Here is a 111,966-nt window from a genome sequence, read left to right as displayed (position 1 = left end):
CTGGCCGAGGCGCGTAAGGGTTTGCGCAGATCGGAGGCGTCCTCGTGGCCGAGGCAGGTGTGCAGGGTGCCGGTGCAGGTGACGCGCACGCGGTTGCAGCTCTCGCAGAAATTATGCGTCATCGGCGTGATGAAGCCGATCGTGCCGCCGGTCTCGGCGACGCGGACGTAGCGGGCGGGGCCGCCTGTGGTCTCGTCGAGATCGGTCATCGTGTACTGCTGCGACAGCCGCGCGCGCAGCAGCGACAGCGGCAGATACTGGTCGATGCGGCCTTCGCCGATCTCGCCCATCGGCATCACCTCGATCAAGGTCAGCGCCATGCCCTTGCCATGCGCCCAGTCGATCAGCTGCGGGATCTCGTCCTCGTTCATGTTCTTCAGCGCCACCGCGTTGATCTTCACCTTCAGGCCAGCGTCGCGCGCGGCCTCGATGCCCGCGAGCACGCGGTCGAGATCGCCCCAGCGGGTGATGGCGCGGAACTTGTCGGGATCGAGCGTGTCGAGCGAGACGTTGATGCGGCGAACGCCGCAATCGGCGAGCTCGGCGGCATATTTCGCGAGCTGCGTCGCGTTGGTCGTCATCGTCAGCTCGTTGAGCGCGCCGCTCTTCAGATGCCGCGACAGCGAGCGCACCAGGCCCATGACGTTGCGCCGGACCAGCGGCTCGCCGCCGGTGAGCCTGAGCTTCTTCACGCCCTTGTGGATGAAGGCCGAGCACAGCCGGTCGAGCTCCTCCAGCGTCAGCAGGTCCGCTTTCGGCAGGAACGTCATGTCCTCGGACATGCAGTAGAAGCAGCGGAGGTCGCAGCGGTCGGTCACGGAGACGCGCAGATAGCTGATGCGACGGCCGAACGGGTCGGTCATCGGGCGCGTCAGGGCGGTGTCTTCAGACGTCTCAACAGTCATGGATGGCCTTGGCGGCTGGCGGCACGTAGCAGCGATGCCACGCGGCGGCCGCGCGAGGCGCGCGGCCGGATGTCTATCCAGGCAATCTAATCATGATCGGCCCGGCTCACAATCGTGCAGCGCAAGCCGTCGTTGCTGCATTGCACGCCGCGCGCGCCGCGACTATTGCCGCGCGGCACCCGGAACCGGAGCGGGGAACGCCGCCGACCCGGTCGTTGCGGGCGGAGCAGCAGGCGCCGCGGCCGGCGCGGCGGCGGCCTTCGGCAGCTTGGGCTTCTTCGGCCGCATGTGCTTCACGGCCTTCGGCGTCGATGCGCCCGGGGCGAGTTGCAACTCGGCCACGACGGGGCTCGGATCCATCAACACGGACGACGAGCTGTTGAAGTCGCCGGAGTTGCGGATCACCTGCACCGGGATGGTCGCCGGCAGATATTTGTCCATCGTGAAGGTCACGCTGAAACCGGCGTCGGGCGCCGGCACCGAGACGGTGCAGGGCGTCTTGCAGCCCGGCCCGAGCGAGGTCTTGGCGTCGGCGCCTGGCGGCACCGATTCGAGCTGCACGGGGACCTTGGGCGGCGACATCTTGAAGCTGTCCATGGAGAAGGACGAACAGCCGGCCACGCCAGCTCCCGCAACCGCGATTGCGATGACACGCCGAATCATGATGTCCGCCCCACACGACCTGCGGCCATCCGCCGCAATCCGAGCGCGACCATAGGAGCGTCAGAACGGCGGCGCAACTGTGGTCAACCCTATTCTCAACAGAACGTTCGCGTTCCGGACGTATTGCTTTTTATTGCCAGGACAGGGAGTTAGACCCACATCCGGCAGTCGGAACGCAAGCGGTCCAGGTCTGCCGCCAGGAGTGGCAATCGGGCCGTTCGCCGTCCTGGAGAGTGCGGCCGCAGCCGCTCACGAGCGGCAACAGGATGCCGCTCAGCCGACCTTGAGGGAGGGAGCCAGCGTCGCCACCGCCGCCGGCAGCTCGCGCATATGGTCGATCAGGTGGTCCGGATTGAGCTCCGCGATCGGCACATCCGTGTAGCCAAAGGTGCAGCCGATCACCGGCACGCCGGCGCGGCGCGCGGCTCCGACATCGGTTCCGGCGTCGCCGACCATGATCGCCGCGCCGAGCTCGCCGCCCGCCTGCGCAATGGTCTGGCGCAGGATCGCCGGGTCCGGCTTGGCGACGCCGAACGTGTCGGCGCCGCAGATCGCGGCGAAGCGGGAGGACAGGCCAAGCTGGTCGAGCAGCCGCTTGGACAGCCATTCCAGCTTGTTGGTGCACACCGCGAACTGGCAGCCGCGGCCCGCCAGTTCGTCGAGCGCGGCCTCCAGCCCCTCGAAGGGGCGCGATTCGACGGCGATGTTCTCGGCGTAGAAGCCGATGAAATCGGCGGTGAGCTGTTCCATCTCGGCGGGGCTGGCGAAGCGGCCTTCCGCCTCGAGTCCGCGCTCGAGCAGCTTGCGCGCGCCGTGCCCGATCATCTTGCGCGCCGAGGCGAGCGGCAGCGGCCGCAACCCTTCGCGCTGCAGGATGTGATTGAGCGCGTTGATGAGATCCGGCGCCGTGTCGACCAGGGTGCCGTCGAGATCGAAGACGATCGTGCTGGAGATGGCCATCGGTATTGGCTAGCGGCAGGCTCGCGCCCCTGCAAGGGGCCGGCGCGGGCTTTTTGTCCGATTTCGTGACCGCTGAGAGCTAGGCCCCGCGTCAAAACATCGCTAGATATGCGCCGGCTTTCGGCCCCCTTCCCAGGGGCCTCGGCTCCAAGGGGCAGGTTGGGGGCAGGTTGTTGGTCGATATGGATGCATTGAAGCGGCAGGCGGCGGCGCGTGCGCTGGAAGAAGTCGAGAGCGGCATGAAGCTCGGCCTCGGCACCGGCTCGACCGCCAAGCATTTCGTCGATCTGCTGGGCGAGAAGGTGCGCGCCGGCCTCAAGGTGGTGGGCGTTCCGACCTCCGAGGCGACGCGGGCGCAGGCCGAAGCTTGCGGCGTGCCGCTCACCACGCTCGACGAGATCGACCGTCTCGATATCACCATCGACGGCGCCGACGAGATCAATCCGGCGCTCGACCTGATCAAGGGCGGCGGCGGCGCGCTGTTGCGCGAGAAGATCGTCGCCAGCGCCTCGAATCGCATGATCGTGATCGCCGACGACAGCAAATGGGTCGCGCGGCTCGGCCGCTTCCCGCTGCCGATCGAGGTGGTCCCGTTCGGGATCGCGGCCACGCAGCGCGAGATCGCCGACGCCTTCACCAAGGCTGGCGTGGCTGGGCCGATGAGCTTGCGCAAGTCCGCAGATGGCCACGTTTTCGTCACCGATGGTGGCCACTGGATTGTCGACGTTCGCCTGGGGGAGATCGAGGATCCCCCGCGCCTGGCGAGCTTTTTGAGCGCAATTCCGGGCGTGGTCGAGCACGGGCTGTTCATCGGCCTCGGCAGCACGGCGATCCTGGCAGGCGCACAGGGAATTCGCGTTATCCAGCGGCCTTGAGCGCAGAAAGACCTGCAACTCAGGGACGCAATCTCACAGGAGACTTGGAATGAAGAGCGTGTTCAGAATCCTGCCGGCCGCCGGCATCGTGCTGGCGCTGGCCTCGGCGAGCCCGGCTGCCGCGCAGGCGCAGGGCCAGGCCCCGGCGCCGCTGAAGCCGGCCTCGCCCGCCTGCATGGCCGGCGCCAAGGAGATTCTGGCGATGAAGAACGCCTCCGCGCTCTACGCCAACGCCGTTCCGGGCATCGTGCAGCAGGCCAAGCAGGCGCTGCTGCAGTCCAACCTCAACTACCAGAAGGACCTCGACGAGGTGGCCGTCTCCGTCGCGCAGACCTATGCCGGCAAGGAGAAGGAGATCGGCGAGAAAATGGCGCAGATCTACTGCAACGAGTTCACCGACGCCGAGATCGCCAATCTGGTCGCGTTCTACAAGACGCCGCTCGGCCAGAAGCTGCTGAACGCCGAGCCGAAGGCGATCCAGATGAGCATGATGGCGACCAACCAATGGGCCGCGGAGTTCTCGGAGACCGTGACCGCGCAGTTCCGCGCCGAGATGCGCAAGCGCAACAAGCCGATCTGAGGCTTGCGGCGGCAAAGGTCGATTCGGAGGACACATGGCTGAATTCGATGTCGACCTGTTCGTGATCGGCGGCGGCTCGGGTGGCGTGCGCGCCGCCCGGATCGCGGCCGGCTATGGCGCCCGCGTCATGGTCGCCGAGGAATACCGCATGGGCGGCACCTGCGTGATTCGCGGCTGCGTGCCCAAGAAGCTGTTCGTGATCGGCTCGCATGTCCGCCAGGAGATCGCTGACGCCGCCGGCTTCGGCTGGACGATCCCGACCGCGACGTTCGACTGGTCGACGCTGATCGCCAACAAGGACAAGGAGATCGCGCGGCTCGAGGCAGCCTACGCCGCCAATGTCGAGAAGTCGGGCGCCAGGATCGTCAAGACCCGCGCCGTGCTGGAGGACGCCCACACCGTGCGGCTCGCCAACGGCGAGACGGTGCGTGCGAAATACATCCTGATCGCGACCGGCGGCGCGCCCAACCATGGCACGCCGATTCCCGGCATCGAGCACGTCATCTCCTCCAACGAGGCGTTTCACCTTGACGAGCTGCCGCGCCGCATCGTGATCCAGGGCGGCGGCTACATCGCGCTGGAATTCGCCTGCATCTTCGCCAATTTCGGCTCCGACGTCACCGTGGTCTATCGCGGCGACAACATCCTGCGCGGCTTCGACGAGGACGTCCGCAAGCATGTCCGCAGCGAGATGGAGAAGGAAGGCATCACCATCCTGACCGGCTGCACGGTGGCGAGCGTCGACAAGCACGGCAAGGACTACACGACGCATCTGTCGAACGGCTCCAGCATCGCCTCCGACAAGGTGATGTTCGCGATCGGCCGCCATCCGGCGGTCGCCAATCTCGGCCTGGAGAAGGCGGGCGTCGCGATCAATCCGCGCAATGGCGGCATCGCGGTCGACGCGTTCTCGCAGAGCTCGGTGCCGAGCATCTACGCGATCGGCGACGTCACCCATCGCTTCAACCTGACGCCGGTGGCGATCCGCGAGGGCCATGCCTTCGCCGACACCGTGTTCGGCGGCAAGACCGTGCGGGTCGACCACGCCGACATTCCAACCGCGGTGTTCTGCCAGCCTGAAGTCGGCACCGTTGGGCTGACGGAAACCCAGGCGCGCGAGCTGCACGACCGGGTCGACATCTACAAGTCCACGTTCCGTCCGATCAAGGCGACGATGTCCGGCCGCGACACCCGCGTGCTGATGAAGCTCGTCGTCGACGGCGCGAGCGATCGCGTGCTCGGCTGCCATATCGTCGGCGACACCGCGGCCGAGATCACCCAGGCGGTGGCCATCGCTATCAAGATGAAGGCGACCAAGGCCGATTTCGACGCGACGATCGCGCTGCATCCGTCCGCCGCCGAGGAACTGGTGACGATGCGCACCGTGACCGAGCGGCATGTGAGGCAGGCCGCGGAGTAGGGGCCGGCAGGGGACGGTCGCGACCCGTCTTGAAAAGGTGGGGGTTGGATGTTGGTCTGGCGTCGCTCTGTCTGGTTTGCAGGCCTGCTGGGGAGTTTGGCTCTGCTGCAGGACGTTGCGAGCGCGGATGATCGCGCCCGGGACCGGCTTGTTGCCGAAGCCGAGCTTCTTTTCGTGAGCGTACTTGCCGAAGATCCGCCTGCAGAGCGATGCGAGCTGTCAGCGGATTGGGATGACTATCCCATCCCCGAGGATATTGCTCGCAAACACCTCGGCATAAGATTGCACGCCTCGCTGTCTGCTCCCTATTCCGGGACCAATGCGTTTCAGGTTCTCAAGCCACGCACCGAAGAGATGCTCTGTCATGCGGCCGAGGCCAAGGATATGGAAAGCCAGCGCCTCGCTGCCTTCGAAGCCGGCACTGACAAGGCCGCGTTCATTCGCCAGCGGAAGTATTCGTTTCCAGTGTTCAGCGAGAACTATCGTACGGCGATCTTCGTGGTCACACATATGCGATTGGGCTGGTACCGATCGGCTCGTGGCGTCGCGAGGCTTCCGCTAGAGGCCGATTGGTCCGCTGTCGTCTATCGGAAGGTCGGTGGACAATGGCGCAATGTCGACAGGATTGGGCTGGCGGCCACCTGAACGGCAATTCCAATTCGGTGACAGTGCACAAAGCAATTCGGTGACAGTGCACAAAACTAATTTGGTCGTTTCGTGCACTGTCTCCGGAATGACGAATGACCGAGACTTGCGGGACGCGCGAGATGATCCTGCCCGTCGCTGCGTGAAATTCAGAAAACTGTCCTCCTCCGCATGTCTTATCGTGCGCAGGCCGGCGTCGTAGACTGCAGCGAATGATCAGCGGCGGCGTCTCTCGAGAGAGAGCCCGTGTGCGATCAGAGCGAACGCAATGAGAGAGACGACATGGACATCAAGCGCAGCGGGTCGCGGCCCTCCGGCAGAGGCGCCCCCGATCATTTCACCGGGGCGGTGCGCACCGATCCGCTGTTCGAGGTGGCTGAGCCGGCGCGCGCCCGGGGCGGGCTCGTCACCTTCGAGCCGGGGGCGCGCACCGCGTGGCACAGCCATCCGCTGGGACAGGTCCTGATCGTGACGTCCGGCCTTGGCTGGGTGCAGCGTGACGGTGGCCCGATCGAGGAGATCCGGCCCGGCGATGTCGTGAGGTTCGAGCCCGGTGAGCGGCATTGGCACGGCGCGACGGCGACGACCGCGCTGTCGCACATCGCCATCACCGAGCAGTTCGACGGCAAGACCGCCGACTGGTTCGAGCATGTCAGCGACGCGCAGTATCGCGCCCGCGCGTGATCCTGATGCGCGCCGCGACTCTAACCTGTTCCGTTTCGTAGGGTGGGCAAAGCGGCCGCCGCAGCGCGGCGGCAGCGTGCCCACCGTCGATCCGCAAGCGCGTGAACAAAACGGTGGGCACGGCGCCATTGCCGCTCGTGCTTCGTCATCATCCGTCGTGTTGCGAACTGCGCAGTCGTGTGACGTACGGCAGCACAAACATGTAAAGCCCGGTCGCCAGAAGAACGATCAGGGGAAGCAGCGCCAGTAGCCCGATCCATGTGGCGGGCTGCGGGGTCTGCGTCATCACCGCGATATTGGCGATGACGCCGAGCGTGAAAGCGATCGAGACCCAGCGATGCAGCTGCCGGATCGTGGTGCTCCAGTTCATCTGTTCCTCCCCCTGATGACAATGCCGATGAAAACGCGATATCTCACCTCCGTCATTCCGGGGGCGTGCGAAGCACGATCCCGGACTCCATCGCGCGACAGTTGCGTGGCCCCATGGACTCCTGGCCCGTCGCGCTGCGCGCGTCGCCCCGGAATGACGGCGGAGTTCTTTGCGGGTGCGGCTCAGTCGAGCCGCGCCAAGGTCTGCTCCAGGCCGTCGAAGAATTTCGGCCAGCCATAGCGCGCGCCCTGATAGGCGCGGGTCTGGTCGGCGGCGAAGCCGGTCTGCTCCATGCGCAGATGCGTCCCTGACGCGGTCGGCGTCAGCGTCCAGGTGACGACGCTGTCGAGGCCGAGCGCGGCCCAGCTGTAGGACAGCGCTTTGTTCGGCTCGATGGTCCGGACCTGGCAATCCACGACGCCCCAGTCCGCCTTCAGCTGGAAGCGATGATCGATGGCCGGTACGAAGTCATTGGCCATCAGCCACTCGGCGATGAGATGCGGCTGCGTCAGCGCGCGCCAGAGCTTTTCGGGCGGATGCGCGAACTCGCGCTCGACGACGACGGTGCGCGTTTCGGATGAAGAGCTCATTGATCCATCCTGTTCAGCAGGGTTTCCAGGTCGTCGAACCGGCTCTCCCAGAACGCGGCCATGCGGCTGGTCCAGTCGAGCAGGGGCGCGAGCGCTTTCGGCTGCGCGCGATAATGCGTCAGGCGGCCCTCGTGGCGCTCGCGCACCAGGCCGGCCTGCTTCAGCTGGCTGAGATGTTTCGACACCGCCGGCTGCGACACGCCGGCCTTGGCGGTGAGCGCGCCGACAGTCTGCTCGCCGTGGCGGCACAGACCCTCGAAGATGGCGCGCCGCGTCGGATCGGCCAGCGCGCGGAACAGCAGATCGGGCGAGCGGGCCATTCAATCCATAACTCGTTGATTATGAATAATTGTATAACCGAACGATTATGAATTAGTCAAGCCCGAATGCGTTTCGCCGCCGCGTGACATGCCGCACAGCAGCACGGTTGCAAGATCGACTACTCCCGCGACGCGCTGCGCCGTCTCGGTCCATGGCTCTCCAAGGTGAGTGCAAGGGACGTGCAAGGGACGATGCAGTGCTAGGAGCCAGCACCACGACGGAGATCACGAACATGCCAATTCACGAATCGCCAAAGCGGCGCACGCTGCAGATCACGCCGCGGAGGGCAATGGCCGCGATCATCCTCGGCGCTTTTCTGCTGCTGCATGCGGTCGCCGGCATCATCCTGCGGGCCGCGGCCACCGGCGACGGCGTGTCCGCGGTGTCGATGCGTCAGGACTACGATTGAAGCCATTTTGGTGTCAGCCTCATTTCAGCCGGAGATAGTTCATGCCCGGGTTGTCCTCATTTCTGTTGCTCAGCGCCGCCGTTTTCTTCGGCGCCTTCGTCTCCGGCCTTGCCGGATTTGCGTTCTCCGCGGTGGCCGGCGCGATCCTGCTGCATGTGTTGCAGCCGCTGGAGGCTGTGCCCTTGATGATGGCGTGCAGCGTCGGCGTCCAGGCGACGAATCTCTGGGCGCTCCGCCGCAGCATCCGCTGGAAGGAGAGTGGCGTCCTGATCCTTGGCGGTCTGTTGGGCGTGCCCCTGGCGCTATGGCTGCTGCACAATGCGGATGCCCGGCTGTTTCAGCAGGTCTTTGGCGCGGCGATCGCGATCTACGCCGGCTATATGCTGTGCAAGCCCGCGCTCGGCAGCCTGCAACCCATGAACAAGGGCCGCACGGCCATTGTCGGCTTCGGCGGCGGTCTCATCGGCGGCCTCACCGCGATGCCCGGCGCGCTGCCGACGATCTGGTGCGAGCTGCACGGCCTGCCGAAGGCCGAGCAGCGCGGCCTGGTCCAACCGTTCATCGCCGCCATTCAACTCGCCTCGCTGACGGTGATGCTGGCGAGGCAGGACCTGTCCTCCAAAGTGGTCATCGATCTCGCGTTGAGCATCCCGGCGCTGCTCGCCGGCACCGCGCTCGGCATCCTCGCCTTCCGCAAGGTCAACGACGCGCTGTTCAGGAAGATCATCCTGGGGATTTTGCTGATATCGGGGTTGCTGCTGGTCTATTGACCCATGTCGGGCGACGTACGCGGCTGGCGACCGGATGAGCACAGGTACGCGGTTCGGATATTCAAAAATATTGCTTTACGAAATTCGGAAACTGTGCTCTATTACGCCCATCCCGCCCCACTCGGAAGGGGCGTTGCGCGCGATCGTCACGACACGCGGGGCGGGGAGCGATGGCCATGGTCTTGCCGCAGCGTGTCCGAAGCGATGCGCCGACGAACGGCGGGCCGTGGACGTGAAGTCGCAGCGTGCTGGCACCCCGAAGCTGGTGTCCCGCGCAATGCGCGCAAGCGCGTTGCCGCGAATGGTGGCCAACAAGCCGGCGCACCAGGCAGACTGCGTATAAGCGTGAAGACCGTCGCGCAGGGAATGCCGGATGCTCGGCTGAACCTGTGGTACCTGCCGCCTGCACTTTTCTCAGCAGGCGGGCCATGGGTGAGGCCTTCACCCGGCATTCCCTGCGCCCTCCGAATTTGCGAGGGACGGAGTAGCGGCGGCATGACTCGGCCCAAGCGGCGCGCGAGGACGACTGCCCGTGGCTGTTGGGTCATCCGCATGGATTTGGCGAAAAGAGCGACGCGGGTGCGTCAAAATCGGTTGTCATCCCCGCGAAAGCGGGGATCCAGTACGCCGCGGCCCATCGAGGACTCATGACGGCCTCTGGAATACTGGATCGCCCGGTCAAGCCGGGCGATGACAGCAGAGATCGTGCGAACGCGCGCCGCCCACGCGACCATCCTGGGTCGCTTCGCGGAGCCTGTCATCTGGCCGCGCTTCGCGCGAACCGGGGGCTCGCAACGATGGGGAGAGTGCAGCTATCCGTGATTACTCGGAATCTCGGCCGGGCCGAAATCCCGGCGCTCCCGCAAGGGCTTGGCCGGATGACTTAAATTCCGGATGGCAGTCCCGGGGCAGGCTGTGTATAAGGCGGCGCGCCGCGGCGGGGAACAACGCGTGCTGAGATCGAGAGGGAGTAGAGAGCCATGACGGAGCGCTGGAGCCCGGAGAGCTGGCGGTCCAAGCCGGTGCAGCAGGTGCCCGACTATCCCGACCAGAAGGCGCTGGCCGAGGTCGAGGCGCAGCTTGCGACCTTCCCGCCGCTGGTGTTCGCCGGCGAGGCGCGCAACCTGAAGAAGGCGCTGGCGCGGGTGGCCGCGGGCGAAGCCTTCCTGCTGCAGGGCGGCGACTGCGCCGAGAGCTTCGCCGAGCATGGCGCCAACAACATCCGCGACTTCTTCCGCGTGCTGCTGCAGATGGCGGTCGTCATGACCTATGCCGGCGCGGTGCCGGTGGTGAAGGTCGGCCGCATCGCCGGCCAGTTCGCCAAGCCGCGCTCGTCGCCGATGGAAAAGATCAACGGCGTCGAGCTGCCGAGCTATCGCGGCGACATCGTCAACGACACCGCCTTCACGCCGGAAGCGCGCATTCCCAATCCGCAGCGCCAGCTCGACGCCTACCGGCAGTCCGCGGCCACCTTGAACCTGTTGCGCGCGTTCGCCACCGGCGGCTTCGCCAACCTCGGCAGCGTACACCAGTGGATGCTCGGCTTCGTCAAGGATAGCCCGCAGTCGCGGCGCTACAAGGAGCTGGCCGACCGCATCTCCGAGGCGCTCAATTTCATGCGCGCCTGCGGCCTCGATCTCGAGAGCCATCCGGAGCTGCGCGCCACCGACTTCTACACCAGTCACGAGGCGCTGCTGCTTGGCTACGAGCAGGCGTTCACGCGTGTCGACTCCACCACCGGCGACTGGTACGCGACGTCGGGCCACTTCATCTGGATCGGTGACCGCACCCGCCAGCTCGACCACGGCCATGTCGAATACTTCCGCGGCATCAAGAACCCGATCGGCCTGAAATGCGGCCCGTCGCTGAAGCCGGACGAACTGCTCAAGCTGATCGACATCCTCAATCCGGAGAACGAGCCGGGCCGGCTGACGCTGATCAGCCGCTTCGGCGCCGACAAGGTCGGCGATCACCTGCCGGGCCTGATCCGCGCGGTGCAGCGGGAAGGCCGCAAGGTGGTGTGGTCGTGCGATCCGATGCACGGCAACACCATCACCTCGAATTCGGGCTACAAGACCCGGCCGTTCGACCGCATCATCGCGGAGGTGCGGGCGTTCTTCGCGGCGCATGCCGCCGAGGGCACCCATGCCGGCGGTATCCATCTCGAGATGACCGGCAAGGACGTCACCGAATGCATCGGCGGCGCGCGCGCGATCACCGACGAGGATCTCAACGACCGCTATCATACGGTCTGCGATCCCCGGCTCAACGCCGAGCAGTCGATCGACATGGCGTTCCTGATCGCCGAGCTGCTGAAGCAGCAGCGCGGCGGCAAATCGTCCCCGATGCCGGCGGTCGCGGGCTTCTGATGCTGCGTCTGTGGCGCGCGACGGTTAACTCGCGCAACGGCCTAGCCTTCGCGCTCCGCTCCGAGCAGGCGGTGCGCGAGGAGGTCATTGCCTTCCTGCTGTCGCTGCCGCTCGCTTACCTGATCGGCGCAACGCCGATGCGCAGCGTCGAGCTGGTCTGCGCCGTCGTGCTGGTGCTGGTGGTCGAGCTGCTCAACACCGCGATCGAGAAGCTCGCCGACCGCCTGACCACGGAGCACGATCTGCAGATCGGAAGGGTCAAGGATCTCGGCTCCGCCGCGGTCGGCGTCGCGCTCTTGATGTCCGGCAGCTTCTGGCTGTTCGCGATCGCCGAGCGGCTCGGATTGCTGTGAATGAGTTGAGCGATGGCCGCTGACAGCTTCAAGATCACGCTGGCCCAGCTCAATCCGACGGCGGGGGACATCGCCGGCAACGCCGCGAAGGTGCGCGAGGCCCGGGCGAAGGCCGCCACCGACGGCGCCGACCTCGTGGTGCTGCCGGAGCTGTTCCTGTCAGGCGGCCTGGCCTACGATGTCGAGCCGTTGTGCCGCGCGGCGATCGAGGCGCTGGCGCACGAGACCGCCGATAGCGGGCCGGCGGTGCTGATCGGCACGCCCTGGGCGGACGACGGCAAGCTCCATGATGCGATGGCGCTGCTCGATGCCGGCCGCATCGCTGCCACACGCTTCAAGATCAATCTCGCGGACGGCCATCAGCAGCGCCTGTTCACGCGCGGCCCCGCCGCCGGCCCGGTCAGCGTCCGCGGTGTGCGCATCGGCATCGCGATCGGCGAGGACATCTGGCCGGAGGCTTTGGGCGGCGAGAACGTCGTCGAAACCCTGGCGGAGACCGGCGCGGAGCTGATCCTGGTGGCCGCGGCGGCGCGTTACGTCCTTGGCGAGGGAGATCGGCGCCTGTCGGCCGCCGTGGCCCGCGTCACCGAGAGCGACCTGCCGCTGATCTGGCTCAATCTGACCGGCGGGCAGGGGGACGACGTGTTCGACGGCGCGTCCTTCGCGCTCAACGCCGACCTCTCGATGGCCGTGCAACTGCCGGCCTTCGTCGACGATGTCAGCACGCTGGCGTGGCGCAGGGGCAATGACGGCTGGCAATGCCGCGGACCGGTCAGCCCATTGATCGACGGCGAAGAGGCTGACTACGCGGCCCGTGTGCTCGGCCTGCGCGACCGTGTCGCCAAGGGCGGCCTCACTGGCGTCGTGCTGGAGCTGACGGCGGATGTCGAAGCGGCGCTGTCGTTGGCGATCGCGGTCGATGCGCTCGGGCCCGCGCAGGTGCGCGCGGTGATGCTGTCCGGACCGGACACGCAGGCCCCGGACGAGGCGATCGCGGCCGCCACGCGGCTCGGCGTCGCCGCCGAGGTGGTGCCGATCGCGGCGGCCGTCGCGGGCTTCGAAAACATCCTCGCCGGACCGCTGTCGCACAGCGCCCATGACGATCTGCTGACGAGCGTGCGCGCGACCCTGTTGAAGGCGATGGCAAGCCTCTCCGGTGCGCTCGCCTGTCGTCCGCTCCAAGGATCGGGTCGGCAGACGTGCGATGTCACATCGGGAGAGCTGATTCGCCTCGCAGCGTTGCGCAACCGGTGGAAGCCCGTCGGCGCATTGGGCGCCTCGGGCGAGGTGATCCCGCCTGATCTCATCGACCGCGCGCCGCGCGATGCGGACCAAGGATGACATCGATGGCCCGGCGAACTCGCTCAGCGCGGCGGGATGAAGGTCGGGCCGACCGTGCGGATCTGCTTGTCGGCACCGGCGCCGGTCGTGGTGTCGGCGGTCGTGGTCGGCGGTGCGGCCGCCTCTGCCGGCGCGGCGCCCTTCTTGGCCGCGGTGGCGGACGGCTTGCCGGTCTGGCGCTGCTGCATCCGCTTGGCACTCTCCTCGGTGACGATGATGTCGCCCTGCTCGGCGGCGGAGGCCCGCTCATCGATCGACTTCAGCGCATCCGCCCAGGTCTGGCCCGGCGCCTTGCACGAGCAGCTCGGGTTGAACTCGGTGCGATATTTGAACGCGTTGGCGAGAGCGCTGTAGGGCTGGCCGTTGATGGAGACCGCCTGGTTCATGTCCTCGCCGGGATTGCGGTAGGTGAACAGCGATGCCTCCGCGGCGGGGCACTGCGCCTTGCAGGCGCGCTCGTCATCGGCGAACCGGCCGGGCACGGTGGCAAAGGAGATCGGGAAGTAGGCGCCGTCGCAGGTGCGCACGCAGACCGTGCGATACGTGCCTTGAGGCGCGGCGAGATCGGCGCTCGGCGGCGGCAGCGAGGCGGCCGGATTGTTGTCACCGCCACCGAACAGGTTGGTCAGGAAGTTGCCGCCGCCCCCGCCGCCGCGATTGGCGTTGGCATATTGCTGATACTGCGCGCCGCAATTGTTCTGGCCGAGAGCGGCCAGCACCGAGCGACGCTGATTGTCGCGCTCACCACCCAGGCCGCCGCCGCGCAGCCGCTCCAAGCTGCCTGTGATCTGATCCAGATTCGAGCGCATCTGCTGGATCTGGTTGTTGATCGGCTGGCACTCGGCCGCGCGGCCGTTGAAGATCGAAAAGAAGCCGGGGCTGTCGCAACCCGTGCGCTTGGCCTGCTGGCTTACGCGATCGAGTTCGGCCTGCTGCTTGGCGGCGGCGTCCTGATAGCGCCGGATCTGCTCGTCGCGCGCGGGATCACCACCGCTGCGATCGATCGAGGCGAGCTGGGCCTCGAGCCGCGGACAGATCGGATTGACGCCGGCCTGCTGTCCGGGCTGGCCCGGGGCCATCTGCGCATAGGAATCGGAGTTGGACTGCGCCAGGGCATGCGAGCCGGTCAGGGACAGTCCGAGCAGGGCAGTGCAGGCCAACAGGCGCGGAGACAAGGATGCGATCAAGATGCGGTATTCCGGTCCATGGGTGCTGCCGCGGGGCTAGCACAGAATTCGGAAAAATCGCGGCAGCGGCGGGCATCCCATAGCCGCTTTGTCGGGCATCGTCACGTCCAATCCGGGGCATTGGGGAGGCGGGAACAGCCGTTCCCCAGGGCCTCAGCGCTGGCAGGTGATCGCGACATACTCGCTGCAGCCGCTATGGCTGCAGTTTGCACCGGCTTTCGGCACCGATCCCGTGATTTCATCGGGGTCGACCCGGCGATAGGAGGAGGCCTGCGCAAAATCGCGTGATTGGCAGTAGGACCGGGCGGCCGAGGCGCCGCATTTGTCGCCCTTGGCCAGGCACTGGTCGACGCCGTAGCCGTCGGCCTCGTTGGCGATGATGAAGATTCGGCTTTCGGCCGCAGCGGTGGTGGCGGCGGCAAGGAGGACGCAGCAGGCGAAAAGGCCCGAGGAGAATCGCATGGTGCACCGGTCGATGGAGGAGACAACCCATGGTTAGGCGAAAAGGGTTAAAAATGATTAACCATGAGGCAGGGCGGGTCGATTTGGGCGGCGAAAACGGCCGATTTGCGGCTCTTGACGGCAACAATCTGCTGGATCATGGTGAAACTCATGAACGGTTTCCTCGCCATCTGCTGCATTTACCGCGAGATTACGCGCTAGCGATTCGCTGGCTGAGGCCGTCTTTTCTCAACAGAGATGATCAGGACGCCCGGCCGGCAGGTCGGAAGCGCGCTTTTTGCCGTGGCCGCCCTTCATCCGGGCCGTCATCTGGCGGAGGACACCCGCTGCGTCTCGTCCGGCGAGACGCAGGCATTCGGGACTGAGGCATTCGGGGACTGACCATGGACTTGCGTTTGTACGACACCGCGTCGCGGGAGAAGCGCCCCTTCGTGCCGCTCGATCCGAACAATGTCCGCATGTATGTCTGCGGACCTACGGTCTACGACTTCGCCCATATCGGCAACGCGCGGCCCGTGATCGTCTTCGACGTGCTGTTCCGCCTGCTGCGCCGCATCTATGGCGCCGAGCACGTGACCTATGTCCGCAACATCACCGACGTGGACGACAAGATCAACGCGCGCGCCGCGCGCGACTATCCCGGCCTGCCGCTGAACGAGGCGATCCGGAAGGTCACCGAGGTGACGGCCAATCAGTTCCACAGCGACACGGCGGCGCTTGGCAGTCTGCCGCCGACCTTCGAGCCGCGCGCGACCGACTTCGTTCTGCCGCGTCCCGACGGCAAGGCGGATATGGTGACCTTGATCGAGCAGTTGATCGCGCGCGGCCATGCGTATGAAGCCGGCGGCGAGGTGCTGTTCGACACCCGCTCGATGCCGGACTATGGCGCGCTATCGGGTCGCAAGCTCGAAGATCAACTCGCCGGCGCGCGCGTTGCGGTCGATGCGCACAAGAAGAACCCCGCCGACTTCGTGCTGTGGAAGCAGTCGTCGGCGGACGAGCCGGGCTGGGACAGCCCGTGGGGGCGAGGCCGCCCCGGCTGGCACATCGAATGCTCGGCGATGAGCGCGGCCTATCTCGGCGACGTCTTCGACATCCATGGCGGCGGGCTCGACCTGATCTTCCCGCATCATGAGAACGAGATTGCGCAGTCGCGCTGCGCCCATGGCACCTCGGTGATGGCGAACTACTGGCTGCACAATGAGTTCGTGCAGGTCGAGGGCGCGAAGATGTCGAAGAGCCTCGGCAACTTCGTTACCATCCGCGACCTGTTGGCGGACTGGCCGGGCGAGGTGCTGCGCCTGAACATGCTCAAGATGCACTATCGCTCGCCGGCCGACTGGACGGTGAAGGGCCTGGAGGAGAGCGCGAAGACGCTCGACGACTGGTACCGCGTCGCGGCCGATGCGCCGGGCGAGCAGCCGGAGCCGGCGATCATCAATGCGTTGCTCGACGACATCAACACGCCGCTGATGATCGCGGAGTTGCACGCGCTTCGTGCGCGGGCTGCTTCCGGGAGCGAGGTTGATCGCGCTGCATTCGCCGGCTCGCTCCGTTATTTCGGCTTCCTGTCGGAGACGGCAACGCTGTGGGAAGCTCGGAAGCAGCAAGCCAAAGGCGTCGACGCCGCCGAAGTCGAGGGCCTGATCGCTGAGCGCACGGCCGCCCGCGCGCGCAAGGACTTCAAGGAGTCCGATCGTCTGCGCGACGAGCTCGCCGCGATGGGCGTCGTGCTCAAGGACGGCAAGGGGGCCGACGGCAAGCCGGTGACGACGTGGGAGATCGCGCGATGAAGAAGCCCGACACGCCGTTTCCGCGGCACTGGCTGTACTACATCGTGCTCAAGCTCGCGGTGATCGCGGCCGCAGTGGCGCTGGTGACGAAGCTCTACGGGATCTGGTGAGAGATATGGGACAGGCACTTCCGAAGGCCGCGCTGAGGCCATTTCTCCCGACCGATACGCCCGTGCTGGCCGCAATCTTCGCCGCCAGCATTCAGCAGCTCACCGGTGACGATTACAGCGAGGAGCAGCAGGAGGCCTGGGCCGCCGCGGCCGACGACGAGGCGAGCTTCGGCAAGAAGCTGGCGTCGACACTGACCCTGATCGCGACATTGCAGGGCTCGCCGGTCGGCTTTGCCTCGCTGAAGGGTAATGATCACATCGACATGCTCTATGTGCATCCGAGCGTTGCCGGGCAGGGGGTCGGCGCGATGCTGTGCGATGCGCTGGAGAAGCTCGCCGGCGCGCGCGGCACCACGGGGCTCCTGGTGGACGCCAGCGACACCGCGGTCGAATTCTTCCGCAAGCGCGGCTACGTCGCGCAGCAGCGCAACAGCGTCTCGATCAATGGCGAATGGCTCGCCAACACCACGATGAAGAAGCCGCTCGGGGCAGGGGCGCAGTCATGAGCAGAGAACGCCTCTATCTGTTCGACACCACCCTGCGCGACGGCGCACAGACCAACGGTGTCGATTTCACGCTGACCGACAAGCAGGTGATCGCGCGTCTGCTCGACGATCTCGGCATCGACTATGTCGAAGGCGGATATCCCGGCGCCAACCCGCTCGACACCGAGTTCTTCGCCGACAAGCCCAAGCTCGGCCATGCCCGCTTCACGGCGTTCGGCATGACCCGGCGTGCAGGGCGCTCGGTCTCCAACGATCCGGGCGTCGCGGCGCTGCTGGAGGCCAAGGCGGACGCCATCTGCTTCGTGGCCAAGTCCTCGGCCTATCAGGTGCGCGTCGCGCTCGAGACCACAAACGAGGAGAACCTCGCCTCGATCAGAGACAGCGTCACCGCGGCCAAGGCGGCCGGGCGCGAGGTGATGCTCGACTGCGAGCACTTCTTCGACGGCTACAAGGAGAATGCGGCGTTCGCGCTGGCCTGCGCCCGCACCGCCTATGAGGCGGGCGCACGCTGGGTCGTGCTGTGCGACACCAATGGCGGCACCATGCCGCACGAGATCGAGGCTGTTGTTGGCGAGGTCGTGAAGCACGTGCCGGGCGATCATCTCGGCATTCATGCCCATAACGACACCGAGCAGGCGGTGGCGAACTCGCTGGCCGCGGTCCGCGCCGGCGTGCGCCAGATCCAGGGAACGTTGAATGGCCTCGGCGAGCGCTGCGGCAATGCCAATCTGTGCTCCCTGATCCCGACCTTGAAGCTGAAGGCCGAGTTCTCGGAGCGCTTCGAGATCGGCGTCTCCGACCAGCAGCTCGCCGGGCTGATGAAGGTGTCGCGCACGCTCGACGACATGCTCAACCGCGCGCCGAACCGGCACGCGCCCTATGTCGGCGAGAGCGCTTTCGTTACCAAGACCGGCATTCATGCGTCTGCCGTGCTGAAGGATCCGCACACCTATGAGCACGTGCTGCCAGAGAGCGTCGGCAATCACCGGAAAGTCCTGGTGTCGGATCAGGCCGGCCGCTCCAACGTCATCGCGGCGCTCGAGCGTGGCGGCATTCCCTTCAGCAAGAGCGATCCGAAGCTGACGCGGCTCGTCGAGGAGCTGAAGGAGCGCGAGGCGCTGGGTTACGCCTATGAGTCCGCCAACGCCTCGTTCGAGCTCCTGGCCCGGCGCACGCTGGGCTCGGTGCCGGAGTATTTCCGGGTCGAGCAGTTCGATGTCAACGTCGAGCAGCGCTACAACGCGCTCGGCGAGCGCGTCACGGTGGCGCTGGCGGTGGTGAAGGTCGATGTCGCCGGCGAGCGGCTGATCTCGGCGGCCGAAGGCAATGGCCCGGTCAACGCGCTCGACGTTGCCTTGCGCAAGGATCTCGGCAAGTATCAGGGTTTCATCGACGGATTGAAGCTGATCGACTACCGCGTCCGCATCCTCAACGGCGGCACCGAGGCGGTGACGCGCGTGCTGATCGAGAGCGAGGACGAGACCGGCGAGCGCTGGACCACGGTCGGCGTCTCGCCCAACATCATCGACGCCTCATTCCAGGCGCTGATGGATTCGGTGTTCTACAAGCTGGTGAAGTCGGGCGCGGCGGGGTGAGTGAACGTAGCCCGGATGAGCGCAGCGACATCCGGGTTCACCGACACAGCACGTGAGACCCCGGCTGTGGCTACGCTCATCCGGGCTACCATTTCGGCGGGCAGGGGAGGCTCACCATGATCGACCACATCTCCGTCGGCGTCAGCGATCTCGCCCGCGGCGCCCGCTTCTATGAGCAGGCCCTGGCGCCGCTCGGGCTCACCCGGCTGGTCGAGCGGCCGACGAATATCGGCTTCGGCAAGGCCTATCCGGAGTTCTGGATCAATCTCCGCGCCGGCATGGCCCGCGTGCCGGCCGACACCGGCTCGCATCTCTGCTTCCGCGCCAAGACCACGGCCGAGGTAGATGCCTTTCATGCCGCGGCGGTGGAGGCGGGAGGGGTCTCCGACGGTGCGCCGGGGCTGCGGCCGCATGACCGCGTGCGCTACTATGCGGCCTTTGTGCTCGATCCGGATGGCAACCGGATCGAGGCGGTCACGTTTCCAAGCGATTAAGGATCATAGCCGCTTGGCGATCTCCGGCTCCATCTCCGTCTCTTCCTTGGCGACACGGGCTGCGGCCTCGCGCAGGCGCGGCAGGATCTCTTCGGCGCGGTCGGCCTTGAGCAACTCGATCTGGAAGCCCGGGCGGATGAACTCGGTCTCGCGCATATGGGCGAGCAGGGCGAACAGCGGCTCCCAAAAGCCGTCGATATTGGCCATCAACACCGGCTTGGCGTGGCGCCCGAGCTGCTTCCAGGTGAGCTGCTCGACCAGCTCCTCGAGCGTGCCGATGCCGCCGGGAAGCGCGACGAACGCATCGGAATGCTCGAACATCAGCCGCTTGCGCTCGTGCATGTCGGGCGTGACGATGAGGTCCTTGAGCGGCATCATCACTTCCTTCTTCACCAGGAAGTCCGGAATGATGCCGGTGACGTCGCCGCCATGCTCCAGCACGGCCTTGGCGACCGCGCCCATCATGCCGATGGAGCCGCCGCCATAGACGAGCCTGACGCCGTTCTCGGCGAGCGCCTTGCCGAGGGTTTTCGCCGATTCGATGAAGCTGGGATTGGTGCCCGGGCCGGAGCCGCAATAGACACAGACGGTGCGGATTTCAGTCATGGGATGGGTGTGACACTGCAACTGAAAGGCGTCAAGACGAGGGCGGAGGGGGTGGTTCGCGGGGTTCTACGGGTGGTCCAAACGATGTGAATCAAGTTATGCAATTACTGCGCCGCCGCATCGGAATTCGTCGACGCTCGGGTGCACATGGCGGTCGAACACTCTATATGAGGCGGGCTGTCTCGCCTGATAACCGGCCGAGATCCTCCCTGTTCCAGATCGATTGATGCCCCCCGATTCCTCCCCACATCACCTTGCCACCGATGCGCCGGCCTCTCCGGAGCAGGGAACGCTCGCCGGCACGCTGCGTCATCTCTGGCCCTTCATCTGGCCGAGCGACCGCGCCGATCTGAAGATGCGCGTGTTATGGTCGGTGGTGCTGCTGCTCGCAGCCAAGGTCGCGACCTTGGTGCTGCCCTTCACCTTCAAATGGACCACCGACGCCCTGACCGGCGCCAACACCGCGCCGATCAAGCCGGACGATTGGGCGTTCTGGCTGGTCGCCTCGCCGATCGTGATGACCGCGAGCTATGGCGCGATGCGGGTGCTGATGGCGGTGCTGACGCAGTGGCGCGACGGTATCTTTGCGCGCGTCGCCATGCATGCGGTGCGCAAGCTCGCCACCATCACCTTCGTCCATATGCACGAGCTGTCACTGCGCTTTCATCTGGAGCGCAAGACCGGCGGATTGACACGCGTGCTCGAACGCGGACGCAATGCGATCGAGACGATCGTCCGCATGGTGATCCTCCAGCTGATCCCGACCATCGTCGAGGTCTCGCTGCTGACCGCCGTGCTGCTGTGGCAGTTCGACTGGCGCTATGTGCTGGTCACGTTGACCATGGTCGGGGCCTATCTCTTCTACACATACATCGCGACCGAGTGGCGCATCGAGATCCGGCGCCGGATGAACGACTCCGACACCGACGCGAACACGAAGGCGATCGACTCGCTGCTCAACTACGAGACGGTGAAATATTTCGGCGCCGAGGCGCGCGAGGCCGAGCGCTACGACCGCTCGATGGAGCGTTATGAGCGGGCCAGCGTGAAGACCTACACCTCGCTTGCGGTGCTAAACGCCGGGCAGGCGGTGATCTTCACCATCGGCCTGACCATCGCGATGCTGATGTGCGCCCATGGCGTGCGCCAGGGGCGCAACACCGTCGGCGACTTCGTCATGATCAACAGCATGATGATCCAGCTCTACCAGCCGCTGAACTTCATGGGCATGGTGTATCGCGAGATCAAGCAGGCGATCATCGACATCGAGAAGATGTTCGGCGTCTTGACCAGGGATGCCGAGGTGAAGGATGCGCCGCGCGCCAAGCCGCTGGTGGTGACCGCAGGCCATGTCCGCTTCGAGGATGTCCGCTTTGCCTATGAGCCCGAGCGGCCGATCCTGCAGGGGCTGAGCTTCGAGGTGCCCGCCGGCAAGACGGTCGCGATCGTCGGTCCGTCCGGCGCAGGCAAGTCGACGATCTCGCGCCTGTTGTTCCGGCTGTACGACGTGTCCGGCGGCCGCATCCTGATCGACGGCCAGGACATCCGCGATGTGACGCAGGTGTCGCTGCGGGCGCAGATCGGAATGGTGCCGCAGGACACCGTGCTGTTCAACGACACCATCCGCTACAACATCCGCTACGGCCGCTGGGATGCGGACGATGCCGCGGTCGAGGAGGCGGCGCGGCTGGCGCAGATCGACGGCCTCATCCGGATGGCGCCGAAGGGCTACGAGACTCAGGTCGGCGAGCGCGGCCTCAAGCTGTCCGGCGGCGAGAAGCAGCGCGTCGCGATCGCCCGCACCATCCTGAAGGCGCCGCCGATCCTGGTGCTCGACGAGGCCACTTCGGCGCTCGACAGCCACACCGAGCAGGAGATTCAGGATGCGCTGGACGGCGTGTCGCGCAACCGGACCTCGCTGGTGATTGCGCACCGGCTCTCGACCATCGTCGCGGCCGACGAGATCATCGTGCTCGACCGCGGCCGGATCGCCGAGCGGGGCACGCATGCCGAGTTGCTGGCGAAAAGCGGGCTCTATGCCGGCATGTGGAACCGGCAGCGCGAGGCCGAGGAGGCGCGCGAGAAGCTGGCGCAGATCGGCGACGACGCGGCCGCCCCGAATCGCAATCCGCCGGCCCGAAGCGAGCCAGACGTCGCCGGACCCGACCTGTCCGGGCCTGTCGCCAGCGCCGCGGAGTGACCTGCAAAGTCGGCCGCCCCGATCCGAACGCAAGGACTCGTTAAGGATTCATTTTGACCTTCGCCGCGCAGCGACCTAGTCAAGGCGGCGGTCCGCTCTGAGGTCAGAGGGACACCATCTCAACGAAGCAGGCCATGTCGATCAGCAATTCCATCCGTGCTCAGATCCCGCCGATCCATCCCGAGGGCTATCCGTTCATCGGCGCCTTTGCCCTGGTCAGCCTGATCCTGTTCTGGATCTTCGCCCCGCTCGGCTGGATCGGCACTTTGCTCACCGTGTGGTGCGCGCTGTTCTTCCGCGACCCGATCCGGGTGACGCCGCAGCGGGAGGGGCTGGTGGTGGCGCCGGCCGACGGCCGCATCTCGATGATCACCCGCGCCTTGCCGCCGGCCGAGCTTGGCCTCGGCGACCGGCCGCTGTTGCGCGTCTCGATCTTCATGAGCGTCTTCAACGTCCACGTGAACCGCAGCCCGGTGGCGGGGCGGATCGAGAAGATCGCCTACCGTCCGGGCGCCTTCATCAATGCCGAACTCGACAAGGCGAGTGAGGACAATGAGCGCAATTCGCTCGCGATCTCGACACCGCACGGCAAGATCGGCGTTGTCCAGATCGCTGGCCTCGTGGCGCGCCGGATCGTGTCGTTCGTCCGCGAGGGCCAGACCGTGGGGGCTGGGGAGCGGTTCGGACTGATCCGCTTCGGTTCGCGGCTCGACGTTTATTTCCCAGACGGCACCGAGGTTCTGGTCTCCGAGGGGCAGACCGCGATCGCGGGCGAGACGGTCCTGGCCGATTTCGACGTCGCCGTGCCGGGCCTGACGTTCCGGAGCCAGTGAACCCCCGTCGGTCCGGGATGACCCATTAACGGGACTTTGGGTCCGGATCCGGCACAAGGTCCAGTGCAACCCCCGTGGTGTGATCATGAGCTTCGATCCGACCTCTCCCGACCTTCGTCGTCGCCGCTTCCGCCCCATCCCGGTGCGGCTGCTGGTGCCGAACATGATCACCTTGCTGGCGATCTGCGCCGGCCTGACCGCGATCCGGCTGTCCACCGAGGGCCGGATGGAGCTCGCAGTCGCGGCCATCGTGCTCGCCGCCTTCCTGGATGGCATCGACGGCCGCATCGCCCGCATGATCAAGGGCCAGTCGAAATTCGGCGCCGAGCTCGACAGCCTCGCCGACTTCGTCAATTTCGGCGTTGCGCCCGGCCTGATGTTGTATTTCTGGCAGCTTCAGGAGCTGCGCGACGGCGGCTGGATCGCCGCGATGATGTACGCCATCAGCGGCGGGCTGCGGCTGGCGCGCTTCAACGCCAGCATCGACGATCCCAGCAGGCCGCCGTTTGCCGCCAACTTCTTCACCGGTGTGCCGGCGCCGCTCGGTGCGATCACCGTGCTGCTGCCCGTCTATCTCGCCTTCCTCGACCTGCCCAAGCCGCCGGCGCTGGTCACCGCCTTCTACACGCTGCTGATCGCGTTCCTGATGGTCTCGCGGTTGCCTGTCTTCTCCGGCAAGACCACGCGGATGCGCGTCTCGCCCGAGCTCGTGCTGCCGGTGTTCGCGGCGGTCGTGTTCTTCGTCGCGCTGATCGTGGTCTACCCCTGGCACATCCTGTCGGCGGTCTCGATCCTGTACATGGTGAGCCTGCCGTTTGGCTGGCGGCTGTACCGCCAGCAGGCGGCGAAGCACGCCGCGACGCTCGCCGGTGCCGCCGCTGCTCCGCAGTCACCATCATCCGCGACGCCAACCTTCGCGCCGGCTGCCGCGCCGCCGGCCGAGCAGGACCAGCGGCCGCCTGAGCGGCTGCACTGAGCGCAAGGCGGTCAGCCCGGCCTGAAGCTTTGCCGCGTCGAGAGCGTCGGCTATACCGGATGCAAGGACGGCGATGACGTCCGTCTGAGCATCCGGAGAAAACGCCAGTGACAACGTCCGCCGCCGCGCCCCTCGCTCCCGCCATTCTCGAGGCGCTCGCGCGCTACGATACGCCGACCATCTGCAACGCGATGGAGCTGGTGGCGCCCGAGCGCCGGCTGATCGGCTACACCACCAAGCCGCTGGTCTGCCCGTTTCCCGATCTTCCGCCGATGGTCGGCTACGCGCGCACCGCGACCATCCGCTCGGTGGTCAAGTCCGGCCTGCCGGCGGAGGAGCAGGCGAGGCGGCGCACCGACTACTACGAATATGTCGGCACCGGTCACGGGCCGCGTATCGTGGTGATCCAGGACATCGACGGCCCCGATATCGGCTACGGTGCGTTCTGGGGCGAGGTGCAAAGCAATGTGCACAAGGCGCTCGGCTGCCTCGGCGTGATCACCGACGGCTCGATCCGTGATATTCCGCAATGGGCCCCCGGCTTCCAGGCGCTGGCCGGCTCGATCGGGCCGTCGCATGCCTGGGTCCATGCCGAGAGCTTCGGCGGCGAGGTCCGCGTCGCCGGCATGACCGTGCGCTCGGACGATCTGATTCACTCCGATCGTCACGGCGCGATCGTGATTCCCCACGACATTGCAGCCAGGCTGCCGGAGGCGGCCGAGCTCTGCGGCCGCCGCGAAACGCCGATCCTGGAGATCGCGCGCTCGGCGGATTTCTCACTGGAGAAGCTGAAGGCCGCGCTGAAGCGTTCGGCCGAGATTCACTGAGCCCGCTGCCACGCAGCCGCACCGCGCCGGCGGAGCGGCTCGTCAGCTCAGGCTCATTCGCGAGCCGGCTATGGCGCGCCGGTGCGATCAGCTTATCCGGATCATTACGGGGTCACTGAAATCGCGGTGACTGATTACCCTTCCTGGCGCCCAACGGGCCGAATGTTAAGGGGCTGTCGCCTGTTGAGAAGATTTTATCCATCAAGCTTTACCTGATGGCGAGCCTGCATCGCTAGGCATGACCTCCGAGGACGAGTGACATGCGCAGGCTGATATCCAAATCGATGCCGTTCTTCGGCCGGCTCGACCGGGCCGTCGATACGATGGTGCGGCTGATCGGGCATTTCGGCAGCGCCGTGATCGGCCTGTCGGCGATCGCGCTGGTGTGGGCCGGGATCTTCTACACGATCACCGAGGAGCACTCCCGCACCGAGCAGTCGGCGCTCAAGAACGGCGCCAATCTCGCGCGCGCCTTCGAGGAGCAGATCATCCGCTCCATCCGCGCCGCGGACCAGACGCTGCTTTATGTCCGCGACTCCTACGCCAAGGACCCGCAGAACTTCGACATGTCGTTGTGGTCGAAGAACAGCCAGTTCCTGTCCGACTTCTCGTTCCAGGTGGTGGTGATCGGCAAGGACGGCATCATGCTGTCCAGCAACATCGACCCGAAGATGCGCGGCGTGGACCTGCGTGACCGCGAGCACTTCCGTGTCCATGCCGACGGCAAGGACGACTTTCTCTTCATCAGCAAGCCGATCTTCGGCCGCGTCTCCAACAAATGGTCGATCCAGCTGACCCGCCGCATCATCATGCCCGACGGCTCGTTCGGCGGCGTCGTGGTGGTCTCGCTCGACCCTGAATATCTCTCGAGCTTCTACAATTCGGTCGATCTCGGCAAGAACGGCAACGTCACCCTGGTGGGTCTTGACGGCATCGTGCGCGCGCGAGCCTCGGCGGGTCCCACCGGCGTCGGCTCCTCGCTCGCCGGAAGTCCGGTCATGGCCGCGATCCAGCACAGGAGCAGCGGCTCCTACACCGTCAAGAGCCTGATCGACGGCATTCCGCGCATCTATTCGTTCCAACGCATCAAGGACCAGCCGCTGGTGGTCATCGTCGGCCAGGCGTCCGACGAGATCTTCGCGGCCTTCAAGCGCAATCGCGATCGCGACCTGCTGGTCGGCGGGCTGCTGACCGTCGTGATCGGCATCATCACAATCCTGATCGCACGCTATCAGGCCGGCCTCGCCGCGTCGCGCGATGCCGCCGAGGCTGGCACCCGGGCGCGTTCGGAATTCCTGGCGATGATGAGCCACGAGATCCGCACGCCCATGAACGGCGTCATTGGCCTTGCCGACCTGCTGCTGTCAGCCGACCTGGCGCCGGAGCAGCGCAAGATCGCGACCACGCTGCGCGAGTCGGCCGACTATCTGCTGCAGCTTCTCAATGACGTGCTTGATTTCTCCAAGCTGGATGCCGACCGGCTCGAGATCGAGCATATCGAGTTCGACCTCCACCGGTCGGTGACCGCGACCGCCGAGCTCCTGGTCTCCCGCGCCAAGGAGAAGGGGCTGCAACTGACCACCTCGATCGCACCCGATGTGCCGACCTACGTGGTCGGCGATCCCGCACGGCTGCGGCAGGTGCTGTTCAACCTGGTCGGCAACGCGCTGAAATTCACCGAGGCGGGCAGCGTTCATGTCGACGTCCGGGCCGAAGATCTCGCCGGGCCGAACCTGACGCTCGTGTTCTCGGTTGCCGACACCGGCGTCGGCATTCCGGCGGAGGCAGTCGGGCGCCTGTTCAAGCAGTTCTCGCAGGTCGACAATTCGATCTCGCGCCGCTTCGGCGGCACGGGGCTCGGACTTGCGATCTGCAAGCGTCTCGTCACCTGCATGGGCGGCGACATCAAGGTGCAGAGCAAGGTCGGCGAGGGCAGTACCTTCACCTTCTCGATCCAGGTTCAGCCGCAACCTCAGCCGGACGTGGAGCAGGTGAGCGCACCCGAAGCCACCATCGCTCCGGTCGGCGAGGCCGTCGTCGAGGAGCGTCCCGCGCCCGTCGAGCCGCTCAGGATCCTCGTCGCCGAGGACAATCTCACCAATCAGTTCGTGATCAAGAAGCTCCTCGACAAGCTCGGCCACAGCTATGAGCTCGTCGAGAACGGCACCCAGGCGGTGGCCGCCGTGCAGAAGCAGACCTACGACCTGATCCTGATGGACATGATGATGCCGGAGATGGACGGCTTGACCGCGACGCGGATGATCCGCTCGCTGCCGCCACCCGCGCAGGACATCTACATCATTGCTCTGACGGCCAACGCCACCAGCCAGGATCATCTGGCGTGCACGGATGCCGGCATGAACGACTTCGTGACCAAGCCGGTCACACGCGATCGACTGAACGCCGCTCTGCTCCGCGCGGCCGCGGCCACGAACAAGGAAAGGCTTGTCGCATGACCGACCTGGTGCAATTCGATGAATCCGTCTACCAGATCCTGATCTCCGAGCTCGGCGAGGAGGATGCCCTGGAGGTGCTCAGGACCTTCCTGGACGACACCTCCGGAAAGTTCGGCAAGCTGGCCTCCAAGTTCGAGGACCGGCTCGAGCTGAAGCGCGAGGCGCATTCCATCAAGAGCTCGTCGGCGACGTTCGGCTTCGCGGCGCTGTCGCGGCTGTCACGCGAGCTCGAGCTCGGCTCGGCGACGATGGAGCCGGCCCAGATGCTGGAGATGGTCCACAAGATGGAGAAGTCTTTCGAGCAGGCCGTGATATTCGCCGAGGCCAATCTGCTCAAGAGCGGCGCGGCGGCGGCCTGAGCGCGCCTGTCGCGCTCGGCCCGCATCTGTTCGCTGCATTTCGTTTACCTCTCATTATGCCTACCAAATTCGGTAACTCGTCCTTAATGGCGCGCATTTAATCTCGATTGCGCGTGGGGCAGGGCCGACGCGCCCGTCCAGGATGGCCGGTAGTTCGCGTATGCGGGTGGAGTAAGCTCATGGATATCATGACGAGTGTCGGGCTGGTCGCTGGTGGCATCGTCATCGCGACGATGATGCTGCTGGGCGGCGACGTCGAGATGTTCATCAGCGAGCATGCCGTGATCATCATCTTCGGCGGCTCGATCGCCGCGACCATGATCCGCTTTCCGCTCGGCGCCATGCTGCACGGGCTTCCGCTCGGCGCCAAATTCGCTTTCACGATGAGCCGGCTCTCGGCGCGCGACCTCGTCGACGAGCTCGCCCGCATCGCCGAGATCGCCCGTAAGCAGGGACCGGTCGGCCTCGAAAAGGTCGAGACCGACGAGCCGTTCCTGGCCAAGGGCATCCGCTACGTGGCCGACGGGTACGACCTCGAATTCATTCGCGACAATCTCGAGCGCGACCGCGACAATTTCCTGATGCATCTCGACGAGGGCAGCAAGATCTACCGCGCCATCGGCGATTGCGCGCCGGCGTTCGGCATGATCGGCACGCTGATCGGCATGGTGCAGATGTTCGCCAACATGACCGACCCGTCCAAGCTTGGCCCGTTCATGGCGACCGCGCTGCTCGCGACGTTGTACGGCGCGCTGGTCGCGAACCTGTTCTGCCTCCCGATCGCCGACAAGCTGCACGGCAAGCTGCTCGACGAGGAGACCAATCGCACGCTGATCATCGACGGCATCCTGATGATCCGCGACTCGAAGAGCCCGGCGCTGGTCCGGGAGATGCTGCTGGCCTACCTGCCGGAGAAACATCGCCACGCCGAAGGGGAGCCGGTGCCGGCCTAGGCCGTCATCGGGGGGCACCGGAGCTAGCGGATGGCCAAGAAAAAACGCGGCGACGCGCATGGCGGCGGGCACGGCTGGTTCGTGACCTTCGCCGACCTGATGGGTCTCATGATGAGCTTCTTCGTGATGCTCGTCGCGTTCTCCACCATGGACAACAACAAGCTGAAGATCGTCGCCGGCTCGATGCGCGAGGCCTTCGGCGTGCAGTCGGAGTCGCGCTACTCCGGCATCGTGGAATCCGACGGCCTGCCGACCCGCCCGAAGCTGAAGAACGCGGCCCACATCTCCCCGGAGGAGACGTCGCGCGAACCGAGCCCCGAGCAGGAGGAGCGCCAGCATACCAACGGCGCCAAGCTCAAGACCGACCGGCAGTTCGCGCTGGCCTCCGCCTCGCTGCGCCAGGCGCTGCAGGACATGCCGGAGATGACGGAGATCTCCAAGCACATCATGTTCGAGGAGACCAAGCAGGGCCTCAATCTCGAGATCGTCGACCAGGACGGGCGCTCGATGTTCGCCGACGGCTCCAAGACGCCTTATGACCGGACCCGGCGCCTGATCGAAAAGCTCGCCGCGCCGCTCAAGGCGACGCCGCTGCGCGTGCAGATCACCGGCCACACGGCGGCGGGTTTCGTTCCGGCCCGCAGCGACTATGGCGCCTTCGATCTGTCGGCGGACCGCGCCAACGCCGTGCGCCAGATCCTCGAGCGGGAAGGTCTTCCGCCCAGCCACATCTTCGCCGTGTCGGGCAAGGCCGACACCCAGCCACTGTTCCCGGATGATCCCTCGCTGGCGGCCAACCGACGCGTGACGATCACGCTGATGCGTGAGGATCCGCCCTTGCCGCCGGACCTGAAGCCCTAGTCTCCGTCGCTTCGCCACACCATATTGGCGTCAGGCAGGGCGTGCCACTGATTTTCGGCAGCGTATCAAGCCTCGCGCCTGGATATGGTGCGAGAAGGGTCCCTGCCGGCAGGCGGAATGCGAGAGCTGTGCAAGGCGCGTCCCTGCGTCTTTGGTCGCAGGCGACAGATCCAGCCCTGTTACGATAGAGACTTGACCCGCGGCCGGGCTGCGTCCAAACGCGCCGGGCAATCAGGGAAGATGCGTTCCAAGCACCATGACGGCCACCGCCACAACGACCGAAGGTCAGGAGACCGCGAGCACATCGGGGTTCTGGGGCCTGACGCTCGGCAGCATCGGCGTCGTGTTTGGCGACATCGGGACCTCGCCGCTGTACGCCTTCCGCGAGGCCGCGATCGGCGCGGCTCACGGCCAGCCGGTGTCGCGGATGATCGTCCTCGGCGTGCTGTCGCTGATCCTCTGGTCGCTGTTCATCGTCGTCACCGCCAAATACGTCCTGCTGCTGTTGCGGGCGGACAACAACGGCGAGGGCGGCACGCTGTCGCTGATGGCGCTCGGCCAGCGGGCGCTCGGCCGTCGCAGCATGTTCCTGATGGCGCTGGGCGTGGTCGGCGCCTCGATGTTCATCGGCGATTCGATGATCACGCCGGCGATCTCGGTGCTGTCGGCGGTCGAAGGTCTCAAGCTCGCTGCGCCAGCGCTCGAGCACTATGTCGTGCCACTCACGGTCTTCATCCTGGTCGTGCTGTTCGCGGTGCAGAGCAAGGGCACGGCGCGGGTGGCGACGGCGTTCGGTCCGGTGATGGTGACCTGGTTCCTGAGCCTCGCTGTGATGGGCATTGTACATATCAGCGACGACCCGTCGGTGCTGGCGGCGATCAATCCCTATTACGCGGTGCACTTCCTGCTGTCGCATGGCACGGTCGGCCTGGTCACGCTGGGCGCCGTCTTTCTTGCGGTTACTGGCGGCGAAGCGCTGTATGCCGACCTCGGGCATTTCGGCCGCAAGCCGATCCAGTCGGCGTGGCTGTTCTTCGTGCTGCCGGCGCTGTTGATCAACTATTTCGGGCAGGGCGCTCTGGTGCTGTCCGACCCGGCCGCGATCGAGAACTCGTTCTATCGCATGGTGCCCGAGCTGCTGCTGCTGCCGCTCGTCGTGCTGGCCACCGCCGCGACCGTGATCGCGAGCCAGGCCGTGATCACCGGGGCCTATTCGCTGGTCAGCCAGGCGGTGCAACTCGGGCTGCTGCCGCGCTTCGAGGTCCGCTATACCTCGGAGAGCCATGCCGGCCAGATCTATCTGCCGCGCGTCAACCGCCTGCTGCTGATCGGCGTCATGCTGCTGGTGCTGATGTTCCGCACGTCGAGCAACCTGGCCTCCGCCTACGGCATCGCGGTGTCCACCACCATGGTCGCCGACGGCATCATGGGCTTCGTGGTGATCTGGAAGCTCTGGAATCTGCGGGCTGCGGTGGCCGCCGCGATCATCGCCCCGTTCGTGATCGTCGACCTGACCTTCTTCAGCGCCAATCTGCTGAAGCTGTTCGAGGGGGCCTGGGTGCCGCTGCTGTTTGGCGCCGCGATGGTGGTGACGATCTGGACCTGGCGGCGCGGCTCGGCGATCTTGACGCTCAAGACCCGCAAGATCGAGGTCCCGCTCGACGATCTCGTGGCCAGCCTCGAGAAGCGGCCGCCGCATATCGTCAAGGGCACCGCGGTGTTCCTCACCAGCGACCCGACCTCGGTGCCGACGGCGCTGCTGCACAATCTCAAGCACAACAAGGTGCTGCACGAGCACAATGTGATTCTGACGATCGAGACCGCCCAGACGCCGCGCGTCGACGTGTCCGAGCGGGTGCGGATGGAGAAGATCAGCGAAAAATTCTCCAAGGTCCGGCTGCGCTTCGGCTTCATGGAGTCGCCGAACGTGCCGCGGGCGCTTGCGGTGGCGCGCAAGCTCGGCTGGCAGTTCGACATCATGTCGACGTCGTTCTTCGTTTCGCGCCGGTCGCTGAAGCCGTCGTCGCAATCGGGCATGCCGATGTGGCAGGACCATCTGTTCATTGGTCTCAGCCGGTCGGCCAATGATGCCACCGACTACTTTCAGATTCCGACCGGACGGGTCGTGGAAGTCGGTACCCAGGTAACGATTTGAAGGTTTCACCTACGGTCGAATCGGTTAAGATATGTTAATTCGCTTTGCTGACCTGCAATATCTGCAGGTCATAGCGGGAGCGCCTTAGCTATAAGCCGCGCGCTCTGCCATCTTGTGCAGTGAAGCATTCAACCAGTCCTCGAGGGGGCTACCCAATGACAGCCGACATCGCAGCCACGCCCGCGGAGACGCCGGCGACCAACGGGCATGGCGATGCCCACTCCACGGCCAGCTTCACGGCGCTGACATTGGGGAGCATCGGCGTCGTCTATGGCGACATCGGCACCAGCCCGCTCTACGCGCTGCGCGAAGCCGTGATGGCGGCCAGTAGCGGCGGCGAGGCGGCGCCTCACGCCGTCATGGGCGTGGTGTCGCTGATCCTCTGGGCGCTGATCGTCGTGGTGACCCTCAAATACGTCGTGATCCTGCTGCGGGCCGACAACCACGGCGAGGGTGGAACGCTGGCGTTGATGGCGCTGGCCCAGCGCGGGGTCGCCCGCGGCGCCAGCATTATCGTGCTTCTGGGCATCATCTCCGGTGCGCTGTTCTACGGCGACGCGGTGATCACGCCGGCGCTGTCGGTGCTGTCGGCGATCGAAGGCATCAAGCTGGTCACGGCCGCGTTCGACCCCTACGTCGTGCCGCTGACCATCATCATCCTTGTCATGCTGTTCGCGGTCCAGGTGCGCGGCACGGCCAAGGTCGCGGCCTTCTTCGGCCCCATCATGCTGATCTGGTTCCTGGTGATCGGCATCGCGGCGTTTCCGCCGATCCTGCGCCATCCTGAGGTGCTGTGGGCCATCAATCCGCTCCACGCCGTCAGCTTCATGCTGCATCATGGCATCATCGGCTTCATCACGCTCGGCGCCGTGTTCCTGGCGGTGACCGGGGCCGAGGCCCTCTATGCCGACCTCGGCCATTTCGGCAAGCGGCCGATCCAGACCGCGTGGCTGTTCGTCGTGCTGCCGTCGCTGGCGCTGAACTATCTAGGGCAGGGCGCGCTGGTGATTGCCGACGCCAAGGCGATCGAGAACCCGTTCTTCCTGATGTTCCCGGATTGGGCGCTGATCCCGATGGTCGCGCTGGCGACGGTCGCGACCGTCATCGCCAGCCAGGCCGTGATCACCGGCGCCTATTCGCTGACCCGGCAGGCGATCCAGCTCGGCCTCCTGCCGCGCTTCGAGATTCGGCACACCTCCGAAGCGCATTCCGGCCAGATCTACATCCCGCGCATCAATAAGCTGCTGCTGGTCTCGGTGGTGCTGCTGGTGCTGCTGTTCAAGTCTTCCAGCGCGCTGGCCTCGGCCTACGGCATCTCGGTCACCGGCACGATGGTGGTGACGGCGATGATGGGCTTCGTCGTGATCTGGAAGGTCTGGCGGTGGTCGCCGATCGCAGCCGGCGCGCTGATCGCGCCGTTCCTGTTCCTGGACCTGACCTTCCTGTCGGCGAACCTTTTGAAGGTGCTGGAAGGCGGCTGGGTGCCGCTGGCGCTCGGCGGCTTCGTGATGACCTTGATGTACACGTGGCGGCGCGGCAGCCGGCTGTTGTTCGACAAGTCGCGCAAGCTGGAATTCCCGCTCGCCGATCTCGTCGCGATGCTGGAGAAGCGGCCGCCGCAGCGGGTGGCCGGCACGGCCGTCTTCCTGACCTCGGATCCGCTGAGCGCGCCAACCGCGCTGATGCACAGCCTCAAGCACTACAAGGTGCTGCACGAGAAGAACGTCATCCTGACGATCGAGACCGCGCCGACGCCGCGCATCGATCCGTCGGAGCGGGTGCGCCTGGAGCAGATCAGCCCGACCTTCTCCAAGGTCACCCTGCGCTTCGGCTTCATGGAATCGCCGAACGTACCGAAGGCGCTCGCGATCGCGCGCAAGCTCGGCTGGCAGTTCGACATCATGTCGACCTCGTTCTTCCTGTCGCGCCGCGCGCTCAAGCCGGCGGCGCATTCGGGCATGCCGCGCTGGCAGGATCATCTGTTCATCACCATGAGCCGCTCGGCCAACGACGCCACCGATTATTTCCAGATCCCGAGCGGCCGCGTCGTCGAGGTCGGAACGCAGGTCACGATCTGAGGGCCTCCGGCCGTTCGCGAACCGCTTGATTTTCCCGGCGTCCGGGGCGAGTTTGGCGCCGGTGCGGAGCCCTGTGCGGCTCCGCTGAAGGCTTGGAGGATGGCGTGGCTGTTGTGCACGATTTGACCCCGCAGGACGTGGCCAAGGGGATCGCCGAGGGGCGAATTCTTCTGGTTGACGTGCGCGAGCCGAACGAAGTTGCTGCGGAAGCCTATCCCGACGGCATCGTTGTTCCCCTCTCGGCTTTCGACCCGAAGCTGATCCCGGACCCCCAGGGCAAGGATGTCGTGTTCGCCTGTCGCTCCGGCAAGCGCTCAGTGACGGCCTCGCTGGCCGCGCAATCCGCGGGCATGCCGTACGACAAGCACCTGCAAGGCGGGATGCTCGGCTGGAAGGCGGCCGGCCTGCCGATCAAGACCGGCGGCTGACACCCGATCATGATTTCGCAGAATAAGGTCTTCGCCGATCTGCCCGTCACCATCTTCGAGCAGATGTCGCAGCTCGCGCGCGACAACAACGCCATCAATCTGGGGCAGGGCTTTCCCGACGATCCCGGTCCGGAGGACATCCGCCGCGCCGCTGCGGACGCGGTGTTGAATGGCTACAACCAGTATCCTTCGATGATGGGCCTGCCGGAGCTGCGCCAGGCCATCGCCGCGCATTACAAGCACTGGCACAAGCTCGATCTCGACCCGATGAGCGAGGTGATGGTCACCTCCGGCGGCACCGAGGCGCTGACCTCGGCGATCCTGTCCGTGGTCGAGCCGGGCGATGAGGTCATCTGCTTCCAGCCAGTCTACGATTCCTACCTCCCGATCATCCGCCAGGCCGGCGGCATTCCAAAACTGCTGCGGCTGGAGCCGCCGCATTGGCGGCTGTCGGAGGAGATGCTGCGCTCGGCGTTCTCCGCGAAGACCAAGGCCGTGCTGTTCAACAATCCGCTGAACCCGGCGGCCGTGGTCTATCCGCGCGAGGATCTCGAGCTGCTCGCCCGCTTCTGCCAGGATTTCGACGCGGTCGCGATCTGCGACGAGGTCTGGGAGCACGTGGTGTTCGACGGCCGCGAGCACATTCCGCTGATCACCATTCCCGGCATGCGCGATCGCACCATCAAGGTCGGCTCGGCCGGCAAGATTTTCTCGCTGACGGGCTGGAAGATCGGCTTCGTCTGCGCTGCGCCGCAGCTTTTGCGCGTCGCCGCCAAGGTGCATCAGTTCCTGACCTTCACGACCGCGCCGAACCTGCAGACGGCCGTGGCCTACGGCCTCGGCAAGTCCGACGACTATTTCATCAACATGCGTGCCGAACTCGCGCGCAGCCGCGACCGGCTCACAGCGGGACTCGAACGCCTCGGCTTCCCCGTGCTGAAGGCGCAGGGGACGTACTTCCTCACGGTCGACCTGTCGCCGCTCGGCCTCAACGAAACCGACGAGCAGTTCTGCCGGCGCATCGTCCACGATTACAAGGTGGCGGCGATCCCGGTGTCGGCATTCTACGAGAAGGATGCGGTGACCTCGGTCGTCCGCTTCTGCTTCGCCAAGAAGGACGCCACGCTCGACACGGCGCTGGAGCGCCTGTCCGATGCCATCCACCGACGCTAGGAGATGAAGGACATGACGCGCGGCTGCATTCGCTCGGCTCTGGCCCTGGCGGCCGCAGTACTGACGCTCTCAGCTGCGGCAGCTGAGGAGCGCGTCGTGAACTTCTACAACTGGTCGAACTACATGGCGCCTGGTGTCCTTGAGGATTTCACCAAGGAGACCGGCATCAAGGTCGTCTACGATACCTTCGACGCCAACGAGACGCTGGAGACAAGGCTGCTCGCCGGCAAGTCCGGCTACGACGTCGTGGTGCCCACGGCGTATTTCCTCCAGCGCCAGATCAAGGCCAAGATCTTCCAGCCGCTCGACAAGGCGAAGCTGCCGAACCTCGCCAATGCCTGGACGGTAGTCACCGCGCGTCTCGCCACCTACGATCCCGGCAACCAGTTCGCCGCCAACTACATGTGGGGCACGACCGGCATCGGCTACAATGTGAAGGCAATCGAGAAGATCCTGGGCGCGGGCGTGCGGATCGACAGCTGGGACATGGTGTTCAAGCCGGAGAACCTTGCCAGGTTCAAGGATTGCGGCGTCCATATGCTGGATTCCGCCGACGACATCTTCCCGGCGGCGCTGAACTATCTCGGCCTCGATCCCAACTCGACCAAGCAGGCTGACCTGGAGAAGGCGGCCGAAGTGGTCGGCAAGGTCGCGCCCTTCGTGCGCAAGTTTCATTCGTCGGAATATCTGAGCGCGCTCGCCACCGGTGAGATCTGCCTCGTTGTCGGCTGGTCCGGCGACATCATGCAGGCCCGCAGCCGCGCAGAGGAGGCCAAGAACGGCATCGAGATCGGCTACGCGATCCCGAAAGAGGGCGCGCAGATGTTCTTCGACAATTTTGCCATCCCAGCCGATGCCCAGCACGTGCCCGAGGCGTATGCGCTGATCAACTATCTCTACCGGCCTGAAGTCGCGGCCAAGAACTCGGACTTCCTGTCCTACGCCAACGGCAATCTGGCGAGCCAGAAGCTGATCGATCCGAAGATCCTCGGTGATAAGAACATATATCCCGATGACGCGACCCTGAAGAAGCTGTTCGTCATCGCCGCCCGCGAGCCGGCGACGCAGCGCCTGATCAACCGGCTCTGGACGAAGGTGAAGACGGGGCGGTAGTTCGCGCTGTCGTCATTGCGAAGCAATCCAGGGCGAAGACGACGACTCTGGATTGCTTCGTCGCGTTGCTCCTCGCAATGACGCCGGAGAGATCAGGCCAGCCGGTGCATCGCGCAGAGCTTGTTGCCGTCAAGATCGCGCAAATAGGCGAGATACAGCTTGCCGGTCGATCCCTGGCGCACGCCGGGCGGATCCTCGCAGGTGGTGCCGCCGGCTTCCAGGCCGGCCGCGTGCCAGGCATCAACTTGTTCGGACGAACTGCAGGCATAGCCGATGGTGCCGCCATTGGCCGGCGTGGCGGGCTGCCCGTTGATCGGCTTGGAGACCGAGAAGATGCCGGTCGGCGTGATGTAGAAGATGCGGTGGCCGTCGACCTTGGCCGGGCGCACGCCGAGCGTGCCCAGCAGCTTGTCGTAGAAGACCTTGGCCTTGTCGAGGTCGTTGGTGCCGATCATGATGTGCGAAAACATTCGCGCTTGTCCTCCCTGGAGCTTCCGAACAGCGTCTCGGATACGGCGCCAAGGTAGCGAGCGTCGCCAGATGAGGTAAGAGTTTTCTTCGGAGGGCCTGTTGACGGAAGATCGTGCTGCCGATCTTCTTCCTTGCGGTGGAATTTGACTGCGAGGAGGGATTACCGCCAGCGGCGGTGCAGCCAGAGCCACTGCTCCGGATATTCGCGCACCCAGCCTTCGACGACGTTGGTGACCGCCTGCGTCATGCCCTGGATGTCGATCTGTCCATTCGCATCGCGCACCGGCTTCACCTCCTCCGACAGCTCGGCGCGGAAGCGGTTGCCGGGCAGGCGGATGATGCGCACGCCATGCACGGGGCATTCGACCTGGCGCAGCAGGCGGGCCAGCATCGGATTGGCGCGGGTCTTGCGGCCGAAGAACGTCACCTCGACGCCGCCGGTCAGGTACTGATCGACCAGCATCGCAACATGCTGGCCGTTCTTGAGCGCCTGGCCGAGCCGCAGCGGCGCGTCGCGGCCGGCGGGGATCAGGGTGCCCATCTTTACCTGGCGCATCTCCTGGATGATGCGGTCGGCGGCGGCGATGTTGGGGCGGCGGTAGAGGATCGCGGTGTCGAGCTTGTGGGCGACGGCGGCCAGCGCCGGCATTTCCCAATTGGCGAGGTGGCTCGCGAAGATCAGCGCCGGCTTGCCGTCGAGGCGGAGCTGGTGAAACAGCTCGTGCGTGCGCGGCGTCAGCTCGATCCGGCTGCGCTCGGGATGCTCCTCGTCATAGTCCCAGATCTTGTCGAGATGGGCGAACTCGGCGCCAACTCGGCCGAGATTGTCCCAGACACCGGCGAGGATACGCTCGATCTCCTCGGGCGATTTCTCCGGGAAGGCTTTCGTGAGATTGTCGCGACCGATGCGCTGCTCGCGCAACTTGGGACCGATCCACTGCGCGATGCGCGCGAAGCGGTCGGCCGTCTTCTGCGGATCGAAATAGCGCGTCGTCTTGAGCATGCCGACCGTCAGTGCGCCGACGGCGGAGGATCCGAGCGACTTCACCTCCTGGCGGATGACGAGCTTGGTCCGGAGGGGCAGGAGACTCATCGATGCGACAGGCGGATCAGGCCGGTTCGCGGGTCAGGATCAGCGAGGCGTTCTGGCCGCCGAAGCCGAACGAGTTCGACATCACGGCCGTGACGCGCGCCTCGCGGGCCTTGTTGCCGACGACGTCGAACAGGATCGCGGGATCCGGAATGTCGTAGTTGATGGTCGGCGGGATCAGCTGATGCTCGAGCGTCAGCAGCGAGATGATCGCCTCGACCGCGCCGGCCGCGGAGATGGTGTGGCCGACCATCGACTTGTTGGACGAGACCGGGATCTTGCCGGTGTGCTCGCCGAACACGGCGGACACGCCGACATATTCCATCTTGTCGTTCTCGGGCGTGGCGGTGCCATGCGCGTTGATGTGGTCGATCTGCTCCGGCGCCATGCCGGCATCGGCCAGGGCTTTCCGGATGCAGCCGATGATCGGCTTGCCGTCCGGCGAGGAGCGGGTGCGGTGGAAGGAATCGGTCAGCTCGCCGCAGCCTGCGACGACGCCGAGGATCTTCGCGCCACGCGCCACGGCCGCATCGTAGCTTTCCAGCACCAGCGCGCCGGCGCCTTCGGCCATGACGAAGCCGTCACGGTTCTTGGAGAACGGCTTGGAGGCGGCCTGCGGCGGATCGTTCTGGGTCGATAGCGCCGACAGCAGCGAGAAGCGCACCAGGCCTTCCGGATTGACCGAGCCTTCGGTCGCCGCGCACAGCGCGACATCGGTCTCGCCGCGGCGGATGGCCTCGACGCCGAGCTGGATCGCGGTAGCGCCGGAGGCGCAGGCGGTCGACAGTGAGATCGGCGAGCCCTTGGTACCGAATGTATCCGACAACGAGTCGGCGACCGAGCCGAACAGGAAGCGGTGGTGGTAGTTGACGAACTTGCCGCCGCCGCAGACCTTCAGGAGGTCGTCATAGGTGAAGTGCGTGCCGCCGACCTCATGCGCGAGCTCGAGCCGCTGCGGCCACTCGATTTCGACCGGCGCGACAGCGAGAAACAGCGGACCCGGGAAGTCGCCCTTGGAGCCGATGCCGGCCTGCGCGATCGCTTCCTCCACGGCCATGTGGCCGAGCCGTTCGGACAGGCCGGTCGAGGTGAACGGCGCGACTGGCACGAAGTCCACCGTGCCGGCCATCGTCGTCTTCAACCCGTCGATTGGGAAGCGCGTGATGGTGCGGATGCCGGACTCGCCGGCCACCAGCTTGGTCCAATTGTCGGACTTGCCCGCACCCAGCGAGGTGACGATGCCCATGCCCGTCACGACCACGACGGGGCGTCCAAACTTGTCGCGTACACTCATGATGTCCCCCGTCGCGTCGTCTAGCCGCGCGCCGCGTTCACTTGACAGCTTCGACCAAGGCCATGCCTTCGCCGCGGTAATGGCCAGCACCGACCACCACGATCTGGGCCGGAGCCTCATTCATCTCGCTCTCAACTCCCGAGGTGTCGCCGGGCGCGAACAGCGCGCCGCGCGAGATCGACAGCGCGGCGAGCGCCAGATCGAGCGCGAAATGCGCCTCCATCGTGTGGCCGAAGCGGGTGCCGCTCGAGCGCACGGCGAACGCCTTGTGGCGGTCGAGGAATGCGCGCTCCTCCGACGTCACGGGCTCGGCACCGGTGGCGCCGGTGATGATCGCGCCCGGCGCCTCGTGCACGTCCAGCGCCGACCACAGCCGGTCGAGCGTACCGGTCACGGCGCCGGCCTCCTTGCGGCGGGCGCGGTCGGCCACCACCTTGCTCAGCCGCGCCAGCGGCTTGGCGCCACGGGCTTCGGCATGCGGCTTGGACTCCAGCACCAGGAAGGCGCCGGCCGAGCCGAGCGCGAAGCCAGGATGCTCCTTGCGCGCCCACACCGGCTTGAACTCGTTCTTGAGATTGTAGTCGCCGAACTCGTAGAGCACGAGCAGGTCCTTGCGCTCGCCATTGTGCGAGCCGCCGACCAGCGCGATGTCGCTCTGTCCGCCGGCGATGCGGGCAAGCGCGATCTTGAACGCGTCCACGCCGGCGACCTCTTCGCCCATGAAGGTGCGCGAGGTGCCGCAGACGCCGTGCGAGATCGCGATGTTGCCGGCGAGCAAATTCGAGAGCTGCGCCAGGAACAGGGTCGGCCGCAGATCGCTCATCAACCGGTCGTTGAGGAAGCCCGGCGTGCAGTTGCCCGCGGCCTCGGCGTTGAGAATGGCGGTGTCGACCGAGATGTCGCGCTCGCCGCCGCCGGCGGCGACGATCATGTCCATCCGGGACAGGATGTCCTTGTTGCCCTTCAGCCCGGCCGAGTCCAGCGCCAGCCCGGCGGCATAGGTGCCGATGCGCTGCCACGCCTCCATCTGGCGCTGTTCCTTCTTCGGAATCTGCGCCTCGAGATTCACCTTGGCCCAGGGATGCACGATGTAGGGCGCGAAGCCCTGCTCATCGACATTGATCTGGCCGGCGTTGAGAGCCTCCCAGTTCGCATCGAGGCCCTCGCCGAGCGAGGTCGCAAGGCCGATGCCGGTGATCCAGACTTCGACGGGGGCTGATGTCACGGAAGGCGTCTCACTCATCGCTGCAGGATCTGGTGCGGAAAGCCGACGCGCTCGGCGACGGCATCCATGTGTCCGCGCAGTTCCGGATTGGGGAAGGGGACGTGGCTGAACGTGATCGTCGCGTTCGAGCGCAGCTTGCCGCCGACTTTCACGCGCGCCTCGGTGATGGCGTAGCCGGAGCCCTCATGCAGCACGTTGGCCTCGACGGTGAGTACCTCGCCGGGCTGCACGAAGCCGCGCATCTTGGCTTCCTTCACGGCGGCAAGGAACGGCATCCGCTCGAACTTCATCAGCGCGAGCAGCAGCCAGCCGGAGGTCTGCGCCATCGACTCGATCAGCAGCACGCCGGGCATGATCGGGTAGCCCGGGAAGTGTCCTTCGAAGATCGTGCTCTCGGTCGGAACCTTGGCCTCGACGGTGATGGTCTTCTCGTCCAGCTTGAGGTCGAGAATGCGGTCGATCAGCAGGAAGTATTCGATCTGCATGGCGGGCGCTCAGGCGCCCTTGGCGGCGACCAGCTCGTCGATGCGGGCGCACAGGTTCTTGAGCACGAAATACTGCTCGGTGCTGGCCTTGCCGTCGTTCACTTCCTGGGTCCACTTCTCCAGCGGCAGCTTGATGCCGAAGGCCTTGTCGATGGCGAAGGCGATGTCGAGGAAATCGAGGCTGTCGATGCCCAGATCGTCGATGGCGTGGCTATCCGGCGTGATCGTGTCGCGCGGGATGTCGCAGGTTTCAGCGATGATCGTGGCGACCTGATCGAATGTTGAGGACATCACTAAGCCTTTGATATTTTGGAGCTAATCCGGAGAAGGGCAACGAGGGGACACCGCCTTGGGGGCGTCTGATGCGAGCCCTTTTACCCCCGTCGCCCAGGAGTCGTGTGCCCGTATATCGGAGCGCCGCGGTGAGTTCAATGGAGCCGGGAGCGCCGGTTGTGGCGGGATTGTGATGCCCTGTCAGGGAGGCGGGCGCGGCCTTCAGGGCATGTAGGTCTCGGTGATGATGCGGGCGCAGTCGCGCCGTCCGGTGAGGAGGCAATCCTGCGTCTTGCGCAGATCCGCGATGCTCATCGCCAGCCAGATGCCGATCGCCGTCAGCGCGATGGTGAAGGCGATCGCGGCGATGTTGGCGAGGATCCGATGCCGGAAATCGTCGGGCTCCTCGCGCGGCTGTTCATACCGGGAGAGGTCGAGCGAGACCGGCTCGGGCCGCCGCAGCGGAACGGGAGGATTCACGTTCGGACTGCCGCCCTCGGTGACCCGCCGCGCCGGACCATTGCGGGGCCGGAACGGCACCACGCGATGCTCATCCTCCGCTGCGATGGGGCGCTGGGTCTTCATGCCTCGACTCCGATGGTCTTTCCATAGCACGCAGCCGCAGCCTCTCACAAAGAAACTTTGGCGGCCTTGAGCTGCATCAGAGCCTCGAGGCGCCCTGCGGATGTGTCGTTTCCGTTCTATTTGGTGTATCGGTGGAACCCCCGCGCCGGCGGCGCTGATCTCGCCGGAAATGTCGACGCTGTCCATCGGAGCTTCACGCATGGCCAATACCCGCGAGCCGTTGCTACATCCCATCCCGATCCTGTCGCTGCGCCCGACGCAGATGACGGTGGGCATGCGCGAGGTGAGGGAGAAGCGCGAGCGCTGGCGCGAGCACAAGGCCAAGAAGAGGGCCGAGCTGCTTGGCAAGCACATGATCCCGGTCGTGATCGGACCGGACAAGCGGAACTACGTGGTCGACCACCATCATCTGGCGCGCGCGCTGCACGACGAGGGGGTCAAGGACGTGCTGGTCACCGTCATCGGCGATCTCTCGATGGTCGATCCCGATGGCTTCTGGAACGTGATGGACAACAAGCGCTGGGTCTATCCCTACGACGCCAAGGGCGAGCGGCGGCACTTCAAGGACCTGCCGAAGAGCGTCGCGGATCTGAAGGACGATCCGTATCGCAGCCTTGCCGGCGAGCTGCGCCGCGCCGGCGGCTTCGCCAAGGACACGACGCCGTTCAGCGAGTTCCTGTGGGCCGACTTCCTGCGGCGCAAGGTCAAGCGCAAGACGGTCGAGACGCAGTTCGCCGCTGCCATGGAGCACGCGCTCGCGCTCGCCAAGAGCCATGACGCGGTCTATTTGCCCGGCTGGTGCGGGCCCGCGTCGGACGACTGATCCGCTACTTCGCCTTCGGCAGCCGCCCCATCAGATAGAACTCGTCATTGGGCCGCATGCCGGTGACATTGGCCATCCGGTTCGACAGCGCGAAGAAGGCCGCGATCGCGGCGATGTCCCAGACATCGTCGTCGCTGAAGCCGTGCTCCGCCAGCGTCTTGAAATCGGCCTCGCCGACGGTGTGCGCCTCCAGCGCCACCTTCATCGCGAAATCGAGCATCGTACGCTGTCGCGGCGTGATATCGGCCTTGCGGTAATTGATCGCGACCTGGTCGGCGATCAGCGGGTTCTTGGCGCGGATGCGCAGGATCGCGCCATGGGCGATCACGCAATACTGGCACTGGTTGGCGCTCGACGTGGCAACCACGATCATCTCGCGCTCGGCCTTGGTCAGCCCGCCGTCCTTCTCCATCAGCGCGTCGTGATAGGCGAAGAAGGCGCGGAACTCGTCAGGCCGGTGTGCGAGGGTCAGAAAGACGTTCGGCACGAAGCCGCTCTTCTCCTGCACGGCAAGAAGGCGGGTGCGGATATCCTCCGGCAGCGCGTCGATCGCGGGGACGGGGAAGCGGCTGATGGCGGGCTGGGTCATGGCGTACGATCCGGCATGGCGTGGCAGGGAGCGAACCTTAGTCGATCAGCACGGGGGCGCAACGGCCGCGCTCAGTTCAGCACCTCGACGGTGGCCGACCGTCCCGCCACGAGTTCGCTGCGCCGCGACGTATCATCGAGCGCGATCCGCACCGGGACGCGCTGCGCCAGCCGGACCCAGTTGAAGGTCGGGGTCACGTTGGCGAGCAGGCTCGCGCCCTCGGCACGATCGCGGTCCTCGATCCCTGCCGCGATACTCTCGACATGGCCTGTCAGCACCTCGCCGGTGCCCATCAGGCGAATGCGCACCGGCGCGCCGACGCGGATGCGCGGCAGCTTGGTCTCCTCGAAATAGCCCTCGACATGCAGCGTGTCGGTGTCGACCAGCGCCATCACGCCCTTGCCGGCGCTGACATAGGCCCCCGGACGCACGTCCATGTTGGTGATCACGCCGTTGACCGGCGCATGCACATCGCTGCGCTCGAGATTGAGCTTCGCGACAGCCTGATCGGCCAGCGCCTGGTCATAGGATGCCTGCGCCTGCTGCTGGGTGGCCAGCACCTGCTCCTGCTTCTGCTGCGACACCGCCTCGGTGGTCAGCGAGCGGTAGCGGTCGAGGTCGGCATTGGCCTGGTTCAGCGTGGCGAGACGGCCGGCGACCACGGCGTCGGCCTGCTGCAGCGCGAGCTTGAAGCGGGCGCGGTCGATCCGGAAAATGACGTCGCCCTGATGCACCGGCTGATTGTCGCGCACCAGAACCTCGGTGACGAAGCCGGAAACGTCAGGCGCGACCTGGACGATGTCGGCGCGGACGCGGCCGTCGCGTGTCCACGGCGCCTTCATGTAGTAGCCCCACAGATAGGTGCCGACCAGGATCGCTGCGGCGACAGCGGCCGCGGTGACCGCCACGCGGCCGAGCAGGGCGAAGGTGCTTTTCACGAGGACCACTCCGAAGCGAGATAGACGATGCCGCCGAGCACGCAGACATACAATGCGAAGTCGAACAGGGCGGGGTGCCAGACCAGGCGGTAAACGCCGAGGCGGCGGAGGAGGGCGCGCAGCAGCGCGACGCAGGCATAGGCCACGACCAGCCACAGCAGCAGCGATGGCACCAGTACGCCGGCGATGTCGATGTCGTGTCTCATGCCACGAGGCTCCGAAGACCGGTCGCGTCGGCGTGATAGGCCGGCGCGTCCGGGAATAGCCCGGTGCGGATGCCGACGAGGCCGATCAGCGCGTCCTCCTTGGCCGGCGCGGCTGGCTCGTCGAGCGTCTTCAGCAGCGCCACGTCGATCGCGGCCAGCAGATCGGCCGGCATCATGCCGGTGCCGAGGCCGCGGCCCCTGCAGGCGGCGGCGAGACGATCCAGCATCGTGTCGATGGCGCCGAGCGTCGCCGCCGTGAGCCCGTGACGGGCGCGGCGGAGGTCGATGATGTTGAGGCCGACGCGCAGCTGGTTGAGATTATCGAGCTCGCGACGGTCGTCCTCGGGGATGGCGGCAAAGCGCTGCGCCAGCAATCCCAGGCGGTCGAGCATCAGGCCGACGAAGGCGGCGCGGTCATGATGGCCGCGGCGCTCGGCGGTTGTCGCCAAGGTCTCCCAGCTTGTCCGCAGCAGCCGCTGCGCGATCCACTCGGCTCGGACAGAGCGGACGAGGCGGGTGAGCACCACGGCCGCGACCATGCCGACCATGAAGGCGATCGCCGAATTGGCGTAGCTCTGGAAATCCGCGCTGTAGGTCGACTGCAACGCCAGCAGCGTGGCGCCATTGGCGCCGAGCGCCATGCCGATCGGCATCGTCTGGGGACGCGCGATCAGCACGCCGAATAGCAGGAAAGCCGGCGCCAGCGCGGCGATCAGCAGCTCGACGTCTGAGATCGCCGGGATGATGGCGAACAGGTAGACCGCGTCGATGACGATGGCGACCAGCGACCACGCCGCGAACCGTACGATGCTGGGAGCGGGGTCGTCCTGCGACGCGAAGAACGAGCAGGCGACGGCCGCCATCATCGGCGCCGAGGCGCCGTCCGCCCAGCCGGTCGCGATCCAGAACGCGCAGCAGACGAGAATGGCGATGACGACGCCGGCCGCCGACCACAGCGCCAGCGCGTGGTCGCGATGCCGCGCCGGCGCGATGCCCTGCTCGCTGCGGAAGGCGAGAGGCACCTTGGCGGTGTCCTCGCCCGCCGCGATCGCCGCATTCAGCGCGCGACAGTCCTCGGCAATGTCGACCAGCTCGCGCAGCCGGATCAGCAGGCTCGCGATCATGATCCGGTCCCAGGAGGAGCGACCCTCCAGAGACGGGCGCAGCGCATCGATCACCGCGCGCAGGCGACTTGCGGGCTCACGATCGTCGCCCGCGACGATCCAACCGGCGAGACGTTGCAGCAGATCGCTCAGCTCGCGATCAACATGCCCGTCGAGCGCGGCAAGCCGGTCGTGGATCGAGCCGAGCAGCGGCAACAGCAGCTGCATGTGCAGCCGCAGCGATCGCAGCCCCTCGACGGCATGATGGTCGGCCCCGCGGTCAAAGGCGAGATGGGTGGCCAGCGTGTCGATCTCCAACGCTTCCGCGGCCAATCGGAGCCGGTGCGCGCGATCGTCAACGCCGCCGCCGCCGCCGAGCAGCACGTCGCGGCTCAGCCGGCGCGCCTCGTCGAGCCAGTGCTCCACCTTGGCGGCCACCGCCGGCGCGACGCTGCGCGGCAAAACGATGGTCGAGACAAGCGTGGCGCAGACGATGCCGAGCGTGATTTCCTGCGCGCGCGCGACAGCGACGTCGAAAATGCCGGCCGGATCGGCCACGGCGGGAAACCCGATCAGCGCCAGCGTGTAGCCGGCCAGCATGAACAGATAGCTGCGCGGTGTGCGGTCGAGCAGCGAGACATAGAGGCAGATGCCGGTCCACAACGCGATCACGAGGCTGAGCAGCTCGGGCGAATTGACGAAGGCCGGCACAATGGCGACCGCGGCCGCGGCGCCCGCGAGCGTGCCGAGCACGCGATAGAGCGCTTTGGAGGCGGTGGCGCCGGCCAGCGGCTGCGAGGTGATGTAGACGGTCGCCATCGCCCAATACGGCCGCGGCAGATCGATCCACAGCGCGATCAGCAGCGCCAGCATGGCCGCGGCGAAAGTCTTGGCCGAAAACGCGAGGTCTGCCCCGCGTAACGGGAATGATGTCGTGTTTCGCATCACAGCCCAGCGTCGGATGGAATGGCTTCGCGCAGGCGCAGCATGCGCTGCTCGATGCGATGCAAAACGTCGGACGCGATGGCGAGGTCCTCGGGGGAGATGTCTTTGAGCAGAAAGCCGCGCACGCGCCGGAGCACCGCCTCGATCTCGTCGGCCTTGGCCTCGCCTCGGGCGGTCAGATGCAGCGTCTTGGCCCGGCGGTCGGTGGGGTCCTCCCGGCGCTCAACGAGGTTTTCTGTCTGCAACAGGTCGATGAGGCGGACGAGGGAGGGCCCCTCTATTCCGACCTCCTCGGCGAGCGCACCCTGGCGGATGCCGCTACTTGCGTTTCTTCCGCGCCGCGCTAGCGCCCGCAACGGGTGAGCCGTGGCTTGCGAGAGGCCGTGGTCGGCCAGGGCCTGGTCGGCCGCGCGCCGCCACAGCCGGGCGACACGGGCGATCAGCAGGCCGATCTCCGATTGAGTCTTGGCCGGGTCTGACATCATGGAATTTAGATAGGAGCAAAATTGATAGGATACAATCGATCGGGTCGAACATCTTTGTGATGGGAGTTTTGGATCCGGCTGCGCCGCAGCCGGTTCCCAACCGCGATCGGCGCGAAGCGGTCTTCAGCTCAGCGCAGCGGCTTCTTCAGCAGGGAAAAGCGGTCGGGGTCCAGACCGAGCGACGGCTGCAACATGGGCGCGTCCAGTGCCGTCGCGAGCCCGACGCTGCGATCGCCGACATTGTTCATGCCGCCATCGCCGTTCGAGGCCTCGCGGCTCGAGGTCGCGCCGCGCCACCGCTCCAGCACGGCGCTGACGAAATGCATGTCGTGGCCGGCGTTGACCGAGCGGACGGTCGCAATGGTCGCCTCGCTGCGCGGCAGCTGATGCAGCGGCACTTCCTTGAAGCGAAGCCGCGTCGGCAATGCCACGCCCTCACCGAAGGCCAGCACCTCGCGGGTGCCGAGCGAGGGGACGAAGGAGAGCAGATTGGCGGCGGCGTCGGAGACCGCCGAGCGCAGCAGCGACTGGTCGCGCTCGTTGGCGAGGCGCATCGTGAAGAGCGTGTTGCACTGGGAAATGATGGTGGAGTCCAGCTCGGCCGGTCGCTGGGTCACCAGGCCGAGATAGACGCCATATTTGCGGCCTTCCTTGGCGATGCGCGAGATCGCCTTGCGGGTTGGGCCGAAACCGATCGAGCGGTCGGCAGAGGCGTAGCGGTGCGCTTCCTCGCAGACGAACAAGAGTGGCGAGACGCCGTCGCTCCACAGGCCGAAATCGAAGGCCATGCGGCACACGACGGAGACCACGGAGTCGACCACCTCGGCCGGGAAGCCGGCGAGCTGCATGACCGTCATCGGCCGGCCATTGGCGGGCAGCCGGAACAGGTGGCTGATGACCTCGGCCATGGTGTCGCCACCCACATTCGCGTTGTCGAACATGAAGGCGTAGCGCGGGTCGTTGCGCACCGTCTCGATGCGCGAGATCAGCTTGTGATAGATGATGCGCGAGGAGCGGTTCTCGAGCTTTCCCATGCGCTCGTCGATCAGGTTGATCAGGTCGACGAGGCGGTAGGGCACGGGCGTATCGACGGTGTAGCCGATCGTCTTCGGGTCGATGCGCTTGAGGCCGATGCGGTCGGAGTTCTGGTACTGGGTGTAGATGCCCTTCGCCAGCGGGATCACCTCGGCGAGAATGTCGAGTTCCTCCGGCACGCCGGGGCGGCCGCCGAACAGGACGTCGACGATCTCCTCAAAATTGAACAGCCAGAACGGCAGTTTCAGGTTGCGCGGATTCAAGACCAGCGCGCGCTCGCCGAAGCAGCGGCCATACTCGTTGTGGACGTCGAGCAGGAAGATGCGCAGGTTCGGCCGCGCCTTGAGGATCTCGTTCAGCAGCAGCGACACGCCGGTCGATTTACCGACGCCGGTCGAGCCCAGCACGGCAAAGTGTTTCGACAGCATCTCCTCGACATTGACGCAGGCGCGCACGGACGGGTCCTGCTGCAGCGCGCCGATATCGATGTGGTCGCCGGCCGTGGGCGTGTAGATCGTCCGCAGCTCCTGGCTGGTGATCATGTCGACGGCGTCGCCAATCGTGGGGTAGTGGGTGACGCCGCGCTGGAACTTGGGCTTTTCCGCTGGGCCCAGGATCTCGCCGAGAAGGTCGACCGAGGCCGTCGCGACAAATTCGTCCGCATGCGACAGGTCTTCGCTGGTGACCTCGGTGATGATCGCAATGATCGTGGCGCTGGGGCAGCGAATGCTGATGAAGCGGCCCACTGTCGCGCGAAGCTCGGAAACGCTCATCTGCTTCGCCTGCAGCAGAATGCCGACGCGGGCCTGAGAGCCTCGAACCGAGATCACACGTCCGAAGGATGTCACGGTCATGAAACCTGTGGTGAATTGTTGAGCTGACACATTCGCCGGAGGGACTGGAGAATTTGTTAAGCGGGTGACATTTGTGGCCGCGCGAGCGCTCATCGGGGCGCTTCGAGTGCGCCTCGGACGGTTGCGGGGCCGCGTTCTGAAAGCAGCCTAACGCATTGGGTCACAACGCTTTCTTTCCCTTGTACTAAACCATTGTCGCAATCGGCCGGCTTTACGTTCGGTTTACCATTCGATGGGCTTGTTCGGCCGAGCGCGCTCATGCGTCGACCGACGCAGGCAAGCGGCGAACCGGGCTGTTGCATCAGTCATCTCGCAGCCTTGAGAACCGCGCGCGGATTTGATCGCGATCAATCTGGAACGTTGGAGAGGCCGGTATATTCTTGCCTGGAGCGCGAGGAGGGCGGAGACCGGCCGATCTCATCGAGCGCGACGGCCGCCATGCCGCCTGAGAGCCGATCCTCGCGTGAAGCAGGAGGATGACATCATGGCTGAACCGACCAAGCTGCCTGTCAACACCGAGAAAGCCAATGCCCCGTCTCTGCAGGGATGGCGGCCGTTCGACAATCTGCGTCGCGAGATCGATCGTGTGTTCGAGGACTTCCACGGCGGTCTCTTTCGGACACCGTCGCTGTTCGATCAGCTGCCGGGCCTTGCGCGCGCGCGATCGTTCGCCCTGGCGCCCGCGGTCGATGTCGCCGAGCACGACAAGGCCTATGAGGTCACCGCGGAGCTGCCCGGGCTCGACGAGAAGAACGTCGAGGTGAAGGTCGCGAGCGGCGTGCTGTCGATCAAGGGCGAGAAGCAGGAGGACAAGGAGGAGACGAAGAAGGACTATTATGTCCGCGAGCGCAGCTTCGGCTCGTTCGAACGCTCCTTCCAGATCCCGGACGGTGTCGATAGCGACAAGATCGAGGCGGTGTTCAAGCAGGGCGTGCTGAAGGTGACCCTGCCGAAGAAACCCGAGGTGCAGAAGGCCGCCAAGACCATCGACATCAAGGCGGCGTGAGCGCGATGGGTGCATGCGCGTTTCCTGTCCCATGATCATGGGACGACGGATGCGTTGCTGCCGGGAAGGGCCGCTGTCGCGGCCCTTTTTTTCGCCGTCGCGCCCGGCTAATCTGCGCGCCAAGCAAGGCGGTCCGCGACGCCGGACCGCGGAACGGCGGGAAGGGAGACGAGGCAATGGGCAAGCTCGCACTGGCGGCCAAGATCACGCATGTGCCGTCGATGTATCTCAGCGAGCTCGATGGTCCGGCCAAGGGCAAGCGGCAGTCGGCGATCGATGGCCACATCGAGATCGGGCGGCGCTGCCGCGAGGCCGGCGTCGACACGATCGTCGTGTTCGACACCCATTGGCTGGTCAATGCCGGGTATCACATCAACTGCGCGCCGCACTTCCAGGGGCTCTACACCTCGAACGAGCTGCCGAATTTCATCGCCAACATGACCTACGAATACGACGGCAATCCGGAGCTCGGCCACATCCTGGCCAAGGGCGCCAACGCGCATGGCGTCGCCACGATGGCCCATGACGCGACGTCGCTGGCGCTGGAATACGGCACGCTGGTGCCGATGCGCTACATGAACGCCGACCGCCACTTCAGGGTGGTGTCGGTCTCGGCGCTATGCACCTCGCATTATCTGGCCGACAGCGCCAGGCTCGGCTGGGCATTCCGCCGCGCCGTCGAAGACCATTATGACGGCACGGTCGCGTTCTTCGCCTCGGGCTCTCTCAGCCACCGCTTCGCGCAGAACGGCACCGCCGACGAGTATCGCGACAAGATGTTCAGCCCGTTCCTGGAGCGGCTCGACCACGAGGTGATCCAGATGTGGGAGCAGGGCGAATGGCCCGACTTCTGCGACATGCTGCCGGAATACGCCAGCAAGGGGCATGGCGAGGGATTCATGCACGATACCGCGATGCTGCTCGGCGCGCTCGGCTGGAACCACTACGATCGCGGTGTCGAGGTCGTCACGCCGTTCTTCCCGTCCTCGGGCACCGGGCAGATCAACGCGGTGTTCCCGGTGGCGCCGATGCCGAGCGCGCTGGACGACATCGGCCGGCCGCGCGCCGCCGCGCTGGCCGGCGGGCGGCTCTAGCGGATTCCGGCCTCACCAGACTCCGGCGCGCGCCAGCATGTCGATGATATCCTCGGGGAACACCTGATCGGTCGTGGCCGCGAGCTCCGCGGGCCGCCACCAGCGCTGCGCGGCGATCGCCGCACGCTCCAGTTCGGTCCAATGCATCGACGAGAGGTCGGTGCTGCCGACCCTGATGAGGAAGTAGCGCTCGTCGGAGCTGACCTGCTCGCCGTCGACCATCGTGAAGCTCACGGTCCTGCGCGCGATCTGCGGCCCGGGATGAGCAATGCGGATCCCCGTCTCCTCGAACATCTCCCGGCACGCCGCCGCCTCGTAGCTCTCGCCGGGATCGAGCCCGCCGCCGGGTGTTGCCCAGAACTGCTGCCCTTTCAGCGCACCCGCGATGTGAACGAACTGGAACAGCAGCAGCCGATCGTCGGGATCGACGACCAGCAGACGGGCAGAGGGACGTGCGCGCATCCGGCGGGGACTTTCCAATTCGGGCGACCACATCGATTGCGGTCTCGCCTGCCCGGGACAAGCCTCATCAGGCCTGTTTGATCTCCACCGTAAGCCCTTGCAGTGACGAAGGTCCAGCCGCCATCGCCGAGTGGGCGACCGTGCGCGGCGAGCCGGCCGAGCGGCGGATCCCGTGACGTTGCGCCTTCCGTTCGCGTGTCGATGACCCCCGCGACACACTGGGGATCAAGCTGGTGCAGCACTTGCCACGCATGTCCGCGATGAGGATGAGCACGCTCTTCGGCGCGATCTACGCGGCGCAGCGCTCGGACGCGACAAGTCCTGCGGCCTCGCGGCGGCATTCCGCCGCGAACTGGCGCAGCCGCTCGATCGTCAGCACGTCGGTGATGCTCCGCTCGAGCCGCTCGGCCCGCGCGATCTGGTCTTCGAGATCTCTCAGCTTGGTCATGTCCCGTCTCCCTGGTCCGATAATTTGATGCAAATTGCATCGTTCCGGCCGGGTGACGATCGTGGTGAATGCCGGGTTAAATTCAATGACTCGGCTCACGCCGCTGCAGTCGAATGGCACGGTTCGACCGACGGACGCCAGCGCCGTGTTGTGGATCACGGTCCCTTTCATTAGCATGCGCTTGTCAGCCGAAAACGAGGAACCATCGACATGCGTCGCGGGGCCGCCGATCCCGACGAGACCCTCGTCGTCGCTCCGGGTCAGCGCTCGCCGAGGGCTGCGCAACTCCTCACCAGGATGCTGTCGCTCGACCGTGAATTCTGCGCAAGACGACTGCTGGACGTCGATCAGCTGCTCGACCTCGCTCAGGATCGTCTCGGTCCGGTCTCGTTCGGCCCGGAGAGCACCCTGCTTGTCGAGGGGATCAGGTGCCTCGCAGACTCGATCGCGCGCGACTCCGCTTATGACGATCTCGGAAGGTACATGGCGGCGCACTACATCTATGGCTGGATCGAGCGTTACGTTCAGTTCGCGCGGGACCTCTCCGACCTGCCTGATATTTTGCAGGTGCCCGTCACGAGGCCGCTGTTTCTCATCGGCTTCGGCCGCACCGGCAGCACGTTCCTGCATCATCTGCTGGCGCTCGATCCGCAGGCGCGCGCACCCCGTCTGTGGGAGCTGCAGGAGCCGTCACCGCCGCCGCGGCCGGCGAGCTATCAAACCGACGCGCGTATCGGCCGCATGCGCGCACAGTCCGCGTTCCGCGCGGCCGTCATGCCGGACCTGCACAAGATCCACGAGTTCGACGTCGAGGCTCCGGAGGAGTGCCAGCTGATGATGTGGCACGGCCCGCAGCACATGATCCTCGGGCTCAGGTCGCCGGAGTATTGGCGATGGTTCCGGTCGCTCGCTTCGGCGCAGCTCGACACGCTCTGGGCAGGCTACAAGCGCCAGGTCCAGCATCTGCAGCTGTTTCATCGTGGCGGCCACTGGCTCAGCAAGTCGCTGGCCCACGCCCATTTCCTTCCGGTGCTGTTCGACAGCTTCCCCGATGCACGAATCGTCCGGCTGCATCGCGACCCCTGCCAGATCATTCCGGCGCTTGCGAGCCTGATCGCGCAGCTGCAGATCTCCTACACGCCACGCATCGATTTCGACGATCTTGGTCGTCGAATGCTGGAGCTGTTCGGGCAGTCCATGGACAGGATGATGCAGGCCGACGACGCGGTGAACCCAATGCGGTTCGTTGACATCATCTTCGACGATCTCGTTCAGGATCCGCTGGCAACCATCCGGCGGATTTATGCGACGTTCGGCGACGACTTCGCACCGGAGTTCGAGAGCCGGCTGCTGCGGCGGCTGGAGGCGGAGAGCTCCAGAAACCGGTTCAAGCACGTCTATACGCTCGAGCAGTTCGGACTGTCGTCCAAGCAGGTCATGGAGCGCTCGGAAGGCTACCTGACGTGGGTCGAACAGCGAACGGGCGTCCAGCTGTGTCGCTGCTGATCAGGCGTCGCTATTGCGAAGCACGTCGTGTCAGCATGTCCTCACGGGAGGCGATCGCGGGCGGCGGTGGCGAGCCGGGTCGCTGAAACGTCATCACGTCTTCCGCGGACAAGGCGCGTGCGGTCGTTCGGCATCCCGTCATCGCAGCGGCGATCGATCCCTGGCCGCACGGCGGCTGCTCATCTTCCCGGCTCGCCGCCAGCCAGATGAGCCCGACCAGCCCCAAGAAAGACAGGCCATATATCCCGAGCAAAGCCAATCGACGCAGCACCGACAATCCACGCTCCCTTCCAGCTCCTTCCGAGTTGCACGGTCCGGCAGGCAGCCGCCAGCAACTTGCGGTAGGTCCAGCAGAGAAACGGCCTGATGTGGCAAAACTGCCGCTGAATTGGTTGCCATTAGTTGCAGAATGCAGGTCTATGTGTCCGCTCGCGTGCGGGAGACGGGCAGGTAGCGCACCTGAGTTCACATTTTCGGATAGTCGCGGCATAGGCCCTCGGGCGCGCGGCTCGCGAAGGCTGGTGGCTGCGGCTCTCGAGGCGCGAGCGGCGGCCTGACGGCGCCTCGCATGGAAGGCTCTGGCGAACGGCAACGCCGACGGCTAGCGGATCGGCGCGTGCCGACAATAGTCCTGCCAGAACGTCCGGTAGGCCGTCTCGACCTGCTGCGTGTAGAGCGCGTTGTTTCCGGCAGCCGACTGCGCGACCATGGCCGGAAGCTCGGCGCGCAGCGCGGCAAGCTCCGCGGGCCGCGAGCAGAAGCTCCGCGCGATCGCGAGATAGCCGTCGTCGTCTTCACCGACCCATTCGTCGAGGCCGACCGCCTTGACGATAGCGCCGCCCGCGCGGGCCGCGGGGCCGCTGCCGAGCTTGGTGACCACGGGCACGCCCATCTGCAGCGACTCCCAGGTCGAGATGCCGCCATTCTGCGGGAACGGATCGAGCGAGATGTCGATCTCGGCGAACATCGCAAGATGCTCGAGCCGTGTGGTCTTGCCTACACAGCGGACGCGGTCCGCGGCGATGCCGTGGGCGACGAAGCGGGCGATCAATCGGTCGCGCAGCAGGGGATCGCCCATCGAGTGATTCTTGATCACGATGATCGAGCCCGGCGTCGCCTGCATCAGTTGCGACCAGAGTTTGACGGTCGGCTCGGAGATCTTGTCGATGCGATTGAACGCGCCGAAGGTCACATGGCCGTTCCGCAGCATCGGGAGCGGCGATGGCGGAAGAGGCGGCGGCGGCTCGATCGTGATCAGCGACGGCAGGTCGTAGATCGTCTCGGCAAACAGGTGCCGGACCGCGGCCGGGATCACCACCGGATCCGCCAGCAGATAATCCATGACGGGCAGGCCCGTCCCGGTGACGCTGCCGACGGCCGAGACCTGGATCGGCGCCGGCTTGCGCGCAAACATGGTGAGCCGGTGACCGGCGGAATGCCCGGAGAGGTCGACGAGGATGTCGACCTTGTCGGCCTGGATCTGATCGGCGAGCTTGTCGTCGCCCCACAGCGAGGCGTCGACGAAGCGATCGACAAGCGAGCGGCACAGCTCGGTCTTGGCGTCCTTCATCGGCGAGCAGGAATACGCAACAACCTCGAACTTTGCGCGGTCGTGATGGCGCAGGATGGGCAGGAAGGCGAAGGCCGCCGAATGGTCGCGGAAATCGGACGAGACGTAGCCGACGACGAGGCGCCGGTCGGGGTCGATGTTTCGCACGCCGAGCGAGCGGCGTTCCAGGCGCGAGCCGATCGCCTCCCACCAATATCTCCGCGCCTCCTGGAGACGTTCCACCCCGGTGTCGGGCAAGAAATCCAGCGCGAAGATCTTCTTGGTGATCGCGTCCTCATGGTTCGGCCGGATCGCGAGCGCGCGGTCGTAATGGTCGATTGCGGTGGCGGTGTCGCCCTGCGCCGCGGCGCAAACGCCGAGCAGCGTCCAGGCGATCTCCGAGTTCGGATTCTGTGCCAGCACCTTGTTGATGACCGAGATCGAAAGCGCGATGTTGCCATCGACCAGCGTGACCGCGGCCTTGCCGCAAAGAGCTTCTTCCAGCAGAGGCTCGAGCGCGAGAGCGGCGTCGAAATCGGATTCCGCCTCGGCGAACCTGCCCAGCTCCTGATACGCCCGCCCGCGCTGGGCGATCACGGCGGCCGCTTTCGGATTGATCGCCAGCGCCGCATTCAAGGCGGCCAGTGCGGCGTCGAAATCCCGCAGGTTCATGCTGGCCACGCCCTTGCCGAACAGGGCCGTCAGCAGCCGCGGCTGCAGCGAGAGCGCGCGATCGAAGTTCTGGGCGGCCTCGCCGTTGCGGCTCGTGAACATCAGCGCCATGCCGCGATTGGCGTAGGCCTCGGCGTGGTCGGGCTTCAGCGCAATGGCGCGGTCATGCGCCGAGATCGCCTCCTCGAAACGGAACAGGCTCATCAGCGCGTTGCCGAGATGCGTGAACGCGGAGGGGAAGTTCGGCTTCAGCGCGATGGCGCGCTCGAAGCGGACCCGGGCCTCCTCATGCCGGCCGAGCCGGGACAGCGCCAGGCCGAGATCGGACTGGACATCGGCCGAGCGCGGATCGATCTCGACGGCGCGCGTCAGCAGCAGCACGGCCTGATCGAAATGGCCGCAATCCCGTTCGGACACGCCAAGCAGATGCAGGGCCCCGAGATGCTGCGGTAAATCCTGCAGGATCTGCTGGCACAGCGCCTGAACCTCATGCTGCCGTCCCTCGCGATAGGCCTTCACGGCCGCCGGCAGCAGCACATCCGCCTGCTTCTTGGCCCGCTTTTGGAGCCGCGCGTTCTGAAAGGCCCGCGAGCCGACGCTGCTTTGCACGTGGAGTCCTCCGCCAGAGGGTAGCGCCCGGAATGGTTGTTCCGTTCTCGGCGATTCGCAATGAACAGAGGTTAATGCGCGATCCCGCGCCGAGGAGAGCTGGCTCAGCGATCGGCAAGCGAACAAGAGACGCGGGGATATCCGCGGCCCGGGCGCTTATGATGTAAGGTCAGACAAACGAAGCTTCGCTCTTCAGAACGTCGCGGCAGAGATCAAGCTGGCTGGGGAACCTGGATTCGAACCAAGACAAACAGAGTCAGAGTCTGTTGTGCTACCGTTACACCATTCCCCAACGGAATGCCGAGCAGTTTCAACCATTTGGCGGACTGTCTGGCACCGTTCTGCGAGCCGGTCCACGAAGCGGGCCGGCGGCGGCGACGCGTCCTTCTACCCGCATGTCCGAGGCTTTGGCAAGCCGCTGGATGACGGATTTCCAACCTGTTTGGCAACCTCGGCCAGCCGCGCCGGCCGTCTAGACCAGCGCTGGCTTGGTCAGCCGCCCGGGGTCCGCGGCGTGCTGTCGGCCCGGCGCGCAGCAGCAGGACGAGGCAGGCGCTGAGGCGATTAGCCATCTCGTCGTCGCCGTTCGCGTTCAGCGGACGGTCCGCATGTGACCGTAACGATGCACACCCAGCAAAGTCTGGGCGGCGAGAGCGCCGGCAACGCGGAGATGGCACGGCAGTCGACCGCAACGAGAAGCGGCGGCTTACTCCGCCGCCTCCTTGACTGAGCCGGTCGGCGCCTTTTCCGTCTCATGGTCGATATGCGTCCGGCCCCAGCGGGCGAAGGCATTGTTGACCTTGTCGAGATAGAGATAGATCACCGGGGTGGTGAACAGCGTCAGCATCTGGCTGACGATGAGGCCGCCGACCATGGCATAGCCGAGCGGCTGGCGGATCTCCGAGCCGGTGCCGTTGCCGAGCATCAAGGGCACGCCGCCGAGCAGGGCTGCCATCGTCGTCATCATGATCGGGCGGAACCGGAGCAGGGCGGCCTGGCGGATCGACTGCTCCGGCGGCAGATGCTGGTCGCGCTCGGCGGCGATGGCGAAGTCGACCATCATGATGCCGTTCTTCTTCACGATGCCGATCAGCAGAATGACGCCAATGAGAGCGATGAGGCTGAACTCGTAGCCGAACGCCATCAGGATCGCGAGCGCGCCGACGCCGGCCGAGGGCAGGGTCGAGAGAATCGTGATCGGGTGGATGTAGCTCTCGTAGAGGATGCCGAGGATCAGATAGACCACGACGAGGGCCGCGAGGATCAGGAGCGGCACTGTCGAGAGCGACTGCTGGAACGCCTGCGCGGTGCCCTGGAAGCTCGAGTTCAAGGTCGCGGGCGCGCCAAGTTCGACCATGGCGCGCTGAACCGCGTCGGTGGCCTGTCCCAGCGCGACGCCCTGCGCCAGGTTGAAGCTGATCGTGATCGACGGGAATTGACCCTGGTGGCTGATCGACAGCGGCTTCACCGGCGCGGTGGTCCAGTTGGCGAAGGTCGACAGCGGCACCTGGTCGCCGGTGGTCGGCGACTTCACGTACAGCTTGTTGAGCGTGTCGAGATTGCCCTGCAGCTCCGGCAGGATCTCCAGGATCACGCGATAGGAGTTGAGCTGCGTGAAATACTGCGCGACCTGGCGCTGGCCGAAGGCGTCGTACAGCGTATCGTCGATCAGCTGCGGGGTGATTCCGTAGCGCGAGGCCGTGTCGCGGTTGATGGCGAGCTGCACCGTGGTGCCGTCGGCCTGCTGGTCGGTGGCGACGTCGCGCAGCTCCGGCAGTGAGCGCATCTTGTCCAGGATCTTCGGCGCCCATTCGTTGAGCTCGGAGAGGTTCGGATCCTGCAGGGTGAACTCGAACTGGGTGCGGGACGGCCGGCCGCCCAGCCGGATGTCCTGCGCCGCCTGCATGTAGAGGCGGGCGCCCTCGACCTTCTCGAGCTGCGGACGCAGCCGCGCGATGATCTGCTGCGCGGTGGCGTCGCGCTCCTCGCGCGGCTTCAGGGTAATGAACATGTTGCCGTTGTTGCCGGCGCGGCCGGAGCCGCCGATCGCCATGGCGACGCTGGCGACGTCATGGTCGGCCATCACGATCTTGGCGAGCGCCTCCTGACGCGACTGCATCGCCTTGAACGAGATGTCCTGCGAGGCCTCGGAGGTGGCGGTGATCAGGCCGACGTCCTGCTGCGGGAAGAAGCCCTTGGGGATCAGGATGAACAGGTAGACCGACAGGCCAAGCGTGGCGAAGAACACCATCAGCGTGACGAAGCGCCAGCGCAGCGCGAGGTCCAGGCCCTTCTCGTAGGCGCGCAGCATCGCGTCGAACGCGGCCTCGCTCCACTGGTAGAACTTGCCGTGCTGGGCGGCGTGCTCGTTGCGCAGGAAGCGCGAGGCCATCATCGGCGTCAGGGTCAGCGACACGAACATCGAGACGAAGATGGTCATCGCCAGCACCACCGCGAATTCGCGGAACAGGCGGCCGATGATGCCGCCCATCAGGAGCAGCGGGATCAGCACCGCGACCAGCGAGATCGAAATCGAGACGATGGTGAAGCCGATCTCCTTGGCGCCCTTGTAGGCGGCGGCCATCGGCGTTTCGCCTTCCTCGACATAGCGCGAGATGTTCTCGAGCATGACGATGGCGTCGTCGACGACGAAGCCGACCGCGATGGTCAGCGCCATCAGCGACAGGTTGTCCAGCGTGTAGCCGACGCCCCACATCATGGCGCAGGCCCCCAGCAGCGCCAGCGGTACCGTGATGGTCGGGATCACCGTCGCCCAGAAGCTGCGCAGGAAGATGAAGATGACCATCACGACCAGGAAGATGGTCAGGATCAACGTGAACTGGACATCCTCGACGGCGGCGCGGATCGTCGTGGTGCGGTCGGAAATGACATCGATCTTGATCGCCGGCGGGATCGCCGCGACCAGGCGCGGCAGCAGGCCCTTGATGCGGTCGACGGTTTCGATGACGTTGGCGCCGGGCTGCTTGAAAATCACCAGGAACACGCCGCGCTTGCCATTGGCCCATGCCGCCTGCTTGGCGTCCTCGGCTCCCGTCACCGCCTTGCCGATGTCGCGGATGCGCAGGGGGCCGCCGTTCCGGTAGGCGATGATGACGTCGTTCCAGTCCTTGGAGTCGGTGAGCTGGTCGTTGGCGTAGATGGTGTAGGCGCGGCGTTCGCCGTCGATATTGCCCTTCGGGGAGTCGACCGTCGTGATCGCGATCTGGCTGCGCACATCCTCCATCGACAGGCCCTTGGCGACCAGCTTGGCTGGATCGATCTGGACACGGATGGACGGCTTCTGCTGACCGCCGATGATCACCTGGGCGACGCCGGAGATCTGGCTGATCTGTTGCGCGAGACCGGCGTCGACTGCGTCGCTGACCGTGGTGAGCGGCAGCGTCTCCGAGGTCGCCGAGAGCAGCAGGATCGGGGAGTCCGCCGGATTGACCTTGCGATAGGTGGGCGGCGAGGGCAGGCTCTTCGGCAATTGGCCTGAGGCGGCGTTGATCGCGCCCTGGACGTCGTTGGCGGCGCCGTCGATGCTGCGGTTGAGATCGAACTGGATCGTGACCGACGCGGTGCCCAGGTAGCTGGTCGAGGTCATCTGGGCGATGCCGGGGATCTGGGCGAACTGCCGTTCCAGCGGCTGGGCGACCGAGGTCGCCATCGTCTCGGGGCTGCCGCCCGGCAGATTGGCGGTCACCTGGATGGTGGGGAAGTCGACCTGCGGCAGCGGCGCGACCGGCAGCAGCGGATAGGCGACGAGGCCGATGAAGAGGATGCCCGCCATCAGCAGCGAGGTGCCGATGGGGTATTTGATGAAGGGTGCCGAGATGCCGCCGCCGTTCATTCCTGCCGGACCTTCGCTGCCGCCGGCTCCGTACTGGCGACCGCTGTGGTCACGACCGAGCCTGGCTGTACCTTGAACTGACCGCCGGTGATCACTTGCTGGCCGGGAGTGAGACCCTCCTCAATGACCGTGCGGCCATCGATCGAGGCGCCCACCTTCACCTTGCGCAGCTCGGCCTTGCTCTCCGGACTGACCGTGTACGAATAGAGCCCACTGGTCGAATGCTGGACCGCGTCGTCGGGAACAACCGTCGCGTCCTTCAGCGTCCGCACCAGGAGACGCGTCGAGACCGACTGGCCCGGCCACAGCACGTGCTCCTTGTTGTCGAACACCGCCTTGAGGCGGATTGTTCCGCTCGACGTGTCGACCTGGTTGTTCACGACCATCAGCTTCCCCTCGGCGAGCTGCTTCTTGCCGTCGGTGGTGAGCGCGATCACCTTCAAGGGAGCCGTCTTCTGCGCCTCGTTGATGTAGGGCAGCTGCTCCTCGGGCGCGGTGAAGATCACCGCGATCGGCTCGATCTGCGCGATCGAGACGATGCCGGTCTGGCTCGAGGCGTTGACGATGTTGCCGATATCGACCTGGCGCAGACCGGCGACCCCCGAGATCGGCGACTTCACCTGGGTGTAGCTGAGCTGCGTCTGGGCATTGGCGATGGCCGCGTCGTCGGCCGAAATCTGCGCCGTCAGCTGCGCGACGGTTGCGCGCTGGGTGTCCTGCTGCTGCCGGGTCGCGAACTCGCCGAGCTTGGTGTAGCGTTGCAGATCGAGATTGGCGTTGGCGAGATTGGCCTCGTCCTGGGCCTTCTTGGCCTTGGCCTGATCGAGCGCGGCCTGGAACGGCCTTGGATCGATCTCGACCAGGAGATCGCCTTCGTTGACGAGTTGTCCCTCGGTGAAGGCGATCTTGTCGATCTGGCCATCCACGCGGGTGCGGACCTGGACGGTATTGAAACCCTGGACGGTGCCGAGCCCGGTGAGGAAGACGGGGAAATCGATCTTCTCGACAGGGGCGGTCGATACCCGAACCGCCGGTGGCCGGGCGGACTTCTGCGCGGCGGTCTTCTTCGCCGCTTCAGCGTCCTGGGTACGCTGCCAGCCGTAATAGCCGGCGCCGCCGAGAGCCGCGACCAGCAGGATCCAGGTGATGGTTCGTGATGCTTTCATGCTGGCCCACATGCTGAGACGCCACAGGATAACCGGTCTTTAACGCCGTTCCCAGCGGCACAGATATAGTATGCTCGCAATTAATGTGTAAACACACGACAGCTCGGCCGAACCTAAACAATTGGCAAGCTTCGCGGTGCGATCAAAAGACTTCACGGGAGGTCACGGCCATGTCGCTGGACGACAGACGTCAGCTGATCGCGCAGCTTGTCGAAAGCTCGCGCATTCTCCGCAACTATATTGATCAGCGTGCCAAGCAGCGCGGCACAACCCGCGCACAGTGGGTGGTGTTGTTTCGCCTTCGCGCGCAGGAAGGTTTATCACAGGTCGATCTCGCAGAAGTGCTGGAACTGCAGCCGATCTCGCTGGTGCGCCTGCTCGACCGGCTCGTCGAGCAGGGTTTGTTGGAGCGGCGTCACGATCCCAAGGACCGTCGCGCGAATCGACTCTATCTCACCGCGGCTGGCCGCGAGCTCGCCGACAGTCTCGACGAGGTGCGCGACGGGATCGCCGCCGACGTGCTGCAGGACATCCCGGACGCGACCGTGACCAGCAGTCTCGCCACCCTGCGCGCGCTGAAGGATCGCATCAAAGCGCTGTCCGAGGCTAGAACCGGCATCGCGGCCAAATAGCCGGGACGTTGTTCTGATCCTGAGTTGTGTCTTCCGGTGAAACATCCTGAGTGCGAGCTGAAGGATGGCGTCGTCGGGCCTGGATCGTCAGGCAACCAACTTTGCTCAGGCGTGTGCCTCAACCGACGGGGCGCTCGTCGATCTCATAGCGCCGGACGCACGCCGGGATCTTGCGCTCCTCAGCTAGGTCGCCGCGCGAGCGCCAGCCTTGAGGTCGGGTGACAACGCCCGACGCTTCGTCCTCGACAGCCGCCGGCCGACGTATTGTTGCCGTCTTGTCGCGCCGGATGAGAGCTGATTAGAAGCGGGCGATGTCGACGGCTGCGAGGATGCCGTCGCGCGAGCGCGAGTTTTCAACCTGAGCATGGCTGCATATCCGGAGAGGCGACGCCATGCGCCGACAATGAGATGGGAAGCTTCGATGGAAGAACTGAACGGCAAGATGCTCGCGTGCCAGATCCTGGTCACCGGCCTGATCGCGCGCGTCGCCAACGAGCAGCGCGATCCACTGCGCTTCCTGACCGATTTCCGCGACGAGATCAGGGCCGTCGTCAACGGCGTGCGCATCGCGGGCATCGACGATTCCGAGCGCGTGCGCCGGATCGCGGTGCAGACCGTGGACGAGCTGTTCTCGCTGATGAAGCCGCCGAGCAGCGACGAGCCGGCCGGCTCTGCCGGCTGAGTTGTGCGGCCTCCCGACAACAGCGCGATGGAAATCGCGCTGTTTAGAACGATTTCAAGTTCCTTCTTATTAGTTCAGCGTCTTTAGAATTGTTTTGATCTGGAACTATTCAAGGCCAAATTAGGGCTCCTCAAATTGACCCCCTGAAACACGCCCGATACCAACGACGCATCGCACTGCGAATGATCCGCGCGAGCGATGTTGAATAAAGATCTGGGGCGTTTGGAATACATGGGACAGGTGAGAGCACCGCGTTCGCTGCGCGAGGGCGCAGCGGTGAGATTGATGGACGGACGGGGCGAAGGGCCCTTGGTCACCAAGGTGTCGGCGGTTGCCGGGTTGATGGCGGTGGCATCGTTGTCGTCGGCCGAGGCGCAGCCCGTTGCTGATCTGCCGCCGGTGAACGTCGATGCGCCGGTCGCGCGCGCCAAGCCGACGTCCTCAAAGCCGTCCGCCGAGCAGGTCCGCGCGCGCAATGCGCTGCGCCGCGCCGCGCGCCAGCAGGGCGCGCAGCAGGCTGCGGTGGCCTTTCCCAATGCGGGTGGACTGACGGCGCCCGATGCCAACCCCTATGCGGACGCGGCCGAGCCCTACAAGGTCAACCGCGTGCAGGCCTCGGGCAAGTTTCCCGAGCCGCTCTTGAACACGCCGAAGACGATCACCGTGATGAGCAAGGAGGTGCTGCAGGACAAGCACGTCACGGCGCTGAAGGAGATCGGCCGCTCGACGGCCGGCGTCACGCTGGGCTCGGGCGAGGGCGGCAACGCGTTCGGCGACCGCTTCTTCATCCGCGGCTTCGACGCCCGCAACGACGTCTTCATCGACGGCATCCGCGATCCCGCCGTGTCGATCCGCGAGAACTTCTTCACCGAGCAGATCGAGATCCTGCGAGGCCCGGCCTCATCCTATGCCGGCCGCGGCACCGCCGGCGGCGCCATCAACATCGTCACCAAGCAGGCCGGCGACACCAACTTCAAGCGGATGGACACCGAGTTCGGCACCGACCAGCAGAAGCGGGTGACGCTGGACGTCAACCAGGTGGTGTCGCCGACCTTCTCGGTGCGCACCGGCGGTCTGTTCCAGGATTCCAACGTCGCCGGGCGCAATTACGTCACCGACGATCGCTGGGGCGCATTCCTGTCGACCAAATGGACGCCGACAGAGGATCTCAAATTCACGACCAACTACGTCCACACCGATCTCTCCGGCTACCCGGATTTCGGCGTGCCTTATTACAAGCAGGGCAACGTGCCGGTGACCTCGGCCGGCATTCCGCGCGGCACCTGGTACGGCTTCCTCAACCGCGACTTCCAGGCCGCGCGGCAGGATTTCGGCACCGGAACGATGGAGTACAAGGTCAACGAAGCGATCACGCTCACCAGCAAGTTCCGTGGCGAGCACTCCGAGCTGAACTACATCGGCACGCTGCCGCAGAACCCGAATACGACCAACCCGAACCCGCTGCTCTGGACCACGACGGCGAGCGCGCAGAGCCGCTTTCAGACCGTCGACGTCTGGGCCAACCAGAACGACGCCACGTTCAAGCTCGACACCTGGGGCGTGAAGCACACCGCGGTGCTCGGCACGGAGTTCTCGAACGAGAACATCTCGATCGACCGCTATACGGGGCTGTCGTCGGAGCTGTTCGGCGGCGGCTCGACCAGCTCGGGCGCGGTCACGGGCGTCAACATCTACTCGCCGCAATACACCAACATCCCGTTCGGCATTACGCCGTCTCTCGTCGGAAATCCCACGCGCTACGGCGTCAACACCAACAGCGTCTACGCCATGGACACCGCATATTGGCGCGACACGATCATCGTCAATGGCGGCGTGCGCTACGACGGCTACAATATGGGCTCGTCGAACAACACCAGCTATCTGAAGATGAACGCTGACCTGGTGAACTACAATGTCGGCCTGGTCTACAAGCCGATGCCGATCGGCAGCATCTACGCCGCCTATGCGACCTCGGCCAATCCGTTCGGCTCGGAGCTTGATGCGACCGGCACCGATTATGGCGGCGTGCCCGCCAACAGCCTCATCCTGCTCGGGCCGGAGCGCAACAAGGCGGCCGAGCTCGGTACCAAATGGGAGCTGGTCGACCGCCACCTCCTGGTGTCCGGCGCGCTGTTCCAGACCACCAAAGACAATGCCCGCGAGACGGTCAACAGCATCCTCACCTCGGGCGCGGCCTATCGCATCCAGGGCATCGACATCGAGGCGGAAGGCAGGCTCACCGACCGCTGGAGCATCTTCGGCGGCCTGGTGCTGATGCAGTCCAAGGTCACGCAGAGCGGCATCGCGTCCAACATCGGGCTGCAGCTCGCCAACATCGCGCACCAGTCGTTCAGCATGCTGTCGAAATACAAGTTCGACAATGGCTGGGAGGTCGGCGGCACGGCGGTGTACCGCTCCAAGGTCTATGGCGGCACCTTTGCGGCCAACACGGGCAACGAGTTGCCGAGCTACTGGCGGTTCGACGCCTTCGTCGAGAAGCAGATCGACAAGAACTGGACGATGAAGCTGTACGCGCAGAACCTGACCAACAAGCTCTATTACGACACGCTGTATCGGAGCGCGGTGCCGTTCGTCGCCGTCGCGCCGGGCCGCGCCTTCTACATCATCACCACCGCGAAGTTCTGATCATGCTGATCTGCATCCCGGACGTGCTGTCCAAAGACGAGGTCGCTGAGTTCCGCCGCATCATGGATGCGGCGGAGTGGGAGGATGGCCGCTCGACGGCCGGGGCGCAGTCGGCCATGGTCAAGCGCAACGAGCAATTGCCCCCGGACGGCGAGGCGGCGCGGCTGCTGGGCCAGCGTGTCATCACGGCGCTGACCAAGAATCCGCGCTTCCTCTCGGCGGCGATCCCGCTGCAGATCTTTCCGCCGCTGTTCAACCGCTACACGTCCTCGCGCGGCGACCATTTCGGCATCCATGTCGACAACGCCGTGCGCGGCGATCCGCTGACGGGACTGCGGATCCGCACCGATCTGTCGATGACGCTCTTCCTCGCCGAGCCGGACACGTATGACGGTGGCGAGCTTGTGATCGAGGACACCTACGGCTCCCACGAAGTCAAGTTGCCGGCGGGGCATGCCGTGCTGTATCCGTCATCGAGCCTTCACATGGTCACGCCGGTCACGCGCGGGGCCCGGGTCGCCTCTTTTTTCTGGATGCAGAGCATGATACGGGATGCCCATGTCCGGAGCATGATCTTCGATCTGGACACCACGATCCAGAGTTTGACGGAACGCTTCGGGAGGGACGATCCCGATGCGGTCAAGCTGACCGGCATCTATCACAATCTGATCCGGCAATGGGCCGAGGTCTAGTGGCCTGAGACTTTCCAGTGAGCCGAGATATGATGACATCGCTCTTTGCCAGGCTTGCAATCGTCCTGTCATTCGCAATCGTTTTTGCCGCGGCTCCCGCGGGGGCCCAGCAGGTCAGCCAGCCGACGCCGCCGGCCCCGGCGATCTCGACCGACGTGTCGGCACGGCCTGCCGCGGGGCAGGCCGCGACCAGTGCCGAGAGTGGCGCGCGGACGGGCAAGACGATCGCCACCGGGCTCGACGAGCTGTCGCCGCTCGGCATGTTTCTCAAGGCCGACATCGTCGTCAAGGCGGTGATGATCGCGCTGGCGCTGGCCTCGGTCGCGAGCTGGACCATCCTGATCGCCAAGAGCATCGAATTTTCGGTGCTGCGCCGTCGCCTGATCGGCGCGCTGCGCAAGCTGACTTCGGCGAAGTCGCTTGCCGAGGCGCAGCTTGCGGTCGGGCAGGGGAAGGACCGATCCGGCAACATCGCCGCCGTGCTTCTGCAGGCGGCGATCACGGAGGCGCGGCTGTCGGCCGGGTTGAACAGCGACGAGGGCATCAAGGAGCGGGCCGCGTCGAGCTTCAGCGAGATCGTCCGCGCCGAGGCGCGCCGCGTCCGCGTCGGCATGGGCCTGCTCGCCACCGTCGGCGCGATCTCGCCTTTCGTCGGCCTGTTCGGCACCGTCTGGGGCATCATGAACAGCTTCATCGGCATCTCCAAATCGCAGACCACCAACCTCGCGGTGGTCGCGCCGGGCATCGCCGAAGCGCTGCTCGCGACTGCGATCGGCCTGGCTGCCGCGATCCCCGCCGTCATCATCTACAATCACTTCTCGCGCGTCACGAAAGGCTATCTTGAGCTCGTCAACCGCGCCTCCGGCGCCACGGGACGGCTGCTGTCGCGCGATCTCGACCGCAGCCACGTCAGCGTCCACGCGCGGGCGGCGGAGTAGCAGGCGATGGCTGTCTCGCTCTCCGAAGGCGATCTCGACGACGATTTCGACGAAACCCACGACATCAACGTCACGCCGTTCATCGACGTGATCCTTGTGCTGCTGATCATCTTCATGGTGGCCGCGCCGCTGTCGACCGTCGACCTGCCGATCGACCTGCCGTCCTCCAGCGCCACGCCGCAGAAGAAGCCGGACAAGCCGACCTATGTGTCGATCAAGCCGGATCTTACGATCGCGATCGGTGAGACGCCGGTGAAGCGGATCGATCTCGTGGCGGAGCTGAATCGGGCGATGGCTGACCATCCGACCGACGATCGTACCGTGTTCCTGCGCGCCGATCGCGCGGCCCCCTATGGTGAGGTCATGGAGGTGCTGGAGCTGCTGCGCAGCGCCGGCTACAAGTTCAAGCTGGTCGCGCTGGAGCGGGTGCCGGGAGCGCCCGGGAATGCCGCTCCGGCGGCCCAACCCTGATCCCGCGTGTCCGGCATGAGCGAGCTCGAGTCCCTCACAACTACGTCGCGCGCCGCATGGCTGATCGCTGGGCTTGTGGCGGTTGGACTCCATGCCGGCGGTATGGCGTTCGCCTTGACGAGGGCGAGCGGGGACGATGACAACGGCGGACTTGGCGTCGCAGCCGAGGTCATCGACGTCGAGATCGCCGCGCCGAAGGTCGAGCAGTCGGACGAGCCGTCCAGCACCGAGTCCGCCGCTGACACGGCCGCGGTCGCGACGCCCGAGCAGAAGGCCGAAATAGAGCAGACGGATCTGCAGAAGGGTGTGCCGACCACTACGGAGGAGGCCGACCAGCGAGTGTCGCCGACTGCTGAGAAGAAGCCGACCGAGGAGGAGAAGGTCGCCGCAGTCGAGACCAATGCGTCCGAGGCTCACACCGCGGCCGAGGACTTGACGCGCAAGACCCTCGACGTGAAGGTGCCCGAAGCCGATCGCGTCAAGGCGACCGATCGCGGCACGGGCAAGACCCCCGACGCCCAGACCAAGGACTGGCATCGCCGGATCAGCCTGGAGATCAGGGAGAAGCAGAAATATCCACCCGGCAACAAGACCAAGGGCGGCAGCGTCCGGGTCACGTTCACGATCAACCGGGTCGGCACCGTGCTCTCTGCAGATGTGACCGAGTCCTCCGGGGATGAGGATTATGATCGCGCCGCCGTGGACATGATACGGCGGACGAAGTTCCCCAAGCCGCCGGCCAAGCTGACTGACGACGAGTTTCTCTTGTCGATCGTCGTGAACTTCCCGCCCGCGAAGAAGGCCTGAGCCTCCACGCCAGATCTCAGTCGGCGCGCTTGCTTAAGGCCAATACAGCCTGATCGCGACATAGACCGCGCAAAGCGCAGCGAAGATCAGCGCCACCGGCATCTTGCGTTGCGCAGCGGGACCGCTCGGTGAGGCCTTCGGTTTCGGCGGCAGCTTGCGGAACGCGGTGACGTTGTCGGTGACCGGCTCGGCCTTGACCGGCTTCACCTCGGGCGGTGCGCCGCCGCCGCCCATCTCGGCATAATAGGCCTTGTACATCTCGCGGATGGTGGCCTCGGTCGCCTCGTGCTCCGTCATGTCGGCGAGCCGGGTCTTGTAGCTCGCCAGGAACTCCTGAGCGGCCGGGGGCAGCCCGGAGGCGCCGTTCAGCTTGGCGATCATCTTCCATGTCGCAAAATCGGCGCGGGCGCGCGTGTCGGCGCGGCGCGCGATCATCATGTCAGCGGCTTTGACCAAGAGTGCCTCGGAGTTCGTTTGCCGTCCCGGATGCGAAAGACTTAGGCGTTACCCGTCAATAACAGAATCAATTGCTGGAGAGAATCGGTCGTGGCGCGGACCAGCCTTGACACAAGATCAAGATTAAGACCGAACTGGGAACCTGCCAGGGGCAGCAGGATCAAAAATCCGATCAGAATCAGCATGCCATAGGGCTCGAGCCGGGCAAAAGGCCGCGCCAGAAGTCCTGGCAGAAGGCCGACCGCGATCCGGCTGCCGTCGAGCGGCGGTATCGGGAGCATGTTGAACACCGCCAGCAGGATGTTGAACGAGAAGGCGATATAAAGCGTGCGCGCGACCCACGGCGTGCCCTCCACCGGCACCAGCGGCATGGCGTGGAAGGCAAGCGCGGCAGCCAGCGCCAGCGCGATGTTGGTCGCCGGTCCTGCGAGGGCCACCATGATCATGCCGGCCCGCAGCGGCTGCAGGTTGCGGTAATTGACCGGGACCGGCTTGGCATAGCCGAACACGAAGGGGGATCCCGACAGCAGCAGCATGCCTGGCAGCAGGATCGTCCCGAACGGGTCGATGTGCCGGAGCGGGTTGAAGCTGACGCGACCGAGTTGCAACGCGGTGTCATCGCCGAAGCGCCAGGCGACATAGGCGTGCGCGGCCTCGTGGAAGGTGATGGCGATGATGACCGGCAGGATCCAGGCGGAGATGCCGGCGAGCGAGAGGTTCAAGGGCGCGGGTTCCGAAAGCTGTGTCAGCCCTAGATAGGCATGACGGTTCCGCGATGCTACGCGGGATTCTCCGGAAATTGCGGCAGGCCGTCATTGATTGCGACCCAGCCGATCCTGGCCGAGGTCCAGATGTGCTCGGTCGGCGCGAACGCACCGGGCTCGTCGAAGCAGGCTAGCGCGACGCCGACCACCGGGCGGGTCTTGCGCCAGGAGAACAGCCGCGTCCCGCAGCGCGGGCAGAACATCCGGTCGAGCGCATCGGACGAGGGGAAGCGCGCAGCGTCGCCATGGATCGTCAGCGCCTCATGCGAGAACAGCGCGCGGGCGAAATAGGGCGCGCCCGTCGCTTTCTGACAGTTTCGGCAATGGCAGATACGGACGTTGATCGGCTCGCCCCGGCATTCGAAGCGCACCGCGCCGCAGAGGCATCCGCCGTGATGGACCATGATGTCGGCTCCGTGAGGATCGTGTCGTGCGTAGCCTCGCACGCCTTGTCGCGGATTGGAACGTGGGCGCTCGCCGCCGGTTGAGGCGCGGCCTGGCCAAGCATTCCCGATGCCGGCCAGCCAGGGCACCACTGGCGCTGATCGCCGTGGGACGACCGTGCAATCCGATCGCTCGAAAGGGAGCATCCTGATGGATCTGATTGTCTCCAGCCGGCGGCGCCGGCTGCTGCTCACCGGCATCGTCGCGGCCGTCGCCGCGCCCGCCGTGCTCACCGCACCGACATTCGCGCAGCCGAAGCGCGCGAGGCCAAGCGAGAACAAGGAGACATCCGGCGAGGAGGTCACGCCGCCCGAGGATCTGATGCGCGAGCACGGCGTGCTCGACCGCGTGCTGCTGCTGTACGAAGCTGGCATGCGGAAATACGCCGCCAACCAGGACTTCGATCCGAGCCTGATCACGCAATCGGCCGGCATCATCAAGGACTTCATCCACGACTATCATGAGAAGTCAGAGGAGCATCACGTTTTCCCGCGCTTCAAGGCGGCCGGGAAGATGACTGATCTCGTCGGCACGCTGGAGCAGCAGCACGAGGCCGGACGCGAGGTGACGGAGACGATCTTGCGCCTTTCTCCCACCGGTCGCGACAATGCCGATGATCGCCGCCAGCTCGTCGCGGCGATGCAGTCCTTCATCACCATGTACCGGCCGCATGCCGCGCGGGAGGATACGGAACTGTTCCCGAAGCTGAGGGACGTCGTCTCCGCGCACGAATATGACGCGATGGCCGAGGACTTCGAGACGAAGGAGCACGAACTTTTCGGCGCCGACGGCTTCGAGAAGATGACGGCTCGCGTCGCCGGCCTGGAGCAGCAGATGGGCATTTTCGACCTGACCCAGTTCACGCCGCGCTGAGCGGCGCAAGGTCCGCGGTCACCCGTCTGAGCATAGCCGCGCCGGCTGACTCGCCGGCCCGGAAGGCCGTGCCCGCATCTTCCTGTCGCGTCCACCGCGCACAAAACCGTCTCTTGACATTGCGTGTATATGCACGTAAATATCTCCTATGGCAAGCAAGCTCACAGCTCAGGATCTCGCGGCCGCCTGCGTCTGTCTCGGCGTTCGCAAAGCAGCCCGGCAGGTGGCGCGGCGCTACGACGACGCGTTCCGGCCGCTCGGAATCACCTCCGGCCAGTTCTCCATTCTCGCCGCGCTGCTGCGCGACGAGGTGGCGCCGCTCGGTGCCGTCGCGGAGGTGCTGGGCATGGACCGCACGACGCTGAACCGCAACCTCAAGCCGCTCGAGCAGGAGAAGCTGATTGCGACCGCCGCCACGACCGAAGATCGTCGCGTGCGCGGACTCGTTCTGACGACAAAGGGAAGGGCGCTGCTCGACCGCGCCATTCCGATCTGGCGGACGGCCCAGGCCGACAGCGAGCGTCGGCTCGCTGCGATGGACTGGCCGACACTGCGTTCGCAACTGCAGGCACTGAGCTGAGGGCCCGGCTCGGTGAGGACAACCCAGACCATCAGCTGGCCCATATATGTGTAATTACACATAGAAAGGATGCAGACCATGACGACGCTTTCTCGCAAGGACTCGCACCGGATGACGCTCGGACTGGCGGTCGTGGTGGCCGCATGGGGCGCGGCCGTGATCGCCGGCGCCCGCACCGGCTTCTTCGCCGGGCTCTACATGCCGATGATCGCGGTGATCGTCGCTGCCACCATCGCCATCCCGACCCTGATCTACTTCTCCTCGCCGCGCCTGAAGGCCTATGCCGACGGCATCGGCCATGGTCCGATCCTGCTGTTTCACACCTGGCGCATCCCGGCTGCGCTCGCGTTCTTCTGGTACGGCCTGCAGGGCGAACTGCCGACCGCGTTCTGGGCGCTCGCGGGCACCGGCGATCTCATCGCCGGCAGCTATGCCGCCTATCTGATGCTGCAGCCCGAGCGCAGCCGCAACCATCTCTCTTTCCACCTGTTCGGCTTCGCCGACTTCGTCGTCGCCGTCGGCACCGGCCTGACCTTCACGCTGTTGCAAGACCCGCGCATGGCGCCGATCGCAACGCTGCCGATGGCGCTGATCCCGCTGTGGGGTGTCGGCATCTCCGGCGTCACCCATCTCGTCGCCTTCGACATGCTGCGCCGTGGCGTCGGCCGGTCGCCCGCGATGTCACGCTCCACCGTGCTGTCAGCATGATCCGACGTGGCGGGCCGGTCGTTGCCGGTCCGCATGCTCTTGCAACCCACCCATTCATAGGAGCGTGCCATGACCAAGCCTCTTATCCTCATCACGGGGGCCTCGGGAAAGACCGGCGGCGCCGTCGCCGATGAATTGCTCACCCAGGGATTTCCAGTCCGCGCGCTGGTCCGGCGGCTTGACGCGCGAAGCGAAGCGCTCGCCGCCAGGGGCGCGCAGATCGTCGTCGGCGATCTGTTCGACGCCCGACAGGTTGCCGATGCGATGCGCGGTGTGCAACGCGCCTATTTCGTGCCGCCGTTCGCTGCCAACATGATCGATAGCGCCAGGATCTTCGCGGACGCAGCCGTCGCGGCGCGCCTCGAGGCCGTCGCGGTGATGAGTCAGTGGCTCGCGAGCCTTGAACACCCTTCGATCCTCACGCGCATGCATGCGGAGGCGGATGGGCTGTTCGCGGCGCTTCCCGACATCGTGCATGTCACCATCGCGCCCGGTTACTTCGCCGACAATTATCTCCGTCTGATCGATTTCGCGTCCCAGCTCGGACTGCTGCCCAACCTGACCGGCGACAGCCGCAACGCTCCGCCCGCGACGGAAGATATCGCGCGCGTCGCGGCAGCAGTGCTGGCCGACCCCGGCCGCCATGCAGGGCGGCGCTACCGGCCGACCGGCCCGGCGCTGCTGTCCGTTCCGGAGATGGCCCCGATCCTGTCGCGCGTGCTTGGCCGCCGCGTGCGCGCCTTGCCCATGCCCTTCTGGCTTTTCCTCAAGGCTGCCCGGATGCAGGGTGTGGCGGAGTTCGATCTCGACGGCATGTCCTACTACGTCAGGGATCATCGCGACGGCGCGTTCGAATTCGGCGCACCGAACGATGACGTGCTGCGCGTCACCGGCCGGCCAGCGGAGAGCTTCGAGACGACGGCCCGCCGTTATGCCGCGCTGCCCAAGGCGCAGCGCTCGTTCGGCAGTCAGGCCCGCGCCTGGCTCGACTTCATGCTGACGCCGATGCGTCCCGGCCATGACCTCGCCGCCTATGAACATCGGATGGGCTTTCCCCGGCTCGAGCAGCCGCTGTTCGCGATGCAGAATCCGAGCTGGCGCATCGCGCGCGGCGGCACTCACAACGTGTCCGTCATCGCTGCCTGACGCCGTCATTCACCCCAACCAGAGGCCCGTATCATGCCCTTCGCACTGTTCGCCCTCGCCATGATCAACTTCGCCGTGGGCACGCAAGGCTTCGCCTTCGCGGGCGTGCTCTCCGAGCTCTCCCGTGATCTCGGGGTCACCATCGGCCAGGCCGGCCTGATCGTCGGCGCGTCGTCGATCACCTTCGCGCTCGGCGCTCCCTTTGCCGCCGCCGCCGTCGCGCAGATCGAACGCCGCCGCGTCATCGTCACCGGCCTTGCCGCACTGGCACTCGTCAATCTGCTGTGCGCGGTCGCGCCGTCCTTTGCCGCGCTCACGGCGCTGCGCATCGCGGCCGGGCTGGCCACCGCATTCGTCGGCGCGCTGGCGACCGTCGCCGCGGCCTCGCTCGTTGCGCCGGAGAAGCGGGGCCGGGCATTCGCGATCGTGATGGGCGGGCTGACGGTCGCCTTCGTGCTCGGCGTCCCGCTCGGCTCGGTGATCGGCGGTCTCTATGGCTGGCGCGCGACCTTTGCGATGTCGGCCATGGTCTGCCTGGGCTCGGTCGTGCTGGTTGCGCTCACGGTGCCCGCGATCGCACCGGCTGCCGGCGCACGTCCGCGCCTCGGCGACGTCCTGGGCAACGGCCGGGTCGTGCGGGTGCTGATGCTCACCCTGATCGGATTTGCCGCGACCTTCACCGTGGTGTCCTTTGTCGGCCCGGTGATCACCGCGACCACCGGCTTGACGGGCGCCAGGATCGGCGCGTTGCAGGCCTTCATCGGTTTCGGCTCGCTCGTTGGGCTGGCGCTCGGCGGCATCGCCAGCGACCGCGGCCGCGGTCCGGTCGCGGCGGCCGTCGCCTGTGCCGCGATGTCCTTGAGCCTGTTGCTGTACTGGCTCGCGCTGTCGGCGCCGCACGCCACCGTGCCGGCGCTGGCAATGGGTCTCCTGATGTTCGCCGGTGCGACGGCACTGTTCTCGCTCATCCCGCTCAATCTCGCCGCGATCACGCTGCACGCCGGGACGTCGGCGCCAGTTGCGCTCGCGCTCAACGGCTCGCTGGTCTCGCTGGGACAGGGCCTCGGCGCGCTGCTCGGCGGTGCGCTCACCGACGCGTTCGGGGCGGCGGCGATGGGGCCGGGTGGAGCGGTGCTGGCGGGAATGGGTTTCTTGCTCGCGCTCACCATCGCGCGCCGCGACGCCGCCCCCGCCGTCAAGCTCGTGGCAGCCGAGTGAATGGGAGATACCGATGACCGCGACCGTCTTTCTCGTCTTCCTGTTTGTGGTGGTTGCGGCCGTTGCGATCGCTGTGAGCCGCGCGCTGCCGCGCGGCGAAAGCCTGCCCATCCTCGTCGGGCTGTTTCTCTGGCTGGCCTATGTCGGCGCGATGTCGTGGTCGGGTCTCGTCGCGAGCCCGACGTTGCGGCCGCCGCCTGCGGTGCTCGTGGCGCTGCCGGCGTTCCTCGTCACCGTGCTGGTGCTCGCGCCGCTACGAGTGGGCTTGCGGATCGCGCAATCCTTTCCGGTCTGGCTGCTGATCGGCGCGCAGGTCTTTCGCGTCGGCGTCGAGATGCTGCTGCACCAGCTGTGGCGCGACGGGCTGGTGCCGCGGCTGATGACCTATGAGGGCGGCAATCTCGACATCCTGACCGGCCTCTCGGCGCCGCTCGTCGCGTGGATCGCCACGCGTGGCCGCGTCGGGCTTGCGGCTGCGCAGTTGTGGAACGGCGTCGGCCTGATCGCGCTGGCCAACATCGTCGTGCGCGCCGTCCTCACGGCACCCGGTCCCCTGCAGACGCTGAATGGAGACGTGCCCAATCTTGCGATCGGCACCTTTCCGTTCACTTACATTGCCGCGTTCTTCGCCCCGCTCGCCTTCGCGCTGCACGTGCTGGCGATCCGCGCCATCCGCGCGGTACGGCTGGCGCCGCTCGTTTCAACTCCTCCCGTCACCTGAGCATCCCCAAGGAGATCGATCATGCGCTGGCTCGAGCACAGGATCCCACCGCCCATCGTCGTCGTCATCGTCGCCGCAGCGATGTGGCCGCTGGCACGTTTCGCGCCGGTCGTTCCGCTCGACGATCGCTGGCGCTGGATCTTGGCTGCCAGCCTCGCGCTGTGCGGCCTGCTGGTCGCCCGCGCCGGCGTGGCCGCCTTTGCCCGCCACAAGACGACGATCAACCCGGTCAACATCGATGCAGCCTCAAGTCTCGTGACCTCGGGCATCTTCGCCCGCACCCGCAATCCGATGTATCTCGGCATGACCCTGCTGCTGCTCGGCTGGGCGGTGGTCCTCGCCGGCGCCTGGACCTTCCTGGGCCCGGTCGCATTCGTGCTGTTCATCACGCGCTTTCAGATCATACCCGAGGAGCGCGTCATGACCGCCAAGTTCGGTGCGGCCTACGAGACATATCAGCGCGAGGTGCGGCGCTGGATCTGATGGCGATGGCCGTGAGCCCGCTACGCGAACTTCCAGCCATCGACCTTGCGCACCATGCTCCAGCACAGCTGATCGAGATCGCCATCCATCTTGCTTCCGCGGCGGCGCGTGTTGGTGAAGGCGGCCCAGCAGAAGCCGCTATGGGTGCGCACGGCGATGGTGGTCGTTCCAGGCAGGCTGCCGGTGTGCCACCAATTGTCGAACGTGTTCACGCTCCAGCCCTTGGCGTAGTCCTTGTTGGCGCGCGAGCCGGTGGTCATGGTCTTGATGGTGTCGCCGCGCAGGATATTGGCGGGCCGGGTGAAGCCGTCGACATGCATGAACAACTGCACGAGATCGGCTGGGCGAGCGATCCAGCCGCCGTGCGAATCCATCCGTGTGACGTTCATGCCGTAGGCATTCTCGTCCGCGCTGAGATACTCGACCTCGCGCGGCTGGCGCTGATCGCGCCGGTTGCCCCCGATGGTCATGTCGGTCACGCCACAGCGGCCGAGCACCTCGGCACGGACGTGATCGGCATAGGCACGGCCCGTGAGCTTCTCGATGACGCGTCCGAGCAAGCAATAGCCGTAATTCGAATAGGAATAGGCCTCGCCCGGCGGATGGTCGAGCGGACGATGGGTGAGGGTCCAGTTGATCAGTTCGGATTGGCTCCGCATCGGAAACGCGAACATCGGATCGCGATTGTCGTTGCTCCAGCCGCCGCAGGTATGCGTGAGCAGGTGCTCGATCGTGATCTGGTCGACGCCTGGGTTGTACGGCGGAGCCAAGTAGTCGGTGCCGAGCACGGCGCCGGGGCCGAACACGCGATCGCCCAGGCGAACCCTGCCTTGCTCGATCAGCCGGTGCAGGGCGATCGAGGTGATCGGCTTGCTGACGCTGGCGATGCGGAACAGATGCTGCGGGGTCACGGCCTCCTGTCCCTGCAGATCGGCAAATCCCCACGCATCCTGGTGGACGATCTCGCCGGCATAGCCGACCGCGAACGACAGCGCGGGCACGCCATAGGTGTCCATGAAGGCCCGGCCGAGCGCCGCGATCTCTGCGCGTTCGGGAGGCGAGGGCGGACCCACGCGCGCCGGCTTCGGCTCGACCTGCGCGCCGACCGCGCCGGCATGGGCGCCGAGCACGGCTCCGACCGTGGCGGTCATGATCTGGCGACGCGTCAACTGCATGTCGTTCTGCCCCCCGCAACAGCCTGCGACCAACATACGTCGCTACCGCGATCGCGATCGTTCAATCCATCGCCGCTGCGCGATCCGCACGCGAGCTCCCGGGCGCCGCTGCGACGGAGTTGTAGGGTGGGCAAAGCGGTCGCCGTTAGGCGGCAGCGTGCCCACCGTCGATCAGAGAGCGCGTCGGCGAGACGGTGGGCACGGCGCCACTGCGATCTCGAGCTTGGAGAGAGCAGAGCTGCGCCTTTGTCCCCCCTACGAGGTCAGCCCCATCCCTCCAGCACGATCTTGCCGCGAGATGTGTTGCTCTCGATCAGGGCATGCGCGCGCTTGAGGTTCTTGGCATTGATGGTGCCGTAGTTGTCGCCGAGGGTGGTGCGGATCACGCCCTTGTCGATCAGATCGGAGACGTCGTTGAGCAGATTGTGCTGGGCGATGATGTCGGGCGTCGTGAACGAGGAGCGCGTGAACATCGATTCCCAATGGATCGAGATCGCCTTGCCCTTGAAGGCGGCGAGCGAGAACTCGGCGGGATCGTCGATCAGGCCGAACTTGCCCTGCGGTGTCATGAAGTCGGCGATCGCCTTGTAGTGCTGGTCGGTGTGAGTGAGGCTTGCAATCAGCGCGACGGGAGGCAGCTTGAGCGCGTCGATCTGCTCCTTCATCGGCTTGGCGTGGTCGATCACGGCATGGGCGCCGAGCGAGAGGCACCAGTCGCGCGATTCCGGCCGCGTCGCGGTCGCGAGCACGGTCAGGCCGGTGAGGCGGCGCGCCAGCTGGGTCAGGATCGAGCCGACGCCGCCGGCCGCACCCGTGATCAGCAAGGTGCGGTCGTCGAGGCTCTTGCCGGGGACGGCGCCGAGCCGGTCGAACAGCAATTCCCAGGCGGTGATCGAGGTCAGGGGCAAAGCGGCAGCCTCGGCGAACGAAAGGCTCTTCGGCTTGTGGCCGACGATGCGCTCGTCGACGAGATGGAATTCGGCGTTGGTGCCCTGGCGCAGAATCGAGCCGGCGTAGAACACTTCATCACCGGCCTTGAACAGTGTCACCTCGGGGCCGACCGCCTCGACCACGCCGGCGGCGTCGTAGCCGAGGATCTTGCTCTCGCCGGCCGGTGGGGCGGCGCGCTTGCGCACCTTGGTGTCGACCGGATTGACCGAGACCGCCTTCACCGCGACGCGGAGATCGCGCCCTTTCGGTTCGGGTTTGGCGGTCTCGAAATCGAACAGCGCGCGCTCGTCCGTGATGGGCAGCGACTGCTGGTAACCGACGGCCTTCATGACAACCTCCTGGCTGGCCTTTCATAGGGCCTACTTGTCCTGCTGGCGTCATTTCGACAAGTACTGTAAATATGGGGAACTAGTCCCCGTTTGGATACTATTGGGCCAAACCACGATGAAACGGAAGAATTTCACCCGCCGCCCGGGCTGCGCGGTCGAAGCCACGCTGGATCTGATCGACGGCAAGTGGAAAGGCGTCATCCTTTACCACCTGCAGGGCGGCACCCAGCGCTTCGGCGGGCTTCGGCGGCTGATGCCGGGCATCACCCAGCGCATGCTGACCAAGCAGCTGCGCGCGCTGGAGGATGACGGGCTGGTGGTTCGCAAGGTCTATGCCGAGGTGCCGCCGCGGGTCGATTACACGCTCTCCGAGGTCGGCGAGAGCCTGCGGCCGGTGATCGAGGTGCTGAGGACATGGGGCGAGCGGCACCAGGAACGGCTGTCCTGCGCTCCCGTTGCAGAGACCATCAAAACGCCGCATCAGACCGCCTGAGCTTGGCCGCACCGGCCGTACCGCCTATATCGAAGCCGTCATTTTCCCAGGATTGCTCGCATGACGCTGATTCGCTCCTCCATGGTCCTGCTGCTTGCGCTGCTGGCCGCCACTCCGCTCGCGGCGCAGGAGCGGCGGGTGCCGCAATCCCAGGCCGAGCTGCGGCTGTCCTATGCGCCGATCGTGCAGCGCGTGCAGCCGGCGGTCGTCAACGTCTATGCCGCCAAGGTGGTGCAGAACCGCAATCCGTTCCTCGATGATCCGATCTTCCGCCGCTTCTTCGGTCTGCAGGGCGGTCCGCAGGAGCAAATGCAGCGCTCGCTCGGCTCGGGCGTGATGATCGATTCCTCCGGTCTGGTTGTCACCAATGTGCACGTCATCGAGGGCGCCGACGAGGTGAAGGTGTCGCTCGCCGACAAGCGCGAGTACGAGGCCGAGATCGTGCTCAAGGACAGCCGCACCGACCTTGCGGTGCTCAGGCTGAAGGGCACCAAGGAGCAGTTTCCGACCCTCGACCTCGCCAATTCCGACGATCTGCAAGTCGGCGACGTCGTGCTCGCGATCGGCAATCCGTTCGGCGTCGGCCAGACCGTGACCCACGGCATCGTTTCGGCGCTGGCGCGCACCCAGGTCGGCATCACCGACTATCAGTTCTTCATCCAGACCGATGCGGCCATCAATCCCGGCAACTCGGGCGGCGCGCTGGTCGACATGACCGGGAAGCTCGCCGGCATCAACACCGCGATCTATTCGAAGTCAGGCGGCTCACAGGGCATCGGCTTCGCGATCCCGGCGAACATGGTGCGCGTCGTGGTCGCCTCGGCCAAGAGCGGCGGCAAGGCGGTCAAGCGTCCCTGGCTGGGCGCGCGCTTGCAGGCGGTGACGCCTGACATCGCCGAGAGCCTCGGCCTGCGCTCGCCGACCGGCGCGCTGGTCGCGAGCGTCACGCCGAACAGCCCGGCGGCGCGTGCCGGCATCAAATCGTCCGACCTGATCGTGTCGATCGACGGGCAGACCGTCGATGATCCCAACGCCTTCGACTATCGCTTCGCGACCCGCCCGCTCGGTGGCAGCGCACAGATCGAGGTGCAGCGCGGCGGCAAGCCGGTGAAGGTCGCGGTCGCGCTGGAGACCGCGCCAGACACCGGGCGCAACGAGATCGTCATCAGCGGCCGCTCGCCGTTCCAGGGAGCCAAGGTCGCCAACATCTCGCCGGCGGTGGCCGACGAGCTGCATCTCGACGCCGACACCGAGGGCGTCGTCGTGCTCGAGCCCGGCGACGGCACAACGGCCGCCAATGTCGGCTTCCAGAAGGGCGACGTGATCATGGCCGTCAACAACCAGAAGATCGCCAAGACCACCGATCTCGACAAGGCCTCGCGCGAGTCCGCTCGCCTCTGGCGTATTACCGTGCTGCGCGGCGGCCAGCAGATCAACGTCACGCTCGGCGGATGAGCCCGAAGCGCCCCCAGCAAGGCGGGCCGAGCCTCTTCGCCGCGGCGGGGCTGGAGCATGATGCGCCGCGGCCGCTGCCGGAGCGGCTGCGTCCACACAAGCTCTCGGATGTGGTCGGGCAGGATCATATCCTCGGCCCCGACGGCGCGCTGACCCGCATGCTGGAGACGCGCACGCTTGGCTCGCTGATCTTCTGGGGACCGCCCGGCACCGGCAAGACCACGGTGGCGCGGCTGCTCGCGGACGCCACCGAGCTGCATTTCGAGCAGATCTCGGCCGTGTTCTCCGGCGTCGCCGATTTGAAGAAGGTGTTTGATGCGGCGCGCGCCCGCCGCGAGACCGGGCAGGGCACGCTTCTCTTCGTCGACGAGGTGCATCGCTTCAACAGGGCGCAGCAGGACTCCTTTCTCCCCGTGATGGAGGACGGCACGGTCGTGCTGGTCGGCGCGACCACCGAGAACCCATCCTTCGAGCTCAATGCGGCTCTGCTGTCACGTTCGCGCGTGCTGATCTTCCATTCGCTCGACGCCGCCGCGATCGAAGAGCTCTACAGTCATGCCGAAGAGGTCGAGGGCCGCAAGCTGCCGCTCGACGAGGACGCGCGCCATGTGCTGATCCGCATGGCCGACGGTGACGGCCGGGCGTCGCTGACGCTCGCCGAGGAGGTGTGGCGCTCGGCGCGCAAGGGCGAGATCTTCAACGCCGTGCAGCTGCAGGACGTCCTGCAGCGTCGCGCCCCGATCTACGATAAATCCGCCGACGGCCACTACAACCTGATCTCGGCGATGCACAAATCGGTGCGCGGCTCGGATCCCGATGCCGCGCTGTACTACTTCGCCCGCATGCTCGACGCGGGCGAGGACCCGCTGTTCCTCGCCCGCCGCATCGTCCGCATGGCCGTCGAGGATATCGGCCTCGCCGATCCGCAGGCGCTGGTGATCGCCAACGCCGCCAAGGACGCCTACGACTTTCTCGGCTCGCCCGAAGGCGAGCTTGCGATTGCCCAGGCCGTGATCTACGTCGCCACCGCGCCGAAATCCAACGCCGCCTACAAAGCCTTCGGCGCCGCCAAGCGTGTCGCGAAGGAGGGCGGCTCCCTGCTGCCGCCGAAGCACATCCTCAACGCGCCGACCAAGCTGATGCAGAGCGAAGGCTATGGCTCGGGCTATCAGTACGACCACGACGCGCCGGATGCGTTTTCGGGGCAGGACTACTTCCCGGAAGCCCTGGGCCGCCAGCACTTCTACGACCCGCCCGAACGCGGCTTCGAACGCGAGATCCGCAAGCGGCTGGATTATTGGGCGAAGCTGCGGAAGGAGCGGGGTGGGTAGGGGATACGCGCTTCGCTGCGGGCCGTGCCGCTGATGTTGTGCGATGTCTTCACCACGTCATTGCGAGCGCAGCGAAGCAATCCAGAGTCCTCGTTCCGCCCTGGATTGCTTCGCTGCGCTCGCAATGACGGTCGAGAGAGCGCGTTGCTACTTCCCCGCCTGCACAAACTCGGCGATCTCGCGCGTCAGCCGGTCGTCAGCGGTGTTGATCGAATACACCTCCGACATGTGGCTGTGCTGCGGCAGCATGACCGCGCGGGCACAGCCCGTTGGCCGTTTGCAGACGGCCTGCTTCAGCAGGTCGAACTGCTCGACGAAGCGCGGCGGGTCGAGCTCGGCGGAGGCGATCATCAGCGGCAGGGTCGAGGCCTGCAGGCCCTCGAGCGACGAGCGTTCCTTGAAGCGCGAGGGATCAATGCCGAAATAGGCCATCTCCTGGTCGCCGAGCGGCGACGCGGTGAGGTCGTAGATGCCCGATGCCATGATGGCTCCGGCCAGGCCCCCGCCGCCGACCTTGTGGAATTCGGGATGCGCAACGTAAGTCGCGACATGCACTGCGCCGGCCGAATGCCCCATCAGGTAGATGCGCGCGGGATCGCCGCCGTTCTCGGCGGCATGCGCCGCCACCCATTGCACGGCGCTGGCGACATCCTCCACGCCGGCGGGCCAGGGGAATTTCGGCGCCAGGCGATAGGTGATGTTGATCCCGACGAAGCCGCTTTTCGCCGCCCAAACCATGATGTTGTCGTAGAAGGGGCTGTCCGGCGTGGTGCGCTTGTTGCCGCCGATGAACGCGCCGCCATGCACGAACATCAGGATCGGACGCGGCGCGGCCGCCGTGTCAGGCAGGAAGACATCGAGCAGGTTGCGCTCGGCCGCGCCGTATCGGACATCGCGCTGCACCTTCACGCCGGCGTAGGGTTCCTTGGCTTGCAAGGGCGCGTAGATTGCAGAGGTCTTCGGCGGGTCGATCGTCCGGCCGATCTCGATCAGCTTCCAGGCGATGTCGTCCGGCATCGGGCTCTGCTGCGCCTGCGCGGCGCTCAGCGTCAACGCGCTCGCGAGGAGCGTCAGGCCCAGTCGTGTCAGCGTCATTCGAACAGCTCCGATCAGCATCGATTCGCCAGAGGACATGCTCGCGGCATTTATCGCGATTTCGCCGTGACTGGCAGTGGCTTTTGGGATACGCACCGTTCATGAGCCGCCGTATCAAACGCACCCAGAGCCGATCCGACCGTCCGACCGACCGCCGCAAGAGCGAGCGGCCGAAGGCGGAGGCCGCGCGTGGCGCCAGTGCGCCCGCCAAGCGGGAGATGCCGAAGCGGGAGTCGGCAAAGCGCTTCGAGAGCGATCGCCCGCGCGGGCGATCTGCCGGGGAGCGCGAGTCCGCGCCCCACAGCGAGTTCGGCCCACGCAACGGACGCGCTCCGCGTCCCGAGCGCGAGGACCGGCGCGAGACGTTCGAGCCGCGCGGCAAGCGCGCCACCGGCGGTAAGCCCGCGCGCTTCGGCGTCGAGCGGCCCGAGCGCAAGCCGGCGGCGCCGCCGCCGAAGAAGGCAGAGCCGGAGACGCCGCTGCTGCCGACCAAGGTGCAGACCGTGGTGGTGACGGCCGACGAGAACAACATGCGCGTCGACCGCTTCCTCGAGGCGCGCTTCCCCGGCCTGTCGTTCTCCCACATCCAGCGCATCGTCCGCAAAGGCGAACTGCGCGTCGACGGCAAGCGCGCCGATTCCAAGGATCGCCTGGAGGAGGGCCAGAGCGTACGCATCCCGCCGCTCAAGCTCGATGCGCCAAAGGAGCGCGCCGGCCTCTCCGAAGGCGAGCGCAAGACCCTCGACAGCCTGAAGGCGATGACGCTGTACGAGGACGACGACGTGCTCGTCCTCAACAAGCCCGCCGGGCTCGCGGTGCAGGGCGGCTCCGGCATGACGCGCCACATCGACCAGATGCTGGAGGTGATGCGCGACGCCAAGGGCCAGAAGCCGCGGCTCGTGCATCGGATCGACCGCGAGACCTCCGGCTGTCTGTTGATCGCCAAGACCCGCTTTGCCGCGACGCATCTGACCGGCGCCTTCCGCCATCGCTCGGCCCGCAAGGTCTATTGGGCGCTGGTGGCCGGCGTGCCCAAGCCGAAGCAGGGCCGCATCTCGACCTATCTCGCCAAGGACGAGGGCGAGGACGACACCATCATGCGGGTCGCCGCCCATGGCGACGAGGGCGCGAGCCACGCCGTGACCTATTACGCGGTGGTCGAGGCGTCGGCGAACAAGCTCGCCTGGGTGTCGCTCAAGCCGGTCACGGGGCGCACCCATCAGCTGCGCGCGCACATGGCCCATATCGGCCATCCCATCGTCGGCGATCCCAAATATTTCAACATCGAGAACTGGTCGCTGCCCGGCGGGCTGCAGAACCGGCTGCATCTGCTCGCCCGCCGCATCGTCATCCCGCATCCGCGCGGCGGCGTCATCGACGCCACCGCACCCTTGCCGCCGCACATGCTGCAGTCCTGGAACCTGCTCGGCCTCGAGCACGACCGCTTCGACCCGATCGAGAACGCCCCGGAGGAGTGACGAGCTCTCGTAGCCCGCATGAGCGCAGCGACATGCGGGTTCAATCGAAAAGCGCGTGAGACCCCGGATGTCGCTGCGCTCATCCGGGCTACATGCCTCATTTCCCGAACTGCTCCAGGAACAGCTTGAGCGAATCGTGCGGGGTCTCGACGTCGAGAATGACCCACCCGTCGGGCCCCTTGACGACAATGAAGTTCATTGAGATGCGCCGGCCCTGGTTGTCGAAGCTCGCCGCGACATAGGTCTTGTCGAACTGCCGGCGCAGGATCGAGATCGCGACCGGTCCGAGCTTCCAGCGCGGGCTCTGCACCAGGAAGTCGTACGGCTCGCGCCGTGGCGCGGCCCAGGCTTTCGCGAGGCTCGGGTCGAAGAACTCCGCTGCGGTCTCCGGCGTGCGCGGCAGGCCGGCGGAGAGCTCCGGCGTTCCCTGGCCGTAATGTGCATAGACGTTGCGCACCAGCGATTCCGGCGTTCGGAAGCCGGCGGCGGCCGGGACAGCGCTGCCGAGCAGCAGGAGGACGCAAACCAGGAGACGCATCGGCAGCTCGCATTTCGGTCGATCAGGCCTTATCTACCGCGCAAACAACAAATCCCGTGTAATCTTCCCTGCAAGAGGGCCGGAATCTGATGCGAGAGCTGTTTGACGAGGTGGTCGGCCAGGGCAAGCCCGATCCGCAGGAGGCGGCGCGGCAGGCGATGCGCGCGCCGCAGCGCAAGCGCTTCTACAAGGAGGCCGGCACGGCCGAGGCCGAGGGCGGCCATTACGTCACGCTCGATGGAAGGCCGATCCGCACCCCCTCGGGCCGCGTCGTCGTCGTTCCCGTGCGCGAGCTGGCGGAGGCGGTGGCCGCGGAGTGGGGCGCGCAAGGCGAGACCATCGATCCCGCGAGCATGCCGCTGACACGCTTCGCCAACAGCGTCGTGCAGTCGGTGGTCGACCGCGTCGAGGACGTGCGCGCGGACATGGCCAGATACCTCCAGTCCGACCTGCTGTTCTACCGCGCCGGCCATCCCGAGGGGCTGGTGGAACGCGAGGCCGCGCATTGGGATCCGGTGCTGGACTGGGCGCGCGACAGCCTCGGCGCGCATTTCATCCTGTCCGAGGGCATCATGCACGTGACCCAGCCCGATGCCGCCGTGCGTGCGGCGCGCGAAGTGCTGCCGACCGGCCCCTGGGCGGTGGCGGCCGCGCATGTCGTGACCACCGTCACCGGCTCGGCCTTGCTCGCCCTCGCGCTGACCCATGGCGTGCGCGATGCCGACCAGGTCTGGGCGGCCGCGAATGTCGATGAGGACTGGAATATCGAGCAATGGGGCGCCGACGAGGAGGCGGTGCACCGCCGCGCCGCCAAGCAGGTCGACTATCAGGCCGCCGTCCGCATCCTCCGGGCGGTCGAGGCCGCCATCTGAGGCCGGTTAACGCCGGGTTTAGGGCGAAGGTCTAGTCTGCCGCGCGTAACCCGAGTACGCGCATGGTCCAGAGTGTCACCCCGTCGCCGTCCGTCAGCGCCGTTCGCAGCGTGGGAACCGCAGCGTCGGGCGCCGCGGCGAACGCGACATCGGGCCCGACTCTGCAGGCTGGTGCGCTGCTCAGCGCCAGGGTGCAGCAGGTGCTCGCCGAAAATCTGGTTCAGGTCGCGATCGGAAACCTGTCGCTCGAGCTCGCCACCGAGCTGCCGCTGCAGGCCGGGCAGTCCGTGCAGGTCGCGGTGTCGCAGACCGCGCAGGGGCTGCAGCTCGCGATCGTCGGGCAGGGCACAGCCTCCGGCACGGGCGGCACGCCGACGCCGGCCGCCACCGTCGTCGACGTCACCGGACGTCTCGCGCCGACGCTGCCTCCGCCGGCCGATCCTCTGACAGGGTTGGAGCGGCTGGCCGTGTCGATCGCCAGCGAGGAGGCCGCCACGCGCCAGGGCAGCCAGGGCCAGCTGTTTGCGGATCTGCAGGCGGTCGCCGACTCGCCAAGCCTGCCGCCCGCGCTGCGCGCCGCCGTCGCCCAGGTGCTGGCGCAGCAGACGACATTGTCACCGGCGCTCACCGCCGACGATCTGCAAAGCGCGGTGCACAGCTCCGGCCTGTTCATGGAATCATCGCTCGCCAAGGGCAGCACCGCATCGGCGCCCTCGGATCTGAAAGCGGCGCTGATCGTGCTGCGCCAGATGCTCGCGACGGTATTGCAGACCGTCGATCCCGGCACCACCGCGGCGACGCAGCCGTCGCCCGGCGCCTCCTATGCGTCGGTGCTCTCGGAAGCCGGCCGTGCCGCCGCCGCGCAGCAGAATGCTGCGCCATCGCTGGTGCCGGACATCGAGATCGAGCTGCCGCCGCAACCCTGGGCCACCGGCGCGGGCCGGCCCGATGCCGCAGCTGGCAGCTTCACGAGCACGGCATTGATCGAGACCCTCACCCAGGCCAAGGCGCAATCGCTCACCCCGGGCGCGGTGCTGGCCGTGCTGCAGGAGGCGCAGCAGCAGATTCCCCGCGCCGCCGGCCTGATCCCCGGACGCACCGTCAATGGCCGCGGCGACGTGGTCGTGCGCACCAACACGCCGCCGCCACCGTTCCGGGGCGGTGCTCCGGTGCCCCAACACATCGCGACGCCGACGCTCGGTCCGAATACACCGCTGCCGGCGATTGCGCATCGCCTGCTCGACGAGACCGATCAGGCGTTGTCGCGCCAGACCCTGTTGCAGGTCGCCTCTCTGCCCGATCGTCCCGACGCCTCCAGCGCGCGCAATGATCCGACGCTGCCGCGCTGGAATTTCGAGATTCCCTTCGCCACCCCGCAGGGTACCGCGATGGCGCAGTTCGAGATTACGCGCGACGGCGGCACGCAGGCGCCCGACGCGGCCAAGCGCGTCTGGCGCGCGCGCTTCTCGCTCGACGTCGAGCCCGCTGGCCCCGTGCATGCGCTGATCTCGTTCAACGCCGAGCGCACCTCGGTGCGGATGTGGGCCGAGCGCCCCGCGACCGCGGCGCGGCTGCGCGCCGGCCTGTCCGAACTCAGCCAGGCGCTGAGCCGGGCCGAGCTCTCGCCCGGCGATCTCGTCGTGCAGGACGGTGCACCGCCGGCCGTGCTGCCGCCCAAGGCCGGCCATTTCCTGGATCGCGCGTTATGAGCATCGACGTGAAGGCCGCCAGCAAGACGCAGCTCGCCGTCGCCTTGCATTACGAGAAGGGCCAGGGCGGCGCGCCGCGCGTCGTCGCCAAGGGCAAGGGCACGATCGGCGCCAAGATCATCGAGGTCGCGCGCGCGCACGACATCCCGATCGAGGAGAACGAGGTGCTGGCCGGCGCGCTCTCCAATGTCGAGCTCGGCGACGAGATCCCGGAGGAGCTCTACAAGGCGGTCGCCGAGGTGCTGGTGTTCGTGCTCAATCTGTCGCGGCCGGTGCGCTAGCGCGCGCCGCATTGTGATCTCCGTCATGCCTCGATCCCCATCGCCCTGTGATAGGGAGAAACGGACTTCGACGGAGAGATGACGCAATGCCGATAATGAGCCGCCGTCACGTGCTTGGCCTGATCGCCGGGGCAGGCCTGTTGCCCGCGCGCACGCTGGCGCATGTCGCGCCGCCGCGAAACGAGATCCGCCCCTCGCTCGCGCAGCGCTTCACCGATGTGGGGACCAAGGGCACGTTCCTCGCCTACAAGGTCGAGGAATATCTCATCATCGCCAGCGACACTGAGCGCTCGGGCGAGGCGAGGCTGCCGGCCTCGACCTTCAAGATCGCCAACTCGTTGATCGCGCTGGACACCGGCGTCGTCGAGGATCCCGACAAGGATGTGTTCAAGTGGGACGGCGTCATCAGACCGATCGAGGCCTGGAACAAGGATCACACCCTGCGCAGCGCGATCGCCGTCTCTGCCGTGCCGGTCTATCAGGAGATCGCGCGCCGGATCGGGCCCGAGCGGATGCAGAAATATCTCGAGGAGCTCGACTACGGCAATCACGACATTGGCGGCGGCATCGATCAGTTCTGGCTGACTGGGAGCTTGCGCATCGATCCGGTCGAGCAGGTCGATTTCATCGACCGCCTCCGGCGCGGCGCGCTGCCGGTCTCCAAGCGCAGCCAGGACCTGACGCGCGACATCATCCCGGTGACCAAGGGCGGCGACGCCGTCATTCACGCGAAGTCGGGCTTGCTGGGAAAAGAGCAGGGCTCGCTCGGCTGGATGGTGGGCTGGGTCGACAAGGGCGACCAGCCGACCGTGTTCGCGATGAACATGGACTGCCCCGAGCCGCGCCACGTCGAGGCCCGGATGACGCTGACGCAGGCGTGCCTCAAGGACATCGGCGCAATTTAGCTGTTGTAGCCCGGATGAGCGCAGCGACATCCGGGTTCACCGCGACAGCGCATGAGATCCCGGATGTCGCTGCGCTCATCCGGGCTACGAAGCTGCCGTAGGGTGGGCAAAGGCGCAGGGCAGATTGTTAGTTGTGAACGGCAGTGTCGCGCGCCGTGTCCACCGTCGCGCCCGTGGCACGACCGCGGTGGGCACGCGCCGCCTGACGGTGGCACTTTGCCCACCCTACGTTTCCATCAGCGCCGCGCCAGCTCCAGGTCGACTCCCTTGATATCCGTGCCGGCGGGCCGGATCGACACCGTCTGCCGCTTGCCGCTCGTCGTGAGCGCCAGTCCGGCGGAGAAGGTCTGGCCGCGCGCCTGGGCCTCGATGCGATTGCCGACGGCGCGGCCCTCGATGGTGCCGGAGGCATTGTGGCTCGATTCCGTCCACTGGCCGGAGATCTCGCCGCCGCGATAGGCGACGTCGCTGGAGAGGTCGATATTGTAGCTGTCGCTGGCGCAGCGGATGTTCAGGCGCAGCTGCTCGCCGGCGCCGCCCACGTCGTAGGCGGCGCGGCAGCGCAGCCGTTCCTGGTTGCCGTCGGACAAATTGATCACGCCGCCGCCGGTCCAGGAGCCCTCAAGCGCCCGGAACGGTGAGGCTGGCGCGCCATGGGCTGCGCCGCCCACGGCCAGCGCGGCGAGCAGGGTCGGAATTGCAAGGCGAGAGGCGCGCATCATCGGGCTCCGTTTCATCGTCGAAAAGCGAGCGACAACGCAGGAACACCCGATCCGTTCGATCCGTCACCTCAAAAATTGATCCAAATCGTTCTATTCTTGCTCACGACAGCTTGAACAGCGCGCGCAGGAAGTCCGTCACCGCCTGCCGCGCCGCCTCCGCGGTCGCCGGATTGCCGCCGACATGCGGATCGAGCTCGACGCAGGCGTCCTGATAGGTGAAAGGCTGCTGCGTCTCCGCGTTCATCAGCATGCCGCCGTCGCCTTCGGTGATGCGGCAGTTGCGCACGGTCTGCGCCTTGGACGCGATCGCCAGCATGTTGGCGCCGAGCAGGCCGATATCGAAGCCGTGCGGCGAGTCCGGATATTCGGTCAGCTCGACGTCGCGTCCGGCCGCCTTCAGCCGCTCGACATAGGCCTTGCAGGTGTGCACCGGATTGTAGTCGTCCGGCCCGCCGTGAAAGATCCGGATCGGCCGCGCCGCGACATCAGTGTCGCCGCGATAGGTCGTGGAGCAGTCCGGATAGAATGGAATGTAGGCGGCGAATTGCAGCCCCGACGTATTCCAGCGCTTGTGGAAGCGCTCGAGGCTCGCATACAGCGCCGCCTGTCCGCCGCGTGAAAAGCCCATCAGCGCGATCCGCTCGGGGTCGACCCGCGGATGCTTCGCCAGCACATCGAGCGAGTGATAGATGTCCATGATCAGATTCAGCCGGCCGAGCTGCGCCTGATTGGTGCTGGTGGCGGTGATGCCGCGGCCGGTGAAGCCGTCGATCACGAAGGTCGAGATGCCCATCGCGTTGAAGGTGCGCGTCCAGGCCGCGATGTTGGCGCCCACGCCGCCCGAGCCGTGCATCAGCACGACGACCGGTAGCCTGCCGCTGCCCTGCGCGACGCGCAGCTCACCGACCACGGTGACCGGCTTGCCGCCCTCGTCACCTGCGAGGAACTGGCGGTCCGACAAGGTCAGCGAGGGGATCGGATATAATTCGACCCGTGCCGGCACATCCTTGGGAATGCCTTGCGCATGCGTCGTGCCGGTGGACGCCAGACAGAGCAGCGCAAGCACCGCCGCGATCGCGCCGGAAAAGCGCCGACGGCGTTGTCGCATCGCCCATGAGAGACTGAGACTTTCGCGCGCAGCCTCGACTGCCGCGCCACCACTGCGTCGCTCCATGACGGTCCTCCTCGCTCACCGCTTGTTGCGCGGCTTTGCAGGCGAGTAGACCGGGCCCGCTCGAGGCTGTCAAACGTCGCGACCTGCTACGATGCGGGCGGTAGTGGAGAACGTCGAGGGCAGCAGCTCTTCTGCCGCCGGGGAGGTCGCTCGTTGAGCTGCGACGGCGCGGAAGGTATCAAACTGCTGCAGCCGACCGGCACCGAACGTTCTGTGTCCGGATAATGAACCTAACGACCACGTTGTACGCTTCAGCACAATCGCCGGCTGAATTCGCCAAGGGATTCGTATCGTAAATCATTCATGGGCACTTCAAGTAAATCACGTCCGCAGTGATCTGACGCGAGAGCATCAGACCGAGGGGCGCGACAAAGTGCGCACGCGCTGCCGGAGCATGCGGCAATTCGGCGCTGCCGGGTTGTCGCAGTCCTCCAGCAAAGAAGCTGGCGTCAGCTAACAACTCACCTATGTAACCGCCGCACGAACATTCGTCTGCTCGCGACCATGGTATACGGCGCGCCAAAGTCAGTGAGCGACGATCCGGAGACGGGAGTGGATCGAGCGTATTTGCTCTGTCCGGCCCGATCATCGGGCAATGATGCGCGCCGCGATGTTATTCGATGGGCTTCATGCTGAGAGATAAGTTGATCCGTTCCGCTGGCGCGACAATCTGCGCCGTCTCCGTGATGACGCTTGCGGCTTGCACAGACCAGGGCGGCACAGCTGCGCCGCATGCGTCCAATGCGCCCGAGGTTGGCGTCGTCAAGCTCGAATCGGCGCCGGTGACGTTGACGAAGGATCTCCCGGGACGCATCACCTCGATGCGCATCGCCGAGGTTCGGCCGCGCGTCAGCGGCATCGTGATCGAGCGCAGCTTCCAGCAGGGCGGCATGGTGGACGCCGGCGCGGTGCTGTACCGCATCGATCCGGCCCCGTTCGAGGTCGAGCTGGAGAAGGCGCGCGCCGCACTCGCCAAGGCGGAGGCCGTGCTCTACCAGGCGGACCGTCAGGAAGATCGCCTGAAGAACCTGTTGAAGGGCGAGGCCACCACCCAGGCGCAGTATGAGCTCGCGGTCGCCGCAGAGCGCCAGGCGCAGGCCGACGTCGCTGCCCAGAAAGCGGCCGTCGCGCAGGCGCAGCTCAATCTCGACTGGGCCACGGTGCGGGCGCCGATCTCCGGACGCATCGGGCGGGCGCTGGTGACCGAGGGCGCGCTGGTCAATCCGAACGAGACGACGCATCTCGCCACCATCCAGCAGCTCGATCCCGTCTATGCCGACTTCACGCAATCCGTGGACGAGCTGAATCAGCTGCGGCGCGATCTCGCCGAAGGCCGCCTGAAGAGCGTGTCGCGGGAGGCGGCGCGCGTCCGCCTGCTGTTCGATGACGGCTCGATGTACAAACATCCCGGCCGGCTGTTGTTCTCCGACGTCAGCGTCGATCCGGGCACCGCGAAGGTGACCCTGCGCGGCGAGTTCCCCAATCCCGAGGGCGAACTGCTTCCGGGCATGTATGTGCGGGTCCAGATCGAGGAGGCGATCGACGCTGCGGGCCTCGTCGTGCCGTCGCAGGCCGTGCAGCGGACGACGGCCGGCGGCAGCGCTGTCTACGTTGTCAACAATGAGGGACGCGCGAATCTTCAGCCGGTGCGGCTCGGACGCGCGCTGAACGGCGGCATGCTGGTCGAGGACGGTCTGAAGCCGGGCTGGCGCGTCGTGGTCGACGGCTTCCAGAAGTTCGCGCCCGGCAGTGCCGTCACGCCGGTGCCGTGGCAGGCCGCCGGCGCCGGCAAGCCGTCCGCCTCGAATTGAACGCGGCCACGGCCCGGAGACCATCTGTCATGTCACGCTTCTTCATCGCACGTCCGATCTTTGCCTGGGTCGTGGCGATCTTCATCTGTCTCGGCGGAATCCTGGCGATTCCGTTTCTGCCCGTCGCGCAATACCCGATCATCGCGCCGCCGTCGATCTCGATCTCCACGTCCTATCCGGGCGCGTCGACCGAGAACCTGTATTACAGCGTCACGCGCCTGATCGAGGAGGAGCTGAACGGCGCCTCCGGCATCCTGAACTATGAATCGACCAGCGACACCACCGGCGAGGTCGAGATCATCGCCCAGTTCAAGCCCGGCACGGACATCGAGCTCGCGGCCGTCGACGTGCAGAACCGCATCAAGCGCATCGAGCCGCGGCTGCCCGAGGCGGTGCGAAAGCAGGGCGTCGTCATTCTCGAGGCGTCGAGCGCCATCCTGCAATTCGTCACGCTGACCTCGACCGACGGCAGTCTCGACGAGATCGGCCTCGGCGACGTCGCCACGCGCTACGTGCTGCCGGAACTGCGCCGTCTGCCGGGCGTCGGCCGCGCGCGGCTGTTCGCGACCGAGCGCGCGATGCGGATCTGGCTCGATCCCGACAAGCTGCTCGGCCTCGGCCTGACCGCGCAGGACGTCGACGCCGCGATCGCGGCGCAGAACTCGCAGGTCGCCTCCGGCATTCTCGGCGTGCCGCCGTCGCCGTCGACGCAGCGCACGCAGAACATGGTGCTGGTCAAGGGCCAGCTCGAATCGCCGGAGGAGTTCGGCAACATCGTGCTGCGCGCCAATCTCAACGGCTCGACCGTCAAGCTGTCCGACGTGGCCAAGATCGAGGTCGGCGGCCTGACCTACGCGTTCTCGTCCTGGCTCGACGGCAAGCCGGCGGCCGCGGTCGCGGTGCAGCTGGCGCCGACCGGCAACGCGCTCGCCACCGCCAAGGCGGTCAAGACGCGGATGGCCGAGCTCGCGGGCTTCTTTCCGCCCGGCGTCAAATACGAAGTGTCCTACGACATCACCCCGGTTATCGCCGCCTCGGTCAAGAAGGTGCTGATGACGCTCGGCGAAGCGGTCGTGCTGGTGTTCCTGGTGATGTTCCTGTTCCTGCAGAACATCCGCTACACGCTGATCCCGACCATCGTGGTGCCGATCGCGCTGCTCGGCACCTGCGCGGTGCTGCTCAGCCTCGGCTTCTCCATCAACGTGCTGACCATGTTCGGCATGGTGCTCGCGATCGGCATCCTGGTCGACGACGCCATCGTCGTGGTCGAGAACGTCGAGCGCATCATGGCGGAGGAGGGGCTGTCGCCCCGCGAGGCGACCGTGAAGGCGATGGAGCAGATCACCGGCGCGGTCATCGGCATCACGCTGGTGCTGATGGCGGTGTTCGTGCCGATGGCGTTCTTCCCCGGCTCGGTCGGCATCATGTATCAGCAGTTCTCCGCCTCGATGGTGGTGTCGATCGGTTTCTCGGCGTTCCTGGCGCTGTCGCTGACGCCGGCCTTGTGCGCGACGCTGCTCAAGCCGATCGAGCAGGGCCATGGCCACGCCAAGGGCGGCTTCTTCGGCTGGTTCAACGGCTGGTTCGGCCGGGTGACCAGCCGCTACAGCGCAGCGACGCGCTGGGTGGTGGCGCGCGGCGGCCGGTTCATGATCATCTACGTGCTGCTGCTGGCGGGGCTCGGCTATTCGCTGTGGCGGCTGCCCGGCGGCTTCCTGCCGGTCGACGACCAGGGCTTCGTGATGGTCGACGTGCTGACGCCGCCCGACGCCAGCACCAACCGCACGCTCGACGTGATCAAGACAGTCGAGAAGACGCTCGCCGACACGCCCGGCATCGACACGGTGTCGTTCATCGCCGGCTTCAGCTTCTACGGTCAGGGCTCCAACACGGCGCAGGCCTTTGTCACCCTGAAGGACTGGTCGGAGCGCAGTCGCAACGAGAGCGCGGACGCGCTGATCGCGCGCCTCAATCCGGAGCTTTCCAAGATTCGCGATGCCGAAGTGTCGGTGCTGGCGCCGCCGCCGATCGACAATCTCGGCAACACCTCGGGCTTCAGCTTCCGCCTGCAGGATCGTTCGCAGCGCGGCTATGACGCGCTGATGGCGGCCAAGGACCAGCTGTTCGCGGCAGCCGCGAACTCACCGGTGCTCGGCAAGCTCAGCGTCGAAGGACTGCCGCCGGCGCCGCTGGTGCGGCTCGAGATCGATCGCGCCAAGGCCGCTGCGCTCGGCGTGACCTTCGCGGCGATCAACGGCGCGCTGTCGACCAGCCTCGGCTCGAACTACATCAACGACTTCCTCAATCTCGGCCGCATGCAACGTGTCGTCGTGCAGGCCAACGACGACAAGCGCACCAAGCCGGAGCATCTCTTGACCTACAGCGTGCGCAACAATGCCGGCGAGATGGTGCCGTTCTCGTCCTTCGCGCGCATTGCCTGGTCGGTCGGACCCACGCAAGTGGTCGGCTTCGACGGCTATCCTTCGGTGCGCATCACCGGCAACCCCAAGCCCGGCTACACCTCGGGCGACGCGATCGCCGAGATGGAGCGGCTGATGGGTACCTTGCCCAAGGGGTTCGGCTATGCCTGGACCGGCCAGTCGCTGCAGGAGAAGCTCGCGGGATCGCAGGCCGCGTTCCTGCTCGGCCTGTCGATCCTGTTCGTCTTCCTGTGCCTGGCCGCGCTGTATGAAAGCTGGGCGATCCCGTTCGCCGTCATGCTCGCGGTGCCGCTCGGCCTGATCGGCTCGGTCGCCGCCGCCTGGCTGCGCGGCCTGCCCAACGACGTCTACTTCACGGTCGGCGTCATCACCATCATCGGCCTGTCGGCGAAGAACGCCATCCTGATCATCGAGTTCGCCAAGGATCTGCGGGCCCGCGGCACGCCGCTGATCGAGGCGACGGTGACGGCCTGCGAGCTCCGCTTCCGGCCGATCATCATGACCTCGCTGGCCTTCATCCTCGGCGTCGTGCCGCTGGTGATTGCCACCGGCGCGAGCGGCGCGAGCCAGCAGGCGCTCGGCACCGGCGTGCTCGGCGGCATGCTCACCGCGACCTTCCTCGCCGTGTTCTGGGTACCGGTGTTCTTCGTAATGGTGATCCGCTTCTTCACCCGCCACAAGGAAGCGATTGCCGAGACGCCGAAGGTGGAGTTGCCGTCGGCGGCGCATTGAGGATTTGGCCTGCTGATGAGACGCGCAGATCCTGCGCGTCTTTTTGACGAACGACGGGAGTAAAGCGCCGCGCCTCTCACAATAAAACTCGGCTGAATTCCAGCTCGCTTCACTTCCAGCTTCGGTGGTTATGGGTCCTGGCTCAAGGCCGGGACGACGACAGAGTCTTTGGCCCGGCTCTCACGTCATCATCGGTGTCGTCCCGGCGAACGCCGGGACCCATAACCACCGATCGAGGTGTGTGGCAGATACGTGGCAAGGGAGTCCGCTAAGTATTTCGCGGGTGGCTATGGAAGGCCCGCGTTGAGACGCCAGATGTCGCGGTTGCGCCTAGAATCTGGCTCGAACACATCATTATGATATTGCGGATCACGCATTGAGAGATGAAGGGCGTCCGATGCAGCGGCGGGATGTGCTGACAGGGCTGCTCGCGGGCGCGCTGGGCGCGACCATGCCATGGAGGGCGCAAGCCGTGACACCGGAGGATAGCGCGCGGGAGTATCAGCGCCAGGCTATGGCGCAGTTTCCGCTCAAGCTGATCGAAACCACGGGCGACAATGCTCTGGCCAAATGGCAGGAGCTCAAGGCGGCCGGCCAGGGCGCGCCGGTGGTGCTCGGCGGCGAGGACGAGCACCACTCCCTGGGCAATCTGCTGACTCCGTTCGCGCCGCATGGACCGTACGGCCCGCCGCTCCGGCCGGTCGAGGACATCCTGCGCGACGCTGCGTCGATCAGGTTTCCCGATGATTTCATCCAGCGCAGCAAGGACAGCAACGAGGCCGCGATCAGGCAGTTCAAGGAGATGCTGGCGGCCAAGCCGGACATGCCCTTGCCCGTGATCACCGAGAGTAAGGACGGACAGCCGCGCACCCTGACACGCGACGAGACCATCGCCGCGATGCTCGGATCGGGCCGCGAGCCGCCGCTCGGCGATTGGCCCGACACGACCGATGCGATGGACGGCCTGTCGGTCGTCATGGATTATCGCACCGGACAGCCGCTCACAAAGGTCATCATCGGTCTGGCGCCGACCGACGACTGGACGACCATCCCGGCCATTTTGCGCTGGGGCCATTGGAATGGCTGCCCGAAGCCGGAAGAGCACGTCGCCGCGTTCAGGAACTGGCGCGACCGCTACGGCGCCGAGCTCGTCGCCATCACCTCGGACGTGATCAATCTGCGCGTCGCTCGGCGGCCGCAGACCCGCGACGAGGCGCTCGCGCTGGCGCGGGAGCACTATGTCTATTGTCCCGACAATATCGACCAGGGCGTCGGCACCTTCAGCGCGCTCGCCGCCGCCTTGATGAGCAGCGACTGGTGGTACTTCTGGTGGGACTGAAGTTCGGCTGGTCTGAGTTCAGGACGGCTACCAGGAGAACATCGTGGTAGCTGTTAGTTGTTGATCCGCGGATCTCGGCTCCGATCTGCCCGACGGGCCATCCGCGCAAGGCCGCCATGCGCCGATTGCCCGTCGTGCCAGTTTGTCGCGGGCTGATCACTTGCGTCGTCGGGCAAATCACCTCCACATTTCCGCGCGTCCGGGCCCGCCAAGAGGGACGTTTCGCGATCGTCACGAACGTCGGGTCCGCGATGCGGTGGGCGCGTTGCTCCGCAGCCTGGTTACGACCGGGCGGACGAACGGAGCGATGCGACGGTGAAGTCGTGTGGTCCTGGCCTCCCGGTGCCGAGGTCAAGCGAGCGGGATGATTCGTTCGCGATGGGGGCAATCAAGCCGGTCCCCAAGGAGATCACGTATAATCCGCTCAAACCATCGCGCGGGGAAGGCCGGGATGTTCCCAGCCGAACCTGTGGTTCCTGCCCCGTGCATTTTTCTCCGCACGGGGGCCATGGGGGGCGGCAGGCTCCCGGCCTTCCCTGCGCCTCTTCCTGGAAAGGAAGAGGGCGACGGATGCAAAGCCCGGGCGTAACCGCCGCGGGATCGCGACGTCATGTCTCCTTCATGCTCGAAAGCCGACCGGATCCGGTGGGTTCACGCCGCGATGCAGCGGCGCTGTTTGACAGCTGTGAAGTCAGAGTTTGTGTCTGCTGGGCGTCGTGCTCATGCCGAGATGACGACGCGGGCGCATCTCAAGGTTGGGCGCCGGGATCTTGCGCCGACATGCCGCAGAAATTTGTGCCGCGGCCATCTCTGGAAAATGATCTATAGGACGAGCCGTTTACCGCATCCGCTAAACATGACGCACCGCAAGACGCTTGAAATGGCGCTTGACATGTTTAGTCGCTGCAAATCTACTAAACAAAATACTTAACTCGGACGGATGATCCGGGGGCATGAGGAAACGCTTGCGGCCTCCCGCTGTCGTTGTGATGGCGCGTCTGGCCGCGGGCCACACATCGCCGTCGCAGCACAAAGCGGCGCGGCGCCAACAGGGAGGGAGTGCCAGATGAAGTTGCTGCAGACATTTGCACTGATGGCGACCGTCGCCGCCGCGACAGTGCTCGGCGCATCCGCGCCGGCACGGGCCGAAGGAAAGACCATCACCTTGTGCTGGGCGGCGTGGGACCCCGCCAACGCGCTGGTCGAATTGTCCAAGGACTTCACCGCCAAGACCGGCGTCAACATGAAGTTCGAATTCGTGCCGTGGCCGAACTTCGCCGATCGCATGCTCAACGAGCTCAACTCCAAGGGCAAGCTGTGCGACTTGATGATCGGCGACTCGCAATGGATCGGCGGCGCGGCGGAGAACGGACAATACGTCAAGCTCAACGAGTTCTTCGACAAGGAAGGCATCAAGATCTCCGACTTCATGCCGGCGACAGTGGCGGGCTACGCCGAATGGCCGAAGGGCTCGCCGAACTACTGGGCCCTGCCGGCGATGGGCGACGCCAATGGCTGGACCTACCGCAAGGACTGGTTCGCGCGGCCGGAGATCCGCGAGGAGTTCAAGAAGAAGTTCGGCCGCGAGCTCGAGGTGCCGAAGACGCAAGGCGAGCTGAAGGATATTGCCGAGTTCTTCCAGAAGCGGGTGATCGACGGCAAGACGGTTTACGGCGCGGCGATCTTCACCGAGCGCGGCTCGGAAGGCATCACCATGGGCGTGACCAACGCGCTCTATCCGTTCGGCTTCAAGTACCAGAACCCGAAGAAGCCCTATGATATGCAGGGCTTCGTCAACTCGGACGACGCCGTGAAGGGGCTGGAATTCTACAAGGCCTTGTACAAGTGCTGCACGCCCCCGGGCTATTCCAACGGCTACATGCAGGAAGGCCTCGACGCGTTCAAGTCCGGCCAGGTCGCGCTGCAGATGAACTGGTTTGCGTTCTTCCCGGGCCTCTACAAGGATCCGAATGTCGGCGGCGACAAGATCGGCTTCTTCGTCAATCCCGCGCAGAAGGAGAAGGGCTCGCAGATCGGCGGGCAGGGCATCTCGGTGGTGGCCTATTCGCCGAACCGCGCCGAGGCGCTGGCCTATATCAAGTGGTTCGCCTCGCTCGACACCCAGAAGAAGTGGTGGGCACTCGGCGGATACAGCTGCCACAAGGGCGTGCTCAACGATCCCAACTTCAAGAACACCGCGCCTTTCGCCGCCGACTTCCTGGTGGCGATGGACCAGGTGGTCGATTTCTGGGCCGAACCGTCCTACGCGCAGCTACTGCTCGCGATGCAGAAGCGCGTCCACGACTACGTCGTCGCCGACCAGGGCACCGCCAAGGGCGCGCTCGATGGGCTGATCGCGGACTGGACCAAGGTGTTCAAGGAGGACGGCAAGCTCTGACGATTGCGCTTATAGGTACCGATCTCTCCACGAGTCGTTCCGGGGCGCGCGAAGCGCGAGCCCGGAATGGCGAGAGGATAGAGCAGCGCCATCAAACAGCCACCGTAAAGCAGTTCCTCGCATGACCGACCAAACCGGATTGAGCGGCCTCGTCGACCGCGCCGCCCTGGTGACGCCGCCCGCAATGGTTCGTCGCGTGCGCGGCCTGTCGGAGCGCGCCATCGCCTGGCTGTTCATCACGCCGACCATGCTGCTGCTGCTTGCGATCAACATCTTTCCGTTGATCTGGACGATTCGCCTGTCATTCACCAACTATCGCGCCAACCGTCCGAACGCGACGGTGCTCGATGTCGGGCTTGCCAACTACCAGTCCATCCTGACCGACCCCGACGTGTGGGCCGCGATGACGGTGACGGCGCGCTTCGTGTTCTGGAGCATCCTGATTCAGACCGTGCTCGGCTTCGCGCTGGCTTGGCTGATCGACAAGAAGTTTCGCGGCCATGGTCTGTGGACCACCTTGATCCTGCTGCCGATGATGCTGTCGCCCGCGGTTGTCGGCAACTTCTGGACTTTCCTTTACCAACCGCAGACCGGCCTGTTCAATTACGTCGTCTCGGCCGTGACCGGCGCGCCGGCATCCTCGTTCCAGATGCTCGCACAGGTGCCGCTGGCGCCCTGGGCGATCGTCATCGTCGATACCTGGATGTGGACGCCTTACGTGATGCTGATCTGCCTCGCCGGCCTGCGCTCGATCCCGGACTATATCTACGAGGCGGCGGAGGTCGATCGCGCCTCGCCGTGGCGGCAGTTCTGGTCGATCACCTTGCCGATGGCGCTGCCCTTCATCATGCTCGCGGTGCTGTTCCGCGGCATCGAGAATTTCAAGATGTTCGACATGGTGAACCTGCTCACAGGTGGGGGGCCTGGCTCGACCACGGAGGTGGCCTCGATCACCCTCAAGCGCGAGGCGTTCGAGAAATGGCGGACCGGTTACTCCTCGGCCTTTGCCATCATCCTGTTCGTCACCGTGTTCGGTCTCGCCAACATCTACGTCAAGGCGCTCAACCGGGTGAAAAGCCGATGACCGGTCTCGTCTCCGCCCATTCCGTGGTCGATCCGTCGCCGCTGACGAAGCGCATCGCGGCCGCCGTCGTGATCGCGTATGCGCTGGTCACGTTGGTGCCGTTGCTGTGGATCTTCATGACCGGCTTCAAGTCGCCGTCGGACGCGATCGCCTATCCGCCGAAGCTGGTGGCCGAGCCGAGCCTGGAAGGCTACTGCAACCTGTTCACGACGCGGACGCGGCAGACGCCGGAATACATGGCCAAGCTGCCGCCGGCTTCCAGCCTGTGCGACCGCGTCTCGCGCGAGCGCAACATGGTGATCGCGGGACCATCGAACTACATTCCGCGCTATGTCAACTCGCTGGTGATCGCGTTCGGCTCGACCGCGCTGTCGGTCGTGCTCGGCACGCTGGCGGCCTACGCGTTCTCGCGCTTCAAAGTACCGCTGAAGGACGACCTGCTGTTCTTCATCCTGTCGACCCGGATGATGCCGCCGATCGCGGTCGCGATCCCGATCTATCTGATGTATCGCGAGCTCGGCCTGTCCGATACGCGGCTCGGCATGATCCTGCTCTATACGTCCGTCAACATTTCGCTCGCGGTCTGGCTGCTCAAGGGCTTCATGGACGAGATTCCGCGGGAGTACGAAGAGGCGGCGATGGTCGACGGCTATACGCGGCTTCAGGCGTTCTTCAAGGTCGTGTTGCCGCAGGCCACCACCGGCATCGTCGCGACCGCGATCTTCTGCCTGATTTTCGCCTGGAACGAATACGCCTTCGCGGTGCTTCTGACATCAGGCACGGCGCAAACCGCGCCACCGTTCATTCCGATCATCATCGGCGAAGGCGGCCAGGACTGGCCGGCTGTAGCGGCCGGAACGACGCTGTTCCTGATCCCCATCGTCGTGTTCACCGTGCTGCTGCGAAAACATCTCCTGCGCGGCATCACCTTCGGAGCGGTGCGCAAATGAGCGAGATCGCGCAAGATCGACCGGTCCAAGTCACGCAATCGCGGTGGCCGCGAGCACTGCGCCGCGGTCCGATGGAAACCGTCGCGACCGTGCTGATTGCCGCCGGCGTGCTGATGCTGCTGCAGCCTTTTGCGCTGGTGCTCTACACCTATTCTTTCGTCACGACGCTTGCCGGCGTGGTGATGTTCACCATCGTCTCGAAGTTCCCGGACTGAAGCCATGGCCGAGATCCGGATTGAAAACCTGGTCAAACAATTCGGCGGCTTTGCCGCCGTGCGCGGCACCAGCTTCACGATCGCCGATGGTGAGTTCTTCTGCCTGCTCGGCCCCTCCGGCTGCGGCAAGACCACCACGTTGCGCATGATCGCGGGACTGGAGCTGCCGACCTCCGGCACGATCAGCCTCGGCGGCGAAAACGTGACGTTCCGCCGGGCGCGCGAGCGCGACATCGCGATGGTGTTCCAGCTGTTCGCGCTGTATCCGCATATGAACGTCCGCAGGAATATCGCTTTTCCGCTGGTTTCGATGGGAGTACCGAAGGCCGAAATCAAACGCCGGGTCAAGCAGGCCGCGCGCATCCTGCAGATCGATCATCTGATCGATCGTCCGGTCAGCGGATTGTCGAGTGGAGACCGCCAGCGCGTCGCGCTGGGTCGGGCGATCGTTCGCGAGCCCAAGGCGTTTCTCATGGACGAGCCGCTCGGCGCGCTCGATGCCGAATTCCGCCACATCATGTGCGGCGAGCTGCGCGCGCTGCATGATCGCCTGAAGGCGACGACCGTGTTCGTTACCCATGACCAGCTCGAGGCGATGTCGATGGCCGACAAGATCGCGGTGATGAACCGCGGTGTGGTCGAGCAGCTGGGCACGCCGCAGGACATCTACGACCGGCCGGCCTCGATGTTCGTCGCCGATTTCATCGGATCACCGGCCATGAACTTCATCCGCTTCGATGCCAGGCTTCCAGCAGGCACCAAATGCATCCGCATCGATGGCGCCGAGATCGGTGTTCCTGAATTGCGCGAGGATGCCGCTAGCAGCGATCTGGTACTTGGCGTGCGCCCGGAGCAGGTGACGCTCGCAACCGATGGCGGTTTGCGCGGCGAAGTGTTCGGCGCCGAATATCTCGGCACCACCCAGATCGTGACCATCACGACCGCGCACGGCATGGTGAAGGCGCGCATTCCGGCTGCGGTGCGCGTCGAGCGCGCGGAACCGGTCGGGCTGAGCTTCCGGGCTGACCGTCTCTCGCTGTTCAATGCCGCGACCGGCCGCGCGATCCGAACGGCGCTGCATGAGCAGCCGGCGAGGGGAGGCCGCCATGGCTGAGACGCGCCTCAATGCCGTCAGCAAGTACTTCGGCGCCAAGCCCGCCGTGCGCGAGATCTCGCTGACAATCCGCGATGGCGAGCTCGTCGTGCTGCTGGGGCCGACTGGCGCCGGCAAGACGACAACGTTGCGCTTGGTCGCGGGCCTCGAAGCGCCGGATCATGGCTCGGTGATCATCGGCGGTGTCGACCAGACCCGCGCGACGCCGGCGGCGCGCGACGTGACCTTCGTATTCCAGCAATACTCGCTCTACCCGCATCTCTCGGTCTACGACAACCTCGCCTTCCCGCTGCGCTCGCCTGTGCGGAAGACGCCGGAAGCCGAGATCAAGCGGATCGTCGGCGATGTCGCGGCGATGCTGCGAATCGAGGACAAGCTAGGTAATCGCGCGACGGAATTGTCGGGCGGCCAGATGCAGCGCGTCGCGATCGGCCGCGCGCTGGTGCGACGGCCCGCGATCGCGCTGCTTGACGAGCCGCTGTCGTCGCTCGATGCCAAGCTGCGCGCAGATCTGCGCATCGAGCTGAAGCGCATCCAGCAGGATCTCGGCGCCACCATGCTCTATGTCACCCACGACCAGATCGAGGCGATGACGCTGGCCAACCGCATCGGCGTCATCGACCAAGGCCGGCTGGTGCAAATGGGATCTCCACGCGAAGTCTACGAGGACCCGGCCAACACCTACGTTGCGACCCGGCTCGGCAGCCCCGGCATCAATTTGTTGCCGCGCGGGCTGTTTCCTGATCTCGCCGTACCCGGCGACGTCGCGATCATCGGCGCGCGCACCGAGCACATGACGGTACGCCGGACCAATGGCGGCGCAGCTGCACAGGTCAAATGGATCGAGCATCTCGGCGACCAGAACCACCTGCACATCATGCTGAACGATCAGAAGATCGTCAGCCTGGTGGAGCCGGACACGGAATTGAAAGTCGGCGACGCCGTCGCTATCGAGTTCACCCGGCCGCTGCTGTTCGACCGGGCGGGCCAGCGGGTGAGATGAGTCATGGACCAGGCGTTCAAGCGCAGACTGATCGGGGCGATGGCCGACGCCATCATCGCCCATGCCGAGGAACTGACGGCGCTGGATTCCGCAATCGGCGACGGCGATCACGGCCTCAACATGAAGCGCGGCTTCGAGGCGGTGCTTGCGGACGCCGATGGCATCTCGGCCAAGCCGCTGCCCGATGCCCTGAAGGCGATCGGAATGGCGCTGGTGATGAAGGTCGGCGGCGCCTCGGGTCCGCTTTACGGAACGCTGGCGATGGGGCTTGGGAAGGCGCTGCCGCCGGAACCGTCTGCGGCCGAGGCCGCTGCCGCGCTCGGTCGGGCCATCGAGGACGTGAAGGCCCGCGGCAAATCCGAGGCGGGGCAGAAGACGATGCTCGACGTCCTGATCCCGGTGCAAGCAGCCTTTGCCGCCGACGGTGATGATCTCGCAACGCGATTGCCCGCGGTCGCCGCGGAGGCGGCCGACGCGACCGTGCCGATGAAGGCGATCCGCGGGCGGGCGTCCTTTCTCGGCGAGCGTTCGATCGGGCACATGGATCCCGGCGCGCGCTCGTCGAGCCTGCTGGTGCAGGCGATCTGCAGCGTCTTCAACGAGGTGTGAAGCATGGGTGAGCAGAAGAACGTCGGCATCGTCATCGTATCGCATTCCGCCAAGGTGGCGGAGGGCGCGGCCGACATGGTCAGGCAGATGGTCGGCGACAGCGTGCCGCTCGCGGCTGTCGGCGGCAATGCGGATGGCGGGCTTGGCACCGATGTCGGCGCCATCATGGGCGCGATCGACAAAGCCTGGTCGGACTCCGGCGTTGCAATCCTCGTCGATCTCGGTGGCGCCGAGACCAACAGCGAGATGGCGGTGGAGATGATGCCGGAGGACAAGCGCGAGCGCATCGTGATCTGCAATGCGCCGCTGGTGGAGGGCGCCGTCATGGCGGCAACCGAGGCCTCGGGCGGCTCGTCGCTCGACGCGGTTCGCGCGACGGCTGAAGAATTGATGGGTGGATGACGGTGACGACAATGGCTGATGGCGGAGAGATCGGGATGCAGGACGCGATGGGGCATGCGCTGTTGACCAATGCGGTCGGGCTGCACGCGCGCCCTTCGGTCAAGCTGACTCAGCTCGCCAAGCGCTTCGCATCGACGGTGGAGATCGCAATCGCGGCCGACGGGCCATGGACCGATGCCAAGAGCCCGGTGAAGATCATGCGCGTCAAGGCAGCGAAGGGCGAGACCCTCTACGTGCGAGCCAATGGTCCGGATGCGGCGGAGGCCGTGCGCGCGCTTGCCGATCTCGTCAACCGGAAATTCGACGAGGAGTAGATGGTGGAACGCTGCATCCGAGGTCGCGCAGCGTCGGAAGGTCTGGCTATGGGGCCGGCGGTGATCCGGCGCGCGCTGGAGGGCGCTAGCCGTGCCAAGGGCTCGATTGCAGAGGAGCATGCCGCGCTCGCCGCCGCGGTCGCGCGCGCGCGTGACGCGGTGGCCGAGTTGATCGCGAGCCTCCAGGGCGATGCGGCCGAGCTGATCGGCTTCCAGCTCGCGCTGCTCGAGGACGATGCGCTCACGGAAGCCGCCTTTGCGCAGATCGAGCGCGGCACTGCCGCCGAGGATGCCTGGCGCGCAGCCATGGCCCAGGAGATCGCGGGCTACGAATCCGCCGATGACGAATATTTCCGCGCCCGCGCCAGCGACTTGGCCGACATCAGGGATCGCGTGGTGCGACATCTCTTCGGTCTTGCCGATGATGGCCAGCTTCCCAGTGGCGCCATCATCGTCGCGCGTGACCTCGCGCCATCGGCCTTCCTCGGCGTCGACTGGTCGAAAGGCGGCGGCATTGCGCTGGGCGAGGGCAGCCCAACCAGCCATGTCGCGATGCTCGCGCGCGGCCGCGGCGTCCCGATGGTGGTGGGGCTCGGCCGCGGCTGGGAGCGCCTGGCAGGAGAGCTGCTGGTCGACGGCACGCGCGCCGAGGTCGTTGTCGATCCTGACCCGGAACGCATCGCCGCCGCTCGTAGAGAGATTGATGAGTTCAGGCGCCGCAAGGCGGAGGCCATCGCTCGCCAGCACGAGCCGGCGTTGACGCGCGACGGAACGCCGGTGGCGGTGCTGGTCAACATTTCCGGTCCCAATGACATGGCGATCGCGCCGGCATCTGCCGGCGACGGCGTCGGGCTCGCCCGCACCGAATTCCTGACAGCCAATCTGCTCCACGACGAAGAGGCGCAATACCGCGCCTATGCCGAGCTGATGCGCTGGGCCGATGGCCGCCCGGTGACGATCCGTACGCTCGATGCCGGGGGCGACAAGCCGATCCCTGGCTACACGATCGACGGCGAGAGCAATCCGTTCCTCGGACTGCGCGGGATCCGCCTGTCGCTGCGCCATCCGGAGATCTTCCGCGTACAGCTGCGGGCGTTGTCGCGGGCCGCCGCGCTCGGGCCGCTGAAGGTGATGCTGCCGATGGTCACCAATGCCGGCGAGCTGGATGCCGCACGCGGGCATCTGCGTGCTGTGCTGGACGACCTCGCGAAGGACAGCCTTGCTTTCGCGGAACCGGCCTTTGGCATCATGATCGAGGTGCCGGCCGCGGCGCTGGCCGCGCAGGATTTTGCCGCCGACTTCTTCTCGATCGGCACCAATGACCTGACCCAATACGCCACCGCGGCGTCGCGCGACGGCGCCGAGGTGGCCGACTATGCCGACGTGCTGCATCCGGGCGTCCTCGCGATGATCGCGCATGTCGTGCGGGCGGCCCGGGCAAGAGGCGTCGACGTTTCGATCTGCGGTGATGCCGCGGGTGACGTCAGCGCCATTCCTGCTCTGCTCAGGGCGGGCGTGCGCGCGCTCTCGGTCTCGCCGGGTTTGCTGCCGCAGGTAAAAGCCGCGATCCGTGAACTCGATCTGGCCAGGCCTGTGGGGAGCGCATGAGCGAGCAGGACTCATCGGGCTCCGCAAGCCCGCTCGCCGAATACAAGGCGATCCTGCGCGCGGTCATCGACAGCCGCCCGTCGGGCACGCGGCAGCGGCTCGCGGAGGCCATCGGCAAGAATCGCAGCTTCATCTCGCAAATCGTAAATCCTGCCTATGCAACGCCGATCCCGCTGCAGCATGTCGAGACCATCTTTCACATCTGCCATTTTTCTCCGCACGAGCAGCAGGCTTTCCTGACGGCCTATCGCGCCGCGCATCCGGGCCGGCTCGACGAGGCTGAAACGCAGCGGCCGATGAGACGCCTCGTCGTCGAGCTGCCCGATTTTGGCGATCCCGCGCTCAACGCCCATGCCGACCGCATCATCACGGGTGTCGCGCGCGGCATCACCGCCCTGATCTCAGCCAATGAAAACAATGACGATGCCGAACCGGGAGGGACGCCATGAAGAAGCTGATCAACGCGGTCGACGATGTGCTGACCGAGAGCCTGCAGGGCTTTGCCGCCATTCATGGCGACATCGTCACGCTCGGCGACGAGAGCAAGTTCGTCCGCCGCAAAAGTCTCAAGCCGGGCAAGGTCGCGCTGATCTCCGGCGGTGGATCCGGCCATGAGCCGCTGCATGCCGGCTTTGTCGGACAAGGCATGCTGGACGCCGCCTGTCCGGGCCAGGTCTTCACCTCGCCGACGCCCGACCAGATGCTCGCCGCAGCGCAGGCCGTCGAGACCGGCGGCGGCTCGCTGTTCATCGTCAAGAACTACGAAGGCGATGTCATGAATTTCGCGATGGCCGCGGAGATGATGGACGCGAAAGTCGCGACTGTCATCACCGATGACGACGTCGCGGTGGAGACGTCGACCTATTCGACCGGCCGCCGCGGCGTCGCCGGCACGCTCGTCGTCGAAAAGATTCTCGGCGCCGCCGCCGAGCAGGGCCGCGATCTCGACGCGCTGAAGGCGCTCGGCGACGACGTGAACAAGCGCACCCGCTCAATGGGCGTCGCGTTGACCTCGTGCACCGTGCCGGCAGCCGGCAAGCCGACCTTCGCTCTGGGTGAGGACGAGATGGAGATGGGAGTCGGCATCCATGGCGAGCCAGGACGCCGGCGCGTCAAGCTCGCGCCGGCCGATGCGATCGCCGAGGAGATGATGAGCGCGATCCTGGCCGATCTCGCGGCCAAGCCGGGTACGCCATGCCTGCTGCTGGTCAACGGCTTCGGCGGCACGCCGGCGATGGAGCTCTATCTGATGACCAATTCAGCGCGCCGGATCCTTGAAGGACGAGGGCTCACGATCGCGCGCGGCCTGGTCGGCTCTTATGTCACCTCGCTCGACATGGCCGGATGCTCGCTCACCGTGACAGCGCTCGACGATGCAACGCTCCCGCTGTGGGATGCGCCGGTGCACACGGCGGCGTTGCGCTGGGGCTGCTGAGCGGACCGCTGCTCAGCGGATCTCGTTCGAATAATAATGATGCGCCGTCGTCGCGCGGTGCTGGCTCAGGATCGCGAGTGCGCCGGACTGGTCGTAGGCCTCTTCGTCGATGACCAGCACGGCGCTCGGGGCTGGCAGCCCGAGCAGCTTGCGATCCTCCCTGGTCGCTACCTCGGCCGTGACCTTTTCGCGCACGGCGGCGATGCGGATGCCAGGAACCTTGTTCGTCTCGCGCGGAAAGTCTGGCACGCGGCTCGCGACCATCGCGATGCGTGAATGCAGCACCGGCGCCCGGGCGACGCGGCGGATGCGATGGAGATGGAGCAGCGGCTCGCCACCGGGCACGGCAAACAGCGTCGCCTCGGCCTTTGCGGCGGGGCGAGATGTCACCGACAGCACCTCGGCCTCGGAGCGCAGCAGGCTGCCTGGCAAGAGGTATTGCTGACCGGCCTCGGCAAGCCCGATAGCCGCATCCATGCGCCCGGTGAGTCGACCAAACTGTCTGACATCGTCGCACTGGCGAAATCGGTACTCGCCTATCTATCAAACGAGTTCAGTCCCGAGCTCTGTCCCGAAACCCGCTCGCTCTCATAGGACGTCACCCGATGCTGTCCGTCACCCGTCGTCATATCCTTGCAGGCTCCGCGCTGGCGCTCGGCGCCTTGCCGCAGGTTTCTCTCGCGGCCGAGGCGCCAAAGCGAGGCGGCATGCTGCGGATCTCTGTCGACCAGGGTGCGGCCGTGATTCACCCGCTGCTCGCGCGCGTCAATCCGGAAGCCGCCGCTGGACTGACCGAATGGACCTTCAAGCTTCGTCCGAGCCTGACGTTCCACGATGGCACGCCGCTGACGTCGGAGGATGTCGTCGCAACCTTCAAGGCGATCCTCGATCCGATAACGGCCTCGCCGGCGCGCACCAATGTCGGCCCGATCAAGGACGTCGCCGCCGTCGATTCGTCGACCGTAAAGTTCGCGCTCTCGGTCGCCTTCGCCGATTTGCCGGTCGCACTCGCCTACACGAATGCGCGCATCGTTCCGGCTAAGATCATCGCCAGCGATCTCGGCAGCCTCGCCGCTGGCCGCTGGGGCACTCGTCGTCACGCTGCCCGTCGCCGTTCCGCTCGGCATGTTTGCCGCAGGGCAGCGCGGCTGACACCATCACCAGCATCGTCGCCTATCTCGGCGTCTCGCTGCCGGAGTTCGTCACCGCGACGGTGCTGGCGATGCTGCTCACTGACGTCCTGCCGTGGTTGCCCGCCACCGGTTACGTGTCGCCGCTCGAGGACTCCGGCCTCGCACTGCGCCACCTCGCGCTTCCCGTTCTGACGGTCTCGGTCATCCTGGTCGCCCATGTCATGCGCATGATGCGCTCGGAGACTCTGGACGTTCTGCAATCGGACTACGTCCGCGCGGCGCGGCGAAGGGGCTGCCGGAGCGGACGGTGCTGGTCCGCCACGTCTTGCGCAACGCGCTGTTGCCGGTCATCACCATCGTTGCGCTCAACGTCGGCTATCTGCTCGGAGGCATCATGTGATCGAGGAGATCTTAGCCATTCCCGGGATCGGCCGTGCGCTGATGATCGCGATCACCACCCGCGATCTGCCGTCGATCCAGGCCGGCGCGATGATCATGGCCGTGACCTACGCGATCACCAACACGCTCGCGGACGTTGTCTACGCGCTGCTCGACCGGCGAATCCGTTATGACTGAGCCGCTGGTGCGCATGATCCGCAAGCCGCAGGGTGCAATTGGCATCGTTCTGCTGGCCGTGCTTGCCGTGGTCTGCCTCCTTGGACCATGGCTCGCGCCATACGGGCCGGAGAAGATGGATTTGCTCGGCCGCTTCCGTGCGCCGGGGTAGCAAAACCTGTTTGGTGCCGACCAGTTCGGCCGCGACGTGCTGAGCCGTCTGTTGTCCGGCGCGCGGGCGACCGTTCCGATGGCGCTCGCGGCGACCTTGGCGGGAAGCAAGATCGGAGCCGTCATCGGCGTCGCCTCGGCCTTTCTCGGTGGCAAGGCCGAGGACGTCATCATGCGGACCAACGACGCTGTCATGGCTATTCCCGGCCTGCTCATGGCCCTGCTGCTGGTCAGCACGCTGGGCAATGGTGCCGGCAATGCCGTAGTCGCCATTGCTATCGCGTTCGCGCCGGGCATGGCACGGGTGACGCGCTCGGTCGCGCTCGCCGTGCGCAACCAGGACTTTGTCAAGGCTGCGGTCGCGCGCGGCGAGGGCGTCGCGCAGATCATTTCCGCGAGATGCTGCCCAATGTGAGGGGACCGATCGTGATCGAGGCCACGATCCGCGTGTCCTTTGCCGTCATGCTGTTCGCGACCCTCAGCTTCCTTGGCCTCGGTGCACAGCCGCCGGCGTCGGAATGGGGCCTGATGGTGGGCGATGCGCGGCAATACATGCACCAGGCGCCGTGGATGCTGATCGCGCCATCGGCCGCGATCGCGCTCTCCGCCATCGCGTTCAATCTTCTCGGCGACGCTCTGCGCGATGCGCTCAACCCGCGGGATGATCGATGAGTTCGGCGCTCGCCATCTCGAATTATGAGCTGGATTACGTAACGGCCGCCGGCGCAGTCGAAGTGCTGCGCGAGGTGTCGCTCGACATCGCGCCCGGCGAGGTGCTTGGCCTGGTCGGCGAATCCGGCTCCGGCAAGAGCTCGCTGGCCTGGGCGCTGATGCGGCACCTGCCGGGCAATGCCCGCAAGGTGTCGGGCTCGCTGCGGCTCGGCGACATCGACCTGCGGACGCTTGGTCCGAAACAGCTGACCGCGGTGCGTGGCCGCCGCATCGCCATGGTGTTCCAGGATCCATCCACCGCGCTGAATCCAACGCTGACCATCGGTCGCCAGGTCACCGAGGCGCTGATGCACCATCGCGCGCTGAATGCTCCGAATTGATGAAGTAGTCCGCGCGCAGCCCCTGCTCGATCAGCGAGAAGGTCCCGACACCGCCCTGCAGCTCGCCGGCGACATAGGTCAGAATGACGTCGCCTGCCGGCCATCTGTACGCCTCAGGCGGCATGGAGGGCATCGTCTGCGGCCCCGGTGGCCGGTACAACACGATGCCGGACGAGCGCGTCGACATTCCCGATTATCTCGACATGATCCGCATCTACATGCTTGCCATTCTCGACATCTGCGGCTGAGCCCGCCTCAGGCGCCCTCCTGCTGCTGGAACTGCTCGAAGGCGCCGATCGCGTCGGCGGCGTACATCAGCGACGGACCGCCGCCCATGTAGATCGCCATGCCGAGCGTTTCCTCGACCTCCTGGCGCGTGGCGCCGAGGCGCACCAGCGCCTCGGCATGGAAGCCGGTGCAACCGTCGCAGCGGACGGCGACGCCGATCGCCAGCGCGATCAGCTCCTTGGTCTTCTTGTCGAGCGCGCCGTCGGCGCCGGCGGCCCGCGCCATCGCCGAGAAGCCTTGCATGACATCGGGGATGTCCTTGCGCAGAGTTTTCAGGTTGCCCGAGATGTCCTTGCAGATCTCGTTGTAATTCTTGGTCATGGACATGTCCTAGGGTGCTTTCATGGTAGGTTTGCCGGGCTCGCGCAGCGCGACGTAGATCGCGGGGATGACGAGCACGGTCAGCAGGGTGGATGAGGCCAGGCCGAACAGCAGCGAGATCGCCAGGCCCTGGAAGATCGGATCGAGCAGGATCGTCGCCGCGCCAATCATGGCCGCGAGCGCGGTCAGCAGGATCGGCTTGAAGCGCACGGCGCCGGCCTCCAGCACCACGTCGCGCAGGGTCTTGCCTTCGGCGCCGCTGTGGCGGATGAAGTCGACCAGCAGGATCGAGTTGCGCACGATGATGCCGGCGAGCGCGATGAAGCCGATCATCGACGTCGCCGTGAACGGCGCGCCGAGCAGCCAGTGGCCAAGCAGGATGCCGATCAGCGTCAGCGGGATCGGAGTCAGGATGACGAGTGGCAGCTTGAAGCTTTTGAACTGCGCCACGACCAGCACGTAGATGCCGAGGATCGCTGCGCCGAACGCCGCGCCCATATCGCGGAACGTCACATAGGTGATCTCCCATTCGCCGTCCCACAGCAGGGTGGGACGCTGCTCGTCGGTCGGCTGGCCATGGAAGCCGATCATGGGCTTCGGCAGCTTGCCCCAGTCATGCGCGTCGATCCGGTCGGCGACCGCGAGCATGCCGTACAGCGGCGCCTCGAAACGACCGGCGAGCTCGGCCATCACCATGTCGGCGAAGCGGCCGTCGCGGCGGAAGATCATCGGCGAACCGTCTTCCATCGTCGCCTTCAGGACCTGGCCGAGCTCGACCACCGTCTTGCTGCCGGGCAGGGTGTTGGCCGGCACCGGCGTCGAGGCCAGGGCCTCGCTCCAGCTCCTGGCGCGCTTCGGCAGCTTGACTGCGATTTCGATCGGGTTGCGGTCCTCGCCGCGGTGCGAGTAGCCGACCGAGACGCCGCCGAACAAGGTCTGGATGGTGTCGTAGACGTCGCGCTGCTCGACCCCGAAATATTCGAGACTGTCCTGGTCGATCGACAGCCGCAGCCGCGGCCGTGGCTGACCGACGGAA

At 66.0% G+C, this 111,966-nt stretch carries 110 protein-coding genes, 1 tRNA gene and 4 pseudogenes (2 of these 115 only partly in view); 74 read left to right on the top strand and 41 right to left on the bottom strand.

Going from position 1 to position 111,966, the window contains the following annotated elements:
* The 3 genes from moaA to BRADO_RS21945 all read right to left on the bottom strand — a co-directional run.
* Positions 1-905 carry the 5' portion of a GTP 3',8-cyclase MoaA gene (gene moaA, locus BRADO_RS21955; RefSeq protein WP_011927546.1) on the bottom strand. 127 nt of this gene lie to the left of the window's left edge, so 905 of the gene's 1,032 nt are visible here — the first part of the coding sequence; the start codon lies at positions 903-905; its stop codon lies off the left edge, out of view.
* 162 nt (positions 906-1,067) lie between these two features.
* Positions 1,068-1,487 (bottom strand): hypothetical protein, encoded by a 420-nt coding sequence (locus tag BRADO_RS21950; protein WP_011927545.1) that lies wholly within the window; start codon positions 1,485-1,487, stop codon positions 1,068-1,070.
* 354 nt (positions 1,488-1,841) lie between these two features.
* Positions 1,842-2,528, bottom strand: a complete 687-nt coding sequence (locus BRADO_RS21945) for an HAD-IA family hydrolase (protein WP_011927544.1) — start codon at positions 2,526-2,528, stop codon at positions 1,842-1,844.
* Positions 2,529-2,710: 182 nt separating this feature from the next.
* Here BRADO_RS21945 and rpiA point away from each other — a divergent pair, with 182 nt between their 5' ends.
* The 5 genes from rpiA (at position 2,711) to BRADO_RS21920 (ending at position 6,732) form a co-directional block, all read left to right on the top strand.
* Positions 2,711-3,403 (top strand): ribose-5-phosphate isomerase RpiA, encoded by a 693-nt coding sequence (rpiA, locus tag BRADO_RS21940; protein ID WP_011927543.1) that lies wholly within the window; start codon positions 2,711-2,713, stop codon positions 3,401-3,403.
* Between the two features lie 49 nt (positions 3,404-3,452).
* Positions 3,453-3,983, top strand: a complete 531-nt coding sequence (locus BRADO_RS21935; RefSeq protein WP_011927542.1) for a DUF2059 domain-containing protein — start codon at positions 3,453-3,455, stop codon at positions 3,981-3,983.
* A 34-nt stretch (positions 3,984-4,017) separates the two neighbouring features.
* Positions 4,018-5,403: a glutathione-disulfide reductase gene (gene gor, locus BRADO_RS21930; RefSeq protein WP_011927541.1), complete on the top strand. Its 1,386-nt coding sequence runs from the start codon at positions 4,018-4,020 to the stop codon at positions 5,401-5,403.
* 48 nt (positions 5,404-5,451) lie between these two features.
* Positions 5,452-6,048 (top strand): hypothetical protein, encoded by a 597-nt coding sequence (locus BRADO_RS21925; RefSeq protein WP_063822878.1) that lies wholly within the window; start codon positions 5,452-5,454, stop codon positions 6,046-6,048.
* A gap of 282 nt (positions 6,049-6,330) precedes the next feature.
* Entirely contained in the window at positions 6,331-6,732 is a 402-nt protein-coding gene (locus BRADO_RS21920; protein WP_011927539.1) for a cupin domain-containing protein, read from the top strand.
* Positions 6,733-6,880: 148 nt separating this feature from the next.
* Here the strand turns inward: BRADO_RS21920 and BRADO_RS21915 are convergent, their stop codons facing one another.
* The 3 genes from BRADO_RS21915 to BRADO_RS21905 all read right to left on the bottom strand — a co-directional run bounded on the left by BRADO_RS21915 (position 6,881) and on the right by BRADO_RS21905 (position 8,012).
* The gene (locus BRADO_RS21915) at positions 6,881-7,102 is read right to left on the bottom strand and encodes a membrane protein (RefSeq protein WP_011927538.1); all 222 of its coding nucleotides are present in this window, start codon (positions 7,100-7,102) and stop codon (positions 6,881-6,883) included.
* Positions 7,103-7,284: 182 nt separating this feature from the next.
* Positions 7,285-7,692 carry an SRPBCC domain-containing protein gene (locus BRADO_RS21910; RefSeq protein ID WP_011927537.1) on the bottom strand — a complete coding sequence of 136 codons (408 nt, stop codon included), beginning with the start codon at positions 7,690-7,692 and terminating at the stop codon, positions 7,285-7,287.
* Positions 7,689-8,012, bottom strand: coding sequence for a helix-turn-helix transcriptional regulator (locus BRADO_RS21905; protein ID WP_011927536.1), 324 nt, complete (start codon positions 8,010-8,012; stop codon positions 7,689-7,691). The genes BRADO_RS21910 and BRADO_RS21905 overlap by 4 nt, the downstream gene beginning before the upstream one ends.
* A 233-nt stretch (positions 8,013-8,245) precedes the next feature.
* On the opposite strand from BRADO_RS21905, the gene BRADO_RS35145 reads away from it, so the two are divergent.
* From BRADO_RS35145 to BRADO_RS21885, 5 genes are all read left to right on the top strand, one after another.
* Positions 8,246-8,422, top strand: a complete 177-nt coding sequence (locus BRADO_RS35145) for a hypothetical protein (protein ID WP_157872603.1) — start codon at positions 8,246-8,248, stop codon at positions 8,420-8,422.
* A gap of 41 nt (positions 8,423-8,463) precedes the next feature.
* Positions 8,464-9,192, top strand: coding sequence for a sulfite exporter TauE/SafE family protein (locus tag BRADO_RS21900; protein ID WP_011927534.1), 729 nt, complete (start codon positions 8,464-8,466; stop codon positions 9,190-9,192).
* 980 nt (positions 9,193-10,172) lie between these two features.
* Complete coding sequence (locus BRADO_RS21895) at positions 10,173-11,561, top strand: class II 3-deoxy-7-phosphoheptulonate synthase (protein WP_011927533.1); 1,389 nt, start codon at positions 10,173-10,175, stop codon at positions 11,559-11,561.
* Positions 11,561-11,914, top strand: coding sequence for a diacylglycerol kinase (locus BRADO_RS21890; RefSeq protein ID WP_011927532.1), 354 nt, complete (start codon positions 11,561-11,563; stop codon positions 11,912-11,914). Before BRADO_RS21895 ends, BRADO_RS21890 begins: the two co-directional genes overlap by 1 nt.
* Before the next feature lie 12 nt (positions 11,915-11,926).
* Entirely contained in the window at positions 11,927-13,255 is a 1,329-nt protein-coding gene (locus tag BRADO_RS21885) for a nitrilase-related carbon-nitrogen hydrolase (RefSeq protein ID WP_011927531.1), read from the top strand.
* 23 nt (positions 13,256-13,278) lie between these two features.
* Here BRADO_RS21885 and BRADO_RS21880 read toward each other — a convergent pair whose 3' ends face one another.
* Both BRADO_RS21880 and BRADO_RS21875 read right to left on the bottom strand, forming a co-directional pair.
* A complete protein-coding gene (locus BRADO_RS21880) occupies positions 13,279-14,442 on the bottom strand; it encodes a DUF2865 domain-containing protein (RefSeq protein WP_011927530.1) in 1,164 nt (387 codons plus the stop codon).
* Positions 14,443-14,595: 153 nt separating this feature from the next.
* The gene (locus BRADO_RS21875) at positions 14,596-14,904 is read right to left on the bottom strand and encodes a hypothetical protein (protein ID WP_011927529.1); all 309 of its coding nucleotides are present in this window, start codon (positions 14,902-14,904) and stop codon (positions 14,596-14,598) included.
* Positions 14,905-15,287: 383 nt separating this feature from the next.
* On the opposite strand from BRADO_RS21875, the gene cysS reads away from it, so the two are divergent.
* From cysS to BRADO_RS21855, 4 genes are all read left to right on the top strand, one after another.
* Complete coding sequence (gene cysS / locus BRADO_RS21870) at positions 15,288-16,697, top strand: cysteine--tRNA ligase (RefSeq protein ID WP_011927528.1); 1,410 nt, start codon at positions 15,288-15,290, stop codon at positions 16,695-16,697.
* A gap of 115 nt (positions 16,698-16,812) precedes the next feature.
* Positions 16,813-17,313 (top strand): GNAT family N-acetyltransferase, encoded by a 501-nt coding sequence (locus BRADO_RS21865; RefSeq protein ID WP_011927526.1) that lies wholly within the window; start codon positions 16,813-16,815, stop codon positions 17,311-17,313.
* Positions 17,310-18,908, top strand: a complete 1,599-nt coding sequence (cimA, locus tag BRADO_RS21860) for a citramalate synthase (protein ID WP_011927525.1) — start codon at positions 17,310-17,312, stop codon at positions 18,906-18,908. Before BRADO_RS21865 ends, cimA begins: the two co-directional genes overlap by 4 nt.
* Before the next feature lie 116 nt (positions 18,909-19,024).
* The gene (locus BRADO_RS21855) at positions 19,025-19,402 is read left to right on the top strand and encodes a VOC family protein (protein ID WP_011927524.1); all 378 of its coding nucleotides are present in this window, start codon (positions 19,025-19,027) and stop codon (positions 19,400-19,402) included.
* Between the two features lie 3 nt (positions 19,403-19,405).
* Here the strand turns inward: BRADO_RS21855 and BRADO_RS21850 are convergent, their stop codons facing one another.
* Positions 19,406-20,008: a TIGR00730 family Rossman fold protein gene (locus BRADO_RS21850; protein ID WP_011927523.1), complete on the bottom strand. Its 603-nt coding sequence runs from the start codon at positions 20,006-20,008 to the stop codon at positions 19,406-19,408.
* Positions 20,009-20,234: 226 nt separating this feature from the next.
* On the opposite strand from BRADO_RS21850, the gene BRADO_RS21845 reads away from it, so the two are divergent.
* From BRADO_RS21845 to BRADO_RS21785, 13 genes are all read left to right on the top strand, one after another.
* Positions 20,235-22,208, top strand: a complete 1,974-nt coding sequence (locus BRADO_RS21845; protein ID WP_041756791.1) for an ABC transporter ATP-binding protein/permease — start codon at positions 20,235-20,237, stop codon at positions 22,206-22,208.
* 116 nt (positions 22,209-22,324) lie between these two features.
* Positions 22,325-23,041 carry a phosphatidylserine decarboxylase gene (locus BRADO_RS21840; protein ID WP_256374629.1) on the top strand — a complete coding sequence of 239 codons (717 nt, stop codon included), beginning with the start codon at positions 22,325-22,327 and terminating at the stop codon, positions 23,039-23,041.
* Positions 23,042-23,126: 85 nt separating this feature from the next.
* A complete protein-coding gene (locus BRADO_RS21835) occupies positions 23,127-24,017 on the top strand; it encodes a phosphatidylcholine/phosphatidylserine synthase (RefSeq protein WP_011927520.1) in 891 nt (296 codons plus the stop codon).
* Between the two features lie 107 nt (positions 24,018-24,124).
* Positions 24,125-24,844, top strand: coding sequence for an RraA family protein (locus BRADO_RS21830; protein ID WP_011927519.1), 720 nt, complete (start codon positions 24,125-24,127; stop codon positions 24,842-24,844).
* A gap of 260 nt (positions 24,845-25,104) precedes the next feature.
* On the top strand, positions 25,105-27,300 hold the full coding sequence (locus BRADO_RS21825) for a hybrid sensor histidine kinase/response regulator (RefSeq protein ID WP_011927518.1): 2,196 nt from the start codon (positions 25,105-25,107) through the stop codon (positions 27,298-27,300).
* The gene (locus BRADO_RS21820) at positions 27,297-27,659 is read left to right on the top strand and encodes an Hpt domain-containing protein (RefSeq protein WP_011927517.1); all 363 of its coding nucleotides are present in this window, start codon (positions 27,297-27,299) and stop codon (positions 27,657-27,659) included. The genes BRADO_RS21825 and BRADO_RS21820 overlap by 4 nt, the downstream gene beginning before the upstream one ends.
* A 179-nt stretch (positions 27,660-27,838) precedes the next feature.
* The gene (locus BRADO_RS21815; protein WP_008962805.1) at positions 27,839-28,612 is read left to right on the top strand and encodes a motility protein A; all 774 of its coding nucleotides are present in this window, start codon (positions 27,839-27,841) and stop codon (positions 28,610-28,612) included.
* 30 nt (positions 28,613-28,642) lie between these two features.
* Positions 28,643-29,473 carry a flagellar motor protein MotB gene (locus BRADO_RS21810; protein ID WP_011927516.1) on the top strand — a complete coding sequence of 277 codons (831 nt, stop codon included), beginning with the start codon at positions 28,643-28,645 and terminating at the stop codon, positions 29,471-29,473.
* A 256-nt stretch (positions 29,474-29,729) separates the two neighbouring features.
* Positions 29,730-31,628, top strand: a complete 1,899-nt coding sequence (locus BRADO_RS21805) for a potassium transporter Kup (protein ID WP_011927515.1) — start codon at positions 29,730-29,732, stop codon at positions 31,626-31,628.
* A gap of 155 nt (positions 31,629-31,783) precedes the next feature.
* Positions 31,784-33,706, top strand: coding sequence for a potassium transporter Kup (locus BRADO_RS21800; RefSeq protein ID WP_011927514.1), 1,923 nt, complete (start codon positions 31,784-31,786; stop codon positions 33,704-33,706).
* Between the two features lie 104 nt (positions 33,707-33,810).
* Positions 33,811-34,134 (top strand): rhodanese-like domain-containing protein, encoded by a 324-nt coding sequence (locus tag BRADO_RS21795; protein WP_011927513.1) that lies wholly within the window; start codon positions 33,811-33,813, stop codon positions 34,132-34,134.
* Between the two features lie 9 nt (positions 34,135-34,143).
* Positions 34,144-35,307, top strand: coding sequence for an aminotransferase (locus BRADO_RS21790; protein ID WP_011927512.1), 1,164 nt, complete (start codon positions 34,144-34,146; stop codon positions 35,305-35,307).
* 12 nt (positions 35,308-35,319) lie between these two features.
* Positions 35,320-36,420: a polyamine ABC transporter substrate-binding protein gene (locus BRADO_RS21785; protein WP_011927511.1), complete on the top strand. Its 1,101-nt coding sequence runs from the start codon at positions 35,320-35,322 to the stop codon at positions 36,418-36,420.
* Positions 36,421-36,512: 92 nt separating this feature from the next.
* Here the strand turns inward: BRADO_RS21785 and BRADO_RS21780 are convergent, their stop codons facing one another.
* The 7 genes from BRADO_RS21780 to BRADO_RS21750 form a co-directional block, all read right to left on the bottom strand.
* A complete protein-coding gene (locus BRADO_RS21780) occupies positions 36,513-36,890 on the bottom strand; it encodes a VOC family protein (protein WP_011927510.1) in 378 nt (125 codons plus the stop codon).
* Between the two features lie 161 nt (positions 36,891-37,051).
* The gene (locus BRADO_RS21775) at positions 37,052-37,984 is read right to left on the bottom strand and encodes a lipid A biosynthesis lauroyl acyltransferase (RefSeq protein ID WP_011927509.1); all 933 of its coding nucleotides are present in this window, start codon (positions 37,982-37,984) and stop codon (positions 37,052-37,054) included.
* A gap of 16 nt (positions 37,985-38,000) precedes the next feature.
* Entirely contained in the window at positions 38,001-39,275 is a 1,275-nt protein-coding gene (locus BRADO_RS21770; protein ID WP_008962796.1) for a beta-ketoacyl-ACP synthase, read from the bottom strand.
* 37 nt (positions 39,276-39,312) lie between these two features.
* Complete coding sequence (locus tag BRADO_RS21765; protein ID WP_011927508.1) at positions 39,313-40,518, bottom strand: beta-ketoacyl-ACP synthase; 1,206 nt, start codon at positions 40,516-40,518, stop codon at positions 39,313-39,315.
* Positions 40,515-40,985: a 3-hydroxyacyl-ACP dehydratase FabZ family protein gene (locus BRADO_RS21760; RefSeq protein WP_011927507.1), complete on the bottom strand. Its 471-nt coding sequence runs from the start codon at positions 40,983-40,985 to the stop codon at positions 40,515-40,517. The genes BRADO_RS21765 and BRADO_RS21760 overlap by 4 nt, the downstream gene beginning before the upstream one ends.
* Positions 40,986-40,994: 9 nt before the next feature.
* Positions 40,995-41,276, bottom strand: a complete 282-nt coding sequence (locus BRADO_RS21755; protein ID WP_006609130.1) for an acyl carrier protein — start codon at positions 41,274-41,276, stop codon at positions 40,995-40,997.
* Positions 41,277-41,480: 204 nt separating this feature from the next.
* Entirely contained in the window at positions 41,481-41,843 is a 363-nt protein-coding gene (locus BRADO_RS21750; RefSeq protein ID WP_011927506.1) for a hypothetical protein, read from the bottom strand.
* A 199-nt stretch (positions 41,844-42,042) separates the two neighbouring features.
* Between BRADO_RS21750 and BRADO_RS21745 the strand changes: the two genes are divergently transcribed.
* Complete coding sequence (locus BRADO_RS21745) at positions 42,043-42,666, top strand: ParB-like protein (protein ID WP_011927505.1); 624 nt, start codon at positions 42,043-42,045, stop codon at positions 42,664-42,666.
* Between the two features lie 4 nt (positions 42,667-42,670).
* On the opposite strand, the gene BRADO_RS21740 is transcribed toward BRADO_RS21745, so the two are convergent.
* The 6 genes from BRADO_RS21740 to BRADO_RS21715 all read right to left on the bottom strand — a co-directional run bounded on the left by BRADO_RS21740 (position 42,671) and on the right by BRADO_RS21715 (position 48,821).
* The gene (locus BRADO_RS21740; RefSeq protein ID WP_011927504.1) at positions 42,671-43,255 is read right to left on the bottom strand and encodes a peroxidase-related enzyme; all 585 of its coding nucleotides are present in this window, start codon (positions 43,253-43,255) and stop codon (positions 42,671-42,673) included.
* Positions 43,256-43,326: 71 nt separating this feature from the next.
* Entirely contained in the window at positions 43,327-44,193 is an 867-nt protein-coding gene (locus tag BRADO_RS21735; protein WP_011927503.1) for an HlyD family secretion protein, read from the bottom strand.
* Positions 44,190-44,399, bottom strand: coding sequence for a DUF1656 domain-containing protein (locus BRADO_RS21730; protein ID WP_011927502.1), 210 nt, complete (start codon positions 44,397-44,399; stop codon positions 44,190-44,192). Before BRADO_RS21730 ends, BRADO_RS21735 begins: the two co-directional genes overlap by 4 nt.
* Positions 44,396-46,447: an FUSC family protein gene (locus BRADO_RS21725; protein WP_011927501.1), complete on the bottom strand. Its 2,052-nt coding sequence runs from the start codon at positions 46,445-46,447 to the stop codon at positions 44,396-44,398. The genes BRADO_RS21730 and BRADO_RS21725 overlap by 4 nt, the downstream gene beginning before the upstream one ends.
* The gene (locus tag BRADO_RS21720; RefSeq protein ID WP_011927500.1) at positions 46,447-46,932 is read right to left on the bottom strand and encodes a MarR family winged helix-turn-helix transcriptional regulator; all 486 of its coding nucleotides are present in this window, start codon (positions 46,930-46,932) and stop codon (positions 46,447-46,449) included. The genes BRADO_RS21725 and BRADO_RS21720 overlap by 1 nt, the downstream gene beginning before the upstream one ends.
* A gap of 128 nt (positions 46,933-47,060) precedes the next feature.
* Positions 47,061-48,821, bottom strand: coding sequence for an ATP-binding protein (locus tag BRADO_RS21715; protein ID WP_041756788.1), 1,761 nt, complete (start codon positions 48,819-48,821; stop codon positions 47,061-47,063).
* A 484-nt stretch (positions 48,822-49,305) separates the two neighbouring features.
* On the opposite strand from BRADO_RS21715, the gene BRADO_RS21710 reads away from it, so the two are divergent.
* Together BRADO_RS21710 and hpaD are read left to right on the top strand one after the other, a co-directional pair.
* Complete coding sequence (locus BRADO_RS21710) at positions 49,306-49,827, top strand: Hsp20/alpha crystallin family protein (protein ID WP_011927498.1); 522 nt, start codon at positions 49,306-49,308, stop codon at positions 49,825-49,827.
* A 176-nt stretch (positions 49,828-50,003) separates the two neighbouring features.
* On the top strand, positions 50,004-50,921 hold the full coding sequence (gene hpaD, locus BRADO_RS21705) for a 3,4-dihydroxyphenylacetate 2,3-dioxygenase (RefSeq protein ID WP_011927497.1): 918 nt from the start codon (positions 50,004-50,006) through the stop codon (positions 50,919-50,921).
* A 12-nt stretch (positions 50,922-50,933) separates the two neighbouring features.
* On the opposite strand, the gene BRADO_RS21700 is transcribed toward hpaD, so the two are convergent.
* Both BRADO_RS21700 and BRADO_RS35485 read right to left on the bottom strand, forming a co-directional pair.
* On the bottom strand, positions 50,934-51,383 hold the full coding sequence (locus BRADO_RS21700; RefSeq protein ID WP_041756787.1) for an NUDIX hydrolase: 450 nt from the start codon (positions 51,381-51,383) through the stop codon (positions 50,934-50,936).
* Positions 51,384-51,672: 289 nt separating this feature from the next.
* Positions 51,673-51,831, bottom strand: coding sequence for a hypothetical protein (locus BRADO_RS35485; protein WP_173363510.1), 159 nt, complete (start codon positions 51,829-51,831; stop codon positions 51,673-51,675).
* A 210-nt stretch (positions 51,832-52,041) separates the two neighbouring features.
* Here BRADO_RS35485 and BRADO_RS21695 point away from each other — a divergent pair, with 210 nt between their 5' ends.
* Entirely contained in the window at positions 52,042-53,337 is a 1,296-nt protein-coding gene (locus BRADO_RS21695) for a sulfotransferase (protein WP_244422862.1), read from the top strand.
* A gap of 10 nt (positions 53,338-53,347) precedes the next feature.
* Here the strand turns inward: BRADO_RS21695 and BRADO_RS21690 are convergent, their stop codons facing one another.
* From BRADO_RS21690 to BRADO_RS21670, 5 genes are all read right to left on the bottom strand, one after another.
* On the bottom strand, positions 53,348-53,614 hold the full coding sequence (locus BRADO_RS21690) for a hypothetical protein (RefSeq protein ID WP_157872601.1): 267 nt from the start codon (positions 53,612-53,614) through the stop codon (positions 53,348-53,350).
* A gap of 324 nt (positions 53,615-53,938) precedes the next feature.
* Complete coding sequence (locus BRADO_RS21685; protein ID WP_011927493.1) at positions 53,939-56,167, bottom strand: tetratricopeptide repeat protein; 2,229 nt, start codon at positions 56,165-56,167, stop codon at positions 53,939-53,941.
* A gap of 218 nt (positions 56,168-56,385) precedes the next feature.
* A tRNA-Gln gene (locus BRADO_RS21680) sits at positions 56,386-56,459 on the bottom strand.
* A 414-nt stretch (positions 56,460-56,873) separates the two neighbouring features.
* On the bottom strand, positions 56,874-60,020 hold the full coding sequence (locus BRADO_RS21675) for an efflux RND transporter permease subunit (RefSeq protein WP_011927492.1): 3,147 nt from the start codon (positions 60,018-60,020) through the stop codon (positions 56,874-56,876).
* Complete coding sequence (locus tag BRADO_RS21670) at positions 60,017-61,186, bottom strand: efflux RND transporter periplasmic adaptor subunit (RefSeq protein ID WP_041757657.1); 1,170 nt, start codon at positions 61,184-61,186, stop codon at positions 60,017-60,019. The genes BRADO_RS21675 and BRADO_RS21670 overlap by 4 nt, the downstream gene beginning before the upstream one ends.
* A gap of 170 nt (positions 61,187-61,356) precedes the next feature.
* Between BRADO_RS21670 and BRADO_RS21665 the strand changes: the two genes are divergently transcribed.
* From BRADO_RS21665 to BRADO_RS21635, 7 genes are all read left to right on the top strand, one after another.
* Positions 61,357-61,818 (top strand): MarR family winged helix-turn-helix transcriptional regulator, encoded by a 462-nt coding sequence (locus tag BRADO_RS21665; protein ID WP_011927490.1) that lies wholly within the window; start codon positions 61,357-61,359, stop codon positions 61,816-61,818.
* A gap of 421 nt (positions 61,819-62,239) precedes the next feature.
* On the top strand, positions 62,240-62,500 hold the full coding sequence (locus BRADO_RS21660; protein WP_011927489.1) for a hypothetical protein: 261 nt from the start codon (positions 62,240-62,242) through the stop codon (positions 62,498-62,500).
* A 231-nt stretch (positions 62,501-62,731) separates the two neighbouring features.
* On the top strand, positions 62,732-65,146 hold the full coding sequence (locus BRADO_RS21655) for a TonB-dependent siderophore receptor (protein ID WP_041756784.1): 2,415 nt from the start codon (positions 62,732-62,734) through the stop codon (positions 65,144-65,146).
* A 2-nt stretch (positions 65,147-65,148) separates the two neighbouring features.
* Entirely contained in the window at positions 65,149-65,838 is a 690-nt protein-coding gene (locus tag BRADO_RS21650) for a Fe2+-dependent dioxygenase (protein WP_011927487.1), read from the top strand.
* Positions 65,839-65,867: 29 nt separating this feature from the next.
* Positions 65,868-66,776 (top strand): tonB-system energizer ExbB, encoded by a 909-nt coding sequence (exbB, locus tag BRADO_RS21645; RefSeq protein WP_011927486.1) that lies wholly within the window; start codon positions 65,868-65,870, stop codon positions 66,774-66,776.
* Between the two features lie 6 nt (positions 66,777-66,782).
* The gene (locus BRADO_RS21640) at positions 66,783-67,247 is read left to right on the top strand and encodes a biopolymer transporter ExbD (protein WP_011927485.1); all 465 of its coding nucleotides are present in this window, start codon (positions 66,783-66,785) and stop codon (positions 67,245-67,247) included.
* 114 nt (positions 67,248-67,361) lie between these two features.
* Positions 67,362-68,054 (top strand): TonB family protein, encoded by a 693-nt coding sequence (locus BRADO_RS21635; RefSeq protein ID WP_244422861.1) that lies wholly within the window; start codon positions 67,362-67,364, stop codon positions 68,052-68,054.
* A 33-nt stretch (positions 68,055-68,087) separates the two neighbouring features.
* Here the strand turns inward: BRADO_RS21635 and BRADO_RS21630 are convergent, their stop codons facing one another.
* The 3 genes from BRADO_RS21630 to BRADO_RS21620 are packed head-to-tail and all read right to left on the bottom strand — an operon-like array spanning position 68,088 to position 69,678.
* Positions 68,088-68,492, bottom strand: coding sequence for a hypothetical protein (locus BRADO_RS21630; RefSeq protein ID WP_011927483.1), 405 nt, complete (start codon positions 68,490-68,492; stop codon positions 68,088-68,090).
* 59 nt (positions 68,493-68,551) lie between these two features.
* Positions 68,552-69,232 carry a site-2 protease family protein gene (locus tag BRADO_RS21625; RefSeq protein ID WP_011927482.1) on the bottom strand — a complete coding sequence of 227 codons (681 nt, stop codon included), beginning with the start codon at positions 69,230-69,232 and terminating at the stop codon, positions 68,552-68,554.
* Positions 69,233-69,288: 56 nt separating this feature from the next.
* Entirely contained in the window at positions 69,289-69,678 is a 390-nt protein-coding gene (locus BRADO_RS21620) for a GFA family protein (protein ID WP_011927481.1), read from the bottom strand.
* Positions 69,679-69,868: 190 nt separating this feature from the next.
* On the opposite strand from BRADO_RS21620, the gene BRADO_RS21615 reads away from it, so the two are divergent.
* From BRADO_RS21615 to BRADO_RS21585, 7 genes are all read left to right on the top strand, one after another.
* Positions 69,869-70,591, top strand: a complete 723-nt coding sequence (locus tag BRADO_RS21615) for a hemerythrin domain-containing protein (RefSeq protein ID WP_011927480.1) — start codon at positions 69,869-69,871, stop codon at positions 70,589-70,591.
* A gap of 148 nt (positions 70,592-70,739) precedes the next feature.
* On the top strand, positions 70,740-71,171 hold the full coding sequence (locus BRADO_RS21610; protein WP_011927479.1) for a MarR family winged helix-turn-helix transcriptional regulator: 432 nt from the start codon (positions 70,740-70,742) through the stop codon (positions 71,169-71,171).
* Between the two features lie 78 nt (positions 71,172-71,249).
* Positions 71,250-71,879, top strand: a complete 630-nt coding sequence (locus BRADO_RS21605; protein ID WP_011927478.1) for a hypothetical protein — start codon at positions 71,250-71,252, stop codon at positions 71,877-71,879.
* Positions 71,880-71,948: 69 nt separating this feature from the next.
* Positions 71,949-73,025 (top strand): NmrA family NAD(P)-binding protein, encoded by a 1,077-nt coding sequence (locus BRADO_RS21600; protein ID WP_011927477.1) that lies wholly within the window; start codon positions 71,949-71,951, stop codon positions 73,023-73,025.
* Between the two features lie 33 nt (positions 73,026-73,058).
* Positions 73,059-74,243: an MFS transporter gene (locus BRADO_RS21595; RefSeq protein WP_011927476.1), complete on the top strand. Its 1,185-nt coding sequence runs from the start codon at positions 73,059-73,061 to the stop codon at positions 74,241-74,243.
* A gap of 13 nt (positions 74,244-74,256) precedes the next feature.
* Positions 74,257-74,964 carry a hypothetical protein gene (locus BRADO_RS21590; RefSeq protein WP_011927475.1) on the top strand — a complete coding sequence of 236 codons (708 nt, stop codon included), beginning with the start codon at positions 74,257-74,259 and terminating at the stop codon, positions 74,962-74,964.
* Between the two features lie 21 nt (positions 74,965-74,985).
* A complete protein-coding gene (locus BRADO_RS21585; protein WP_011927474.1) occupies positions 74,986-75,447 on the top strand; it encodes an isoprenylcysteine carboxylmethyltransferase family protein in 462 nt (153 codons plus the stop codon).
* Positions 75,448-75,467: 20 nt separating this feature from the next.
* On the opposite strand, the gene BRADO_RS21580 is transcribed toward BRADO_RS21585, so the two are convergent.
* Together BRADO_RS21580 and BRADO_RS21575 are read right to left on the bottom strand one after the other, a co-directional pair.
* Entirely contained in the window at positions 75,468-76,622 is a 1,155-nt protein-coding gene (locus tag BRADO_RS21580) for a serine hydrolase (RefSeq protein ID WP_041756782.1), read from the bottom strand.
* Between the two features lie 263 nt (positions 76,623-76,885).
* Positions 76,886-77,902 carry a zinc-binding alcohol dehydrogenase family protein gene (locus BRADO_RS21575; RefSeq protein WP_011927472.1) on the bottom strand — a complete coding sequence of 339 codons (1,017 nt, stop codon included), beginning with the start codon at positions 77,900-77,902 and terminating at the stop codon, positions 76,886-76,888.
* A 115-nt stretch (positions 77,903-78,017) separates the two neighbouring features.
* Between BRADO_RS21575 and BRADO_RS21570 the strand changes: the two genes are divergently transcribed.
* The 3 genes from BRADO_RS21570 to BRADO_RS21560 are packed head-to-tail and all read left to right on the top strand — an operon-like array spanning position 78,018 to position 81,181.
* The gene (locus tag BRADO_RS21570) at positions 78,018-78,395 is read left to right on the top strand and encodes a helix-turn-helix domain-containing protein (protein ID WP_011927471.1); all 378 of its coding nucleotides are present in this window, start codon (positions 78,018-78,020) and stop codon (positions 78,393-78,395) included.
* Positions 78,396-78,455: 60 nt separating this feature from the next.
* Positions 78,456-79,850, top strand: a complete 1,395-nt coding sequence (locus BRADO_RS21565) for a DegQ family serine endoprotease (RefSeq protein ID WP_011927470.1) — start codon at positions 78,456-78,458, stop codon at positions 79,848-79,850.
* Positions 79,847-81,181, top strand: a complete 1,335-nt coding sequence (locus BRADO_RS21560; RefSeq protein WP_011927469.1) for a replication-associated recombination protein A — start codon at positions 79,847-79,849, stop codon at positions 81,179-81,181. Before BRADO_RS21565 ends, BRADO_RS21560 begins: the two co-directional genes overlap by 4 nt.
* A 147-nt stretch (positions 81,182-81,328) precedes the next feature.
* Here BRADO_RS21560 and BRADO_RS21555 read toward each other — a convergent pair whose 3' ends face one another.
* Positions 81,329-82,315, bottom strand: coding sequence for an alpha/beta hydrolase (locus BRADO_RS21555; protein WP_011927468.1), 987 nt, complete (start codon positions 82,313-82,315; stop codon positions 81,329-81,331).
* A 62-nt stretch (positions 82,316-82,377) separates the two neighbouring features.
* On the opposite strand from BRADO_RS21555, the gene BRADO_RS21550 reads away from it, so the two are divergent.
* Positions 82,378-83,754 carry an RluA family pseudouridine synthase gene (locus BRADO_RS21550; protein ID WP_011927467.1) on the top strand — a complete coding sequence of 459 codons (1,377 nt, stop codon included), beginning with the start codon at positions 82,378-82,380 and terminating at the stop codon, positions 83,752-83,754.
* A 97-nt stretch (positions 83,755-83,851) separates the two neighbouring features.
* Here the strand turns inward: BRADO_RS21550 and BRADO_RS21545 are convergent, their stop codons facing one another.
* A complete protein-coding gene (locus BRADO_RS21545) occupies positions 83,852-84,292 on the bottom strand; it encodes a hypothetical protein (RefSeq protein ID WP_011927466.1) in 441 nt (146 codons plus the stop codon).
* An 89-nt stretch (positions 84,293-84,381) separates the two neighbouring features.
* Between BRADO_RS21545 and BRADO_RS21540 the strand changes: the two genes are divergently transcribed.
* The 4 genes from BRADO_RS21540 (at position 84,382) to blaOXA (ending at position 88,059) form a co-directional block, all read left to right on the top strand.
* Positions 84,382-85,164 (top strand): ATP12 family chaperone protein, encoded by a 783-nt coding sequence (locus tag BRADO_RS21540; protein ID WP_011927465.1) that lies wholly within the window; start codon positions 84,382-84,384, stop codon positions 85,162-85,164.
* A gap of 62 nt (positions 85,165-85,226) precedes the next feature.
* Positions 85,227-86,873, top strand: coding sequence for a flagellar hook-length control protein FliK (locus BRADO_RS21535; protein WP_011927464.1), 1,647 nt, complete (start codon positions 85,227-85,229; stop codon positions 86,871-86,873).
* Entirely contained in the window at positions 86,870-87,154 is a 285-nt protein-coding gene (locus BRADO_RS21530) for an EscU/YscU/HrcU family type III secretion system export apparatus switch protein (protein ID WP_041756781.1), read from the top strand. The genes BRADO_RS21535 and BRADO_RS21530 overlap by 4 nt, the downstream gene beginning before the upstream one ends.
* A gap of 86 nt (positions 87,155-87,240) precedes the next feature.
* Complete coding sequence (gene blaOXA, locus BRADO_RS21525; protein ID WP_011927463.1) at positions 87,241-88,059, top strand: OXA-1091 family oxacillin-hydrolyzing class D beta-lactamase; 819 nt, start codon at positions 87,241-87,243, stop codon at positions 88,057-88,059.
* A 236-nt stretch (positions 88,060-88,295) separates the two neighbouring features.
* Here blaOXA and BRADO_RS21520 read toward each other — a convergent pair whose 3' ends face one another.
* Positions 88,296-88,781, bottom strand: a complete 486-nt coding sequence (locus BRADO_RS21520; RefSeq protein ID WP_011927462.1) for a hypothetical protein — start codon at positions 88,779-88,781, stop codon at positions 88,296-88,298.
* 100 nt (positions 88,782-88,881) lie between these two features.
* Positions 88,882-89,955 carry a dienelactone hydrolase family protein gene (locus BRADO_RS21515; protein WP_083794940.1) on the bottom strand — a complete coding sequence of 358 codons (1,074 nt, stop codon included), beginning with the start codon at positions 89,953-89,955 and terminating at the stop codon, positions 88,882-88,884.
* Positions 89,956-90,584: 629 nt separating this feature from the next.
* Between BRADO_RS21515 and BRADO_RS21510 the strand changes: the two genes are divergently transcribed.
* From BRADO_RS21510 to dhaK, 15 genes are all read left to right on the top strand, one after another.
* Positions 90,585-91,766: an efflux RND transporter periplasmic adaptor subunit gene (locus BRADO_RS21510; protein ID WP_011927459.1), complete on the top strand. Its 1,182-nt coding sequence runs from the start codon at positions 90,585-90,587 to the stop codon at positions 91,764-91,766.
* Positions 91,767-91,795: 29 nt separating this feature from the next.
* Positions 91,796-94,939 carry an efflux RND transporter permease subunit gene (locus BRADO_RS21505; protein WP_011927458.1) on the top strand — a complete coding sequence of 1,048 codons (3,144 nt, stop codon included), beginning with the start codon at positions 91,796-91,798 and terminating at the stop codon, positions 94,937-94,939.
* Between the two features lie 397 nt (positions 94,940-95,336).
* Positions 95,337-96,278 (top strand): DUF4253 domain-containing protein, encoded by a 942-nt coding sequence (locus BRADO_RS21500; RefSeq protein WP_244422859.1) that lies wholly within the window; start codon positions 95,337-95,339, stop codon positions 96,276-96,278.
* A gap of 1,066 nt (positions 96,279-97,344) precedes the next feature.
* Entirely contained in the window at positions 97,345-98,676 is a 1,332-nt protein-coding gene (locus BRADO_RS21495; protein ID WP_011927456.1) for an ABC transporter substrate-binding protein, read from the top strand.
* Positions 98,677-98,797: 121 nt separating this feature from the next.
* Positions 98,798-99,760 (top strand): carbohydrate ABC transporter permease, encoded by a 963-nt coding sequence (locus BRADO_RS21490; RefSeq protein WP_011927455.1) that lies wholly within the window; start codon positions 98,798-98,800, stop codon positions 99,758-99,760.
* Positions 99,757-100,710, top strand: a complete 954-nt coding sequence (locus BRADO_RS21485) for a carbohydrate ABC transporter permease (protein WP_011927454.1) — start codon at positions 99,757-99,759, stop codon at positions 100,708-100,710. The genes BRADO_RS21490 and BRADO_RS21485 overlap by 4 nt, the downstream gene beginning before the upstream one ends.
* Complete coding sequence (locus tag BRADO_RS21480; protein WP_011927453.1) at positions 100,707-100,925, top strand: hypothetical protein; 219 nt, start codon at positions 100,707-100,709, stop codon at positions 100,923-100,925. Before BRADO_RS21485 ends, BRADO_RS21480 begins: the two co-directional genes overlap by 4 nt.
* A gap of 4 nt (positions 100,926-100,929) precedes the next feature.
* Positions 100,930-102,039, top strand: a complete 1,110-nt coding sequence (locus BRADO_RS21475; protein WP_011927452.1) for an ABC transporter ATP-binding protein — start codon at positions 100,930-100,932, stop codon at positions 102,037-102,039.
* Entirely contained in the window at positions 102,032-103,042 is a 1,011-nt protein-coding gene (locus BRADO_RS21470; RefSeq protein WP_011927451.1) for an ABC transporter ATP-binding protein, read from the top strand. Before BRADO_RS21475 ends, BRADO_RS21470 begins: the two co-directional genes overlap by 8 nt.
* A 3-nt stretch (positions 103,043-103,045) precedes the next feature.
* A complete protein-coding gene (dhaL, locus tag BRADO_RS21465) occupies positions 103,046-103,651 on the top strand; it encodes a dihydroxyacetone kinase subunit DhaL (protein WP_011927450.1) in 606 nt (201 codons plus the stop codon).
* A gap of 3 nt (positions 103,652-103,654) precedes the next feature.
* Entirely contained in the window at positions 103,655-104,053 is a 399-nt protein-coding gene (dhaM, locus tag BRADO_RS21460; RefSeq protein ID WP_011927449.1) for a dihydroxyacetone kinase phosphoryl donor subunit DhaM, read from the top strand.
* An 11-nt stretch (positions 104,054-104,064) separates the two neighbouring features.
* Entirely contained in the window at positions 104,065-104,367 is a 303-nt protein-coding gene (locus BRADO_RS21455; protein WP_050781029.1) for an HPr family phosphocarrier protein, read from the top strand.
* Positions 104,368-105,975, top strand: coding sequence for a phosphoenolpyruvate--protein phosphotransferase (gene ptsP / locus BRADO_RS21450; RefSeq protein ID WP_011927447.1), 1,608 nt, complete (start codon positions 104,368-104,370; stop codon positions 105,973-105,975).
* Positions 105,972-106,424 (top strand): hypothetical protein, encoded by a 453-nt coding sequence (locus BRADO_RS21445; protein WP_011927446.1) that lies wholly within the window; start codon positions 105,972-105,974, stop codon positions 106,422-106,424. The genes ptsP and BRADO_RS21445 overlap by 4 nt, the downstream gene beginning before the upstream one ends.
* Entirely contained in the window at positions 106,421-107,410 is a 990-nt protein-coding gene (dhaK, locus tag BRADO_RS21440; protein ID WP_011927445.1) for a dihydroxyacetone kinase subunit DhaK, read from the top strand. The genes BRADO_RS21445 and dhaK overlap by 4 nt, the downstream gene beginning before the upstream one ends.
* 12 nt (positions 107,411-107,422) lie before the next feature.
* Here the strand turns inward: dhaK and BRADO_RS21435 are convergent, their stop codons facing one another.
* The gene (locus BRADO_RS21435) at positions 107,423-107,887 is read right to left on the bottom strand and encodes a UTRA domain-containing protein (RefSeq protein WP_011927444.1); all 465 of its coding nucleotides are present in this window, start codon (positions 107,885-107,887) and stop codon (positions 107,423-107,425) included.
* A gap of 128 nt (positions 107,888-108,015) precedes the next feature.
* On the opposite strand from BRADO_RS21435, the pseudogene BRADO_RS33510 reads away from it, so the two are divergent.
* From BRADO_RS33510 to BRADO_RS35135, 6 genes and pseudogenes are all read left to right on the top strand, one after another.
* Positions 108,016-108,501, top strand: a pseudogene (locus BRADO_RS33510) (ABC transporter substrate-binding protein); the annotation flags it as partial.
* Positions 108,502-108,539: 38 nt separating this feature from the next.
* Positions 108,540-108,785, top strand: a pseudogene (locus BRADO_RS35895) (ABC transporter permease); the annotation flags it as partial.
* Between the two features lie 154 nt (positions 108,786-108,939).
* The gene (locus tag BRADO_RS35890; protein WP_011927441.1) at positions 108,940-109,119 is read left to right on the top strand and encodes an ABC transporter permease subunit; all 180 of its coding nucleotides are present in this window, start codon (positions 108,940-108,942) and stop codon (positions 109,117-109,119) included.
* Positions 109,112-109,941: pseudogene (locus BRADO_RS21425) on the top strand (ABC transporter permease). The gene BRADO_RS35890 and the pseudogene BRADO_RS21425 overlap by 8 nt, the downstream one beginning before the upstream one ends.
* Positions 109,938-110,321, top strand: coding sequence for an ATP-binding cassette domain-containing protein (locus BRADO_RS21420; RefSeq protein ID WP_011927437.1), 384 nt, complete (start codon positions 109,938-109,940; stop codon positions 110,319-110,321). Before BRADO_RS21425 ends, BRADO_RS21420 begins: the two are co-directional and overlap by 4 nt.
* 95 nt (positions 110,322-110,416) lie before the next feature.
* A pseudogene (locus BRADO_RS35135) lies at positions 110,417-110,569 on the top strand (M20 family peptidase); the annotation flags it as partial.
* 7 nt (positions 110,570-110,576) lie between these two features.
* Here the strand turns inward: BRADO_RS35135 and BRADO_RS21415 are convergent.
* Positions 110,577-110,930, bottom strand: coding sequence for a carboxymuconolactone decarboxylase family protein (locus tag BRADO_RS21415; protein ID WP_011927435.1), 354 nt, complete (start codon positions 110,928-110,930; stop codon positions 110,577-110,579).
* Positions 110,931-110,939: 9 nt separating this feature from the next.
* Positions 110,940-111,966, bottom strand: the final stretch of a protein-coding gene (locus tag BRADO_RS21410; protein WP_011927434.1) for an efflux RND transporter permease subunit. The gene runs 2,198 nt beyond the window's last position; only the last 1,027 of its 3,225 coding nucleotides appear in the window; its start codon lies off the right edge, out of view; its stop codon occupies positions 110,940-110,942.

This window comes from Bradyrhizobium sp. ORS 278, from assembly GCF_000026145.1.
Lineage (GTDB): Bacteria > Pseudomonadota > Alphaproteobacteria > Rhizobiales > Xanthobacteraceae > Bradyrhizobium.
Note: the sequence above shows the minus strand (reverse complement) of the source record. Positions and strands in the feature narration are given on the sequence as shown.

Excerpts from the sequence above, each read along its gene's own strand:
- BRADO_RS21950 (WP_011927545.1), bottom strand. The coding sequence starts at position 1,487 with ATGTCGCCGCCCAAGGTCCCCGTGCAGCTCGAATCGGTGCCGCCAGGC.
- BRADO_RS21945 (WP_011927544.1), bottom strand. The coding sequence starts at position 2,528 with ATGGCCATCTCCAGCACGATCGTCTTCGATCTCGACGGCACCCTGGTC.
- rpiA (WP_011927543.1), top strand. The coding sequence starts at position 2,711 with ATGGATGCATTGAAGCGGCAGGCGGCGGCGCGTGCGCTGGAAGAAGTC.
- BRADO_RS21935 (WP_011927542.1), top strand. The coding sequence starts at position 3,453 with ATGAAGAGCGTGTTCAGAATCCTGCCGGCCGCCGGCATCGTGCTGGCG.
- gor (WP_011927541.1), top strand. The coding sequence starts at position 4,018 with ATGGCTGAATTCGATGTCGACCTGTTCGTGATCGGCGGCGGCTCGGGT.
- BRADO_RS21925 (WP_063822878.1), top strand. The coding sequence starts at position 5,452 with ATGTTGGTCTGGCGTCGCTCTGTCTGGTTTGCAGGCCTGCTGGGGAGT.
- BRADO_RS21920 (WP_011927539.1), top strand. The coding sequence starts at position 6,331 with ATGGACATCAAGCGCAGCGGGTCGCGGCCCTCCGGCAGAGGCGCCCCC.
- BRADO_RS21915 (WP_011927538.1), bottom strand. The coding sequence starts at position 7,102 with ATGAACTGGAGCACCACGATCCGGCAGCTGCATCGCTGGGTCTCGATC.
- BRADO_RS21910 (WP_011927537.1), bottom strand. The coding sequence starts at position 7,692 with ATGAGCTCTTCATCCGAAACGCGCACCGTCGTCGTCGAGCGCGAGTTC.
- BRADO_RS21905 (WP_011927536.1), bottom strand. The coding sequence starts at position 8,012 with ATGGCCCGCTCGCCCGATCTGCTGTTCCGCGCGCTGGCCGATCCGACG.
- BRADO_RS35145 (WP_157872603.1), top strand. The coding sequence starts at position 8,246 with ATGCCAATTCACGAATCGCCAAAGCGGCGCACGCTGCAGATCACGCCG.
- BRADO_RS21900 (WP_011927534.1), top strand. The coding sequence starts at position 8,464 with ATGCCCGGGTTGTCCTCATTTCTGTTGCTCAGCGCCGCCGTTTTCTTC.
- BRADO_RS21895 (WP_011927533.1), top strand. The coding sequence starts at position 10,173 with ATGACGGAGCGCTGGAGCCCGGAGAGCTGGCGGTCCAAGCCGGTGCAG.
- BRADO_RS21890 (WP_011927532.1), top strand. The coding sequence starts at position 11,561 with ATGCTGCGTCTGTGGCGCGCGACGGTTAACTCGCGCAACGGCCTAGCC.
- BRADO_RS21885 (WP_011927531.1), top strand. The coding sequence starts at position 11,927 with ATGGCCGCTGACAGCTTCAAGATCACGCTGGCCCAGCTCAATCCGACG.
- BRADO_RS21875 (WP_011927529.1), bottom strand. The coding sequence starts at position 14,904 with ATGCGATTCTCCTCGGGCCTTTTCGCCTGCTGCGTCCTCCTTGCCGCC.
- cysS (WP_011927528.1), top strand. The coding sequence starts at position 15,288 with ATGGACTTGCGTTTGTACGACACCGCGTCGCGGGAGAAGCGCCCCTTC.
- BRADO_RS21865 (WP_011927526.1), top strand. The coding sequence starts at position 16,813 with ATGGGACAGGCACTTCCGAAGGCCGCGCTGAGGCCATTTCTCCCGACC.
- cimA (WP_011927525.1), top strand. The coding sequence starts at position 17,310 with ATGAGCAGAGAACGCCTCTATCTGTTCGACACCACCCTGCGCGACGGC.
- BRADO_RS21855 (WP_011927524.1), top strand. The coding sequence starts at position 19,025 with ATGATCGACCACATCTCCGTCGGCGTCAGCGATCTCGCCCGCGGCGCC.
- BRADO_RS21850 (WP_011927523.1), bottom strand. The coding sequence starts at position 20,008 with ATGACTGAAATCCGCACCGTCTGTGTCTATTGCGGCTCCGGCCCGGGC.
- BRADO_RS21845 (WP_041756791.1), top strand. The coding sequence starts at position 20,235 with ATGCCCCCCGATTCCTCCCCACATCACCTTGCCACCGATGCGCCGGCC.
- BRADO_RS21835 (WP_011927520.1), top strand. The coding sequence starts at position 23,127 with ATGAGCTTCGATCCGACCTCTCCCGACCTTCGTCGTCGCCGCTTCCGC.
- BRADO_RS21825 (WP_011927518.1), top strand. The coding sequence starts at position 25,105 with ATGCGCAGGCTGATATCCAAATCGATGCCGTTCTTCGGCCGGCTCGAC.
- BRADO_RS21820 (WP_011927517.1), top strand. The coding sequence starts at position 27,297 with ATGACCGACCTGGTGCAATTCGATGAATCCGTCTACCAGATCCTGATC.
- BRADO_RS21815 (WP_008962805.1), top strand. The coding sequence starts at position 27,839 with ATGGATATCATGACGAGTGTCGGGCTGGTCGCTGGTGGCATCGTCATC.
- BRADO_RS21810 (WP_011927516.1), top strand. The coding sequence starts at position 28,643 with ATGGCCAAGAAAAAACGCGGCGACGCGCATGGCGGCGGGCACGGCTGG.
- BRADO_RS21805 (WP_011927515.1), top strand. The coding sequence starts at position 29,730 with ATGACGGCCACCGCCACAACGACCGAAGGTCAGGAGACCGCGAGCACA.
- BRADO_RS21800 (WP_011927514.1), top strand. The coding sequence starts at position 31,784 with ATGACAGCCGACATCGCAGCCACGCCCGCGGAGACGCCGGCGACCAAC.
- BRADO_RS21790 (WP_011927512.1), top strand. The coding sequence starts at position 34,144 with ATGATTTCGCAGAATAAGGTCTTCGCCGATCTGCCCGTCACCATCTTC.
- BRADO_RS21785 (WP_011927511.1), top strand. The coding sequence starts at position 35,320 with ATGACGCGCGGCTGCATTCGCTCGGCTCTGGCCCTGGCGGCCGCAGTA.
- BRADO_RS21780 (WP_011927510.1), bottom strand. The coding sequence starts at position 36,890 with ATGTTTTCGCACATCATGATCGGCACCAACGACCTCGACAAGGCCAAG.
- BRADO_RS21775 (WP_011927509.1), bottom strand. The coding sequence starts at position 37,984 with ATGAGTCTCCTGCCCCTCCGGACCAAGCTCGTCATCCGCCAGGAGGTG.
- BRADO_RS21770 (WP_008962796.1), bottom strand. The coding sequence starts at position 39,275 with ATGAGTGTACGCGACAAGTTTGGACGCCCCGTCGTGGTCGTGACGGGC.
- BRADO_RS21765 (WP_011927508.1), bottom strand. The coding sequence starts at position 40,518 with ATGAGTGAGACGCCTTCCGTGACATCAGCCCCCGTCGAAGTCTGGATC.
- BRADO_RS21760 (WP_011927507.1), bottom strand. The coding sequence starts at position 40,985 with ATGCAGATCGAATACTTCCTGCTGATCGACCGCATTCTCGACCTCAAG.
- BRADO_RS21755 (WP_006609130.1), bottom strand. The coding sequence starts at position 41,276 with ATGTCCTCAACATTCGATCAGGTCGCCACGATCATCGCTGAAACCTGC.
- BRADO_RS21750 (WP_011927506.1), bottom strand. The coding sequence starts at position 41,843 with ATGAAGACCCAGCGCCCCATCGCAGCGGAGGATGAGCATCGCGTGGTG.
- BRADO_RS21745 (WP_011927505.1), top strand. The coding sequence starts at position 42,043 with ATGGCCAATACCCGCGAGCCGTTGCTACATCCCATCCCGATCCTGTCG.
- BRADO_RS21740 (WP_011927504.1), bottom strand. The coding sequence starts at position 43,255 with ATGACCCAGCCCGCCATCAGCCGCTTCCCCGTCCCCGCGATCGACGCG.
- BRADO_RS21730 (WP_011927502.1), bottom strand. The coding sequence starts at position 44,399 with ATGAGACACGACATCGACATCGCCGGCGTACTGGTGCCATCGCTGCTG.
- BRADO_RS21725 (WP_011927501.1), bottom strand. The coding sequence starts at position 46,447 with ATGCGAAACACGACATCATTCCCGTTACGCGGGGCAGACCTCGCGTTT.
- BRADO_RS21720 (WP_011927500.1), bottom strand. The coding sequence starts at position 46,932 with ATGATGTCAGACCCGGCCAAGACTCAATCGGAGATCGGCCTGCTGATC.
- BRADO_RS21715 (WP_041756788.1), bottom strand. The coding sequence starts at position 48,821 with ATGACCGTGACATCCTTCGGACGTGTGATCTCGGTTCGAGGCTCTCAG.
- BRADO_RS21710 (WP_011927498.1), top strand. The coding sequence starts at position 49,306 with ATGGCTGAACCGACCAAGCTGCCTGTCAACACCGAGAAAGCCAATGCC.
- hpaD (WP_011927497.1), top strand. The coding sequence starts at position 50,004 with ATGGGCAAGCTCGCACTGGCGGCCAAGATCACGCATGTGCCGTCGATG.
- BRADO_RS21700 (WP_041756787.1), bottom strand. The coding sequence starts at position 51,383 with ATGCGCGCACGTCCCTCTGCCCGTCTGCTGGTCGTCGATCCCGACGAT.
- BRADO_RS35485 (WP_173363510.1), bottom strand. The coding sequence starts at position 51,831 with ATGACCAAGCTGAGAGATCTCGAAGACCAGATCGCGCGGGCCGAGCGG.
- BRADO_RS21695 (WP_244422862.1), top strand. The coding sequence starts at position 52,042 with ATGCGTCGCGGGGCCGCCGATCCCGACGAGACCCTCGTCGTCGCTCCG.
- BRADO_RS21675 (WP_011927492.1), bottom strand. The coding sequence starts at position 60,020 with ATGAACGGCGGCGGCATCTCGGCACCCTTCATCAAATACCCCATCGGC.
- BRADO_RS21670 (WP_041757657.1), bottom strand. The coding sequence starts at position 61,186 with ATGAAAGCATCACGAACCATCACCTGGATCCTGCTGGTCGCGGCTCTC.
- BRADO_RS21665 (WP_011927490.1), top strand. The coding sequence starts at position 61,357 with ATGTCGCTGGACGACAGACGTCAGCTGATCGCGCAGCTTGTCGAAAGC.
- BRADO_RS21660 (WP_011927489.1), top strand. The coding sequence starts at position 62,240 with ATGGAAGAACTGAACGGCAAGATGCTCGCGTGCCAGATCCTGGTCACC.
- BRADO_RS21655 (WP_041756784.1), top strand. The coding sequence starts at position 62,732 with ATGGGACAGGTGAGAGCACCGCGTTCGCTGCGCGAGGGCGCAGCGGTG.
- BRADO_RS21650 (WP_011927487.1), top strand. The coding sequence starts at position 65,149 with ATGCTGATCTGCATCCCGGACGTGCTGTCCAAAGACGAGGTCGCTGAG.
- exbB (WP_011927486.1), top strand. The coding sequence starts at position 65,868 with ATGATGACATCGCTCTTTGCCAGGCTTGCAATCGTCCTGTCATTCGCA.
- BRADO_RS21640 (WP_011927485.1), top strand. The coding sequence starts at position 66,783 with ATGGCTGTCTCGCTCTCCGAAGGCGATCTCGACGACGATTTCGACGAA.
- BRADO_RS21630 (WP_011927483.1), bottom strand. The coding sequence starts at position 68,492 with ATGATGATCGCGCGCCGCGCCGACACGCGCGCCCGCGCCGATTTTGCG.
- BRADO_RS21620 (WP_011927481.1), bottom strand. The coding sequence starts at position 69,678 with ATGGTCCATCACGGCGGATGCCTCTGCGGCGCGGTGCGCTTCGAATGC.
- BRADO_RS21615 (WP_011927480.1), top strand. The coding sequence starts at position 69,869 with ATGGATCTGATTGTCTCCAGCCGGCGGCGCCGGCTGCTGCTCACCGGC.
- BRADO_RS21610 (WP_011927479.1), top strand. The coding sequence starts at position 70,740 with ATGGCAAGCAAGCTCACAGCTCAGGATCTCGCGGCCGCCTGCGTCTGT.
- BRADO_RS21605 (WP_011927478.1), top strand. The coding sequence starts at position 71,250 with ATGACGACGCTTTCTCGCAAGGACTCGCACCGGATGACGCTCGGACTG.
- BRADO_RS21600 (WP_011927477.1), top strand. The coding sequence starts at position 71,949 with ATGACCAAGCCTCTTATCCTCATCACGGGGGCCTCGGGAAAGACCGGC.
- BRADO_RS21595 (WP_011927476.1), top strand. The coding sequence starts at position 73,059 with ATGCCCTTCGCACTGTTCGCCCTCGCCATGATCAACTTCGCCGTGGGC.
- BRADO_RS21590 (WP_011927475.1), top strand. The coding sequence starts at position 74,257 with ATGACCGCGACCGTCTTTCTCGTCTTCCTGTTTGTGGTGGTTGCGGCC.
- BRADO_RS21585 (WP_011927474.1), top strand. The coding sequence starts at position 74,986 with ATGCGCTGGCTCGAGCACAGGATCCCACCGCCCATCGTCGTCGTCATC.
- BRADO_RS21580 (WP_041756782.1), bottom strand. The coding sequence starts at position 76,622 with ATGCAGTTGACGCGTCGCCAGATCATGACCGCCACGGTCGGAGCCGTG.
- BRADO_RS21575 (WP_011927472.1), bottom strand. The coding sequence starts at position 77,902 with ATGAAGGCCGTCGGTTACCAGCAGTCGCTGCCCATCACGGACGAGCGC.
- BRADO_RS21570 (WP_011927471.1), top strand. The coding sequence starts at position 78,018 with ATGAAACGGAAGAATTTCACCCGCCGCCCGGGCTGCGCGGTCGAAGCC.
- BRADO_RS21565 (WP_011927470.1), top strand. The coding sequence starts at position 78,456 with ATGACGCTGATTCGCTCCTCCATGGTCCTGCTGCTTGCGCTGCTGGCC.
- BRADO_RS21560 (WP_011927469.1), top strand. The coding sequence starts at position 79,847 with ATGAGCCCGAAGCGCCCCCAGCAAGGCGGGCCGAGCCTCTTCGCCGCG.
- BRADO_RS21555 (WP_011927468.1), bottom strand. The coding sequence starts at position 82,315 with ATGTCCTCTGGCGAATCGATGCTGATCGGAGCTGTTCGAATGACGCTG.
- BRADO_RS21550 (WP_011927467.1), top strand. The coding sequence starts at position 82,378 with ATGAGCCGCCGTATCAAACGCACCCAGAGCCGATCCGACCGTCCGACC.
- BRADO_RS21545 (WP_011927466.1), bottom strand. The coding sequence starts at position 84,292 with ATGCGTCTCCTGGTTTGCGTCCTCCTGCTGCTCGGCAGCGCTGTCCCG.
- BRADO_RS21540 (WP_011927465.1), top strand. The coding sequence starts at position 84,382 with ATGCGAGAGCTGTTTGACGAGGTGGTCGGCCAGGGCAAGCCCGATCCG.
- BRADO_RS21535 (WP_011927464.1), top strand. The coding sequence starts at position 85,227 with ATGGTCCAGAGTGTCACCCCGTCGCCGTCCGTCAGCGCCGTTCGCAGC.
- BRADO_RS21530 (WP_041756781.1), top strand. The coding sequence starts at position 86,870 with ATGAGCATCGACGTGAAGGCCGCCAGCAAGACGCAGCTCGCCGTCGCC.
- blaOXA (WP_011927463.1), top strand. The coding sequence starts at position 87,241 with ATGCCGATAATGAGCCGCCGTCACGTGCTTGGCCTGATCGCCGGGGCA.
- BRADO_RS21520 (WP_011927462.1), bottom strand. The coding sequence starts at position 88,781 with ATGATGCGCGCCTCTCGCCTTGCAATTCCGACCCTGCTCGCCGCGCTG.
- BRADO_RS21515 (WP_083794940.1), bottom strand. The coding sequence starts at position 89,955 with ATGGAGCGACGCAGTGGTGGCGCGGCAGTCGAGGCTGCGCGCGAAAGT.
- BRADO_RS21510 (WP_011927459.1), top strand. The coding sequence starts at position 90,585 with ATGCTGAGAGATAAGTTGATCCGTTCCGCTGGCGCGACAATCTGCGCC.
- BRADO_RS21505 (WP_011927458.1), top strand. The coding sequence starts at position 91,796 with ATGTCACGCTTCTTCATCGCACGTCCGATCTTTGCCTGGGTCGTGGCG.
- BRADO_RS21500 (WP_244422859.1), top strand. The coding sequence starts at position 95,337 with ATGCAGCGGCGGGATGTGCTGACAGGGCTGCTCGCGGGCGCGCTGGGC.
- BRADO_RS21495 (WP_011927456.1), top strand. The coding sequence starts at position 97,345 with ATGAAGTTGCTGCAGACATTTGCACTGATGGCGACCGTCGCCGCCGCG.
- BRADO_RS21490 (WP_011927455.1), top strand. The coding sequence starts at position 98,798 with ATGACCGACCAAACCGGATTGAGCGGCCTCGTCGACCGCGCCGCCCTG.
- BRADO_RS21485 (WP_011927454.1), top strand. The coding sequence starts at position 99,757 with ATGACCGGTCTCGTCTCCGCCCATTCCGTGGTCGATCCGTCGCCGCTG.
- BRADO_RS21480 (WP_011927453.1), top strand. The coding sequence starts at position 100,707 with ATGAGCGAGATCGCGCAAGATCGACCGGTCCAAGTCACGCAATCGCGG.
- BRADO_RS21475 (WP_011927452.1), top strand. The coding sequence starts at position 100,930 with ATGGCCGAGATCCGGATTGAAAACCTGGTCAAACAATTCGGCGGCTTT.
- BRADO_RS21470 (WP_011927451.1), top strand. The coding sequence starts at position 102,032 with ATGGCTGAGACGCGCCTCAATGCCGTCAGCAAGTACTTCGGCGCCAAG.
- dhaL (WP_011927450.1), top strand. The coding sequence starts at position 103,046 with ATGGACCAGGCGTTCAAGCGCAGACTGATCGGGGCGATGGCCGACGCC.
- dhaM (WP_011927449.1), top strand. The coding sequence starts at position 103,655 with ATGGGTGAGCAGAAGAACGTCGGCATCGTCATCGTATCGCATTCCGCC.
- BRADO_RS21455 (WP_050781029.1), top strand. The coding sequence starts at position 104,065 with ATGGCTGATGGCGGAGAGATCGGGATGCAGGACGCGATGGGGCATGCG.
- ptsP (WP_011927447.1), top strand. The coding sequence starts at position 104,368 with ATGGTGGAACGCTGCATCCGAGGTCGCGCAGCGTCGGAAGGTCTGGCT.
- BRADO_RS21445 (WP_011927446.1), top strand. The coding sequence starts at position 105,972 with ATGAGCGAGCAGGACTCATCGGGCTCCGCAAGCCCGCTCGCCGAATAC.
- dhaK (WP_011927445.1), top strand. The coding sequence starts at position 106,421 with ATGAAGAAGCTGATCAACGCGGTCGACGATGTGCTGACCGAGAGCCTG.
- BRADO_RS21435 (WP_011927444.1), bottom strand. The coding sequence starts at position 107,887 with ATGGATGCGGCTATCGGGCTTGCCGAGGCCGGTCAGCAATACCTCTTG.
- BRADO_RS21420 (WP_011927437.1), top strand. The coding sequence starts at position 109,938 with ATGAGTTCGGCGCTCGCCATCTCGAATTATGAGCTGGATTACGTAACG.
- BRADO_RS21415 (WP_011927435.1), bottom strand. The coding sequence starts at position 110,930 with ATGACCAAGAATTACAACGAGATCTGCAAGGACATCTCGGGCAACCTG.